This window comes from Arsukibacterium sp. (genome assembly GCF_033721375.1).
In the GTDB taxonomy this organism is placed as follows: Bacteria; Pseudomonadota; Gammaproteobacteria; order Enterobacterales; family Alteromonadaceae; genus Alishewanella.
In genome coordinates this window covers 172,200-287,542 of record NZ_JAWWAP010000004.1, presented here as the reverse complement: position 1 = coordinate 287,542, position 115,343 = coordinate 172,200, and the positions used below count along the sequence as shown (strand labels likewise).

The 115,343-nt window shown below is 49.8% G+C and carries 112 protein-coding genes and 1 riboswitch (2 of these 113 cut by a window edge); of the genes, 57 read left to right on the top strand and 55 right to left on the bottom strand.

Going from position 1 to position 115,343, the window contains the following annotated elements; translation table 11 throughout:
- The 5 genes from R3187_RS08220 to lpxC all read left to right on the top strand — a co-directional run.
- Positions 1-570, top strand: the 3' portion of a protein-coding gene (locus R3187_RS08220) for a D-alanine--D-alanine ligase (protein WP_318966241.1). It extends 369 nt beyond the left edge of the window; the window shows 570 of its 939 coding nt (coding positions 370-939); its start codon lies beyond the left edge, outside the window; it ends in the stop codon at positions 568-570.
- A 1-nt stretch (position 571) separates the two neighbouring features.
- On the top strand, positions 572-1,327 hold the full coding sequence (locus tag R3187_RS08215; RefSeq protein WP_318966240.1) for a cell division protein FtsQ/DivIB: 756 nt from the start codon (positions 572-574) through the stop codon (positions 1,325-1,327).
- The gene (gene ftsA, locus R3187_RS08210) at positions 1,324-2,559 is read left to right on the top strand and encodes a cell division protein FtsA (RefSeq protein WP_318966239.1); all 1,236 of its coding nucleotides are present in this window, start codon (positions 1,324-1,326) and stop codon (positions 2,557-2,559) included. Before R3187_RS08215 ends, ftsA begins: the two co-directional genes overlap by 4 nt.
- A gap of 25 nt (positions 2,560-2,584) precedes the next feature.
- Positions 2,585-3,745, top strand: coding sequence for a cell division protein FtsZ (gene ftsZ / locus R3187_RS08205; RefSeq protein WP_318966238.1), 1,161 nt, complete (start codon positions 2,585-2,587; stop codon positions 3,743-3,745).
- A 208-nt stretch (positions 3,746-3,953) separates the two neighbouring features.
- Complete coding sequence (lpxC, locus tag R3187_RS08200) at positions 3,954-4,865, top strand: UDP-3-O-acyl-N-acetylglucosamine deacetylase (protein WP_318966237.1); 912 nt, start codon at positions 3,954-3,956, stop codon at positions 4,863-4,865.
- A 112-nt stretch (positions 4,866-4,977) separates the two neighbouring features.
- Here the strand turns inward: lpxC and R3187_RS08195 are convergent, their stop codons facing one another.
- Complete coding sequence (locus R3187_RS08195) at positions 4,978-5,439, bottom strand: DciA family protein (RefSeq protein WP_318966236.1); 462 nt, start codon at positions 5,437-5,439, stop codon at positions 4,978-4,980.
- 211 nt (positions 5,440-5,650) lie between these two features.
- Between R3187_RS08195 and secA the strand changes: the two genes are divergently transcribed.
- Positions 5,651-8,380 (top strand): preprotein translocase subunit SecA, encoded by a 2,730-nt coding sequence (gene secA / locus R3187_RS08190; protein ID WP_318966235.1) that lies wholly within the window; start codon positions 5,651-5,653, stop codon positions 8,378-8,380.
- A complete protein-coding gene (gene mutT, locus R3187_RS08185) occupies positions 8,364-8,831 on the top strand; it encodes an 8-oxo-dGTP diphosphatase MutT (RefSeq protein ID WP_318966234.1) in 468 nt (155 codons plus the stop codon). Before secA ends, mutT begins: the two co-directional genes overlap by 17 nt.
- Before the next feature lie 62 nt (positions 8,832-8,893).
- On the opposite strand, the gene R3187_RS08180 is transcribed toward mutT, so the two are convergent.
- The 16 genes from R3187_RS08180 to R3187_RS08105 all read right to left on the bottom strand — a co-directional run bounded on the left by R3187_RS08180 (position 8,894) and on the right by R3187_RS08105 (position 24,411).
- Complete coding sequence (locus R3187_RS08180; protein WP_318966233.1) at positions 8,894-9,424, bottom strand: invasion associated locus B family protein; 531 nt, start codon at positions 9,422-9,424, stop codon at positions 8,894-8,896.
- Positions 9,425-9,530: 106 nt separating this feature from the next.
- Entirely contained in the window at positions 9,531-10,535 is a 1,005-nt protein-coding gene (locus R3187_RS08175; RefSeq protein WP_318966232.1) for a PEP-CTERM sorting domain-containing protein, read from the bottom strand.
- Positions 10,536-10,694: 159 nt separating this feature from the next.
- Positions 10,695-10,928 carry a DNA gyrase inhibitor YacG gene (gene yacG, locus R3187_RS08170; RefSeq protein WP_318966231.1) on the bottom strand — a complete coding sequence of 78 codons (234 nt, stop codon included), beginning with the start codon at positions 10,926-10,928 and terminating at the stop codon, positions 10,695-10,697.
- 235 nt (positions 10,929-11,163) lie between these two features.
- Positions 11,164-11,943, bottom strand: a complete 780-nt coding sequence (gene zapD / locus R3187_RS08165; RefSeq protein ID WP_318966230.1) for a cell division protein ZapD — start codon at positions 11,941-11,943, stop codon at positions 11,164-11,166.
- 88 nt (positions 11,944-12,031) lie between these two features.
- Positions 12,032-12,772, bottom strand: a complete 741-nt coding sequence (gene coaE / locus R3187_RS08160) for a dephospho-CoA kinase (RefSeq protein WP_318966228.1) — start codon at positions 12,770-12,772, stop codon at positions 12,032-12,034.
- 64 nt (positions 12,773-12,836) lie between these two features.
- Positions 12,837-13,748, bottom strand: a complete 912-nt coding sequence (locus R3187_RS08155; RefSeq protein ID WP_318966227.1) for an A24 family peptidase — start codon at positions 13,746-13,748, stop codon at positions 12,837-12,839.
- Positions 13,748-14,977: a type II secretion system F family protein gene (locus R3187_RS08150; RefSeq protein ID WP_318966226.1), complete on the bottom strand. Its 1,230-nt coding sequence runs from the start codon at positions 14,975-14,977 to the stop codon at positions 13,748-13,750. Before R3187_RS08150 ends, R3187_RS08155 begins: the two co-directional genes overlap by 1 nt.
- 158 nt (positions 14,978-15,135) lie before the next feature.
- Positions 15,136-16,830, bottom strand: coding sequence for a type IV-A pilus assembly ATPase PilB (pilB, locus tag R3187_RS08145; protein ID WP_318966224.1), 1,695 nt, complete (start codon positions 16,828-16,830; stop codon positions 15,136-15,138).
- Positions 16,831-17,276: 446 nt separating this feature from the next.
- Positions 17,277-18,716, bottom strand: coding sequence for a sulfatase-like hydrolase/transferase (locus R3187_RS08140; RefSeq protein WP_318966222.1), 1,440 nt, complete (start codon positions 18,714-18,716; stop codon positions 17,277-17,279).
- A gap of 72 nt (positions 18,717-18,788) precedes the next feature.
- Complete coding sequence (locus R3187_RS08135; protein ID WP_318966220.1) at positions 18,789-19,190, bottom strand: pilin; 402 nt, start codon at positions 19,188-19,190, stop codon at positions 18,789-18,791.
- A gap of 415 nt (positions 19,191-19,605) precedes the next feature.
- A complete protein-coding gene (locus tag R3187_RS08130) occupies positions 19,606-20,472 on the bottom strand; it encodes a D-amino acid aminotransferase (protein ID WP_318966219.1) in 867 nt (288 codons plus the stop codon).
- Positions 20,473-20,593: 121 nt separating this feature from the next.
- Complete coding sequence (locus R3187_RS08125; RefSeq protein ID WP_318966218.1) at positions 20,594-21,466, bottom strand: glutamate cyclase domain-containing protein; 873 nt, start codon at positions 21,464-21,466, stop codon at positions 20,594-20,596.
- Complete coding sequence (locus R3187_RS08120; protein ID WP_318966216.1) at positions 21,453-22,475, bottom strand: biotin-dependent carboxyltransferase family protein; 1,023 nt, start codon at positions 22,473-22,475, stop codon at positions 21,453-21,455. Before R3187_RS08120 ends, R3187_RS08125 begins: the two co-directional genes overlap by 14 nt.
- Positions 22,472-23,182 carry a 5-oxoprolinase subunit PxpB gene (gene pxpB / locus R3187_RS08115; protein ID WP_318966214.1) on the bottom strand — a complete coding sequence of 237 codons (711 nt, stop codon included), beginning with the start codon at positions 23,180-23,182 and terminating at the stop codon, positions 22,472-22,474. The genes R3187_RS08120 and pxpB overlap by 4 nt, the downstream gene beginning before the upstream one ends.
- Positions 23,179-23,922, bottom strand: a complete 744-nt coding sequence (locus tag R3187_RS08110) for a 5-oxoprolinase subunit PxpA (protein WP_318966213.1) — start codon at positions 23,920-23,922, stop codon at positions 23,179-23,181. The genes pxpB and R3187_RS08110 overlap by 4 nt, the downstream gene beginning before the upstream one ends.
- 216 nt (positions 23,923-24,138) lie before the next feature.
- Positions 24,139-24,411, bottom strand: a complete 273-nt coding sequence (locus R3187_RS08105; protein ID WP_318966212.1) for a DUF3297 family protein — start codon at positions 24,409-24,411, stop codon at positions 24,139-24,141.
- A 196-nt stretch (positions 24,412-24,607) separates the two neighbouring features.
- Between R3187_RS08105 and R3187_RS08100 the strand changes: the two genes are divergently transcribed.
- Positions 24,608-28,621, top strand: a complete 4,014-nt coding sequence (locus tag R3187_RS08100) for a hypothetical protein (RefSeq protein WP_318966210.1) — start codon at positions 24,608-24,610, stop codon at positions 28,619-28,621.
- 22 nt (positions 28,622-28,643) lie between these two features.
- Here R3187_RS08100 and R3187_RS08095 read toward each other — a convergent pair whose 3' ends face one another.
- The 8 genes from R3187_RS08095 to R3187_RS08060 form a co-directional block, all read right to left on the bottom strand.
- Positions 28,644-29,462 carry a putative hydro-lyase gene (locus R3187_RS08095; protein ID WP_318966208.1) on the bottom strand — a complete coding sequence of 273 codons (819 nt, stop codon included), beginning with the start codon at positions 29,460-29,462 and terminating at the stop codon, positions 28,644-28,646.
- Positions 29,463-29,474: 12 nt separating this feature from the next.
- Positions 29,475-31,556, bottom strand: a complete 2,082-nt coding sequence (recG, locus tag R3187_RS08090; RefSeq protein ID WP_318966207.1) for an ATP-dependent DNA helicase RecG — start codon at positions 31,554-31,556, stop codon at positions 29,475-29,477.
- Between the two features lie 66 nt (positions 31,557-31,622).
- Entirely contained in the window at positions 31,623-32,456 is an 834-nt protein-coding gene (locus tag R3187_RS08085) for a substrate-binding periplasmic protein (RefSeq protein WP_318966206.1), read from the bottom strand.
- Complete coding sequence (locus tag R3187_RS08080; protein ID WP_318966205.1) at positions 32,456-32,848, bottom strand: RidA family protein; 393 nt, start codon at positions 32,846-32,848, stop codon at positions 32,456-32,458. The genes R3187_RS08085 and R3187_RS08080 overlap by 1 nt, the downstream gene beginning before the upstream one ends.
- A gap of 4 nt (positions 32,849-32,852) precedes the next feature.
- Positions 32,853-34,973, bottom strand: coding sequence for a bifunctional GTP diphosphokinase/guanosine-3',5'-bis pyrophosphate 3'-pyrophosphohydrolase (spoT, locus tag R3187_RS08075; protein ID WP_318966203.1), 2,121 nt, complete (start codon positions 34,971-34,973; stop codon positions 32,853-32,855).
- Positions 34,974-35,091: 118 nt separating this feature from the next.
- A complete protein-coding gene (gene rpoZ / locus R3187_RS08070) occupies positions 35,092-35,367 on the bottom strand; it encodes a DNA-directed RNA polymerase subunit omega (protein WP_214000530.1) in 276 nt (91 codons plus the stop codon).
- Between the two features lie 48 nt (positions 35,368-35,415).
- Positions 35,416-36,048: a guanylate kinase gene (gmk, locus tag R3187_RS08065; protein ID WP_318966202.1), complete on the bottom strand. Its 633-nt coding sequence runs from the start codon at positions 36,046-36,048 to the stop codon at positions 35,416-35,418.
- Between the two features lie 80 nt (positions 36,049-36,128).
- Positions 36,129-36,605, bottom strand: a complete 477-nt coding sequence (locus R3187_RS08060) for a DUF4442 domain-containing protein (RefSeq protein ID WP_318966201.1) — start codon at positions 36,603-36,605, stop codon at positions 36,129-36,131.
- Positions 36,606-36,784: 179 nt separating this feature from the next.
- Here R3187_RS08060 and R3187_RS08055 point away from each other — a divergent pair, with 179 nt between their 5' ends.
- A complete protein-coding gene (locus R3187_RS08055) occupies positions 36,785-39,742 on the top strand; it encodes a diguanylate cyclase (RefSeq protein WP_318966199.1) in 2,958 nt (985 codons plus the stop codon).
- Between the two features lie 11 nt (positions 39,743-39,753).
- On the opposite strand, the gene R3187_RS08050 is transcribed toward R3187_RS08055, so the two are convergent.
- The gene (locus R3187_RS08050; protein WP_318966198.1) at positions 39,754-40,614 is read right to left on the bottom strand and encodes a YicC/YloC family endoribonuclease; all 861 of its coding nucleotides are present in this window, start codon (positions 40,612-40,614) and stop codon (positions 39,754-39,756) included.
- Positions 40,615-40,739: 125 nt separating this feature from the next.
- Here R3187_RS08050 and rph point away from each other — a divergent pair, with 125 nt between their 5' ends.
- Both rph and pyrE read left to right on the top strand, forming a co-directional pair.
- Positions 40,740-41,453 (top strand): ribonuclease PH, encoded by a 714-nt coding sequence (gene rph / locus R3187_RS08045; RefSeq protein WP_097112337.1) that lies wholly within the window; start codon positions 40,740-40,742, stop codon positions 41,451-41,453.
- Between the two features lie 18 nt (positions 41,454-41,471).
- Positions 41,472-42,119: an orotate phosphoribosyltransferase gene (gene pyrE, locus R3187_RS08040; protein ID WP_318966197.1), complete on the top strand. Its 648-nt coding sequence runs from the start codon at positions 41,472-41,474 to the stop codon at positions 42,117-42,119.
- 201 nt (positions 42,120-42,320) lie between these two features.
- Here the strand turns inward: pyrE and slmA are convergent, their stop codons facing one another.
- The 3 genes from slmA to coaBC all read right to left on the bottom strand — a co-directional run bounded on the left by slmA (position 42,321) and on the right by coaBC (position 44,966).
- Positions 42,321-42,911 carry a nucleoid occlusion factor SlmA gene (gene slmA, locus R3187_RS08035; RefSeq protein WP_318966195.1) on the bottom strand — a complete coding sequence of 197 codons (591 nt, stop codon included), beginning with the start codon at positions 42,909-42,911 and terminating at the stop codon, positions 42,321-42,323.
- Positions 42,912-43,239: 328 nt separating this feature from the next.
- Positions 43,240-43,698: a dUTP diphosphatase gene (gene dut, locus R3187_RS08030; RefSeq protein ID WP_318966194.1), complete on the bottom strand. Its 459-nt coding sequence runs from the start codon at positions 43,696-43,698 to the stop codon at positions 43,240-43,242.
- Positions 43,695-44,966: a bifunctional phosphopantothenoylcysteine decarboxylase/phosphopantothenate--cysteine ligase CoaBC gene (gene coaBC / locus R3187_RS08025; RefSeq protein WP_318966193.1), complete on the bottom strand. Its 1,272-nt coding sequence runs from the start codon at positions 44,964-44,966 to the stop codon at positions 43,695-43,697. Before coaBC ends, dut begins: the two co-directional genes overlap by 4 nt.
- Positions 44,967-45,048: 82 nt before the next feature.
- Between coaBC and radC the strand changes: the two genes are divergently transcribed.
- From radC to mutM, 5 genes are all read left to right on the top strand, one after another.
- The gene (gene radC / locus R3187_RS08020; RefSeq protein WP_318966192.1) at positions 45,049-45,723 is read left to right on the top strand and encodes a RadC family protein; all 675 of its coding nucleotides are present in this window, start codon (positions 45,049-45,051) and stop codon (positions 45,721-45,723) included.
- Positions 45,724-45,902: 179 nt separating this feature from the next.
- The gene (gene rpmB, locus R3187_RS08015) at positions 45,903-46,139 is read left to right on the top strand and encodes a 50S ribosomal protein L28 (protein ID WP_026349251.1); all 237 of its coding nucleotides are present in this window, start codon (positions 45,903-45,905) and stop codon (positions 46,137-46,139) included.
- An 11-nt stretch (positions 46,140-46,150) separates the two neighbouring features.
- The gene (gene rpmG / locus R3187_RS08010) at positions 46,151-46,306 is read left to right on the top strand and encodes a 50S ribosomal protein L33 (RefSeq protein ID WP_008219722.1); all 156 of its coding nucleotides are present in this window, start codon (positions 46,151-46,153) and stop codon (positions 46,304-46,306) included.
- A 110-nt stretch (positions 46,307-46,416) separates the two neighbouring features.
- The gene (locus R3187_RS08005) at positions 46,417-46,899 is read left to right on the top strand and encodes a hypothetical protein (RefSeq protein WP_318966185.1); all 483 of its coding nucleotides are present in this window, start codon (positions 46,417-46,419) and stop codon (positions 46,897-46,899) included.
- Positions 46,900-46,933: 34 nt separating this feature from the next.
- Positions 46,934-47,743 carry a bifunctional DNA-formamidopyrimidine glycosylase/DNA-(apurinic or apyrimidinic site) lyase gene (mutM, locus tag R3187_RS08000; RefSeq protein ID WP_318966183.1) on the top strand — a complete coding sequence of 270 codons (810 nt, stop codon included), beginning with the start codon at positions 46,934-46,936 and terminating at the stop codon, positions 47,741-47,743.
- Positions 47,744-47,766: 23 nt separating this feature from the next.
- Here mutM and R3187_RS07995 read toward each other — a convergent pair whose 3' ends face one another.
- Genes R3187_RS07995 through R3187_RS07985 form a run of 3 tightly spaced genes read right to left on the bottom strand, consistent with a single transcriptional unit; the run spans position 47,767 to position 51,098 of the window.
- On the bottom strand, positions 47,767-49,407 hold the full coding sequence (locus R3187_RS07995) for a BamA/TamA family outer membrane protein (RefSeq protein ID WP_318966181.1): 1,641 nt from the start codon (positions 49,405-49,407) through the stop codon (positions 47,767-47,769).
- Between the two features lie 5 nt (positions 49,408-49,412).
- Positions 49,413-50,267 carry a mechanosensitive ion channel family protein gene (locus R3187_RS07990; protein WP_318966180.1) on the bottom strand — a complete coding sequence of 285 codons (855 nt, stop codon included), beginning with the start codon at positions 50,265-50,267 and terminating at the stop codon, positions 49,413-49,415.
- 15 nt (positions 50,268-50,282) lie between these two features.
- Positions 50,283-51,098, bottom strand: coding sequence for a DUF432 domain-containing protein (locus tag R3187_RS07985; protein WP_318966179.1), 816 nt, complete (start codon positions 51,096-51,098; stop codon positions 50,283-50,285).
- A 337-nt stretch (positions 51,099-51,435) separates the two neighbouring features.
- Here R3187_RS07985 and mgtE point away from each other — a divergent pair, with 337 nt between their 5' ends.
- Positions 51,436-52,779: a magnesium transporter gene (mgtE, locus tag R3187_RS07980; protein WP_318966178.1), complete on the top strand. Its 1,344-nt coding sequence runs from the start codon at positions 51,436-51,438 to the stop codon at positions 52,777-52,779.
- Positions 52,780-52,800: 21 nt separating this feature from the next.
- Here mgtE and R3187_RS07975 read toward each other — a convergent pair whose 3' ends face one another.
- Positions 52,801-53,574 carry a M15 family metallopeptidase gene (locus R3187_RS07975; RefSeq protein ID WP_318966177.1) on the bottom strand — a complete coding sequence of 258 codons (774 nt, stop codon included), beginning with the start codon at positions 53,572-53,574 and terminating at the stop codon, positions 52,801-52,803.
- Positions 53,575-53,701: 127 nt separating this feature from the next.
- Positions 53,702-53,834: riboswitch (TPP riboswitch) on the top strand.
- Between the two features lie 43 nt (positions 53,835-53,877).
- Between R3187_RS07975 and R3187_RS07970 the strand changes: the two genes are divergently transcribed.
- Genes R3187_RS07970 through R3187_RS07955 form a run of 4 tightly spaced genes read left to right on the top strand, consistent with a single transcriptional unit; the run spans position 53,878 to position 57,739 of the window.
- The gene (locus R3187_RS07970) at positions 53,878-55,995 is read left to right on the top strand and encodes a TonB-dependent receptor (RefSeq protein ID WP_318966175.1); all 2,118 of its coding nucleotides are present in this window, start codon (positions 53,878-53,880) and stop codon (positions 55,993-55,995) included.
- A gap of 27 nt (positions 55,996-56,022) precedes the next feature.
- Positions 56,023-56,271 (top strand): YkoF family thiamine/hydroxymethylpyrimidine-binding protein, encoded by a 249-nt coding sequence (locus tag R3187_RS07965; protein WP_217670173.1) that lies wholly within the window; start codon positions 56,023-56,025, stop codon positions 56,269-56,271.
- Positions 56,268-56,894, top strand: a complete 627-nt coding sequence (gene pnuC, locus R3187_RS07960) for a nicotinamide riboside transporter PnuC (RefSeq protein WP_318966174.1) — start codon at positions 56,268-56,270, stop codon at positions 56,892-56,894. Before R3187_RS07965 ends, pnuC begins: the two co-directional genes overlap by 4 nt.
- Positions 56,843-57,739 carry a phosphotransferase gene (locus tag R3187_RS07955; RefSeq protein ID WP_318966173.1) on the top strand — a complete coding sequence of 299 codons (897 nt, stop codon included), beginning with the start codon at positions 56,843-56,845 and terminating at the stop codon, positions 57,737-57,739. Before pnuC ends, R3187_RS07955 begins: the two co-directional genes overlap by 52 nt.
- On the opposite strand, the gene R3187_RS07950 is transcribed toward R3187_RS07955, so the two are convergent.
- Positions 57,725-57,907, bottom strand: coding sequence for a helix-turn-helix domain-containing protein (locus R3187_RS07950; protein WP_217670167.1), 183 nt, complete (start codon positions 57,905-57,907; stop codon positions 57,725-57,727). The genes R3187_RS07955 and R3187_RS07950 overlap by 15 nt on opposite strands.
- 327 nt (positions 57,908-58,234) lie before the next feature.
- Between R3187_RS07950 and R3187_RS07945 the strand changes: the two genes are divergently transcribed.
- The 6 genes from R3187_RS07945 to R3187_RS07920 are packed head-to-tail and all read left to right on the top strand — an operon-like array spanning position 58,235 to position 64,102.
- Complete coding sequence (locus R3187_RS07945; protein ID WP_318966171.1) at positions 58,235-61,030, top strand: monovalent cation/H+ antiporter subunit A; 2,796 nt, start codon at positions 58,235-58,237, stop codon at positions 61,028-61,030.
- Positions 61,030-61,383, top strand: a complete 354-nt coding sequence (locus R3187_RS07940) for a Na+/H+ antiporter subunit C (protein ID WP_290619446.1) — start codon at positions 61,030-61,032, stop codon at positions 61,381-61,383. Before R3187_RS07945 ends, R3187_RS07940 begins: the two co-directional genes overlap by 1 nt.
- A complete protein-coding gene (locus R3187_RS07935; RefSeq protein WP_318966168.1) occupies positions 61,383-62,906 on the top strand; it encodes a monovalent cation/H+ antiporter subunit D in 1,524 nt (507 codons plus the stop codon). The genes R3187_RS07940 and R3187_RS07935 overlap by 1 nt, the downstream gene beginning before the upstream one ends.
- On the top strand, positions 62,903-63,439 hold the full coding sequence (locus R3187_RS07930) for a Na+/H+ antiporter subunit E (RefSeq protein WP_318966167.1): 537 nt from the start codon (positions 62,903-62,905) through the stop codon (positions 63,437-63,439). The genes R3187_RS07935 and R3187_RS07930 overlap by 4 nt, the downstream gene beginning before the upstream one ends.
- On the top strand, positions 63,433-63,702 hold the full coding sequence (locus R3187_RS07925; protein ID WP_318966166.1) for a K+/H+ antiporter subunit F: 270 nt from the start codon (positions 63,433-63,435) through the stop codon (positions 63,700-63,702). Before R3187_RS07930 ends, R3187_RS07925 begins: the two co-directional genes overlap by 7 nt.
- Before the next feature lie 10 nt (positions 63,703-63,712).
- Positions 63,713-64,102, top strand: a complete 390-nt coding sequence (locus R3187_RS07920; protein WP_318966165.1) for a Na+/H+ antiporter subunit G — start codon at positions 63,713-63,715, stop codon at positions 64,100-64,102.
- Between the two features lie 22 nt (positions 64,103-64,124).
- Here R3187_RS07920 and R3187_RS07915 read toward each other — a convergent pair whose 3' ends face one another.
- The 11 genes from R3187_RS07915 to R3187_RS07865 all read right to left on the bottom strand — a co-directional run bounded on the left by R3187_RS07915 (position 64,125) and on the right by R3187_RS07865 (position 71,859).
- Complete coding sequence (locus R3187_RS07915) at positions 64,125-64,397, bottom strand: HPr family phosphocarrier protein (RefSeq protein ID WP_318966164.1); 273 nt, start codon at positions 64,395-64,397, stop codon at positions 64,125-64,127.
- On the bottom strand, positions 64,387-65,244 hold the full coding sequence (gene rapZ / locus R3187_RS07910; protein ID WP_318966163.1) for an RNase adapter RapZ: 858 nt from the start codon (positions 65,242-65,244) through the stop codon (positions 64,387-64,389). Before rapZ ends, R3187_RS07915 begins: the two co-directional genes overlap by 11 nt.
- Positions 65,241-65,714 carry a PTS IIA-like nitrogen regulatory protein PtsN gene (ptsN, locus tag R3187_RS07905; RefSeq protein ID WP_097112363.1) on the bottom strand — a complete coding sequence of 158 codons (474 nt, stop codon included), beginning with the start codon at positions 65,712-65,714 and terminating at the stop codon, positions 65,241-65,243. Before ptsN ends, rapZ begins: the two co-directional genes overlap by 4 nt.
- Before the next feature lie 7 nt (positions 65,715-65,721).
- Entirely contained in the window at positions 65,722-66,009 is a 288-nt protein-coding gene (gene hpf, locus R3187_RS07900) for a ribosome hibernation promoting factor (protein ID WP_019675250.1), read from the bottom strand.
- A 26-nt stretch (positions 66,010-66,035) separates the two neighbouring features.
- Positions 66,036-67,490 carry an RNA polymerase factor sigma-54 gene (locus tag R3187_RS07895; RefSeq protein ID WP_413229017.1) on the bottom strand — a complete coding sequence of 485 codons (1,455 nt, stop codon included), beginning with the start codon at positions 67,488-67,490 and terminating at the stop codon, positions 66,036-66,038.
- Between the two features lie 88 nt (positions 67,491-67,578).
- Positions 67,579-68,301, bottom strand: a complete 723-nt coding sequence (gene lptB, locus R3187_RS07890; protein ID WP_318966161.1) for an LPS export ABC transporter ATP-binding protein — start codon at positions 68,299-68,301, stop codon at positions 67,579-67,581.
- The gene (lptA, locus tag R3187_RS07885) at positions 68,298-68,792 is read right to left on the bottom strand and encodes a lipopolysaccharide transport periplasmic protein LptA (RefSeq protein ID WP_318966160.1); all 495 of its coding nucleotides are present in this window, start codon (positions 68,790-68,792) and stop codon (positions 68,298-68,300) included. Before lptA ends, lptB begins: the two co-directional genes overlap by 4 nt.
- Positions 68,779-69,336: an LPS export ABC transporter periplasmic protein LptC gene (lptC, locus tag R3187_RS07880; RefSeq protein WP_318966159.1), complete on the bottom strand. Its 558-nt coding sequence runs from the start codon at positions 69,334-69,336 to the stop codon at positions 68,779-68,781. Before lptC ends, lptA begins: the two co-directional genes overlap by 14 nt.
- Positions 69,333-69,887, bottom strand: coding sequence for a 3-deoxy-manno-octulosonate-8-phosphatase KdsC (gene kdsC, locus R3187_RS07875; RefSeq protein ID WP_318966158.1), 555 nt, complete (start codon positions 69,885-69,887; stop codon positions 69,333-69,335). The genes lptC and kdsC overlap by 4 nt, the downstream gene beginning before the upstream one ends.
- Complete coding sequence (locus tag R3187_RS07870) at positions 69,888-70,856, bottom strand: KpsF/GutQ family sugar-phosphate isomerase (protein ID WP_318966157.1); 969 nt, start codon at positions 70,854-70,856, stop codon at positions 69,888-69,890. It lies immediately after the preceding gene.
- A 25-nt stretch (positions 70,857-70,881) separates the two neighbouring features.
- A complete protein-coding gene (locus tag R3187_RS07865) occupies positions 70,882-71,859 on the bottom strand; it encodes a calcium/sodium antiporter (protein WP_318966156.1) in 978 nt (325 codons plus the stop codon).
- A 287-nt stretch (positions 71,860-72,146) separates the two neighbouring features.
- On the opposite strand from R3187_RS07865, the gene mlaF reads away from it, so the two are divergent.
- Genes mlaF through murA form a run of 7 tightly spaced genes read left to right on the top strand, consistent with a single transcriptional unit; the run spans position 72,147 to position 76,691 of the window.
- Positions 72,147-72,938, top strand: coding sequence for a phospholipid ABC transporter ATP-binding protein MlaF (mlaF, locus tag R3187_RS07860; protein ID WP_318966326.1), 792 nt, complete (start codon positions 72,147-72,149; stop codon positions 72,936-72,938).
- The gene (gene mlaE, locus R3187_RS07855) at positions 72,935-73,717 is read left to right on the top strand and encodes a lipid asymmetry maintenance ABC transporter permease subunit MlaE (RefSeq protein ID WP_318966155.1); all 783 of its coding nucleotides are present in this window, start codon (positions 72,935-72,937) and stop codon (positions 73,715-73,717) included. The genes mlaF and mlaE overlap by 4 nt, the downstream gene beginning before the upstream one ends.
- A gap of 1 nt (position 73,718) precedes the next feature.
- The gene (gene mlaD / locus R3187_RS07850) at positions 73,719-74,183 is read left to right on the top strand and encodes an outer membrane lipid asymmetry maintenance protein MlaD (RefSeq protein ID WP_318966154.1); all 465 of its coding nucleotides are present in this window, start codon (positions 73,719-73,721) and stop codon (positions 74,181-74,183) included.
- A gap of 2 nt (positions 74,184-74,185) precedes the next feature.
- Positions 74,186-74,860: a phospholipid-binding protein MlaC gene (locus tag R3187_RS07845; protein ID WP_318966152.1), complete on the top strand. Its 675-nt coding sequence runs from the start codon at positions 74,186-74,188 to the stop codon at positions 74,858-74,860.
- A 4-nt stretch (positions 74,861-74,864) separates the two neighbouring features.
- Positions 74,865-75,158, top strand: a complete 294-nt coding sequence (locus R3187_RS07840) for a lipid asymmetry maintenance protein MlaB (RefSeq protein WP_318966151.1) — start codon at positions 74,865-74,867, stop codon at positions 75,156-75,158.
- Positions 75,159-75,166: 8 nt separating this feature from the next.
- A complete protein-coding gene (locus R3187_RS07835; protein ID WP_318966150.1) occupies positions 75,167-75,424 on the top strand; it encodes a BolA family protein in 258 nt (85 codons plus the stop codon).
- Between the two features lie 7 nt (positions 75,425-75,431).
- Positions 75,432-76,691 (top strand): UDP-N-acetylglucosamine 1-carboxyvinyltransferase, encoded by a 1,260-nt coding sequence (murA, locus tag R3187_RS07830; protein ID WP_318966149.1) that lies wholly within the window; start codon positions 75,432-75,434, stop codon positions 76,689-76,691.
- A 23-nt stretch (positions 76,692-76,714) separates the two neighbouring features.
- On the opposite strand, the gene R3187_RS07825 is transcribed toward murA, so the two are convergent.
- The 3 genes from R3187_RS07825 to R3187_RS07815 form a co-directional block, all read right to left on the bottom strand.
- Positions 76,715-77,800 (bottom strand): trypsin-like peptidase domain-containing protein, encoded by a 1,086-nt coding sequence (locus R3187_RS07825; protein WP_318966148.1) that lies wholly within the window; start codon positions 77,798-77,800, stop codon positions 76,715-76,717.
- A 95-nt stretch (positions 77,801-77,895) separates the two neighbouring features.
- Complete coding sequence (locus R3187_RS07820; protein WP_318966146.1) at positions 77,896-79,248, bottom strand: Do family serine endopeptidase; 1,353 nt, start codon at positions 79,246-79,248, stop codon at positions 77,896-77,898.
- A 91-nt stretch (positions 79,249-79,339) separates the two neighbouring features.
- The gene (locus R3187_RS07815; protein WP_318966144.1) at positions 79,340-79,786 is read right to left on the bottom strand and encodes a YhcB family protein; all 447 of its coding nucleotides are present in this window, start codon (positions 79,784-79,786) and stop codon (positions 79,340-79,342) included.
- 123 nt (positions 79,787-79,909) lie between these two features.
- On the opposite strand from R3187_RS07815, the gene zapE reads away from it, so the two are divergent.
- From zapE to R3187_RS07775, 8 genes are all read left to right on the top strand, one after another.
- Positions 79,910-81,001, top strand: a complete 1,092-nt coding sequence (gene zapE, locus R3187_RS07810) for a cell division protein ZapE (RefSeq protein WP_318966143.1) — start codon at positions 79,910-79,912, stop codon at positions 80,999-81,001.
- Positions 81,002-81,217: 216 nt separating this feature from the next.
- Positions 81,218-81,646, top strand: a complete 429-nt coding sequence (rplM, locus tag R3187_RS07805; RefSeq protein WP_217670122.1) for a 50S ribosomal protein L13 — start codon at positions 81,218-81,220, stop codon at positions 81,644-81,646.
- A gap of 12 nt (positions 81,647-81,658) precedes the next feature.
- The gene (gene rpsI, locus R3187_RS07800) at positions 81,659-82,051 is read left to right on the top strand and encodes a 30S ribosomal protein S9 (RefSeq protein WP_097112381.1); all 393 of its coding nucleotides are present in this window, start codon (positions 81,659-81,661) and stop codon (positions 82,049-82,051) included.
- A gap of 273 nt (positions 82,052-82,324) precedes the next feature.
- A complete protein-coding gene (gene petA, locus R3187_RS07795) occupies positions 82,325-82,915 on the top strand; it encodes a ubiquinol-cytochrome c reductase iron-sulfur subunit (protein WP_318966141.1) in 591 nt (196 codons plus the stop codon).
- Positions 82,915-84,189, top strand: coding sequence for a cytochrome bc complex cytochrome b subunit (locus R3187_RS07790; RefSeq protein ID WP_318966140.1), 1,275 nt, complete (start codon positions 82,915-82,917; stop codon positions 84,187-84,189). The genes petA and R3187_RS07790 overlap by 1 nt, the downstream gene beginning before the upstream one ends.
- Before the next feature lie 2 nt (positions 84,190-84,191).
- Positions 84,192-84,926, top strand: a complete 735-nt coding sequence (locus R3187_RS07785; RefSeq protein ID WP_413229018.1) for a cytochrome c1 — start codon at positions 84,192-84,194, stop codon at positions 84,924-84,926.
- Between the two features lie 77 nt (positions 84,927-85,003).
- Positions 85,004-85,642: a stringent starvation protein SspA gene (gene sspA / locus R3187_RS07780; protein WP_318966137.1), complete on the top strand. Its 639-nt coding sequence runs from the start codon at positions 85,004-85,006 to the stop codon at positions 85,640-85,642.
- Positions 85,643-85,650: 8 nt separating this feature from the next.
- Complete coding sequence (locus tag R3187_RS07775) at positions 85,651-86,061, top strand: ClpXP protease specificity-enhancing factor (protein ID WP_318966136.1); 411 nt, start codon at positions 85,651-85,653, stop codon at positions 86,059-86,061.
- 35 nt (positions 86,062-86,096) lie between these two features.
- On the opposite strand, the gene ilvY is transcribed toward R3187_RS07775, so the two are convergent.
- Positions 86,097-86,981 (bottom strand): HTH-type transcriptional activator IlvY, encoded by an 885-nt coding sequence (gene ilvY / locus R3187_RS07770; protein WP_318966135.1) that lies wholly within the window; start codon positions 86,979-86,981, stop codon positions 86,097-86,099.
- Positions 86,982-87,187: 206 nt separating this feature from the next.
- Here ilvY and ilvC point away from each other — a divergent pair, with 206 nt between their 5' ends.
- The 9 genes from ilvC (at position 87,188) to R3187_RS07725 (ending at position 96,135) form a co-directional block, all read left to right on the top strand.
- Complete coding sequence (ilvC, locus tag R3187_RS07765) at positions 87,188-88,669, top strand: ketol-acid reductoisomerase (protein ID WP_318966134.1); 1,482 nt, start codon at positions 87,188-87,190, stop codon at positions 88,667-88,669.
- Positions 88,670-88,832: 163 nt separating this feature from the next.
- Positions 88,833-89,264 (top strand): methylglyoxal synthase, encoded by a 432-nt coding sequence (locus R3187_RS07760; protein ID WP_318966133.1) that lies wholly within the window; start codon positions 88,833-88,835, stop codon positions 89,262-89,264.
- An 11-nt stretch (positions 89,265-89,275) separates the two neighbouring features.
- Complete coding sequence (locus tag R3187_RS07755) at positions 89,276-90,088, top strand: TlpA disulfide reductase family protein (RefSeq protein WP_318966132.1); 813 nt, start codon at positions 89,276-89,278, stop codon at positions 90,086-90,088.
- Positions 90,089-90,182: 94 nt separating this feature from the next.
- The gene (locus tag R3187_RS07750) at positions 90,183-91,202 is read left to right on the top strand and encodes a Fe(3+) ABC transporter substrate-binding protein (RefSeq protein WP_318966131.1); all 1,020 of its coding nucleotides are present in this window, start codon (positions 90,183-90,185) and stop codon (positions 91,200-91,202) included.
- Positions 91,203-91,244: 42 nt separating this feature from the next.
- On the top strand, positions 91,245-92,879 hold the full coding sequence (locus tag R3187_RS07745; RefSeq protein WP_318966130.1) for an iron ABC transporter permease: 1,635 nt from the start codon (positions 91,245-91,247) through the stop codon (positions 92,877-92,879).
- 2 nt (positions 92,880-92,881) lie between these two features.
- A complete protein-coding gene (locus tag R3187_RS07740) occupies positions 92,882-93,922 on the top strand; it encodes an ABC transporter ATP-binding protein (protein ID WP_318966129.1) in 1,041 nt (346 codons plus the stop codon).
- 315 nt (positions 93,923-94,237) lie between these two features.
- Complete coding sequence (locus R3187_RS07735) at positions 94,238-94,663, top strand: hypothetical protein (RefSeq protein ID WP_318966128.1); 426 nt, start codon at positions 94,238-94,240, stop codon at positions 94,661-94,663.
- 142 nt (positions 94,664-94,805) lie between these two features.
- Entirely contained in the window at positions 94,806-95,642 is an 837-nt protein-coding gene (locus R3187_RS07730) for an REP-associated tyrosine transposase (RefSeq protein WP_318966126.1), read from the top strand.
- Between the two features lie 70 nt (positions 95,643-95,712).
- Entirely contained in the window at positions 95,713-96,135 is a 423-nt protein-coding gene (locus R3187_RS07725) for a hypothetical protein (protein WP_318966125.1), read from the top strand.
- A gap of 132 nt (positions 96,136-96,267) precedes the next feature.
- Here the strand turns inward: R3187_RS07725 and R3187_RS07720 are convergent, their stop codons facing one another.
- From R3187_RS07720 to R3187_RS07710, 3 genes are all read right to left on the bottom strand, one after another.
- Positions 96,268-97,014 (bottom strand): substrate-binding periplasmic protein, encoded by a 747-nt coding sequence (locus tag R3187_RS07720; protein ID WP_318966124.1) that lies wholly within the window; start codon positions 97,012-97,014, stop codon positions 96,268-96,270.
- A gap of 221 nt (positions 97,015-97,235) precedes the next feature.
- Positions 97,236-98,405 carry an E22 family MetX-like putative esterase gene (locus R3187_RS07715; RefSeq protein ID WP_318966122.1) on the bottom strand — a complete coding sequence of 390 codons (1,170 nt, stop codon included), beginning with the start codon at positions 98,403-98,405 and terminating at the stop codon, positions 97,236-97,238.
- 10 nt (positions 98,406-98,415) lie between these two features.
- On the bottom strand, positions 98,416-99,717 hold the full coding sequence (locus R3187_RS07710) for a GntP family permease (RefSeq protein ID WP_318966121.1): 1,302 nt from the start codon (positions 99,715-99,717) through the stop codon (positions 98,416-98,418).
- 154 nt (positions 99,718-99,871) lie between these two features.
- Here R3187_RS07710 and R3187_RS07705 point away from each other — a divergent pair, with 154 nt between their 5' ends.
- Together R3187_RS07705 and R3187_RS07700 are read left to right on the top strand one after the other, a co-directional pair.
- Complete coding sequence (locus R3187_RS07705; RefSeq protein WP_318966119.1) at positions 99,872-102,184, top strand: TonB-dependent receptor; 2,313 nt, start codon at positions 99,872-99,874, stop codon at positions 102,182-102,184.
- Between the two features lie 72 nt (positions 102,185-102,256).
- The gene (locus R3187_RS07700) at positions 102,257-102,910 is read left to right on the top strand and encodes a response regulator transcription factor (protein WP_318966117.1); all 654 of its coding nucleotides are present in this window, start codon (positions 102,257-102,259) and stop codon (positions 102,908-102,910) included.
- 81 nt (positions 102,911-102,991) lie between these two features.
- Here the strand turns inward: R3187_RS07700 and R3187_RS07695 are convergent, their stop codons facing one another.
- Both R3187_RS07695 and R3187_RS07690 read right to left on the bottom strand, forming a co-directional pair.
- Complete coding sequence (locus tag R3187_RS07695; protein ID WP_318966116.1) at positions 102,992-106,480, bottom strand: PAS domain-containing hybrid sensor histidine kinase/response regulator; 3,489 nt, start codon at positions 106,478-106,480, stop codon at positions 102,992-102,994.
- A 43-nt stretch (positions 106,481-106,523) separates the two neighbouring features.
- Positions 106,524-107,273: a 3-hydroxybutyrate dehydrogenase gene (locus tag R3187_RS07690; RefSeq protein ID WP_318966115.1), complete on the bottom strand. Its 750-nt coding sequence runs from the start codon at positions 107,271-107,273 to the stop codon at positions 106,524-106,526.
- 404 nt (positions 107,274-107,677) lie between these two features.
- On the opposite strand from R3187_RS07690, the gene R3187_RS07685 reads away from it, so the two are divergent.
- The gene (locus R3187_RS07685) at positions 107,678-109,279 is read left to right on the top strand and encodes an AbgT family transporter (RefSeq protein ID WP_318966114.1); all 1,602 of its coding nucleotides are present in this window, start codon (positions 107,678-107,680) and stop codon (positions 109,277-109,279) included.
- Positions 109,280-109,350: 71 nt separating this feature from the next.
- On the opposite strand, the gene R3187_RS07680 is transcribed toward R3187_RS07685, so the two are convergent.
- Positions 109,351-110,376 (bottom strand): LacI family DNA-binding transcriptional regulator, encoded by a 1,026-nt coding sequence (locus tag R3187_RS07680; protein WP_318966113.1) that lies wholly within the window; start codon positions 110,374-110,376, stop codon positions 109,351-109,353.
- Between the two features lie 444 nt (positions 110,377-110,820).
- Here R3187_RS07680 and R3187_RS07675 point away from each other — a divergent pair, with 444 nt between their 5' ends.
- The 3 genes from R3187_RS07675 to R3187_RS07665 all read left to right on the top strand — a co-directional run.
- Positions 110,821-113,496, top strand: a complete 2,676-nt coding sequence (locus R3187_RS07675) for a TonB-dependent receptor (RefSeq protein WP_318966112.1) — start codon at positions 110,821-110,823, stop codon at positions 113,494-113,496.
- Positions 113,497-113,565: 69 nt separating this feature from the next.
- Complete coding sequence (locus tag R3187_RS07670; RefSeq protein WP_318966111.1) at positions 113,566-114,585, top strand: cupin-like domain-containing protein; 1,020 nt, start codon at positions 113,566-113,568, stop codon at positions 114,583-114,585.
- A 200-nt stretch (positions 114,586-114,785) separates the two neighbouring features.
- Positions 114,786-115,343 carry the 5' portion of a SapC family protein gene (locus tag R3187_RS07665; protein ID WP_318966110.1) on the top strand. It continues 153 nt past the right edge of the window, so only the first 558 of its 711 coding nucleotides appear in the window; its start codon is at positions 114,786-114,788; the stop codon falls past the right edge of the window.

The window sequence follows — 115,343 nt, the reverse complement described above, 5'->3', positions numbered from 1 at the left end:
ACCATAGATTATGCAGGGTTGCTGCAAGAGCTGGGTGGCAAGGTAATGGTTAAACCGGCCAATGAAGGCTCCAGTATTGGTATGAGTGCCGCCAGCACGGCAGCAGAGCTGGAGCAGGCCATCGCCGCCGCGCTTAAATACGACAGTGAAATTCTGGTCGAGCGCTGGATCAGTGGCCGTGAATTTACCATTGCCATTCTGGGCGATACGGTGCTGCCGGTTGTTGAAATGCGCACCCCAAGGGCCTTTTATGATTACGAAGCCAAATATCAGGCCAACAGCACCGAATATCTGTGTCCGGCGCCGTTAACGGCGGAGCAAACGACAGCTATGCAGCGTGATGCGCTGGCCGCATTTAAAGCAGTCGGCGCCTCGGGCTGGGGTCGGGTTGATTTAATGCTGAACGAACAGGGCGAACACTTTTTACTGGAAGTGAATACCGTGCCGGGCATGACGGAAAAGTCGCTGGTGCCAATGGCCGCCAAAGCAGCCGGCTTAAGTTTCAGCGAGTTGGTACTGAGCATTTTAACGCAAACGCTGCCGATCAGCGAAATGAAGCAGGGCCAATAATATGAGCTTGCGTCAGTCATTGCAGCAGTTAAACCACAGGCCCGGCTTTATCGCCGGTCTGCTGTTTTTTGTGCTGGCGCTGGCGCTGCTGAGCTGGGGTGGTGTTCAGGTTCATGGCTGGCTGCAAAGCCAGCAGGGCGCACCGATAAAACAGGTGCGGTTATACGGTGATTTTCAGCATATTCAGCAACAGGCATTACAGCAGCAGTTGCATCAGGAGTATGTTGGTAATTTTTTTCGGGTGGACGTTGATCAGGTGCAGCAGTTCCTGCAGCAACAACCCTGGGTTTATCAGGCAGCCGTGCGCAAACAATGGCCCGATACCCTGGTGGTGGTTGTGACAGAGCAGCAGCCGGTCGCAGTCTGGAATCAGCAGCACTTGCTAAATAATAAAGGGGAGCTGTTTATTGCCCCGTTAAGCGAGCTGATCCCGGCGCTGCCCCGGCTCCACGGCCCCGAGGGCAGTGAGCAGGATGCCCTGACAATGTTTCATCATATGCAGTCGTTACTGCAGTTACATCAGTTCAACGCCGAGCAACTTTGGTTAACCGAGCGTTTTTCCTGGCGGCTGCAACTGCAGGGTGGGCTGGCGCTGCAACTGGGGCGGCAGGACACCATGAAACGCTTACAACGTTTTATTGAATTGTACCCGACCATGCAAAACCATCGGGAACAGGAATTAGCTGAAGTCGATTTGCGCTATGACACCGGCATTGCCGTGCGTTATGCCAATACGGAGCCAAAGAGAAAAGCATGACAAAGTCGATAGAACGAGATCTGATCGTAGGGCTGGACATAGGTACCGCGCAGATTAAAGCCGTAGTAGGCGAAATTACCCCGGATAACCGGCTCAGTATCGTCGGCGTGGGTACTCATGCCTCGCGAGGCATGGACAAAGGCGGCGTTAATGATCTGAATCTGGTGGTGCAGGCGGTACAGCGGGCAATTAATGAAGCCGAGCTGATGGCCGATTGCCAGATTTCGTCAGTGTATTTAGGCATTACCGGTAAACATATCCGCTGCCAGAACGAAAGCGGTATGGTGCCGATCAATGATACTGAAGTCACCGCCGATGACGTCGCCAGTGTTATTCATGCGGCTAAATCGGTGCCTATTTCGGCTGAGCGGCGGATGTTGCATGTATTGCCACAGGAATTCTCAGTTGATATGCAGGAGGGTATTAAAAGCCCGATCGGCATGTCAGGGGTAAGAATGGAGGCGAAAGCCCATATTATTACCTGTGCCAACGATATGGCTAAAAATATTGAAAAGTGCGTTGAGCGCTGCGGTCTGGCAGTCGATCAGCTGATTTTCTCGTCGCTGGCATCCAGTTATGCCGTGCTGACTGACGATGAAAAAGAGCTGGGTGTCTGTGTGGTGGATATGGGTGGCGGTACCATCGACTTATCCATTTACACCAACGGCGCGCTGCGCCATACCGCGGTTATTCCGGTGGCCGGTAATCAGGTTACCAGCGATATTGCCAAGATTTTCCGCACGCCAATCAGCCACGCCGAAGATATCAAAGTGCAGTATGCCTGTGCCCTGCGCAGCATGGTAGGTAAGGAAGAAAGCATTGAAGTCCCCAGTGTCGGTGGCCGGCCGGCGCGTTCGATGTCACGTCATACCCTGGCCGAAGTAATAGAGCCGCGCTACCACGAGTTGTTCGAACTGGTGCTGGAAGAAATTCGCAGCTCTGGCCTGGAAGAGCAAATCGCTGCCGGTTTAGTGCTAACCGGCGGCACCTCGAAAATGGAAGGTGCAGTGGAGTTTGCCGAAGACGTGTTTCAGATGCCGGTGCGGGTTGGCCAGCCGATGCATGTCAGCGGTTTAAAAGAATATGTACAAGACCCGGCCTACGCCAGCGTAGTCGGGTTGTTGCTGTATGGCAAGGATGTCCGGGCCCAGCAAAAAAATGCGGCACAAAGCCGCGATCCAGTTAGCAGCTTGCTGAAAAAAATCAGCAGCTGGTTCAAAGGTGAGTTTTAAAGAGCGTAAAAACGGAGAGAGAGCTATGTTTGAGTTAATGGAAAACCACAGCCAAGAAGCTGTAATTAAAGTAATAGGTGTTGGCGGCGGTGGCGGTAATGCTGTCGAATATATGGTAGCCAGCAATATCGAAGGCGTAGAGTTTGTGGCGGCCAATACCGACGCCCAGGCGCTGCGTAATTCTTCTGCCAATGTCACCCTGCAATTAGGTGCCGGTGTAACCAAAGGCTTAGGTGCCGGTGCTAATCCGGAAATTGGCCGCCGTTCTGCCGAAGAAGACCGCGAAACCATCAAGAAAACCCTGCAGGGCGCAGATATGATTTTTATCGCGGCTGGCATGGGTGGTGGTACCGGTACCGGTGCTGCGCCTATCGTTGCTGAAGTGGCGCGTGAGCTGGGTATTTTAACAGTGGCTGTAGTCACCAAGCCGTTCCCGTTTGAAGGTAAAAAGCGTACTGCCTATGCCGACGAAGGTATTCTGGAACTGAGCAAGTATGTCGATTCGCTTATCACCATCCCGAATGATAAGTTGTTGAAAGTACTTGGAAAAGGCACCAGCCTGCTGGATGCATTTAAAGCAGCGAATAACGTATTACTGGGTGCAGTACAGGGTATTGCTGAATTAATTACCCGACCTGGTCTGATCAACGTCGACTTTGCTGACGTACGTACTGTGATGTCTGAAATGGGCACTGCGATGATGGGCACCGGCCGCGCCTCAGGCCCGGATCGTGCTGAAGAAGCGGCTGAACAGGCTATTTCCAGCCCGCTGCTGGAAGATATCGACTTATCAGGTGCCAAAGGCATTCTGGTTAATATCACTGCCGGCCTGGATATCAGCATTGAAGAGTTTGAAACCGTCGGTAATGCGGTAAAAGCTTTTGCTTCTGAAAATGCCACTGTAGTGGTAGGTGCGGTTATTGACCCGGAAATGCACGACGAATTACGGGTTACCGTAGTTGCAACCGGTATTGGCGCTGATCGCCGGCCGGACATCAGCCTGGTGCCAAGCCACCGTGCTGAACCAGTACAGGCTTATGTGCAGCAGGGTAATACCATGCGCCATGCAGCGCCGGCGGCTAATCCGCAAAAAGAAGAAGCAGTACAGACTAAAACCCAGCCGGAAAGCAAAGGCGGTATCGATATTTTTGATATCCCGGCGTTTTTACGTAAGCAGGCTGATTAAGCTGCCTGCCATGGCTGGCTGTTAAATGTCTGGCGCATGCCAGGTGGCTGAAGTAATATTAGCAACAGTTGAAGTTAAGCTACTGTTCAGCTGGGGTTAGTCAGGATAGCTGCTTGCAGTCGATGCAGCTAAATTGGCAAAGTTGCTGAAGTTGTGCTAAGCTTCGCCGCCATTTTGAGATTGCTTAAATTTTGAGCAGGAAGAAATTATGATTAAACAACGTACCGTCGCTAAAACAGTCAGTACTATTGGTGTTGGGTTACACAAGGGTGAAAAGGTTACGCTCACTCTCCGGCCTGCACCTGACAACACGGGCATTATGTTCCGTCGTGTTGACCTTGAGCCGATAGTCGACTTTAAAGTTACCCCCGAAATGGTGGGTGACACGGTAATGTGTACGTGTTTGATCAATGAGCAGGGTGTGCGCCTGTCTACTACCGAGCATTTAATGGCGGCTATTGCTGGCCTGGGTATTGATAATCTGATTATTGAAGTTGATTCAGCTGAAATTCCGATTATGGATGGCAGTGCCAACCCGTTTGTTTATCTGTTGCTGGAAGCTGGTGTTAGCGAGCAAAAACTGGCAAAGAAATTTATCCGGATCAAGCGCACCGTGCGAGTAGAAGACGGCGATAAATGGGCCGAAATCCGCCCGCATAACGGCTTTAAAATCGACTTCGCTATCGATTTTGACCACCCGGTGATTGCTGAAACTACCCAGCGGATGCAAATGGACTTCTCTGCAGCCGGCTTTATCAAAGACATCAGCCGCGCCCGTACCTTTGGCTTTTTGCACGATATCGAATATCTGCGGGCCAATAACCTGGCACTGGGCGGCAGTTTCGATAACGCTGTGGTACTGGATGAGTTCCGGGTATTAAACCAGGATGGTCTGCGCTATGAAGACGAATTTATCAAACACAAAATTCTCGATGCCATCGGTGACTTATATATGGCGGGTTACAGCGTACTGGGCGAGTTTATCTCGTACAAAACCGGCCATGCGTTAAATAACCAGCTGTTATGTGCCGTGTTAGCCGAGCAGGAAAACTGGGAGTTTGTCAGTTTTGAAGATAAAGCCCAGATGCCTATCTCCTATCTGGCACCACAACTGGCCTGATCCTGCACTGAATTTAAAAAAGAATGAAAAAAAACCGGCTAAATGCCGGTTTTTTTACACCTGCATTAAAATGGGTCGGAGTGAATAAATTATTCACTCCGACCCATTTTAATTATTTGGCCAGTAGTCGGGCTAATGCCTGTTTTACTTTATCGTCGCTGTGCTCCAGTGCCTGTTGCAGCGCGGCGCGGGCGCTGTCAGATAAATCATGTTGTTTGATATTGGCAGGTGCTTTAGACGGGGTTGTTACTGCTGGCCGGGCAATCTGGCCATGCGGCGACACTTCAATATCAATTCCGGCTAAATCAGGCAAGATTTTTTGCCTGAAATTGTCTAGAATGGCATCGCGCTGCATCTTTAACCGGTTAGCCCAGCCTGGCGATTGACATAAAATAACCGCCCGCCCGGCATTAATGCTCGACACCTGACAGAAACTCAGTTGTTCCAGCTGTAAAATATGGCATAACTCGGTATTTAATTTGCGAATAAGTTCATACTGTTGCTGCATCGTAGCCAGCGAGCTCTGGCCAAACAGCTTGGTTAAATCTTTGGGTTTATGGCTATAGCGTTTCATCAACAGCTTACTTAACAGGCTTAACAGCAGGCCGGTTAAGTGTAACAGGTTTTATCGGTGCTGCCACAGTTCGCCGGGCTTGAAACTGACCCCGGTTGGCACCATATTCTGCCAAGAGCCGCTTTGCCGGCAGGCAGTAACATACAACGACAATAAATAACTGGCCTGGCCAGGGCTGCAAAGCAGTTTTAACTTAAATGGTATCTGGATAATGTTTGGAAAATTTTTCGCCAAATTAGTTGGCAGCCGTAACGACCGCTTCCTGAAGAAACAGCAGAAATATGTGAAGCAGATTAATGCCCTGGAAGCCGAATACCAGGCGTTATCCGATGAAGCCTTAAAACAGAAAACGGCTGAATTTAAACAGCGAGTGCAAGACGGCGCCACGCTGGAAGATATTTTGCCGGAAGCTTTTGCCACAGTGCGCGAAGCCAGTACCCGGGTGTTTAAAATGCGCCATTTTGATGTGCAGTTGCTGGGCGGTATCGTACTGCATCAGGGCCGCATTTCCGAAATGCGTACCGGTGAAGGTAAAACCCTTACGGCCACGCTGCCTGCTTATCTGAATGCTCTTAGCGGCAAAAGCGTGCATGTTATTACCGTCAATGATTATCTGGCCCGGCGCGATGCTGAAACCAACGAGCCGTTGTTCAGTTTCTTAGGCTTAACTGTTGGCGTTAACGTACCGGGTTTAGCCCATCAGGCAAAACAGCAGGCGTATCAGGCCGACGTAACTTACGGCACTAATAACGAATTTGGTTTCGATTATTTACGCGATAATATGGCGTTCTCACCGCAGGACCGGGTGCAGCGCGATTTAGCCTTTGCCATTATCGATGAAGTGGACTCGATTTTAATTGATGAAGCCCGTACCCCGCTGATTATCTCCGGCCCGGCTGAAGACAGCTCTGAGCTGTACAAGCAAATCAATACTCTGGTACCGCAGCTGGAAAAGCAGGAAAAAGAGGACGAAGAGGGCAACCACGGCGATGGTCACTTTACCGTTGACGAAAAAGCCCGTCAGGTTTACCTGACCGAACAGGGCCAGATTAAAGTCGAAGATATGCTGCGCGAAGCCGGCATGATTGGTGAAGAAGACACCTTGTTCTCTGCGGCCAATATTACCCTGCTGCACCATGTTTATGCTGCACTGCGGGCCCATCAGCTGTTTAAGCGCGATGTCGACTACGTGGTGAAAGACGGCGAAATCGTTATTGTTGACGAACATACCGGTCGTACCATGGAAGGCCGGCGCTGGTCGGAAGGTTTACACCAGGCGGTAGAAGCGAAAGAAGGGGTGCGGATCCAGAACGAAAACCAGACCCTGGCGTCCATTACTTTCCAGAATTACTTCCGTTTGTACGACAAACTGGCCGGGATGACCGGTACTGCCGATACAGAAGCATTCGAATTTCAGCAAATTTATGGCCTGGAAACCATTGTGGTGCCAACCAACCGGCCAATGGTCCGGAACGATATGGCCGATCTGGTGTACTTAACTGCAGAAGACAAGTACAACGCCATTATTGAAGATGTTGTTAAAGCCCGCGACGCCAAACGGCCAGTGCTGGTCGGTACCGCCTCGATTGAAAGCTCAGAATACTTATCAGGCTTACTGAATAAAGCCAAAATTAAGCATCAGGTGCTTAATGCCAAGTTCCACGCCAATGAAGCACAGATTATTGCTGACGCCGGCCGGCCGGGTGCCGTTACCATCGCCACTAACATGGCAGGACGGGGTACTGACATTGTGCTGGGCGGCAGCTTACAAGCTGAATTAGCTGGGTTAACCGAGAAAACCGATGATAAGGTGGCTAAAATCACTGCGGACTGGCAACAGCGGCATGATGAGGTGATAGCGGCCGGTGGTTTGCATATTATTGGTACCGAGCGGCATGAATCGCGGCGGATAGATAATCAGCTGCGTGGTCGTTCAGGCCGGCAGGGCGATCCGGGCTCATCGCGCTTTTATCTGTCACTGGACGATGCGTTAATGCGGATTTTCGCCTCAGACCGGATGGCCGGCATGATGCGCCGGTTAGGAATGGAAAAAGGCGAAGCGATTGAACACCCCTGGGTAAGCCGGGCTATTGAAAACGCCCAACGCAAAGTAGAGGCACGTAACTTCGATATCCGTAAGCAATTACTGGAGTTTGATGATGTTGCTAACGACCAGCGTAAAGTGGTCTACGAGCAACGCAACGAACTGCTGGATGCCACTGATATCAGCGAAACGGTCAGCGCTATTCGAGAGGATGTCGTCGACTCGGTGATCAGCCAGTATATTCCGCCGCAATCGTTAGACGAAATGTGGGATATTCCGGGGCTGGAGCAGCGTTTAAAAGCTGACTTTGCTCTGGAGTTACCGGTAAGCCAATGGCTGGCTGATGATAAAAAGCTGTTTGAAGAAAAACTGCGCGATAAAATTCAGCTGGAATTTAGCGAAGGCTATAAGCATAAAGAGCAAATGGTTGGGGTGGAAGTACTGCGCCAGTTTGAAAAAGCGATTATGTTGCAAAGCCTGGACACCCACTGGAAAGAGCATCTGGCGGCAATGGATCACCTGCGCCAGGGTATTAACCTGCGCGGTTATGCCCAGAAGAACCCGAAGCAGGAATATAAGCGCGAAGCCTTTGAATTATTTTCAAATATGCTGGACGAGCTGAAAACCGACGTTATTGGCATTTTAAGCCGGGTACAGGTTAAAGCCGCGGAAGATGTTGAAGCGGTGGAAGAGCAGCGCCGTAAAGCTGATGCGGTACCGCATAACTATCAGCATGCTGAAGCCGGCCAGATGGCGGGTGCAGCACCGGCTGCAGCTGCCGCAGCTGGCGCCATGCCGGAGCCTGTGGTGCGCGACGGTGAAAAAGTCGGCCGCAACGACCCATGCCCGTGCGGTTCAGGTAAAAAGTATAAACAGTGTCATGGCAAGCTCAGCTAATCCTGTGTCCGACAACGTGATTAACGCTAGTCAGCTAACCGATACCCTGCCACAGCTACATGTGGCAGTAGGTGTCATTATCAGGCAGCAAGCTCAGCATAAACAAGTGTTGCTGGCCCTGCGCAGCAGTAAACAGCATCAGGGTGGCAAATGGGAGTTTCCGGGCGGTAAAGTTGAGCCCGGCGAAACGGTCGAAGCTGCCCTGGCTCGTGAGCTGCAGGAAGAGCTGGCCATTACCGTGCTGCAAGCCAGGCCGTTTATGCAGCTGAATTATACCTACCCGGAGCGTCAGGTTAAGCTGGATATCTGGCTGGTTACCGATTTTAGCGGCACACCCGCAGGGCTGGAGGGCCAACCGCTGCAGTGGGCGAATGTCAGCGATCTGGCTGCTATCAGCTTCCCCGATGCCAACCAGCCGATTGTTGAGCGGCTGCAACAGGATTTTTTATAACCACCGCAGCAGCTTTCTTTTGCCCGTACCTTTTTGTATCCCTTGTAGATAAGTATCAGGTCTCAGTTGCTACCAGCCGTTAAACTGGCCAGCGCTTCACTAAAGCCGCGCAGTGAAAACTTCAGCTGGCGTGGGCTTTGTTCGTTAACAAACAGTTGTACCGTATAAGCGGCGTTATCCCGCAGTTGTTGCACAATTGCCGGGGTTAACTGCAACAGTACTTTGCAACCTTCCGGCAGGCATACTGTTACCGGCGCCCGGTGTTTATTGGTACCGATATCAATCGCCACCCCCGGTGGCAGATATATTCCTAAAGGCAAATTAAGCTGTAATACCGGGTCGTTGTTACCGCTGACGTATGAAATCTGGCTGGAGTAAATAATGGACGGTTGTTCCGGGTTTTGCAGGCCCTGGGCAATAACACAGTTGGTTTTACAAACTGCCCGCCAATCACCAAATTCTGTTACTGCAGGTTTTGTTTCATCAGCAAAAGCGGGGGCACTCAGCACTGCAATCAGCAGTGTGCTCACTATTACGGTGCCAGCCAGTACTTTTGCAACAAACAATAAAGGGTGAAATGTATAGGTTGCCATAATTTTCATTCCGTTAAAAAGGCGATTACGCTAACAAATAGTTAAGGGCAAAAAATAAAGCCCTGCGCTAAGGCAAGGCTTTATACAGGCTTACTGCGTTAATTGGTTATAGCTTAGCATAGCGTTTGCGACGGGCAAACAAGGCGACTAAACCACCGGCAAATAACAGCATACTAGCAGGCGCCGGTACCGCTACCGGGTCGTCCGGATCAATAATTACCGTACCACCAACACCAGAGAAACCAAAAATATAGGTAGGAGTAATTTCGCCTTCGTCATCACCAAAACCATCCTGATCAACATCTAAAGCAGACCAGCCGAACGAATATACTTCTGCCTCTACACTGGCTAAGGCTGACAGGGCTGCATTGCGGTTAGCGGCGCCACCATAAAAAATATCGAAGCTGAAGGTTTCGCCGGTAAGTAAGGCACCGAAGTTAAAATCAAAGTTCGCACCATGATCTTCCGGGCCACTGGCAGTGAAATCGCCTGATGCCAGCAACTGGCTGCATGAGTCTAAAGGGTCGGAACTGCAGAAGCCATTATCGTTGGCTGCAAATACTGAACTGGCAGCCGCAGTGCCACCAATAGTTACGAACTCTTCAAATGGCGTTGGCGAGGTATCCCAGTCAAAGGTACGACGATACAACAGCTCTGCTATATCGGCACCGCTGATGTTTTCAATGGTTACTGAAACGCGGAATAAGTCGTCGGTTTCTGCTGCCAGGGCAAAGTCATGAGTAATTTGTAGCAAACCGCCCATGGTAGTTACCGAGGTAGCGGTAGAGGCAGTACTGTCAAAGCTTACCAGGCTAAGGTTTGACGGGGCGCCAAAGTTATTGTTAGCGAAGCCGGAAATATTAGTAGCAGCTACACCCCAACCTTCACATAAACAACCGTGATAGGTTGACTCATATTCCAAACCATCACTAAGGTAGCGTAAACCGACGCCGGTTAAGCCGGTAACATCTGCATTGCCACCTGGAACATTAAGCTGGCCGTAATCATCGACACCCAGGCTGACATTACCATTAGTAATAATCATTGAGGCCTGGCAAACCCCTGCCATACCAAACAAGGCCGCCGCAGCAGCCAGTTTTAAAAGTTTCATAGTTTTCATCCTGAAAGTTATTTACTGTACATTTATTACAACACCAGATTTTTTGCACAAAATATGCCAGAAAATAAGTTGTTGAATAAATAAGAATTATCCTTGTACCTATTATAAAAATGTAAAATATTGTGACGAAATAGGATAATTTTCTAATGTTTAATTTTTAAAAAACTGATTATCCTGAGCAATAAATTCCTGTTCCAATTCAGCCAGATACTGTTCAGATAAGTCGGCATCTATTGGGGCTTTATCGGGAATGCGGTGGTTTTCAGCCGCCCAGTCGCCTAAATCGATTAACTTACAACGCTCAGAGCAAAAAGGACGGAAAGCGGAACTGGCATCCCAGACCACGGCATTACTGCAGGTAGGGCATTTAACGGTTGTTGGCATAACATAACTCTGATTAAAACTTTAAATCCGGCGTTTAGTATAGCAGTTTCGCTTTGGTAGCACAGGTAGGAGTTAAGCAGAACTTATTGAAGCAGACATCGGTTTACCCTAAGCCGACCGTTGAAGCCCTGGACGGGCGGAACCGAGACCCCATGGATGGGTTTACGGCGTGTCGGCGTGGGTGAATCGGTGTCAGCTTTTTACGCCAAACTCGACTAAACTTTTAGATGCAGTTCTAGCAACAAGCCAGTTGAAATTGCTGCGTTTTAGCGGCGGCACTGCGGGCGCTGTCGGCATCCAGCTGCATAAAGCGAATAGCGTAACGGTATTTATTACCGCTGACAGTCGGGTAAGTGCCTTCGCCGGCCGGGTACTTAATCCGCAATAACTCATATTGCTCAGCGTTTTGCTGATAAAAGCCATTGTCGGCCAGCACATCCTGATAATGGCCACGCTCGCGAATAAAGCTTAATACATAGCGGATAGCCTGTTCAGCCAGCGATACCTGGTTCAGCCAATCTTCTGCCTGCGCCTGGCGCTCAGCCAACGGCAAGCTAAACCAGTATTGCAACTGTGGCATATCAAAGTAACAGCAGCCGCCGGGAATGCTGAAGCGCTGACGCAGCGGCGCTAAAAAGTTATCGTCTTTCAGAGCGCCCAGTAACTTACCACTGCGCAATAATTCGGACTGCATTCTTACCGCGGCCTGCAGCATGGTTTGTAATTTAGTATCCGACACCGACGGATGCTGCGACCAAATAACCAGCTGGCTTTCACAGCGCTCGATATCTTTTATTAAATCCGGGCGCACATCGTTGCGGTCCATTACCTCAATTAACGCAAACAAATTGGTAAAAAAACTTTGTTGCTGATTTTCATCGGCCAGCGCCAACTGACAATGCACCTGTTGGAACAGAAACTCCAGGCGCAGATAAGTGCGGATTTTTTCGTTCAGCGGATGCTCGTAAACAATGGCGGTGGTGTCCGTCATAGTGTCTGTCATGTTGTCCGTCATAATGAATTCTGGCCTGTATTAAACTTAACCGGACCAGCGGGCCCGATTATTTCAGCATGAGTAAATTCAGCATCTGTAATCTCAGCATTTAGGTAAAATCCTGTGCCAGCGCTAAATAACGCTGGTGTAGTTGCTGTACCTGCTGATCCAGCATCGCTGTTTCGCCGCCGCTGTCAATATCGGTTCTTTCAATAACAATCTTCTCAATATCCGTTCTTTCAATAACAGCATTGTTATCAATAATATCATCAGCCAAAGCTAAGCGCTCAGAGCGGCTGATCTGGCTGGCAATAATTGCCTGCACCTGCTCAGGCGTGGCACCAGATGCAACAGCATCCCGGCTTAGAGTACGCGTAAGCTGGTTTTGTTCAGTTATATCGACGACCAGTACCCGGTTTACCAGATTATGCAGCTTATTTTCCAGCAGCAGGGGCGCAATTAATAACACATAGGGCGCGGGCGGCAACTGGGCTAACTGCTGTAGCATAGCAGTGCGGATAGCCGGGTGCATAACGCTGTTCAGCCACTGTTTGGCAGCCGGATCGTTAAAAATCAGCTGGCGCAGCAGCGGCCGGTTTAATGTCTGTTCTGCTGTCAGTAGCTCTGGCCCGAAATGCTCAACAATTTTTGCCAGTAACGGGCTGCCTTTTGCGACTACTTCGCGAGCGACCACATCGGCATCGACCGCCGGTATACCCAGCCCGTTAAACAGGCTTGCTACTGTCGACTTACCCGAGCCAATACCCCCGGTTAAACCAACAATAAAGCGCCTGTTGCTGAGCAGGGTATTACTATCACTGTTAGCAGGGGCAGCGCTGTCGCTTGTCACTGTGTCAGCCACCGTTTCAGTCACTGGGTTTGTCGCTGGGTTAGTCACTGAATTAGTCACTAAATTAATAGTGCCCAAGGTAATTTAAATAGGCGTTAGTCAGTTGCTCACCCCATAGCAGGGCAATAAAGCCAGCGGCAGCAATGTACGGGCCGAATGGAATAGGCGTTGCCTTGTCGCGACCCTGAATGGCCAGCATGCTGGCACCAATCACTGCGCCCACTACCGACGATAGTAAAATAATCAGTGGCAGCTGTTGCCAGCCAAGCAGGGCGCCAAAAATGGCCAGCAATTTAAAATCGCCATAACCCATGCCTTCCTTACCGGTCAGCAGTTTAAAGCCCCAGTACACCAGCCATAAGCTGAGGTAGCCGGCAGCGGCGCCAACGATAGCCTGAGAAGGATTAACTAAGGCTGAATCAGTCAGGCTGAATAACAGCGCCAGCCACAGCAGTGGCAGGGTCAGGCTGTCGGGTAACAGCATGGTATCGATATCAATAAAACTCAGGGCTATTAAGCCCCAGGTGACAAATATCAGCACAAGCGCCGGCATGCCAAAGCCATATTGCCAGGCCACCAGCGCTGATAATATGGCAGTTAATGCTTCCACCGCCGGATAACGGCTGCTTATCGGTGCCTGACAGTGGCGGCAGCGGCCTTTTAACAGCAACCAGCTTACTACCGGAATATTATCGCGGGCGGCAATAGGGGTATGGCAGTTCGGGCAGCGCGATCGCGGTACTGCCAGGTTAAAGGGTTCTGTTGCAGCGGGTTTAGCTGCAGTTCTGGGATCAGTGGTTAAACTGGCATCTGCCTGAAAATAGGCCTGATACTCCTGCTGCCACTCGCGCTCCATCATTTTTGGCAGGCGGTATACCAGCACATTTAAAAAGCTGCCAATCAGTAAACTGATCACGGTAACAAGGGTAATAAAAAGCCAGCTATGCTGGCTTAAATAGCTGGCAAGTTCAGTCATTAAATAATCGCACCCATTTGGAAAATAGGCAGATACATGGCAATAATTAAACCACCGATAACCACGCCCAATACCGCCATTATCATTGGCTCCAGCAGCGCGGTTAAGCCATCTACGGCATCATCCACTTCCTGCTCATAAATATTGGCGACTTTTTCCAGCATGCCATCCAGCGCGCCGGACTCTTCACCAATCGATACCATCTGAATGACCATTTCCGGAAACTGATCAGTTTGTTTCATCGCTAAATACATCTGGGTACCGGACGAGACTTCTTCCCGGATATGCATAATTGCATTACGGTAGACTTCGTTACCCGAGGCGCCGGCCGCTGACTCCAGCGCTTCAATTAATGGCACGCCGGCAGCAAAGGTAGTCGATAAGGTGCGGGCAAAGCGGGCGACTGCCGCTTTATTTAAAATACTACCGATAACAGGTGCTTTTATAATCCAGCCATCGGCCATAGTGCGGAATTTTAAATTATTGGCATAAGCTTTTTTAACCACATAGCCAAAAGCAAATAGACCCGCTAAAACGATCCACCAGTACTCTTGCATCATTTCCGAGATACCCAAGACAAACTGGGTAAAAGCCGGGAGTTCAGCACCAAAACTAGCAAAAATTTCAGCAAATTGCGGAACCACAAAAATCAACAAAATTGAGGTAACAATAGCGGCAACCACTAATACTGCTATCGGGTAAAACATCGCTTTTTTAATTTTAGATTTAAGGGCTTCAGCCTTCTCTTTATAAATCGCGATGCGGTCAAATATCCGATCCAGCGCACCGGACTGCTCGCCCGATTTAACTAAATCGCAGTAAAGCTCATCAAAATATTTTGGGTGCTCGCGCAGCACTTCGGATAGCGGCAAACCCGACTGGATTTTTACTGAAATTTTCTGCATTAAGGTGCGCAGACCTTTATTATCAGCACCATTGGCAATGAGATCGACACTTTGCACCAGTGGTACACCGGCACCCAGCATAGTAGCAATCTGGCGGGTTACCACGGCAATATCCATCGCGGTGATTTTTCTCTCGCCGCCAAACAATGATTTCGGTTTACGTTTTACCTTAGACGGGGTAATACCCTGCTGGCGAAGCAGAGCCTTTACTTCGGCTATGCTATTACCTTTTAACTCGCCATCGGCTTTTTTGCCGCGACGGTTTACCCCTTTATATTGATAAATTTCCAGCTCTTTAATTTTAAATTTTTGTGCCTGAGCCATACTGATTGTCCTGTTGTGGCGCTATCACGCCCTATGTAAAATTCAGCTTGTTAGGTATTCGGTCGCCGTAGCAAAATGTCACTTGTCACTTGTCACTTGTCACTTGTCACTTGTCACTTGTCACTTGTCACTTGTCACTAAGCACTCAAAACCCGCAGTTAACCTTTAGTTACGCGGTTAACTTCGGCCAGGCTGGTTACCCCGGCGGCGGCTTTAATTAAGCCCGACTGGCGTAAGCTATTGATGCCTTCTTTCTGGGCCTGGGTAGCAATATCTAAAGAGTTACCATCGGCCATAATAATATCGGCCATTTTACCGCTGATGGGCATTACTTCATAAATACCGACCCGGCCTTTATAGCCATTGGTGCAATGATCGCAACCGACCGGTTTAAAAATGGTGATGCTGTCAAGCTGCTCTTCGGTAAAGCCCTGGCGCAGTAACTCCTGATCGGGCAGTTTCTCTGGTGCTTTACACTGCGGGCAGAGCCGGCGGGCCAGGCGCTGGGCAATAATCAAGCTGACAGAACTGGCCACATTATAGGCCGGTACGCCCATATTAAGCAGTCGAGTCAGGGTTTCCGGGGCCGAGTTAGTGTGCAACGTTGATAACACTAAGTGACCGGTCTGGGCCGCTTTAATGGCTATTTCGGCCGTTTCTAAATCCCGGATTTCACCGACCATGACCACATCCGGGTCCTGGCGTAAAAATGATTTTAATGCGGTAGCAAAGGTTAAGCCAGCGCGCGGGTTTACCTGCACTTGATTAATACCGGTGAGGTTAATTTCAACCGGATCTTCGGCGGTAGATATATTAGTCTCGCTGGTATTTAAAATCGCCAGGCCAGTATAAAGCGACACCGTTTTACCGCTACCGGTCGGGCCGGTCACTAAAATCATGCCCTGCGGCTGAGCCAGCGCTGCTAAATAGCGCTGCTTCTGAATATCTTCATAACCTAATACGTCAATCCCCAGCATGGCGCTGTCAGAATCGAGGATCCGCATTACAATTTTCTCGCCCCAGAGGGTAGGCAGACTGCTGACCCGAAAATCGATCGATTTTTTAGCCGATAATTTAAGTTTTATCCGGCCATCCTGCGGTACTCGCTTCTCGGCAATGTCGAGCCGCGACATAACTTTTAAGCGGGCCGATAGCCGGCTGGCCAGCGCCACCGGCGGGTTAGCGACTTCATTTAAAATACCGTCTATCCTAAAGCGAATCCGATACAGTTTTTCATAGGGCTCAAAGTGTAAGTCCGAGGCGCCCTTGCGTATCGCATCGAGTAGCATTTTATTAATAAAGGCGATAATCGGCTGGTCTTCTTTATCGGCGGTAACGGCTCCTTCGTCTTCCTGCTCTTCAACTATACCTAAGGATCCTAAATCCCAGTCGGCGGCATCACCGGCCAGGTTAAAACTGCTGTCAAACAACTTTTCAATTAGTTTTTGCAGCTTATCAAATTCAACTACTACCACTTCAGCATTGAGGCCGGTATTAAACTCAAAATCTTCTATCGCGGCAATATTGGTTGGGTCTATTACGGCCAGGTACATAGTACGGCCACGTTTGGCCAGCGGCAGCATATCGTTTTTACGGATCAGCTTTTCATTACGTAAATCTTCCGGTACCGAGACTAAATCGTAATAATCCAGGTCGATACTCAGGGCATGGCTAACCTGGGTGGCCATTTCCGCCAGCCGGGCGGAGCCTATTAACTTTTCATTAATTAACAGTTCCGGCAGGGTACGGTAATTGCCGCTTCTTTCGCTAATCGCTTTTGTGGCTTTATCGCTATCGATAATGCCCTGTTGCAATAAGCGCTTTAATAAGGTGGAATTTGCATTAACCGCCATACAGCGTAAATATCCTAAGATGCTATAAATTTCCCGTGAATGCTTTGATTATGCCAGCATTTAGCGGTTATTCAAGTTTAATACCTTTCGCGTATTCGCTTTCTCAAATGACTACTGATTTGGTTGATAAAGCCTAACCAATAGGCTTTACGCCCTTCTGTCCACGGAGCGATTAAAAGAACACTCACAAGAGTTATTACACCAACTAAAACATTTTGACTGAACATACATGTATATAACTGAAGCAGCTTGTAATGGAATAGATAAAGTGTAAAAGACATACCAGCGAGATAGTGAACGAACTGACTGGTTTGATGGTGAGCCGGCATAATACATTTCGTTCATCGTTCGGAAAAAGCTGACTTTCGGTGTCACTTAATAAAGCGGGAGCGGCAAAAGGTTAAAAAAGTGGTTGGGTTCGAAATGCTTCCAGTTTACATAGCAGCTCATTGCTTGCCACTTAGTAAAGCAGCTGTTGTCTTGCCATTCTCTATAGTGAAGATGTCTGCATTTGCTGGAATATCGAAACTGAGCCAGTTCACTTTGTTGTCGATAAAGTATTTTTCCATCTCTATTTTATTTGTAATAACTGGCGCATGGTCTGAAACAATCAATACTTTTGCGCCAGCCAATTTGTTATCAGCAATTTGCTCGGCCAATACATGGAAAAATTGTGCTTGTAGTTTCAAATTACGGCAGGTCTGTGTGCTCGATTCAACAGCAAACTGCAGGCAGTCGAATTGATCTGTCACAATATCCCTTTCGTCGTAAATGGCATGTGAATTAAGTGTCAGCCAATAGGTAAATCGCTTACCTGGTTGTGCCACATCAGCCACTACTGCGTTAATTAGTTCGACATCACAGCCTCCAGGATAAGAGTAACAGCGGCGAGTCCAGCTTAGATTTTCAAAAAACCTGGCACTATCAAAGCCGGCTTTTGCGTACCAATAAATTCTGTCATACATTACACCTGATGCTGCATGAAATGCTGAGGTGGAGTAACCTTGCTGCTTAAGTTTATGAGGAATGCAGTTTTCCAGGCCACTAGCTGCGTTTCTTAAATTAAAATGGTTTGGAGAAAGATGGCAAAGCTCGCGAAGTTCGCCCGCGACTGTCGCGCCTAAGAAATTAATTTGACCGCTGTGAACGTTTTTCACCATATCATTTAATTGTGTAATCGGGCGCATTAACTCCGCGTTTATCCGCTCGTCTTTAGTTACCCCCCAAGACTCATTAACAATGAGTAATAATTTCTCATTTCCACTCTCGTAAAATAGTGCATTATTAAATTGCGTGGCACTTGGCGGAACAAACTTACTAAAAGTTTCGCCATCAGCATAGAAATATTGATAAAACAACGTGCTGCGATGTTTCAACGTATGTAATGTCGGGCTGCCAACCAGCGGAGCATTGTGAACGCGCCATACCTTGTCTGTGTTATTAGCGTCTACTGTGTAAACGTGTACTCCAAATATTCCAAGCGCAAGATTAAACAATACTAATGCTTGAGTTAGGTTGGTATTTTTATTCAGTTTTACGGCATTAACCATAAACACAGCTAACCACAGCAGGGCTGCCAACGTCGCGATTTGATATGCTTTAGGCGCATCAGGCAAAAAACTTGATAAATAGACTAAGTGCTCCAGGCGGGCAAACGTAAATACTTGTACCAGCAGTGCTAAAATATCTAATATGAAAAAAACTATGAATACCAAATAGCCAATAATGGGAACCCGAGAGTATACAAATAACGCTGCAAATAAATAATCAAGGTTGACGGGCGAGCGGCCGATGCCAAGGTAATCCGCAACAAAAAATAGAAAAAAATTAGGTACAATAAGCAGGTAAAAAACGGGATGGAAGTATTTTAAGCTAAAATTTTGCACGTTTTAAACTACACCTTGAGGTAAAAAAAGAAGCACTTCGCTCACCGAAGTGCTTCTTTAGTCAAGTAGATATTAGCTATCTAAACCTGCACCTTTTTCGCATTGTGCAGTAGTAGTTGTGCCTACACCTGTAGCGGTATAAGTTAATACGCCAGGGGCAGTTAAGTTTGCTGTTAAAATACAGCCGTCATTTGTCCAAGTTAACTCAGCTGCTAATGCTTCTTCGATAGTGCCACCTGAAGCAAGCTTAGGCTCAGCTGTAACTTCATCATTTAATGATTGGCAACCAATACCTGTTTGAACACATGCTTGCATTTTACTTACATAAGATGAAACAGCTTTCATCGCCTGGCCGCCGTATGAGGTGGCTACATATTCACGATAAGCTGGCAGTGCTACTGCAGCTAAAATACCGATGATCGCTACCACGATCATTAATTCAATTAAGGTAAAACCTTGTTGTGTACGTTTCATTTTTACTTCTCCTGAGGATTTAATTAGCCGTGGGGGCTGATGTCTATTTTGGTGATTTTTCAGGGTAGCGCAAGCTAAATGTTAATTAATAATCGAAAAATAGCTAAGTTATTATCTTAAATAGAAAAATAGTTTTTTAAAGGGGCTGCGGCCACGCTTTTTTATAGTACAAAGGTATTAGTTAAAAAATTTATTTTTTGGCCTTTTTGCTGACTGTTCCGGTTTTTGATCGCAGGATCCTGTTGATTGATCGTACCAGTGGCTAAAAATCCAGCAAAAAAATCGGGGTCAGAATACAATTAACCGGCCTGAGATCAAAGCAAATCCCCCTGTGGTCGCCCTTTGCTAAAGTGGGACGGGTTAGTGCTCACTCTTTGGCAAAGAGGGGGGATTCGGTGGCGAGTTAGAGATCTGCTTACTCATCATACTTATGGGCGCTAAATAGCTGTTGCGCCGCCAGCCAGACATCGCCAACTTCGCCTGTGCCTACCGTATGCTCGTTTACTTTGAGTACCGGCGCTATTTCCTTGCTGGAGCTGGTAAGCCAGATTTCGTCGGCGGCGAATACTTCCTGCTCGGAAATATCGCGCTCTTCTACTTTGATGCTGCTGTGTTTGCGCAGAATATTTAATAGCAATAAGCGGGTAATACCTGGCAGTAATTTAGTGGTAAGCGGCGGCGTGGCGATAACGCCGTCTTTTATAACAAACACATTTACTGCAGCGCCCTCGGTTAAGTTGCCGTCTTTATCAAACAGCAGTATTTCCTGGGCGCCACTGGCGTACCCCTGCTGATAATGCAACACGTTGCCCAGCAATGATGTTGATTTAATATGGCAGCGCTGCCAGCGCAAATCCTGGCCGGTGACAACATTAAAAGTGGTAGCTTTACTTTTATCGGCCACCGGTTCGGCGGCGATTGGGAAGGCATAGGCAAAGACGGTGGCTTTGATATTAGCCGGAAATGCATGGTTACGCTTGGTATCGGTACCGCGGCTAACCTGAATATACACTGCCTGATTATCGCCATTGGTAGCACGGTTATCAGTAAGCAGGCGCTGGCAAATGCTTTGCCAGTCGGCAAGCGCCAAACCAGGTTCAATTGACAGTTGGGCCAGGCCATCCTGCATGCGGGCGATATGCGGCTTAAAGCCGACAAAGCGACCATTGTAGCTGGGGATAACTTCGTAAATGCCGTCGCCAAATAAAAAACCGCGATCCATCGGTGAAATTCTGGCCTCTGCGGCCGGGATAAAATCACCATTTAAATACACTATGCTCATGCTGTTCTCACTTTAAAATCGGTTGTGCGGAACCTGATACGAACTTTTTAAAACGAATCGATTTGCCCTAAGCCGACCGTTGAAGCCCTGGACGGGCGGAAACGAGCCTACAGGGATGTATTTACGGCGTGTTGGCGTGGGCAACTCGATTTGGTTCTTCAACCAGAGCTTTTAATTCATTAATCAGTTGCTCGCCTTCAGTATGGGCCAGGCCATCTTCAGTTAACGTATTTAACCGGGTGACGCCATCAACACTGCCGTGGGCTGATAAAAACTGCAAAATGGCCAGCGGGTTTGCGCCGCTCAATAAATCGCGGCCCTGTAGTACTGATACCATGGCAATAATACCCCAGGCTGCCCAGTTAGACACGTCGGCAACTACAAGCTCGTCGCATTCGGTTACGGCCGGGGTAATATTCAGCTGGCCTAAAAACTCTGCCATATTGCCCATGCCAATTTCATTGCCGCCATCGCCAATACCAATAGTGGGGCAGCCAGCCAGGCTTAAAAAATGGTCGAAACTGGCGCAGCGCTCGGTAATATCTTCGCCACGCATATTGGCGTAACGATTATTGGCGGTAAAACCGGGCCGTTCAATGGAGATAATTAACTGTGGCTGCAGTTCTGCCAATGCCGCGCTGGCAATTGCCGGCAGGTTGTGCTGCTGATTAACGCTAATCTGATAAGTAAGATAGCGGCTGGCCAGTACGCTGCACAGCGGATTACCGCTTATCAGCACCGGTTTGGCTCCCAGTTGCTCCAGTAGCTGATACAGCGCAATGGCGCCAACCGGGCCATCGGTTTCAAAGGTATCGAGTACCGGAAAACCGGTGCCAATTAATACCGTACCCTGGCACTGATTTATTAGCCGGGCTGTGCGCAGGATATAGCCGGGGCGCAGCTGTTGCTGCAGCAGCTGCATGCCACGTAAATTACGGGCGACCAGTAACTGTTCTATTTGCTGGCTAAGCTGTAGCAAATCAGCAGTTGGCATTTGTCACTCCGTCAAGTTGTTGCAGCATTCGCTGATAACGGGCCTGCGCCAGCAACAGCGCATTATGGGCTTGCTGCGGGTCGGTTTTAACAAACTGTAATACGGTGCCGGCAGGGGCCTGGGCCAGTTGCCAGCAGTCGAGTGACAGCACGCTGCCTATTTTCGGATAGCCGCCCAGGGTCTGTCGATCATTAAGTAGTACAATTGGCTGGCCATCAGGGGGTATTTGCACCGCGCCATAACAGATTCCTTCAGATAACAGGCTGGTGCTACTGCAGCTGATAGCCGGGCCGCTAAGTGTAACGCCCATCCGGTCGGCTTTTGGAGTAACAGTATAGCTATTAAGATAAAAGCGCTGGCGCTCAACTGTACTGAATAATGGGCTCTGATAACCCTCAATCAGACGCAGGGTAAGGCCTTTGCTGAAATTAAAATCGGGTTGCAGCGCTTTAGCTAAACTCCGGCCTGGCAGGGCAGTGCTGGTGGTTAATGGCAGCTTATCGCCAGGCTGCAGTTTGGCGCCGTTTTGATCCAGGCCGCCGATACCCTCACGCATAACCGTGGCGCTACTGCCAAACTGCGGAGTAATGGTAAAGCCGCCGGCCACTGCTAAATAAGCGCGCAGGCCCTGGCTTGCCATACCCAGCTCGATAATATCGCCGCTTTGCACAGAATGACTTTGCCACAGCGCTTTTGGCTGGCCATTTACAGTCAGCGCTACCCTGGCGCCGGTAACGGCAAAAGTAGTGGCGCAGTGGGCCTGCAGTTGCAGGCCACCGATGCTGCATTCTATTAAGCTGGCATTGGCGGTAGTTGTATTAGTATTACCTACCAGGGCACCGTTACCAACAAGAGCATTGGCACCGTTTCCTACCAGGGCATTCGCCAGGCGCGCCGAGCCGACATCGAGCGGGCCGCCGTTGGTTAAGCCAAGCTGGCTCTGGCCAAAGCGGCCGTTGTCCTGAATAAGGCTGAGGACGCCGGGGTTAAGTACCTGAAAATGGCTCATAGCTCGCCACCAATCTCGCCACCGAGGGCTAAAAACTCGGTTTTGCTGATAGCAACAAACTGCACTTCGTCACCGACCGCAACCGGCATTGCCGGCTGCTTATGCGGTTGAAACATCGGCGTAGGGCACAGGCCGATTAAATTCCAGCCGCCGGGCGATACTGCCGGATATACCGCAGTCTGGCGATCAGCAATGGCGACGGCACCGCGGGGTACTTTGGCGCGTGGTGTTTTTAAGCGCGGCATCGCCAGTTGTTCGGCTACTTCGCCAAGATAGGCAAAACCCGGCGCAAAACCGATGGCATATACCCGGTAAATCTGCTGCTGGTGCAGTTTTATAACTTCATCAATTGTCAGCTGTTTGGTTCTGGCAATCAGCGCCAGATCGGGGCCGCTTTGCTCGCTGTAATAAACCGGCAACTCAATACGCCGGCCGGACTGCTGCTTGTTGGCGCTAAGGTTGCTAAGGGCCTGACGCAGCAAGTGTTTAACGGTAAAATGATCGCAGCTAAAGGGGTTAAACACCACCATAACCGAGGCATAAGAGGGCAGCAGCTCCAGCAGATGCGGCCCCAGGGCCTCCCGGATAAGCGTGGCGGCCTGCTGTACTAATCCGGCAATATCCGGCGCCATTTTCTGTTCGAAATAGACCATAACCGCATTTTCGCCGGCAAGGGTTAACTGGTACAGCGGCTGGCTGCTGGTCATGTTGCTGCCTGAGCGCGGTTTAACAGCGCCCGGATTTGCGCTACCTGCTCAACGGCGCCCGGATTATCGCCATGCACGCACAGGGTATCGGCATGCAGCGCCAGGCGCTGGCCGCTGGCGGTGGTAACACTGCCATCGTTAATTAACTCATTTACCTGGGCGAGGACATCGTTGCCATGCAGCACCGCGCCTTTTTCGCTGCGCGCCGTTAGTTTGCCATCATCGGTGTAGCGGCGATCGGCAAAGGCTTCAAACAACAGTTCAACTTTAAGCTCTGCTGCCTGTTGCTGATAAGTTGGCCGGTTATTATCGGCCAGCAGCATCAGTTTCAGCGGTTTATGGTAGCTGGCAATGGCCTGCAGTACTGCCTGCCAGATTGCCGGTTTGCTCATCATATCGTTATACAGGGCACCGTGCGGTTTTACGTAACACAAGCTTAAGCCGTAACACTGCGCCATGCCTTCCAGTGCGGCAATCTGATAATGCAGCAGGTTAATAATTTCATTGTGCGAGCACTGGATACTGCGCCGGCCAAAGCCGTTAAGATCAGGATAGGCCGGATGAGCGCCAATTTGCACGCCATGCTGTTTTGCCAGTTGCAACGTACGCTGCATTACATCAGGGTCGCCGGCATGAAAACCACAGGCAATATTCGCCTGGTCGATATAAGGCATAACCTGGCTGTCGAGGCCCATGGTCCAGCTGCCGAAGCTTTCACCTAAATCGCAATTAAGTAGCATGCTGCCTCCTGTGGCGATACCGGGATCAGTTAATAGATCACCGTTGTGTTCTATAACCCGGAAAATATCTGCTCAGGAATAAATTATTCATGTTGTCAGGCGAATAAGCAATAGCCAGGGGGGAGGTATTACTGCCAGCGTAAAAAAATAAGGATTAAACCAATAACCACCAAACGCCAGCACGCCCTGAGGTTATTGGTTATTTACTCTGCTTTATCAGCGATAAAAAGCTTCTACTTTGCCTTTTAATGTCATTAATAACGGTTGGCCGCGACGGTCCAGCGCTTTGGCTGCCGCTGCTTTAACCCAGCCTTCGCTGATACAGTATTCTTCAACGTCAAAGCGCTCTTTGCCGTTTAGCTTAATACCGACATCGTACTGAAAAATCTGTTCCACGTAATGCGGGCTGCGCGGGTTTACCGACAAGCGGTCTGGTAATTCCGGGCGGGCCTGTTCGTTGTTTACCGTATCGGCGGTTGTATCGTTCATGGCATTGGCCTTAATAAAGAAAATGTGCGCCATTGTAGGCAAAGCCGGCAAACTGCTCAATAGCGATAATCGTAAACAGCAAAAATGCTGAACATTTGAAATTGGTCACTAACTACAAGAGGGGAGGCAGACTGCTGTAGTTTGCAATTTGCTGAGTTTGCGTTATTACTTAACTGCTAACGGACAGGCCAGCAACATGAGCAACAACACTGCGTCGACGCAACGCCCGCCAAAAACCGGCCCGAAACGGATTGCTGGTCTGATATTGCTGATGGCGGCGTTACTGGGATTAATGGTATTTGGTTATTACCGTTATGCCCAGGCCCGCAGTAGTGTGATAAACCAGGATTACTTCAGGGTGCTGGCCGAAGCAGGTAGTACTTTCACTGAAAACCTGATTAAGCTGCAAAGCTTATATGACTATCAGGAAAGCGAAACGGCGATCCGCGCCTTATTTCCCAGTTATAAAGTTACCACCCGGCAAAAGCTTAGCGCTAAATGCCCGCAGCAGGCTGCTGATGTCAATACTGATTGCCCAACCTACACTAACCGGTACTGGCTGACCCAGGACAAGGTGCAACTGCGCTGGTACCAGTGGCTGGATAAAGACACAGTCAGTTATACTGAGGCTGAAATTCAGCATGCTGATTTTTTACCGGAGCCAGAGCGCGGCTTCAGTCAGCTGCTGTTTGTTACCGAAGACAGTCAGGTACTTGCCAGCACCGGCGGCGAAACCACCATTTCTTTTGTTAATCTTACCAGTGTGACTGAAGCGCTGAGTAAGCATCAGTTCAGTGATTTTTTCAGTGAAGTTACCGACAGCGGCCAACGACCAGAGCCAAGGTTACCCAGTTACAGTGTGCAGCTGGATATGAAACTGTCTTATGGCGATTACCGGTTGTTTATTTATCCGATGCGGCTGGCGGCCGGGCTGGTGGCAGTAAACAGCATGGCTGAGGATCAGTCGGTGCAGCAGTTATATCTGGTTGGCTTGCTGCCCCGGCAACAATTAGCCGAGCAGGGCAGTGGTTACTGGAATATTCCGTTGCTGTTTGCCACCCTGGTCAGTCTGATTTTTGTCTGGTCGGTACTGCGGATGTATCTGCAACCGAAAAACCAGTCGGTTAACCGCTTATACGCCAGTTTCTGTTATCTGATTGCCTATGGTTTTTTCGCCGTGTTGCTGGCGCTGATTTTCAGCTATCTAACGGTGTCGGTATGGCAACAAAGCCGGCAGCAACAGGCTGAACAATATATAACGCAGCTGCGGGCCGGGTTGACGGCAGACATTAAAGCGGTATTTTCTGAATTGCAACAGTATGGCGCATATTATCAGCGGCACTGGCAGGGCGCTGCGCCTTATGCCGAGTTGTTGCAGCCGGTGCGCCAGTTGCAGAAAGTCAATTACCGGCAGTTACTGACTGACTGTACATCGACGGAGTTAATTTTTGATTTTTATCCGCAGTCGATGCAGGTAGCCGCTGATCCGCCCTGCTCACTGCGAAGCTATTACCGGCGGGATGCGACGTTGACTCCCGGCCGTTTGCTGTCGGTAACACTGCTTGATGCTGCCGGCCGTTCCAGCCTGCCCTCGGTGTATTATCTGGAAAATAATGCCGCGCTAAAAATTTATGATTTATCGCATCGTGATTATTTTAAACGGGTGCGCCAGGGCAATGGCTGGCAACTGGATTTGGCTGGTCAGCAATTTAACAATGTGTATATTCAGCGCTTGCTGAACATAAATAACGGCACCCGCGGCACGACCATAGCTATGCCACTGATGGCTGAACCTGATGCTGACAGCTACGCTGATGCCGGCTTTGTGCTGGTTGCCGATGTGGTGCTGCCGTCGGTCAGTCTGGCCCCGCCGCCTGCCCATGGTCTGCAGTTTATGGTGGTAGAGCGCCGCAGCGGTAAAGTGCTTTATCACAACGATAACAGCCGCACTTTTGTCGAGAATATTTACTATATAGGCAGCGAGAATAACCTGCTTAGCCAGACGATTAAATCAGGCGAGCCGACCGGCGATGGCATCAAAGCTGGACTGGCCGGTTTTTATCATGGTCAACCGGGCAATTTTATTCTGAGTGGCACGCCGGTTGATGAATGGGCGCTGGTACTGTTTTACCCGCAAGACCATGTCGATGCCATTATGAGCAACCAGTTCCTGATTTTCAGTGTCAGTATGATAGTGTTTTTTTTATTACTGATCACAGGCTTACAACTGGCAAGACGCTTCTTTAACAGCAAACAGCTGAAAAACCGGCTGACTATTCCGCTTGGTTTTGACAGCCGGCGTTTGTTGTTGCTGGTTTCATTAATCTGGGGGCTGGTATATGGCTTTTTTGCATTACGTACGGCACTGCAACTGACCATACCGTCGGCGCAGCTGAACCCGTTATTGCCCTGGTTAAGTGCGGCCTTGCTACTGGTGATTACTGGCTGTGCCGGCCTGTTTTTACGCCAGCGCAAGCCGCAGGCGCCGGTTATTAAACCTGTTGCCAAACTGATTATTGCCGGCAGCGTGGCGCTGATTACCCTGGCGCCGTTCAGCTATCTGTCCTATATCAGCAAGGTGCCGCAGCAGGCGTTGCAGGCGCATTATGCCAAAATGCAATGTATTGAATTTAACCGCGAGCGGGCCGAAATTCATGAGTTTGCTTTAAACCGTTTTCCCAATTCGATGACTGAGCAGCGCTGGCAACCCTGGCAACTGTTACCGGTAAACTGGTCTTATACCGAGGTGCAGCAGCGCTGCGCCGACGTAAACAGCAGCGGTATGCCAGATGACTATCCAAAGCTGAGTACGATTATTGGCAATACTTATTTATGGCAATGGGTAAAAACGTTTCTGGTACGGGTTGAGCCGCTTGATGTGCCTGACCAGGCTTTGCAGCAGTTACGCGATAGTGCCAGCAGTGTGCAATCAGCGGGCCAGCTGGCTGCGGTGTGCTTACGCTTTTTACTGCCACTGGGATTATTGCTGCTGCTCTGGCAGCTGTACGTGCGTCGGGTGTTATGGCAACGCTTAGGCTATAACAGTGATTTTTTGCGGCATATTTATCAATTGTGTCAGCAGGCGCAACAGAGCCCCAGCAGGCGGTTAACTGCGGGGCTGCACTTACAGTTAACTGCCTGCCCGCCTGCCGGGGTTAATTTAATGCTGCTGATAAAACAGCAGCAGCTGGCAGATAGTGATGGTGATAACCGTTCGCCGTCGCTGCCGGGCTTTGCCCAGCTGTACCGGCAAAGTGCCCTGTTAAGGCAACTTAACGATGATTCACAGTTGCAGAATGTGTCAATAACGCTGCAGCAAACCCGGGCCGATGAGCCTGTCCGGGTTACCCTTAGTCAGATAGAGACCTGCCTGGATGGGCCGCGGCGGCGGCAGCAATTACTGGCGCTTATCAACGAGTTAAAAAACCTGACGTTACTGGGCACGTTAACTGAGTTTAACCTGGTGATGGGGTTTAACAGCCTGCAGCGATTAACAATAAAAGACGACCTGGCCGCAGCCGGTGGCAGCATGCTGGAGCAGACCGAGTATCTTGCGTGGTCAGAATGTCTGCTGAATTTTAACGTCCAGCTACCCCCGGCATTGGCTCAGCCGCTGGATACCGAGATGTTGCAGCAGGAAATAACGGCTTACCCGTTGCTTGGCCCCCTGCCGGTAACGACAGAGCAGCTGAGCCAACAGACAGAGGATAAGCAAAGTATCTGGCGTGGCAGCGATGGCCTGAGTACCCGGCAATGGGCCACGTTAAATTTTATTCTGCATCATGCCGATGCGCTGTATCGCTACAAGTGGGAGAGCTGCAGCAACGAAGAAAAACTGGCCTTGTTTAATCTTTCCAATGGTCATCAGCTTAACCCACTGAATTACCTGATGATTGAGCATTTAGCAATGAATGGCCTGCTGCGGGTAAGCCGGGGTCGTTTAGAGCTGGTGAACCGCAGCTTCCGCCAGTTTGTGCAAAATGCTGAGCCTTCTGAAACGCTGCGCCAGCTGGTAAAAGTGGGCGAAGCCGGTGTCTGGAAAAACTACCGGCTCAGTTTTGCGGTAGTGGTGGTGGTGATCGTCGGTGGCATTGCGCTGACCTCGGGACAGTCACTGCATATCGTCGCCGCTTCGATTGCCGGCGTACTGGGCAGCATGATCAGCGTATTCAGCAGTGGCAGTACCTTACGCAGCTACTTTAAAAGCTGAGCAAGCGGCCCGGTCATTATTTTCAAAGTATTGATAGTTTGCTGTTTGGGACATCCAGTACCAGCATATGGCCGGGGCTGTGAGTAATGCAAAAGTCTACTTTGGCATTGGCTATAGCGACCTGAGGCGTAACACCGCAGGCCCAGAATACCGGTACTTCGCCCGGTTTTATTGTGACTGCATCACCAAAATCGGGTTTATCGATATTGCTGATACCAATAGCGGCCGGATCGCCAAAGTGCACCGGCGCGCCGTGTACCTGAGGAAAACGCGAGCAAATCTGAATAGCCCGGATGGCATCGGCCGGGGTCATTGGCCGCATACTGGCCACCATACCGCCGTGAAATGCCCCTGCCGGGGTGCACTCAAGGTTGGTGCGATACATTGGCACATTGACCTGTTCGGTGATATTACGGATCTCCAGGCCATCGGCCAGTAAAGATTCTTCAAACGAAAACGAGCAGCCAATCAGGAAAGTCACTAAATCATCCCGCCAGTACGTTGTGACATCAGTGACTTCATTGCTCAGCTTGCCATCCTGGAAAATCCGGTATCTGGGTAAGTCGCGGCGAATATCCAGCTGCTGCGCCAGCGCCGGCATATCAATGGCGCCGGGCATTGCCGCCATGCCCAGCAGCGGACAGGGCTTAGGGTTAAAATGACAGAACTGCAAAAAATCGGCGGCATACTGCTTTGGTAAAATGACCATATTGGCCTGAACAAAGCCTGGCGCCAAACCCGAGGTGGTAGCGCTGAACTGACCACTGCGGCACTGTTGGCGAATTTGCAGCGGGCTTAGTGGTTGCAAAAGAGGTTGCATAAGTGGTTGCAGATTTTTCATTGCTGTTGTCCCTCAGGCGTTGCCGTAAATATCTTTATTCGCCAGCCAGCGGCGGATCAGTTGCAGGCAGGCGCTCTGGTCCTGCTGCCACAGCGTTGCAGCCAGTTGGCGGGCATGTGGAATAAGCTCGGCATCGCGGCTGATGTCGGCAATTTTAAACTGCAGCAGGCCGGTCTGGCGGGTGCCCAGCAGCTCACCGGGGCCGCGGATTTCCAGGTCGCGCTGGGCAATCACAAAGCCATCGTTAGAGTCGCGCAATACGCTTAGCCTGGCCTGTGCTGTTTTTGATAATGGCGCATGATACAACAACACGCAATGGGATACCGCGCTGCCGCGACCAACCCGGCCGCGTAACTGATGCAATTGGGCCAGACCCAGCCGCTCCGGATTTTCAATAATCATTAAACTGGCGTTGGGTACGTCGACCCCGACTTCTATTACCGTGGTGGCAACCAGTAAGTCTAGCTCGCCACTGCTGAAACGCGCCATAATATCTTGTTTTTCAGCACTTTTTAATCGGCCATGTACCAGGGCAATTTTCAGCTCTGGTAAGGCAGCGGCCAGGCTGGCTGCGGTGTCTTCGGCCGCCTGACATTGTAATACTTCAGATTCTTCAATTAAGGTACACACCCAGTATACCTGGCGTTTATCCTGCAATACGCCATTGCGCACCCGCTCGATAATCTCCTGGCGCCGGCTGTCAGGAATCGCAACGGTGGTAACCGGAGTGCGACCTGGCGGTAACTCATCGATAACTGAGGTATCCAGATCAGCATAGGCGGTCATCGCCAGCGTGCGTGGAATAGGGGTAGCCGTCATCACCAGCTGGTGCGGATAGACGCCGGCAATACCGCCTTTTTCCCGCAGGGCTAACCGTTGATGCACGCCAAAGCGGTGTTGCTCGTCGATAATAATCAGCGCCAGTTTGCAAAAGCTGACACTTTGCTGGAATAACGCATGGGTGCCCAGCACCATCTGGGCCCGGCCATCGGCCAGCTGGCTCAGCACCTCATCGCGGGCCTTGCCTTTGGTTTTGCCACCCAACCAGGCCACGGTAATGCCAAGTGGGCTGAACCAGTTGCTGAAGTTTGTGGCATGCTGTTCGGCCAGCAGTTCAGTCGGTGCCATCAGCGCCACCTGATAACCCTGACTGATTGCCGTCAGCGCAGCTAAGGCCGCCACCAGGGTTTTGCCCGAGCCAACATCACCCTGAACCAGACGCAGCATTGGCAGCGGCTTGGCGAGATCCTGCCGCAGCTCAGCCACCACCCGCTGCTGTGCAGCAGTCAGCTGAAACGGCAAGCTGGCTAAAAAAGTTTGCTCAATATCGCGGTTGTGGTTCAGGGCAATCGCCCGCTGGCGCTGGCTCTGACTGCGCAGCTGATGCATGCTCAGTTGCTGGGCCACCAGTTCTTCCAGAATAAGCCGCTGCTGCGCCGGGTGACGCCCTTCTTCCAGCAGACTGAGCTGGGCATCCGGTGGCGGCCGGTGAATATACGCCAGCGCCTCGGCCAGTGACCAGGGCGAACTTAGCAAGGTTGCCGGTAAGTACTCTGCCGGGGCATAGCGGCTCAGGTATTCCAGTGCGGTATCGGTGAGTTTGCGCCAGCTGGCCTGTTTAATACCTTCGGTGGTCGGGTACACCGGGGTAAGGGTTTCCGCGACCTGTTGCAGTTGCTCGTCCTGTTGTACCCGGTATTCCGGATGCAGCATCTCAACGCCCCGCGGGCCGCGTTTAACCTCGCCAAACAACCGCAGTTTCACCCCGGGTGTTACCGCATTTTTCTGCGCTGCGCTAAAGTGAAAAAACCGGCAGGTTAAAAAACCGCTGCCGTCAGTGACCTTTACCAGCCAGCTACGTCTTTTGCCAAACTGAATTTCACTGCTGATCACCTCTGCCAGCACAGTAGCGTGGATTGCTGGCATTAAGTCGGCGATAGCATAAATGCGGGTGCGGTCTTCGTAACGTAGCGGCAGATGAAACAGTAAGTCCTGGACACTGGCGATGCCAAGCTTTTCCAGGCGCTCTGCCACTTTGGCACCTACGCCCTTGATCAGGCTGATGCTGAGGCTATCCAGTCGGGTATGCGGCAAAGGGGTCTCTTACAATCACAGGAGCATGCTTTCAGTGTAAACCGGGAATGGGCAGAGGCAAAGCATTTAAGGTTGTTGCAGTTTCAGCTCGTTAACGTCAGGCCGGTTTTCCGGGTTGCGGATAAGCCGCTCTACCGTGCCATCGTCAATCATGGTTTGCAAATGATGTTGCAACAACGGCTGTAAAGCAGCATGTGGGCTGTTTCTGGCAATAGCGAGATGAATGTTGTTCGGTGTGTTACCGCTAAAATCAAGTGGGGCAATTTTAAAGCGCTGCTGATAACTGCTTACCGCATTAATGGCTTCGGTGGTGCTGATTGTCGGCGCAACCAGGCCGTCAATTCGTTTGCGCAATAACATTTCCAGCGCCACTTCTATGCTGTCAACCTGGGCGATATGGCGTGACTCTTCTGCGATAAGTGCCATAGTGGCCGGGTTATACAAATAGTGGCGTAAGGTGGCCAGGGTAAGGCTGCGTAACTGGGCTTTACTGTCGATAAGCCGGTTATCGGCTATTCGCAGAAATAAGCTTTCCGCGACATTATTGCTATACGGCAGCAGATACATGAACTGGTTGCGCTCATCGCTGTATCTGAGGTTGGTCATCAGGTCGACTTCTCCCTGCTCCATCAGCTTCAGACAACGGGCCAGATTGGTGCGTGGGGTAAAGCTCAGCTGAAAACCCGCCCGTCTGGCCAGTTCCTGAATTAATTCTACCGATGGGCCAGTAGGGGTGTCGCCGCTGTCATACTCATGAAAGTGCGGGAAATGATCCAGGCACCAGACCAGGGTAGGGGGCGCAATAACCGGTGGCTGAATTTCGGCCACAGCCGGTTGTGGCAGTAAATAAAGCCAGGCAGCCAGCGGCCAGAGGTGACGTAACACGGCTGATTTTATCATTAATGAGTAGACGGCACTTCCATTACACCGTCAATTTCAATTTGTGATCCACGGGGCAGCGCACTGACCTGGACTGCGGCTCTGGCCGGATACGGTTCGGCAAAGTATTCGCTCATAATCTGATTTACCGTGGCAAACTGGCCAAGATCGGTCAGAAAAATATTAACTTTCACCATATTATTCAGGTTGCCGCCGGCGGCTTCACAGACTGCGGTCAGGTTTTTAAACACCTGATGAGTCTGCTCGGCAAAATCTTCTGAGACCATTTGCATGGTAGACGGCACTAATGGGATCTGACCTGATAAATAAACCGTGGTACCAATTTTTACCGCCTGGCTGTAAGTGCCAATAGCAGCAGGGGCTGCTTCAGTGCGGATAATGACTTTTGACATAGAATTATTTCCTTCTGTAAACTTTTTGCACGTCTGGCACAACGCGGATCTTACGCATAACATTGGCCAGATGCACCCTGTCCTGCACGGAGAGAGTAATTTTAATTACGTATTCGCCGGTATCGCGATCATCGGTAACCAGATCCTGAATATTGGAGTTCTGGCTGGCAATCAGGGTCGTCAGTTTGGCGAGAACCCCCTGGCGGTTAATAATAAATACCCGGATATCGCACAGGAACTGCTTATCGCTGGTGTTATCCCAGCGGATCGGGAAGAACTTGGCCGGATCCCGTTCCCAGCCTTTAATATTACGGCAGTCGCTGCGATGCACGTTCAGACCTTTACCCGGGGTGGCATTGGCAACAATTTCATCGCCCGGTATTGGCCGGCAGCATTTGGCAAAGGTTACCAGCATGCCTTCAGAGCCAACAATAAAGGCATTACTTTTCGGTAATGGCGAACTGTTTTTACCGCTGGTGTCATCGGCTTCAAATTCACCCAGTAACCGCCTGGCGATAGCGACCGGCAGCTGATTACCCAAACCAATTTCACTGCACAGGGCATCAAAGGATTGCTGATGAACGTTTTTTAATACCTGCTCAATCCGCTCCGGTGCAATGTCTTCCAGTTTTACTTCGCCAAGGGCCGACGTCAGTAACCGCTTGCCGAGACTGATGGCTTCATTTTGCTGCTGTCGTTTTAAATAGTTGCGAATACCCAGAATGGCGCGGCTGGTAACCACATAATTAAGCCAGTTGGCATTAGGTTTACCGCCGGGGCTGGTAACAATTTCAACGGTCTGGCCGGTTTCCAGCGGTTTACTGAGTGAATACGGGCGGCGGTCTACCTTGGCACCAACACAGCGGTTACCAACGTCAGTATGCACCGCATAGGCAAAATCGACTGCGGTGGCGCCAATCGGCAACTCAACAATTTTACCTTTTGGGGTAAAGACGTATAACTCTTCCGGGTAAAGCTCAGATTTAACGTTTTCGACAAATTCATAGCTGGTGCCGGCACTTTGCTGTAATTCCAGCAGGCTTTGCATCCAGCGATGGGCACGGATTTGGGCTGTGGTATCTTTGTGCTCGCCGTTTGACTTATACATCCAGTGGGCGGCAATGCCTTTATCGGCCATTTCATCCATTTCCCGGGTGCGCATCTGAATTTCAACCGGAATACCATGCGGGCCAATCAGCGAGGTGTGTAATGACTGATAACCATTTTGTTTCGGGATGGCAATATAATCTTTAAAGCGGATTTCAATCGGCTTATACAGGTTGTGCACCAGGCCGAGAATGCGGTAACAGTTATCAATGGAATTAACCACTACCCGAAAAGCATAGATGTCCATAACGTCGTTGAACATCAGCTCTTTATTTTTCATTTTGCGGTAGATGCTGTACAGGTGCTTTTCGCGGCCACTGACGTCGGCTTCAATGCCGGCATCACTGATCCTGCCGCGTATTTCATTCTGTACTTTTTCCAGCAATTCGCGTCTGTTACCCCGGGCCAGTTTAACGGCACTTCCCAGTGCGCGGTAACGCATAGGGTACAAGGCCTGAAAGCCTAAATCTTCCAGCTCGTTTTTAATATTGTGAATACCCAGCCGGTTGGCTATCGGCGCATACAATTCAAGCGTTTCTTTGGCGATGCGGCGGCGTTTTTCCGGGCGCAGGGCGCCGAGGGTGCGCATATTATGGGTGCGATCGGCCAGCTTGATTAAAATAACCCGGATGTCCTGGGTCATCGCCATAAACATTTTCTGCAGATTGGTGGCTTCGAATTCCTGATAATCTTTAAACTTAACCTTGTCGAGCTTACTGACCCCCTGCACCAGCTCGGCGACTGTGTCGCCAAACAGCCGGGCTAAATCTTCTTTGCTGTATTCGGTATCTTCAATAACATCGTGCAGCAGCGCGGCCATCAGGGTTTCGTGGTCCATCCGCATTTCTGCCAGAATACTGGTAACGGCAACCGGATGGGTAATGTAAGGTTCACCGCTGGATCGGGTTTGCGGCGCATGGGCATCGCGCGCGACTACATAGGCCTGCTGCACCAGACTCACCTGTTCGGCAGGCAGATAGGCGGAAATTTGATTTTTCAGGCCTTCAAATAAATACACAAACGCTCCCAAACTTCGACAGCTAAAAATTCATGATGCCGGTAATTTAAGAATATACGTCTAAAACACGCAGATGCCAACGGCTAAAGCGCCGCTGGCAGGGTTTGACAGGGGGTTTTTACTGATCAGAACCAATAATTGCAGCTACCGCAGCCATTTCAGTTGCTTCCTGCTGCATTTGATCGCGTTTTTCCTGCTCGTCAAGAATGCTGTTGGTAATAAAACCCTGCTCAATTTCACGCAGCGCCACTACGGTAGGTTTATCGTTTTCACGATCAACCATCGGTTCTTTGCCTTCAACTGACAGTTGGCGGGCACGACGGGCCGCAACCAGAATTAAATCAAAACGGTTACCAATTTTATCTACTGCATCTTCAACTGTTACGCGAGCCATTCGCCACTCCGGAGTGTTCAGGTATATTACAAGACCGCCTAGTTTACGCTATTTTGCTGGTTTCGCCAACAGTTGCTTAAGCAGGGCCTGCTGCTTGTACAGCTGGCTTTGGTAGCTGTTGCGCTGTGCCAGGACAATGCGTTCAAATTCAGCCAGGGCAGTATTAAAGTTGTCGTTAATAATCAGATACTCATACTCATCAGCATGGCTCATCTCGCTCTGCGCCTGAGCCATCCGTTTGGCAATAATGCTTTCGCTGTCCTGTCCACGATTCTCAAGACGCTGCTGTAACTCATTCAGGCTGGGTGGCAGAATGAAAATACCCAGAGTGCCGGGCGCCTGCTGGCGGATTTGGCGCGCACCCTGCCAGTCAATGTCCAGAAACACATCAATGCCCTGGCGCAGGTTAGCAACAATAGCGCTACGTGAGGTACCGTAATAATTACCAAATACCTCGGCCCACTCCAGAAATTCGTTATCGGCGATCAGCTGTTTAAATTGACTGACACTGGTAAAGTTGTAGTGCACGCCATCAATTTCACCGGGTCTTGGCTGACGGGTTGTGTGCGATACGCTGACCAGCATATCGCTATGGTTTTTTAGTAACGCACTGATAAGGGATGATTTGCCAGCGCCACTGGGGGCCGAGACAATAAAAAGGTTACCACTGAGTTCTTGCATTGTTTCGCTCTGCCAGGCCACGGGCCGGTTAAATTAAACGGCAATTTTAGACTGTCAGCCGCGCGGGTGCAAACCCAACGCTAGCGTTTGGCTTTTGCTTTGACTGACAGGGTAAGAGTGAAGGTTGCCATTGGCTCTGAACCATGCAGGCTGGGGCAGGTGACCACCACGGATACCGGCTTGTTAATCCGTTCACCACTGGCCAGCGACTGATCCAGCATCTGATCGATAATATCGCCATCGTTGCTGGTGAAATGCACGGTGGCTTCCGGCCGCTTTAAAAACTGGCCCTGGACATCTTTAAAAGCAAAATTTGCATTAATACCGCGGGCTTTGGCTTTAGAGAACACCAGAAATGCTCCGGCTAAGTCGGCACCAATCGCCAGCGCGCCAAAGTAGACGCTGCCCAGATGGTTTTTAGTGCGCCAGCTATGTGGCATAGTGACTTCCAGGGTGCTGCTGCTCATCCGGACAATTCGCGGTGAACAGAAGCCAATTAACGGAATATAGCGCCAGGCAAAAAGCCTGAGCCCCCAGTTAGCTTTAAACAAAGACATGATCAGCCAGTTGTCAGAGTAAATATCTGCCGAGCTTATCACTGGTAAGACCAATAGCGCAATACTACCGCTCAGCGGTTAAAAACCACCATTCGTCAGCTTTTGGTAAAAACTAACCGCGGCATTTTAGTAAAGTAACAACTATTATCAGAGTGTAAACAAGGCAAGGAGCTGGTTTGGTGTTCAGATATGTTGTGGCAGCAATACAGTGGTTGATGCTGTGCTCAGTCAGTGCCGGTGCTATGGCGATGCCGGGCGCTTTGGATAAAGCGTCGTTGTTATTTCGCGACTGGTCAGTTGAAGCCGGATTACCACAAGTCTCTGTTACAGCAATAGCCCAGGATGAACAAGGTTATATCTGGTTGGGTACCCAGAGCGGACTGGCCCGGTTTGATGGTCACAAGTTTACTGTTTTTAACACCGCTAACACGCCGCAACTGCAATCTAATTTAATTACCGCCTTGTATTTCGACAGTGAAAAACGGCTGTGGATAGGCACGGTAAACGGCTTAAGCTATTACACCAGTAACGAATTTACTGCTGTTGCTACCAGCGAAATCAGGCCCGGCTCGATAACCAGCTTTGCTGAGCTGGCAGATGGCCGGTTTTTTATTGGTGCCAATCAGTTGTATCAATGGCAACAGCAGCAACTCGTACCGGTTGCTGAGCACAACGGACCGGTTTTTCAGCTTTATCCGCAGCAGGATACGCTATGGATAGGAGGCCAGCATGGCTTCGCTTCTTATCAGCAGCAACTGTATCGCTGGTATCCTGCGCCTGACGCTACCGAGGAACTGCAGGTGACAGAGTTAGCGGTCAGAGGAAGCACAAAACTGCTTGGCACAAGCAAAGGCCTGTATCGCTGGCAGCAAGGTCGCTGGCAGGCTCTTGAGCTGCCCGGTACGGCGCCCTACAGCAGAATTGAACTGATGTATCAGGACAAACAACAGCAATTGTGGGTGTCTACGCTTAACGGTCTGTATCAGGTCATCTCGGGTCAGGCTATCCAGATACAGCAGCCCGGCAATGCAGAAAAACCGTTCCGCTGGATTGAAAGTATGCTGCAGGATCAGCATAACAATATCTGGCTCGGCAGCCGCACTCATGGTGTTATCCGTTTACGCAATGCTCTGACGGAACGATACAGCACCGCTGCCGGTTTACCGGATCCCTACAGTTGGGCGGTGCTGCCCTGGGACCAGCATTTAATGGTGGGAACCAGCCAGGGTATGGCATTGTTACGATATGGCGAGTTTCAGCCGTTACTGGCCAATCAGCAGTTAGCCAGTCCTTATGTTTACAGCCTGCTGCATCAGCAGGATGACCTGTGGGTGGGTACCCGGGCAGGCCTGAGTTTGCTGGATGCTGAGACTCTGGCCTGGCAGAAGAACTTTCCGCAAACCGCTCATTTGCTGATCACCACAATGACTGCAGAGCAGCAGCGGGTATGGGTAGGCAGCAATGGCGGGCTCTATTTTATCGAACAGGGTGAACTGTCACAGCAGGACATCACCCCACCGTTAACGACATTAAGTATCAGAGCATTGTTGGCTGACAGCCTTGGCCGGTTGTGGGTAGGTACGGAGTCGGGTTTATATCTGCGCGATGCTGACCAGTTTGAACCGGTGCTGGATATACCACTTTCAAATAAATTTATCAGTGCGATAGTTGAGTTTCCTGATGGCAATATGCTGATAGGCAGTTTTGACCAGGGCTTTATTTTAGGTAAGCCGGGCAACTGGCAGCATTTCAGTCAGCAAAACGGTCTGCCCGGTAATGGCGTAATGCATGCCGCACTGGTAAACGATAAACTGGTTATCAGCAACTTTGAGGGGTTCTACCGGCTCGATTACCCTGCGTTGCAACAAGGCGAGGTATCTGAACTGTATATGCTGGTGGATGATCGCCAGCCAGAAGCTGCTACCGACTCGCACCGCTGCTGTAACGGCGCCGGCAGCAATAAAGGCGTTGTTCATCAGGGCCGGATCTGGTTTCCTACCCTTGACGGCATTATTGCGTTGCGGCTGGATCGGCTGAACAGCACTGCTCCAGTTCCGGTACCGGTCATTGAAAGTTTAACGGTTGCTAATCAGCAGCATAGTAAGAATTCAGTCAGGCTGGCACCGACGCAGCGGGACTGGCATTTCCGGTTCAGTGCACCTTATTACTATCAGGCATCATCAATTGATACCCGCTATCAGCTGGAAGGCTACGAGCAAAGCTGGGTTGATGCAGGCAGCCGGCGCGAGGCGTTTTATACCAATTTACCGCCGGGCAATTATCGTTTTCATGTGCAGGTGAAAGTGGCCGGCGATTATCGCTGGAGCGATGCGGCGACCATGGACGTTCATTTACAACCTTACTGGCATGAAACCTTAACTGCGCGGCTACTGCTGGCAGGGTTATTACTGGCGATATTCTGGCTGGTGTACCGGTTACGGCTAACGTCGCTGGCCCATGCCCGCAAAGAGCTGAGCCGCCAGGTAACGGAACGGACCCAGGAGTTGTATCAGGCGAACCAGAAACTGCAGCAGATGAGTATGCAGGACGCCTTAACTGAACTGCATAACCGCCATTATCTGGATGTGAATATCGACGCTATGCTGGCCCGGGCCCAGCGCAATGAGCAGCCACTTACCTGGATTTTACTGGATCTGGATTACTTTAAACGGATTAATGATCAATTCGGTCATCAGCTTGGTGACAATGTGCTTAAACATTTTGCCGCCATTTTACAGCAGCATAGCCGCAGTAATGATCACCTTATCCGTTGGGGCGGTGAGGAGTTTCTGTTGATCCTGGAGCAAAGCGGTGAGGTACAACATTATATCGAGCGCTTACAGCAGCTGGTACATAGTTATCCCTGGCAACAACAGCTGGGGGTACCGGTTAGCATAACCTGTTCAATCGGCGCAACCGTTCAGCCGCCGGGCTGGGACTGGCAATACAGTTTGTATCTGGCCGATGCGGCCTTGTATAAAATTAAAAACAGCGGCCGGGCTGATTATATGCTGTTGCAACCGGGGCCCGATGCGCCTGCCAATTTAGCGGCCAGTGATAATCGGGCTGAGCTTGACGAACTGCTTGCCAGGAAGTGGCTGATTGCCAGCCGCGGTCAACAGCTGGCTGAGGTGTAAGCTGGCCAGAGTTATTCTACGTTTTGGATTTGTTCTCTCATCTGCTCTATCAGCACTTTAAGCTCCACCGCGGCATTGGTGATCTCGGTGCTGATGGCTTTGGATGAGAGGGTATTCGCTTCGCGATTAAATTCCTGCATCATAAAATCGAGCCGCCGGCCGCAGGCGCCGCCTTTTTTCAGGGTGTGGCGGGTTTCTTTGATATGGGCGTCGAGCCGGTCGAGCTCTTCAGCAACATCAGATTTTGAGGCTAAAAACGCCATTTCCTGCTCTAAACGGCCTTGTTCAATATCGGCTTTAATGTCGTTTAAGCGGTTTACAATCCGATCGCGCTGCCATTGCATGGCCTGGGGCAGATGAGTTCGGACAAAAGCCACTTGCTCGCCAATGGCGGTTAAACGCTGCTGGATCATTTGTTCTATTGCTTCACCTTCACGGCCACGGCCGGCCAGAAAATCCTGCAGTGCGGCATCAAACCCGGCCAGCAGTTCACCCTGCCGCGCGTCTAAATCTTCAGTGGGGGTTTCCATCACACCGGGCCAGCGCAGAATGTCAGCAATATTCAGTTGTGCCTGCGGCGTTTTTTGCAGCAGTTGCTGGGCTTTTTGCAGCAATTGCTCGGCGAATACTTCGTTCAGGGTCAGTTCGCCAGCGGCCTGATTGGCATGATAACGCAGATTCACTTCAATTTTGCCACGTTGCAGACTGTTGCGCAGTTTGTCACGCAGCAAACTTTCCAGACCACGGAATTGCTCGGGCAGCCGGAAATAGCTTTCCAGATAGCGCTGATTAACTGAGCGGATTTCCCACTGGGCGGTGCCCCAGCTGGCTTTAGTTTCGTGACGGGCGAAGGCGGTCATGCTGTGGATCATAAAAAACTCTCTGGCGGCAAATAAAACCAGAGTATACCGCAGGCCAACGGAATTTGGCGAATCGCTCGCCCTCAGTTGTTTAAACACCTATAATAGCCGCCATTGTTAATTTCAGGAGTGCAGCTATGCGTCCAAGTGGCAGAACCGCCAGTCAGATCCGTCCCCTTACTTTTACCCGTCAATTTACTGCTCATGCTGAAGGCTCGGTGTTGGTTGAGTTTGGCAATACCAAGGTAATTTGTACTGCCAGTGTGGTTGAAGGGGTGCCGCGCTTTATGAAAGGCCAGGGCAAAGGCTGGGTAACCGCCGAGTATGGCATGCTGCCACGGGCAACCCATACCCGCAATGACCGCGAAGCGGCGCGCGGTAAACAAGGTGGCCGCACCATGGAAATTCAGCGCTTAATTGGCCGGGCACTGCGCACCGCAGTCGATTTAAAGCTGCTGGGTGAAAATACCATTACCATTGACTGTGATGTGATCCAGGCTGATGGCGGCACGCGCACGGCGTCGATTACCGGTGCCTGTGTGGCGCTGGTTGATGCGCTGAATTTTATGCGCGCCAAAGGCACCATTAAAACCAATCCGTTAAAATACATGGTTGCTGCGGTTTCAGTCGGTGTTTACAAAGGCACGCCGGTAGCCGATTTAGATTACGCGGAAGACTCTAATGCCGAAACTGATATGAATATCGTCATGACTGAAACCGGCAAAATTATTGAAGTACAGGGCACGGCCGAAACTGAACCCTTCAGCTTTGATGAAATGCAGCAAATGATGGATTTGGGTCGCCATGCCATCCGGGAAATTATTGAAGAGCAAAAACGGGTGCTGGCGTAGGCAGGGGGCAACAAGAGCATGAAGCAGTTTCAACGAGATTTTATTGAATTTGCCCTGAACCGTCAGGTACTAAAGTTTGGCCAGTTTACGCTGAAATCGGGCCGCACCAGCCCGTATTTCTTTAATGCCGGCTTGTTTAATACCGGTAGTGATCTGGCGAAACTGGGCCGGTTTTATGCCGCGGCGTTACAGGATGCGGCAATTGAATTCGATGTGTTGTTTGGTCCGGCTTATAAAGGCATACCTATTGCCACTACTACAGCAGTGGCATTAGCAGATCATTATGATCTCGATGTGCCTTACTGCTTTAATCGCAAAGAGGCGAAGACCCATGGCGAGGGTGGCAATGTAGTCGGCTCGCCGCTTAAGGGCCGGATTATGCTGGTGGATGATGTGATTACCGCCGGTACCGCCATTCGTGAGTCGATGCAGCTTATTCAGGCACAGGGTGCTGAGCTTAGTGGCGTGCTGGTGGCGCTGGACCGGCAGGAACGTGGTCAGGGTGAGCTGTCGGCTATTCAGGAAGTGGAGCGCGATTTTAACACTAAGGTTGTGGCTATTATCAGCCTGCCGGATTTAATCAGCTATTTAGCGGATAAGCCAGAAATGGCTGAGCATCTGCAGGCGGTGAAAGCTTATCGGGCGCAATATGGTGTGAAGATATAAGTCACTGTAAATAGGAACGCAAGGCATCAGGTAACGCTTACTCCACCGGCTTCAAGGATCACATCCCTGTGCCCCTTCAGCCTGCGCGGCATCCATGCCGCTGTTCCATAAGCATTACCTGACACCTTGCTCTACAGTAGCACTTCACCACTTTTTCTGACCTGACGCTTTATGTCAGGTATACATCCCAAAGTAACTTTCTCAGTTAAATAATGCTTGTTGTAATAGTGCCCACTGGTTTTGCCAGGCAGCGGTAGGCAGGCGTTTAAAACCCGAGCGGACAAACTGGCTTATTTTGCCCTCAACTGTTGCCAGTAACAGGTTAGCCAGCTCGCCTTCATCAATACTAAAGCCTTTACCTTCGCGCAATTTGCGCTCGCGCAGGGTTTGTTTAAACTGGGTTTCCAGCTTTTCAAACAGCGCAGCAACCCGCTCCAGTAAGCGTTCCTGCTCTCCCTGCAGCGCATCACCGGTAAGAATGCGGCAAAAGCCGGGGTTACGCTCGGCAAATACCAGAATAAGCTGCATCATCAGTTCTATCCGGCTTTGAGTATCTTTATGCTCATCTGAAATGCTGTTTATCCGGGAGAGCAGGGTATCTTCAATAAACTCAATTAAGCCTTCAAACATCCTGGCTTTGCTGGGAAAGTGGCGATATAGCGCAGCCTCGGACACCCCGACTTTTTCGGCGAGGGCAGCAGTGGTAATACGCTGGCCATTATTGCTTTGCAACATGGCGGCTAACGCCTGCAAAATATCTTCTTTTCTGTTGCCGCGACGCGGTGTTGACATAGCTGTTCCTGAAAATAAACTTATTGAGTATCTACTGCTTGGCCTGCTGCAACTTAAAGAAAACCGTAAGGCAACATACTTGTGGAACAGCCGCATGTTGCGGTGTAAGGCTCGTCCAGCCAGTATGCGCCTTTCGCCGCCTTTAAGGACGGCTACCCCTAAACTTGAAGAAACCGTAAGGCAACATACTTGCGGAACAGCGGCATGGATGCCGCGGAGCCTGAAAGGGCACATGGATGTGATCCTTGAAGGCGGTGAACAAGTGTGTTGCCTGGAGGTTTTATACTCAAACTAAGAGTTCCGTTTCCATCATGTAATCTAAGACTAACTAGCTTTTACCCGAGTGACCAAAACCACCTTCACCACGCTCTGAGGCGTCAAAGCTATCAACTAGCTTAAACTCTGCCTGTACCACCGGCATAAACACCAGCTGGGCAATCCTGTCGCCTGGTTCAATGCTGAATGCCTGCTGGCCCCGGTTCCACATAGACACCATTAATGGCCCCTGATAATCAGAGTCAATTAAGCCCACCAGATTACCAAGCACGATACCGTGTTTATGGCCCAGGCCAGAGCGCGGTAAAATAGTGGCGCATAAATTAGCATCACCGATAAAAATCGAAATACCGGTTGGAATTAATACCGTATGGCCTGGTTCCAGGGTCAGTGTCTGATCAAGACAGGCGCGTAAATCAAGGCCGGCTGAACCCGGGGTGGCGTAGGCCGGCAGCGGGAATTCGTTACCAATACGGGGGTCAAGGATCTTCAGCTCAATTGCTTTATTCATTTGTTGGCTTCGCTCGTTGTGCTTTTATTAGAAAATTGCTTAGAAATCAGGGTTATCAGGCTTTCGGCCAGCGCGCTCTTGCTTTGCAGGGCCAGTGTCTGCTCGCCACTTTGCCACAGCAGTGTTACCGCATTCTGATCGCTGTTAAAGCCGGCATCAGGTTGCGAAACATCATTGGCGCAAATCATATCGAGTTTTTTCTTCAGCAGCTTTTGCCGGGCATAATTCAGGACATCCTGCGTCTCAGCAGCAAAGCCGACGGTAAAAGGGCGTTGTTCATGCAGGCCCGCTACCGCAGCAATAATATCCGGGTTTTTAATCAGGGTTAGCTGCAGCTCGTCGCCGGCACCTTTTTTAAGCTTATTGCTTGCCACATCAGCTGCCCGGTAATCGGCCACAGCCGCGCAGCCGATAAAAATATCGCTTTTTACCGCTGCTTTTAATGCCACATCATGCATCTGCTGTGCGCTGATAACATCTGTCCGCTTAACCCCGGCCGGGGTAGCCAGTTGTACCGGCCCACTAATCAGGGTGACATCAGCACCCATCGCAGCAGCAGCGGCGGCTAAAGAAAAACCCATTTTGCCAGAGCTGTGGTTTGATAAGTACCGCACCGGGTCCAGTGCTTCGCGGGTAGGGCCGGCAGTAATAGTAAAACGCAGGCCGGCTAATGGGCTTGCTGGTAACTGGCTTTGCTCATTGGTCTGTTGAGTGCCCTGGCCAATAGTTTGTTCAACTAATGCCACCAGCTCTAACGGTTCCAGCATCCGGCCATAGCCGACATCGCCACAGGCCTGCTCACCGGCACCCGGGCCATAAATGTGAAATTTATGTTTTTTTAGTGTTGCTAAGTTTTGCTGGGTAGCTATATTGTTATACATCTGCTGGTTCATGGCGGGCGCTACCGCCACAGGCGCGGCAGAGGCCAGCACGCAGGTGGTCAGTAAATCGTTGGCCATACCATGCGCCAGCCGGGCGATAACATCGGCAGAGGCCGGAGCAACCACAATCAGGTCGGCCCATTTGGCCAGTTCAATATGACCCATTGCTGCTTCTGCTGCCGGGTCGAGCATACTGGTACTAACCGGGTTGCCGGATACCGCCTGCAAGGTAAGCGGGGTAATAAATTGCTGGGCTGCGTCGGTCAGGATCACTCTTACCTCGGCGCCCCGCTCTTTTAAGCGGCGGACTAAATCGGCACTTTTGTATGCGGCGATACCGCCACTAATGCCCAGTAATATACGTTTGGCTGCCAGTGTCTGCTGCATAAATACCTAAAGCTGGTCCGGAAATCATCGGCATAAGATAACACGGAACGTAAAAATCAGCATCAATTCAGGGAGGATTCAGATGGCAATTTCTGACTGGCCAGTAACCGAACGACCGCGGGAAAAACTGCTGCAACTGGGGCCTAAGGCATTATCGGATGCCGAGCTGTTAGCGATATTTCTGCGCACCGGGGTCAGTGGCTGTGACGCGGTAACGCTGGCCCGCCAGTTGCTGAACCACTTTGGCTCTTTACGGCGCTTAATGGGGGCCAGCCAGCATGAGTTTTGTCAGGCTAAGGGCCTGGGCGAGGCAAAGTTTGTCCAGTTGCAGGCGGTGCTGGAGCTTAGCAAGCGCTATATGCAGCAGCAATTGCAGCGGGAAACCGTGTTTACTGAACCGGCGCTGGTGAAAAAATTTTTATCGCATACCATTGGCCATGAACAGCGTGAAGTGTTCTTACTACTTTATCTTGATAATCAGCATCGTTTAATTGCCAGCGAGCCGCTATTTATGGGCACTATCGACGCATCGCCGGTATATCCGCGTATTGTAGTTCAGCGCGCTTTAGCGCATAATGCCGCCGCCGTTATATTGGCTCATAATCATCCTTCCGGGGTGGCAGAGCCAAGCCGCGCCGACAGGGCAATAACGGAGCGCCTGACCCAGGCCATGGCTTTGGTAGATATTAAAATACTGGACCATTTTGTGGTGGGCGATGCAGAAGTTGTGTCTTTTGCAGAACGCGGCTGGCTTTAACAATTTTTGAACGAGATGGGCGGATCGCCAATGGATCTGCCTGAAGTGCCATTTAAATTCTCTTGAGTTTAATGGGGCTTTCGTGTATAAAGTGCGCCCTCATCCATTTTCGGGGCAACCTTCAAGGCCAGAAGGGTGAATGATAGCTCGAGCTGACGTAATTTTGGAGAAATATAGACATGTCTAGAGTATGCCAAGTAACTGGCAAAGGTCCGATGGTAGGTAACCGTCGTTCGCACGCCAACAACGCGACAAAGCGCCGTTTCCTGCCTAACCTGCAAACTCACCGTTTCTGGGTTGAAAGCGAAAACCGTTTTGTTACTTTACGTACTACCACCCGTGGTATGCGTATTATTGACAAGAAAGGTATCGACGCTGTGTTAGTAGACGTTCGTGCCAACGGTCACAAGGTATAAGGAATTAACTCATGCGCGATAAAATCCGTTTAGTTTCTTCTGCCGGTACTGGCTTCTTCTACACTACAACGAAGAACAAGCGTACCATGCCAGAAAAAATGGAAATTAAAAAGTTCGATCCTAAAGTGCGCAAGCACGTGATTTTCAAAGAAGCGAAAATCAAGTAATCGTCCTGAAAACCCGGCCAACGCCGGGTTTTTGCTTTTTACACCCCGCCTAAGTTACTATGCCGCTGCCCCTTTGCAGACTGGTGCTGCCTTGCGCAGCTACGATAGCTATGTTGAAACTTTCTCGTCGAAACTGGAATAACGTGCTGATTTTTGCCGTGCTTATTCTGATGTTTGTGTTGTATGGCATTCCACAACGCTTGCAACAGAAAATGGCTACCGAGCACCGGCTTATTCCGGCAGACGCCCAGCTGTTGATGATAGGTTTTGCTGGCAGGCGCCTGGTGAAGGCCGGGCCGCAGTGGCAAATACAACCGTCAGCTGACAATGTTGACCCGGCACAACTGGCGCTGGCCTGGCAGCATAGCCAGTTGATACCGGTGGAGGCCGTGCCGATGCATAGCCGGGTGCCGGTGGCACAAGCCAGCGTGCAGCTGGTTGGTGAGTCGAGCCCGGTGATCTGGCTGCTGTATCCGGCCAATGTTGCTGATAATAACGACGGTAATAACCAGTACCTGTTGCAACAGGCCGGAGATAACCAGTTTTATCAGCTCAGTCGCCAGCAAGCCGGACAATTATTTATGCTGGACTAAGTTTTGTTGGCGTAAGTTTTTTGGAGTAACAGTAGTGCCGGAATTACCCGAAGTAGAAGTATCCCGTTTGGGCATTAGTCCTCATCTGGAAAATCAGCAACTTGTCGGTGTTATCGCCCGTCAGCGTCAGCTGCGCTGGTGGATACCGGATGAAGTGGTGCAATTAACTCAGCAACCTATTCTGGCGGTCAGGCGCCGTGCCAAGTATTTACTGATCAGCCTGCCAGCAGGTGACATTATTCTTCATCTTGGCATGTCCGGGCATTTAAAGGTGGTGGCCGCCGATACGCCGCCAGGCAAACATGATCATCTGGATTTGCTGCTAACCAATAATAAAATATTGCGGTTAAACGATACCCGCCGCTTTGGTGCCGTGTTATGGCAGCCAGCCGGTGAGGTGCACCCATTGTTGGCTGCATTAGGGCCGGAGCCGCTGAGTGATGCGTTCAGTGACGATACCCTGGTCATTGCATGTGCCAAACGCTCCGCAGCGATTAAACTGGTGTTGATGGACAATAAAGTTGTAGTAGGGGTAGGGAATATTTACGCCAACGAGGCGTTGTTTAAAGCCGGTATTTTACCTACAGCACCGGCAAATACTGTCGCTGTTACTAAACTGGCGTTACTTAGTACGGTGGTTAAAGAAACGCTGGCGGCAGCAATAGTGCAGGGCGGTACCACCTTAAAAGATTTCAGCCAGGCCGATGGCAAGCCGGGCTATTTTAAACAACAGTTGCTGGTTTATGGCCGGGGGGGCCAGCCCTGTGTTCAGTGTCAGCAGCCGCTTACTGAAATAAAACTGGGCCAGCGTACTACGGTATTCTGCGCTCTTTGCCAGCAATAATTGCTGGCAGCGTTGCTAACAAGTCAGAAGCGCCGCCTGGCGGTAATCCGCCATTGCCAGTTACCAAGCTCAGGGTTATCAGAAACCGGGCGGGTTAAATCAATATGCACCATGGTGCCGCGGCTGGAATGTGTAGACAATAAACGCACACCCACTCCGGCGCCGTACAGAATGCCGTCATCTATTTCACTTTCACCCCGTTGTTCAGCCCCCCAGCTGCGGCCGGCATCGGCAAAGCCGGCAAAGCCGACATCAAAAATTTGCAGAATATTCCAGTCGGTATAATAACGATACTCTGCTGTTGCGACCATCCGGTTATCACCACGCTGATAAAATAACGGGAAGGCTCGTAAACCGGTGTCACCGCCCAGATATAGCGCTTCATCTGCGAATAAATCTTTGCCACGTTGTATATCCAGAATACCAACAACACTGCTTTGCCGGTTAAGCTGATATACCAGTTGCCAGTGGGTACTGATCAGTTGCTGGCGTAAGTCGGCTATTTTCAAACCATGATATTTAAGGTTAGCCAGTAACCAGACATCATCATGCAATGCCCAGGCTTTTTCGATTGCCGCATCCAGTTGCCAGCCGCTGGCATCAGCCCCCAGACTTTGCTCGAGATGACCGAGCCTGATATACGCCTGCCAGCCTAAATTAATGTCTTCTACCCGGTTAAACTGGTTAATGTTAAACAGTTTGCGATACTGGTCTTCCAGTAATTGATACTCAACCCAGACCCTGGAGAGATTGCGCTCTGCCGGCAGGTCAAACCGGGTATCAATATTTTCTGTAAAACTGACATCTTCCAGCGTTATGCCGCTGTTCAGGCGATGAATACGTTTACTGTTGCCCGCTAAGCGCCAGCCCAGAAAACTGGTAAAACCCTGCTGGGTGCGGTCATACTGGTTTACGTTTTCACCCAGCACGTAATCGGTTATTTGCTGTTTATCTTTGCTGATATCAAAGCTGACGGCCCAGGGTGAAGTTAGCCGGTAAAATGGCCGTTGCACATTAAACTGATAGCTTTCACCATCAGAATTGTCCGCATAGCGGACGAGGGTCTGCCAATGACTGCCCAGAATGTTCGGGCTGGCAAAACTAAATAAATAACCGGTACGTTCTGCATCTTTGGCATAATCCAGCTGCAACTGGTTACCGGTTCCCAGCAGATTATCTTCGGCGATGCCAATTGAGTATTCGGTTGAACCGCCTTCACTGGAAAAGTCTATTTTGGGCAGCAAAGACCAGTTGTCCCAGGTTTTTACCAGTACCTCAACGGTATTGGTTTCAGGACAGTACCGGTTTACCGTAACATCAGCATCACGAATATAGCTGCGGCTTCGCAGGATCCGCTCGGTTTCTGCCAGCTCCGCTAAATCTAACGGACTTTGCGGGGTAAATAATAAATCGTTAGCGATAGTCAGTTCTTTTGAAATAATATGGCTGTAGTTGGCAAAACGGTGCAGCCAGAAGGTTCCGGGATCAGCCAGGTCAAACACATTCTGCTGTTCAAAGTGGACAGAGCTGATCGTCAGGCCGGATTGTGGCAAATCAGCCAGATCAAACAGGCTGGTGCAGTCGTTGTCGGCAGCGGCGCCAGCCCGGCTAAGCAGGGCGCTGGCAAGCAACATTGGAATAACAGCCCCCCGGCGAATGCTCATACGGTTTAATCCTTCTGCGCAGCTGAAGCATTAACTTCAGTCTGAGTGTTGATGGTTACCGGCGCCGAACCCTGACCAAATACAACAGTGCGCTGTGGGAACGGAATTTCAATACCTGCCTGATCGAATGCGATTTTAACCTCTTCCTGAATACTGTTTCTTAAATCGCGGAAGTTTTCCCGTTTAGTCCAGACGCTGAATTGAATACTCAGAGAGGAGTCAGCAAAACCATTAAAAATAAACAGTGGCGTGGGTTCATCCAGACAGAGTGGGTTAGCATCTGCCACTTGCTGCAATATCTGACGCACCTTGCTGATATTCTCTTTGTAGGCCACGCCAACCATTAAATCAAAACGCCGGATGGGAAAGCGGGTCATGTTGATCATTTCAGTTTTGATCAGGCTTTCATTGGGAATACGGACATACAGGTTATCAAAGGTGCGCAGCTTCACCGAAAGTAAATCTATCGACAACACTTCGCCGGTGGTATTACCCACTTTAATTACGTCTCCCAGTTGAAACGGTCTTTCACCAATCAGAAATAAACCGCTTATAAGATTTGAAGCCGAGGTTTGTGAGGCAAAACCAATAGCAACAGACAGCACCCCGGCCGCCCCAAGCAGTACACCCAATGAAAACCCCAGCTGGCGTAAGGCAGAGGCAAAAAATAACGCCAGCACCAGCCAGTAAACCAGCCGCTTGAACAGCACGGCATGGTGCTGGGAAAAATTACGGCTAACCAGCTTTTGCACGCCGCGGCTGGCCAGACTGGCTAACAATAAACCGGCAGCCAGCATTATCGCGGCCTGCAGTATATTAATCAGCTGCTCAGATTGCAGATAAGCGGTAAATTGCTCCATTATGGCCTGCTCCAGTTAATCATTAAACATACCGGTAAAGGCGCGGATAAGCCCCTGTTTTTCAATAATTTGGCGTGGCCCGGCAATCCGGTCTGCCTCTTTTATTCCAGCAGGCAGATGCTTACTTATCTTAAAACGGGTAAGCGCAAGATTGCCATCATGCACCAGGGTGATCGGATCGGTCCACAGCGTTCCGTCAGGCAATCCATAAAGGGCGAGGTAGGGCACCGGAATGCTTAACTTTTCCAGCACCAGCATAGTAGTGGCATTATTTTCTATGGTAACGGCTGTCACGGCACGATGCGGCCGGGCTGGAAGATCGGCGCGGTTATGGCGGGCCTGGGTTTTGTCTGCGTAACACAATTCACCATGCAGTGTTGACGGCCCAAACCAGGTGTCGGACAAACGCTGGCTGGCAATATCAAGCAGATTACATTCAGGCTGCTGCAGGCTGACTTCTACTACAATCGGCGAGCTGATATAAAATACGGCTTGCTGCGCCGGCGGAATGCTGAGCGGGGTGCGGGTTTTCACCACCACTGGCCGGTCGAGTAATTTGGGCTTCACACTAAACTGTGCCGGTGACTCGCGGAACACAAAACGCTGCAGATTATCAAGCGCCGGTAGCTGGTCAATCTGCTTGCTGCACAGCTGGTTGCGATCATCCGTTTCAGCAGCTCTGGTAAAACCCAGCAACCATTCTGTTTGTTGTTTCTGCAGGTACAGTGTCAGAGGGCCGAGCGTATATTGCCAGTTCTGGCCGCTGTCCATAGCAATGGGCAGCCCCCAGGGGGCACATGCCGCGGTATTGATACTGTGTTGTGGTTGCATATTTTGTCCGGTAAATAAACTTCGGCTTTGGCATAGTAGCAGAGCATGAGTGTGTTCAAGCTTAGTTTTTTCAGTGTCCTGATTGTTATCCCTACTGCCAGTTTATAAAATGATGGTTAAATTCTGCTTAATAAGCAATATGTTATTTTAGTTAAACTATCATTGGTGAGCATTGTCTGCCCACGGTACTATGGTGACAGTACTATGGTGCCAGTTCATGGCTCATGTTACTAACCAGTATGCCAGCTGCTTTATGAAATTAGCCTTAATAAGCTACCCCTGTATTTAACGGGTAATCAACAGAACTGAGTTTGCCAGACCACAATAAGAGGTTGCTATGGAATTACCTGACCTGATTAACCGGCTGCGCTCAGCGCTGGAAAACAATACAGTGCAGCTGCTGCAGGATCAGCTGGAAGATGTGCATCCGGCAGATTATGCCACGGCTATCAGCGAATTTTCACTGGAACATTTGTGGATGCTGCTTGCTGCCCTGCGCCGGGCAGAGCAGGCGGAGGTTTTTGGTTACCTGCCGGCAGAGCTGCAGGTCGCGCTGGCCATTCAGGTAAGCCGGCGTAAACTGGCACCGATTATCCGCCAGATGTCATCTGATGAGCGGGCCGATTTATTTAACCGCTTAACGGCAGAGCAGCGCGAAATGCTGCTGCCGGCGCTGGCTCAGGCCGAGCGGGAAGATTTACTGCAATTGTCCAGCCATCAGGAGGGCACAGCCGGCGCTATTATGACCTCGGATTACGCTATTCTGGCACCCGATATTAACGTACGGGATGCGCTGGATGTGCTGCGCCGCGAAGCACCCGACAAAGAAACCATCTATTCCGCCTATGTGGTTAACAGTGATCGTAAATTAATCGGCGTAGTGTCGCTGCGCGAGCTTATTCTGGCGCCGGTAACCATGCTGGTAGATGAGCTGATGAACCATGATCCTATCTATGCCACGGTGGACATGGCGCAGGAGCAGGTCGCGGCAATGGTCGCCAAATACGACTTACTGGCTTTGCCTATTTTAAATGGGCAGCAGCAGATGGTCGGTATTGTTACTTATGATGATGCGATGGATGTCGCCGCAGAAGAAGCGACAGAGGATTTTCATAAAACCGCCACCATCGGCAAACTGGACGGCAATGTTAAAGATGCCAGTATCGGCTTGCTGTATCGAAAACGGGTATTCTGGCTGGTAGTACTGGTATTTGGCAATATTTTCTCCGGTGCCGGTATCGCCTATTTTGAAGAAACGATCGCCAGCTACCTGGCGTTGTTGTTCTTTCTGCCGTTGCTGATTGCCAGTAGCGGCAACGCCGGTGCCCAGTCAGGTACCCTGATGGTGCGGGCGCTGGCAACCGGTGATGTTAAATTGCGCGACTGGGGCTCGTTACTGGCCAAAGAATGCCTGGTAGCCGGTTTACTCGGCGCCACCATGGCGTTTGCCGTGGTGTGGCTCGGCTGGTGGCGCGGTGGTTATGACATCGCCATCGTCGTAGCCACCACCATGATGCTGGTGGTCATGGTCGGCAGCCTGGTCGGTTTATCGTTACCCTTTTTACTCAGCCGCTTAAAACTCGACCCGGCGACGGCCAGCGGGCCCTTAATCACCTCAATTGCCGACGTTTCCGGAGTGGTATTGTATTTCTCGATTGCCACCTGGTATCTGGGATTGTAGCAGACGAGCCCATGGGGATGCTTAGTCTGTCAGTGACTGCAGAAACCCACTATGGCTATAGCCATCAGCCAGACCATCACCCTGTAAATCAATCTGACTCCAGTTACCGCTTTGGCCCAGTATATAAACTTGCTGGCCGCTGGCTAAGGTTGTTTTAATATCAAAGCTGGTGCCGGGCCCGGCGCGAAGGCGCAAACCATCGCGGGCAGTTACCCGGGCTTTTACTGCAGGGGTTGCCAGTGTGCTGCTGATAGCATCATTGGTGCTGGCGTCCTCTGGTAACGGCGGCCTGACGGGAGCCTCTGCGGGCACCGGCGGCGCTGGCGGGGTACCTTGCCAGTTGCTGATAGCCTGTTGCAGGTTTTCGGCCCAGTCGCTGTCGCCGCCTGGCGGATAATCACCAGCCTGTAGTTGTGCCAGGCTAAGGTTTTGCAGTTGCAGATGCGGCAGCTCCCAGCTTAGCGGTTGTAAACCGTGTTTGGCCGCCAGTTGATGCAATTGCTGCCACCATTTTTTCCGCTCGCCACTATCGTCCCAGCTCCACTTGCCATCGATATACAGCACAAAATCAGCGGCAACCCCGTACTGATGATATGACCTCCAGGCAGTGGCATTGGTGACTCTACGCCCGGGTTTGCTGCGTCCCTGGCTGTAAAGCTCGTGCTGGCGCTCTGGTGAGCGAAAAGCTTCAAATACCTTAAACGGTAAATTGGCGCGCGCCAGATCCTGCAATAACAACTCCACTTTTTGCCGGAACACCGGGTGCAGGTATGCCATATTAGTGTTTCTGCTCATTGTCTTGCTCCTTGCTAAGCGCTACTGGAAGCGCTGAGGCCCGCAATCAGTATAGTCAGGGTTTGGAAAATGCGGTGACCAGCGAATGAGCCAGCTTGCTCCGTTTGTGGAAAAGCTATACACTTGCGCGGCAACCAAGGGGTGCAGCTGTACTTATATGAATGAGTATATAAGTGAGTGCAGATGCTGAGATGCTTTCGGGCAAACCCTTAGAACCTGATCCGGATTATACCGGCGGAGGGATGGTGCTAACTCCTCAAGCTGGTGTGATCTCTGTTTTATTTAATGGAGCGTCATACAAAAATGCGTTTTTCTCCGTCTTTAGTTACTTCAGCTGTGTTTGCCGCTTTAGCTGTTACCCCCGTTGTTTACGCCGATGCTGCAACTGACAGCTCCAGGGCCGTTACTGCGATAGAACGAATTACCGTGCAGGGCGATTTACGCCAGCAACACGTCGGCCAGCTGGCGGGTAGTATCACCGTTGTGACTGAGCAGGATTTGCAGCGTCAGTCGGTGCAACATCTTGATCAGCTGCTTAATCAGTTTGCCAATGTTAATTTCAGCGCCGGGGCATCACGCGGCAGGTTTCTGCAGATCCGGGGTATTGGCGAACGCAGTGAGTTTGTCGACACCATTAACCCTTCGGTCGGTATTCTGATTGATGGTATCGATTATTCCGGCCTGGGTATCAGTGGTATCAGCGATATCGCTCAGTTTGAAGTGTTCCGTGGCCCGGAAGCCACCCGCTTTGGTGCTAATGCGCTGGCCGGTATGCTGAACCTGACAACGATAGGCCCAACCGCCAGCGCTGAGGGTAAAGCCAGCCTGACCGTAGCCAATTACGACAGCTATCAGCTGGCCGGTCAGTTCAGTAATGCGCTGAATTCGAAGTGGGGGTATAGCCTGTCACTGGAGCAGCAGCAGTCAGATGGCTTTATTGAAAACCGCTTTCTTAACCGCGATGATACCAACGATATTAACGAGTTTACCGGTCGTTTTAAGCTGGCTTTTCAGGCGACTGCCGATCTTAAATTACAACTGGTCAGCCATGTTGTTGATCAGGATAACGGTTACGATGCGTTTTCATTGGACCGCGACCGGACAACCCTGTCTGACGAGCCCGGCCAGGACAAGCTGCGCAGCACGGCGCTGGCGCTGCAGGCTGATTACAGTGGCTTAACCTTTGCCAGATTACATGGCCAGCTTAGCTGGTTAGACGCTGATATGGACTATGGCTTTGATGAAGACTGGAGCTATGTTGGGCTGCACCCGGATGAATATTCAACCACCGATCGTTATTTACGGGATCGCGAACAATTAACCCTGGATTACCGGCTGGTTTCTACCGATGCCGGCCGGCTTGGCGAAAGCGACTGGGTACTCGGTGTGTATGCGGCCAGTAAAGAGTTTGATTTAATCCGGCAGTTCTGGAACTGGGATTTATGGCAGGCCGACACCTTTGCCAGTGAGCTTAGTCGCAGTAATCTGGCGCTATACTCTGAACTTACTACACCGCTAAGCGAGCGGCTGAGCCTGGTATCGGGTCTGCGGCTTGAACGCTATGAAGATGAATATGCAGACAGCAGTGCAAACTACATCACAAACAGTGACACGATGTGGGGCGCGAAGCTGAGCCTGAACTATCAGGCAAGCCCGCAGGCCCTAATTTATCTGCTGGCATCACGTGGTTATAAAGCGGGCGGGGTAAATGGTGATGCCCTGGCCAAAGCCGCCGATGACAATCTGAGCGAGTTACTGACTAAAGCCAGCTTTGCGCCGGAAACCCTGTATAACGCCGAATTCGGGGTAAAAGGCACGGCGCTGGTTCAAAGCCTGGTAACCCGGGTTGCTGCGTTTTATATGTGGCGCGAAGATATGCAGGTTAAAGGCTGGCTGAACCCGGACAGCGGCCCGCAGTTTGCCGGTTTTATTGATAACGCCGGCAGTGGCCGCAATTACGGCATTGAAATTGAAAACAGGCTGCAACTGCATCCGCAACTGGCACTGATGATTAACGCCAGCTGGCTGAAAACCAAACTGGGTAATTACGTGACTATTGATGGCGACGATTTCAGTGGCCGGGAGCAGGCGCAGGCACCACGTTTTAGTTACAGTGTGGCTGCTGACTGGTATCTGAGTGATACCGTTACTTTTAATGTCGGGCTGCAGGGTAAAGACAGTTTTTACTATTCTGATGGTCACAATGCCCGTTCCAGCCGCTATGAATTATTAAACCTGCGGTTAAGTTACCAGCTACAGCAGTGGCAACTTGCAGTGTGGAGCCGCAATGCGCTGGATCAGGATGTCGGCATTCGGGGTTTTTATTTTGGCAACGACCCACGTGATGGCTATGAGCCCCATGTGTATGAGCAGTTTGCTGAACCACGCCGGGTAGGGCTTAGTGCCAGCTACCAATTTTAACGTTACGACGGAATAAGCGGAGTTGAGATGAAATTATCTGTAGAAATCAGTAAATACCCTCTGGCAGAGGATTATATCGGGCCTATTAAAGGCTTTATCGAGCAGCTGAATCAATACCCGGATATCCGGGTAATCACCAATACCATGAGCACCCAGCTGTTTGGCGATTATGATCAGGTGATGCAGGCCCTGCAAGACTGTATTAAGGCGTCTTTCGCCCAGTACGGCAAGGTGGTATTTGTCTGTAAGTTTATTCATGGTGATTTACAACCATGATGTTATGGCTTAGTAATGCGCTGGACCAATGGCAGTTGATGCATAGCCTGGAGTTGCTGGCAACCTTGCTGGCGCTGGCCTACGTGATACTGGCCATGCGCCAGAGCCTCTGGTGCTGGCCGGCGGCATTACTGAGCACGATATTGTTTACCCATATCATGTGGGACTCTGCTTTGCTGTCTGATGCGCTGCTGCAGTTATATTATGCGGCGATGGCGCTGTATGGCTGGTGGCGCTGGCAACAAGTAAAGCAGCATCAGGGGCGGAACAGAGTATCGGAATGGCCGTTGCGCCGGCATTTGCAATTAATTGCGGTTACCGGCGTTATCGGCTTGCTGTTGGGCTACCTGATGGCGAACTATACCCATGCTGATTTTGCCTATATTGATGCCCAAACCACCGCCTTCAGTGTGATGGCTACCTGGCTGGTTGCCCGTAAGCTGGTATCGAACTGGTTGTACTGGGTGGTGATTGATGCGGTATCAATTTATGTTTATGCGCAGAAACATCTGTATTTTCTGACTCTGTTGTTTATGCTGTATACCATTATTGCGTTGGCAGGGTATTTCATATGGCGGGCAAATTATCAGCAGCAGCCGCAACTGGTAGCGCCGGGCAGATAACCGCGCTGTGCCGGCATCTGGAATTTTTTGCCGGCCATCCGCCGCTTGCCATTTCACCGTTGTCCAATGGTGAGCTCAATCTTAATTACCGGGTGCAAACCCGCCGCGGGCTCTATGCCGTGCGGCGTTATCCGGCCGGCAGTATCGTTTGCCGGCAGCAGGAATTACGTTGCCAGCATGCTGCTGCTGTAGCAGGGATTGCGCCGGCGCCATTGTGTTTAAATAATCATTTACAGGTGTTGATAAGCGAGTTTATTGACGGTGGCAGTGACTTTGTGTTGACTGAACAATCGTTGCCCTTATTGGCCACCACCCTGGCGACCTTACACCAGTTGCCGGTGCAAACCGCCGTATTACAACCAGTAAACTATCTGTCCCAGTCAGCTAAGCCTGTCCGGCAGGCTTTCAGTGCTGCTGATAAAGCACTATTTAAACAATTGCTGGCAGCAGCAAAGCAATATCAGGCGTTGCCGGCTGATTGGGTGCTGTGTCATCTCGACCTGCACGCCGGCAATATGCTATGGGCCGATGAGGCATTGTGGTTGCTGGACTTTGAATATGCCCAGATTGCAGACAGTTACCTTGATTTAGCAGGGATTATTCTGAATTTTGAACTTGCTGCCGGGGCGGAGCAGCAGTTGCTGGCCGCTTACCGGCAACAACGACATGACGCTACCGGGTCGCCAGAGCTGCAACATGAAAAACTGTTACTGGCGAAAACCGTCTTTAGCGGATTTTGCTGGTTATGGTATCTGGATCTGCAGCTCAGTCATCCTGAACTGCAGCGGTTAAGCCAGCACTGGCAACAGCAACTCACTAAGCAGTTAGCGTTACAAGCCGCCTAACCGCTCCGCCAGAACCTTATAGCGCTTTACATCATCTTCATTAAACAACGGCTTGCCACTGTCGTCTTTATCTGTGGCAACCAGTAAATTCTCTCTGGCGAGCCTTTCAACCCGGATATCCGGGATCCCCAGGAACTCAGCAACCTGTTGTACCGACATGAGTGACATAGCATTATCCTGATAAAAGTTAAGACCCTAGTAATAACCTATTCGGGCATTTATTTAAATTAAAAAAAGGCCTTTTTCGAAAAAATGTTGCTGGTATTTTGCAGGCGGCAGCACCGACTTTAATAGACATTACGGCTACTTACCGGTATAAATATTGCTAAAAAATTCAATTAAGTTTTGATTCACTGCCGGTGACAACACGGTTTTATCTTTTTATGTTGTTGATACCCAGCCCTGGTTAGAGACTGGCAACATGCTTAACCTGCAGGCCATACTTTTTTAGTTTATGCTTATTTTTGGCCTTTTTGTGAAGGAAGCAACGACGCTATGACATTGTTATGGATACTATTACTTCCCTTATTGGGTACCCTGGTACCCGTATTTACGGCCAACTGGCGGCGTAGCGCCTGCGCGCTGGCAACCGCTGTTCCTCCTGCCTTAGCTCTGATGATTTTGCTGTATCATGGCAGTGCGGTGTTTGCTGGTGAAAGCTTGCGCTATAGCCTGGGATGGATACCCTTGCTGGGCTTAGATATCAGTATCCGACTGGACGGGCTGGCTTTTCTGTTCAGTTTGTTGATCCTGGGGATCGGCTTACTGATTATTCTGTATGCCCGCTATTATTTATCTGAGCAGGATTCAATGCCGCGCTTTTATGCTTATCTGATGCTGTTTATGACGGCAATGATGGGCATTGTCTTATCAAATAATGTGTTGCAACTCTGGCTGTTCTGGGAGTTAACCAGTATCAGTTCATTTTTACTGATCAGTTACTGGTGGCATAAATCTGAAGCCAGACGCGGCGCCAGAATGGCGCTGGCTGTCACCGGAGCCGGTGGTCTATGTCTGCTGGCGGCCTTACTGTTGCTGGGCCAAATCACCGGCAGTTACGATTTGGATGTTATTCTGGCCAGTGGTGCGGTTATTCAGCAGCATGGCTGGTACCCGCTGGTGTTAGTTCTGTTTCTGCTTGGCTGCTTTACTAAGTCTGCTCAGTTTCCGTTTCATTTCTGGTTACCTAATGCCATGGCTGCGCCTACGCCGGTAAGTGCTTACCTGCACTCGGCGACGATGGTAAAAGCCGGTATCTTTTTGCTGGCGCGGTTTTATCCGGCGATGGCCGGCACTGATTTATGGTTTTTGCTGGTGAGTATTACCGGCTTAACAACCCTGTTAGTCGGGGCCTATCTGGCGCTGTTTAAGCATGATCTGAAAGGCCTGCTGGCCTATTCCACTATCAGTCATCTGGGGTTGATCACGCTGTTATTCGGCATGGGGACTGATTTAGCGGCGGTAGCCGGGGTATTTCATATTATTAACCATGCGACCTTTAAAGCGTCGCTGTTTATGGCTGCGGGCATTATTGACCATGAGTCAGGTTCCCGTGACATGCGCAAATTAAATGGCTTATGGCACTTTATGCCTATTACTGCCACGTTGGCCATGGTCGCCGCTGCAGCGATGGCAGGGGTGCCACTGTTAAACGGCTTTTTATCAAAAGAAATGTTTTTTGTAGAAACCCTGCAACAGCATCTGTTGGGATCGTTATCCTGGATAATTCCGGTGCTGGCAACAGTAGCCGGGATTTTCTCAGTAGCCTATTCAACGCGTTTTATTCACGATGTGTTTTTCAACGGCAAACCAAAAGGTTTAACCAAAACGCCGCATGAGCCACCGCGTTATATGCGGATGCCGGTTGAGGTGTTAGTGGTACTGTGTATTCTGGTAGGTGTGGCACCGGGTTATATTGTTGGTGATCTTCTGCACGCTGCGTCATTTGCCGTGTTAGGTACTGAGGTGCCTGAATACAGCCTGGCTATCTGGCATGGTTTTAACGTGGCGTTGCTGATGAGTATTGTCGCGCTGGCCGGAGGCGCGTTAATTTACATTAACCGCAAACACTTGTTTGATTTTCAGAATACCCTGCCCGGGGTTGATGCGATAAGTACCTTTGAAGCGGCAATGAAAGTGCTGGCCAAGCGCTGTCAGCAAATTTACAGCTGGCTGGATAATGGCTCGTTGCAACGTTATCTGGTGTTTTTATTAATGGCTGTCGTCGTGCTGGCCGGGCTACCGCTGCTGCAACTGGACACCCTGTTTGGTGGACGACCGGAATTACCGGTGGATGCTGTTAATGCGGCCGGCGCTGCGATGTTACTGATCAGTGCGTTTGCCACTGTGGTCTTTCACCGGCAACGGGTGGTGGCGCTACTGATGATTTCAGTGGTTGGGTTAATGGTGTCCATTGCCTTTACCCGGTTCTCGGCTCCGGACTTAGCCCTTACCCAGTTGTCGGTAGAGGTGGTAACCATTATTCTGCTGATGCTGGCGTTATTTTTCTTACCGCATAAAACACCGAAGCAATCGAGCCCAACCCGGGTGATCAGAGACATTGGCCTGGCCAGCATGGTTGGCGTGGTGATAGGCAGTATCAGCTACGCTATTATGACCCGGCCTTTTAATACAATTTCAGACTATTTCCTGGCTAATGCCAAAACCGGCGGTGGTGGCACCAACGTGGTTAACGTAATTCTGGTCGATTTCCGGGGCTTTGATACGTTTGGCGAGATAGCCGTACTGGGAATTGCCTCGCTCGGTATTTTTAAATTGCTGACCCGCATTCCGGTGTTTAAACCCAGCAGTGATGGCGAAGGGCGGCCCTGGGCACTGGAGCGCCATCCGGTATTGCTGGCCACCGTTTCGCAGAGTTTATTGCCACTGGCGTTAATGGTATCAGTGTTTATTTTCTTCCGGGGGCATAACCTGCCGGGTGGTGGCTTTATTGCCGGGCTGGTAACCGCGGTTGCCCTTATTCTGCAATACATTGCCCATGGGGTAGAGTGGGTGAAAAGCCGGATGAATATTGAATATCAGCGGGTTGTCGCCGTTGGCTTAATGGTTGCACTTATTACCGGTGTCGCCAGCTGGTTGTTTAATAAACCCTTTTTAACCTCCTGGTTTGATTATTTTGATATTCCGCTGCTGGGTAAAATTGAATTGGCTAGTGCTATTGCATTTGACGCCGGGGTTTATATAACAGTAGTAGGGTCAACCCTGCTGATTCTGGCCAGTCTGGGCAAGATGACCACCAGTCATCGGCCAGTGCATACGGAGGGAGTGTAATGGAGAGCTTACTTGCAGGTTGTATTGGCTTTCTCACCGCCTGTGGGGTGTTTTTGCTGCTGCGGGGCCGGACCTTTCCGGTGGTGGTTGGACTGACCATGCTGGCTTACGCCGTTAATTTGTTCCTTTTTTCGTCCGGCCGGCTGACTTTACAGGGTGCCGCAGTGCTTGGCACCACCGACAACTACGCTGATCCTTTGCCGCAGGCTTTAGTGCTGACGGCAATAGTAATAGGCTTTGCAATGACAGCATATCTGGTGATTCTGGCAATCCGGGCCCGTGCTGACTTAGGCAATGACCATGTTGATGGCAAACTGCCCGGCAATGAAAGTAGTCGTAAGGAGAGCCGGTAATGTCGCATCTGATTATTGCGCCAATTCTACTACCGATTTTTACCGCGTTATTAATTATGCTGCCGCCTATTCATTATTCGCCGATGCGCCGGCGTTGGGTCAGCATGATTTCGACCGTAATTTTACTGATCCTGACAGGCTGCCTGTTATGGCAGACTCAGGCGGATGGCATTTCTTTTTATGCGCTCGGTGCCTGGCAGCCTCCTTATGGCATTATTCTGGTCGCTGACATATTCAGTGTCAGTATGGTGTGTTTAACCTCAGTACTGGCGCTGGGAGCAATTTGCTATGGCAGTGCCGGCGAAGATGAGAAAGGCTCATTTTTCCATCCGTTATTCCAGTTTCAGTTGATGGGGATTAACGGTGCCTTTTTAACCGGTGATTTATTTAACCTGTTTGTGTTTTTCGAAGTGTTGTTAATCGCTTCCTACGGTTTGTTGGTGCATGCCGGTGGAAAAAATAAAACCAAAGCTGCCGTGCATTATGTGGTGCTGAATCTGGCCGGCTCGGCAGTGTTTCTATTTTCGCTGGGCATTTTATATGGCACCTTAGGCACGCTGAATATCGCCGATATGGCGGTACAAGTAGCGCAGTTACCGCCCGAAAACCTGATGCTGGTGAAGTCGGGCGGCTTACTGTTGTTAATTGTATTTGCGCTAAAAGCAGCTATTTTGCCGTTGCAGTTCTGGTTGCCAGCCACCTACTCGGCGGCATCGCCGCCGGTTGCTGCGTTGTTTGCGGTTATGACGAAAATTGGTATTTACGCATTGCTACGGGTTTATACCACCATTTTTGGCGAGCAGGCCGGGCCTTTAGCGGGCATGGCTTCGAATTGGTTGTGGCCATTGGGGCTTGCCACTATCATGCTCGGGGCAATCGGCGTACTGGCCAGTCAGGATTTCAGAAAGCTGGTGGCAAATCTGGTGATTATTTCGGTCGGCACGCTGGTTACGCTGGTTGCCCTGGAAAGCACCGCGGCGACCTCGGCGGTATTATTTTACACCGTACACTCTACTCTGGTCTGTGGCGCCTTGTTTCTACTGGCCGATGTGATAGCTGCCCAGCGTGGTAAAGCCGGCGACAGATTAGTGCCAGGCCGGCGCATGGCCCAACCGGCTTTGCTCGGCACTATGTTTGTGGTGGCGGCAGTGGCGGTAGCCGGTTTACCGCCACTGTCTGGCTTTGTCGGTAAATTGATGATTTTGCAGGCCGCAAGTTCGCCCTTGCAACAGGTATTGCTCTGGTCTGTAATATTGCTAAGTAGTTTAATGGTGCTGATTGGTTTATCCCGTGCCGGCAGTATTCTGTTCTGGCGGGTAAGTGGTAATGAAGCAGGACCGGAACGGGTGTTGCCATTGCAGGCATTTGCGTTAGGCTGGTTGTTGCTGGCGGCACCTTTGATGGTGGTTTTTGCCGGGCCGCTAACTGAACTGTCATTTGCTGCAGCTGAACAAATGCGGGATATTCAAACGAGTATTAGTATTATTCTGGGTGATGCGGCAACTGTTGGAGAGCAACTATGAGAGTCACACCACGTTTTAGCTGGCTACCGACACCCTATCGCAGCTTACTTTTATTAGTGGTCTGGCTGTTACTGAATCAGAGTGTTGAAGCTATTCATTTATTCTTTGGTACTATTCTGGCGCTGGTTATCCCGTGGGTTAGCGCCAAGTTTCGCGATCCGCAGCCATTAATTGAACGACCATTACTGGCGCTGCGCTACATATTACGGGTATTTGGTGACATTATCACTGCTAATGCTCAGGTGGCCATCCTGATATTAGGACCACAGCGCAGACTTAATCCAGCCTTTGTCCGGATGCCACTGGACTTACAGCATGATTTACCAATTACTATTTTGGCCAGCACGGTATCAATGACGCCGGGTACGGTTAGTGCTGATGTCTATCCTTGTCTTGATACAGAGCCAGATGCCGGTGAGATAACCCAGCGCTGGTTGTTAATTCATGTGCTTAATTTAGAAGACGAAGCAGAGTTAATCGCCACGATCAAGAGTCGCTATGAAACACCGTTAAAGGAGATATTTCAATGTTAGATCAGGTAATATTTCTGGTGTTTGGCATGATTAGCCTGGCATTGCTGCTGAATTTATGGCGTTTGCTGATAGGCCCCAGCCTGCCCGACAGGATCCTGGCGCTGGATACGATGTTTATTAACAGTATTGCGCTGATTATTTTGTATGGTCTGTTAATGGGCTCGCCGCTGTATTTTGAAGCCGCGTTGCTTATCGCAATGCTCGGATTTGTCAGCACTGTTGCGGTATGCAAGTTTTTGCTTCGCGGCGATATCATCGAATAGGAATAGCGATATGCATAATTGGATGGAATGGGCTGTTGCGTTTTTTTTATTGCTCGGTGGCAGCTTTGTATTAATTGGCTCAATCGGCTTAACCCGGATGCCAGATTTTTTTATGCGGCTGCATGGCCCGACTAAAGCGACTACGCTTGGCATGGGGGGTATTTTACTGGGGTCAATTTTTTACTTCAGCTTACAGCAGACTGTCAGTGTTAATGAGCTCCTGATCACTATTTTTCTGCTGATAACCGCGCCGATCAGCGCTCATATGCTGATTAAAACGGCACTCCATCACCAGTTAAAAGCAATAGACCGGACCCGGGGTGAGCGTGAACTTAAGCAAGGGCAACAGGAAAGTAGCCCGGCTTCGCAAAAAGCGATGCCGGATAAAAATGAGCCTTGATCTGCAAGTTATAAACCGATTGCTACTCGCCAAAGCCTTGTTCAATAAGGGAAACTACCGCAGTTAACGCAGCTTCGGCATCGCTGCCCTGTGCGGTAACCTGCAACGTTTTACCTTTGCTGCTGGCCAACATCAGCAAAGCCAGCACACTACAGGCATCGGCTTTTTTATCTTCATGTACTAACTCGATATGTGACTGAAACTGCTGACACAGCTGCGCCAGCTTGGTTGCTGCTCTGGCATGTAAGCCAAGCTGATTAACAATAGTAACGTTGCGGCTGAGTTTAGTGGCCATGATGGCGAACCAATTCCCGATGGCGGATTTGTACGTCCTCCCGCTGGCTGCGATAGCTTTCAGCCAGACTTTCTGCAATGTATACCGAGCGGTGCTGGCCGCCAGTGCAACCAATAGCAATAGTCAGGTAACTGCGGTTATTCCGCTCCAGATGAGGTAACCAGCTGCTGATAAAGCTGTTAATCTGCCAGGTATATTTTGCCACTACGGCTTGGGATGCCAGATAATCCTTTACCGGCTGATCCAGGCCCGTCAATGGTTTCAGGTCGGGCTCCCAATGCGGATTCGGCAAAAAACGGGCATCGAACACAAAATCAGCGTCTTTCGGAATACCATATTTAAAACCGAACGACTCAAACAACATCACCAGCCGGCCGGTTTTCTGACCCAGGATCCGCTCCCGTAATTGTTCCGCCAGCTGATGAACATTCAACTCTGTAGTGTCAATATACAAATCGGCTCGACTGGATATCGGATCCAGTAGCTGTTGCTCACGCGAAATGGCCTCATCCAGTGACATTGCCTGATGTGATAACGGATGCAGGCGTCTGGTTTCACTGAAGCGCTTAATTAAACTGGCGTGATCAGCATCAAGATACAGAATGGTTAGGTCCAGTTTGCGGGGCAGGTAAGACAGGATTTCTGCCAGTTCGTCAGGGTCTTGTGGCAAATTACGCACATCAATACTAACGGCAACCCGCTCGTACTGACCCATTACCGTGGTAGCCAGGGTGGGTAACAGATTTACCGGAATATTATCGACGCAATAGTAGCCAAGATCTTCTAACACCCTTAGTGCCACCGACTTGCCGGACCCGGAACGACCACTGACAACTAAGAGTTTCATGATGCGCTCATTACCTCACTGGCATCGATAATCAGTTCATACAGGTGTTCATCAGATTCAGCATGTCTGATTTTACGGGTCAGTTCTTTCTGGCTGAGCAGGCGGGCAATGCCGGCCAGTGTTGTCAGGTGAGCCTGACACTGCTCTTCTGGGATCAGGATGGCACAAAATATGTCTACTGCCTGATTATCAATAGCGTCAAAGGCAATGGCATCTTTGGTTACTACAAATACCAGAATGGGTTGGGTAACCGTTTTAAGCTTGCCATGCGGAATGGCAATACCGCCGCCAATTCCGGTAGAACCGAGTTTTTCGCGGGTCATTAACGCTTCAAGGATGGTGTATTCACTTATTTCGGGTAAGCGCTGGTGCGCCAGCTCGGCAATATACTCGAGAATTCGTTTTTTGCTGTTAAAAAGAACTGCACTCTTGGTGCAGTTCTCGGCTAGCATAGCGCTTAAGTTAATCATAATTAATTTAGTGTCGGGCTACTTTTTCTTTATGTTTAATAACTTGCCTATCGAGTTTGTCTATTAACTGGTCGATGGCCGCGTACATATTTTCATCTTCAGATGCAGCAAAAACCTCACCGCCATTCAAATGCAGCTTAGCTTCAGCAATCTGTTTCAATTTTTCCACGTTTAAGATCACATGTACATTGTTAATATGATCAAAATGACGTTCCAGCTTGGCGAATTTATTGTCTACGTACTCTTTTAGTGCAGTAGTAATTTCTACATGACGACCGGTTAAGTTGATTTGCATAGACGTTTTCCTTCTGTTTTGCCGACCTAAACTAAGGTCTTACGTTGATTCGATGGCGGAATAAACAACGCTTCACGATACTTGGCGATGGTTCGCCGCGCTACGTTAATACCCTGTTCTGACAATATATCCGCCATCTTGCTGTCACTTAATGGCTTCGCCGGGTTTTCAGCGGCCACCAGTTTTTTAATAAAAGCGCGGATCGCGGTGGAAGAACACTCGCCGCCACTTTCAGTGCTGACATGACTGGAAAAAAAGAATTTAAGTTCAAAGATCCCTCTGGGCGTGTGCATGAATTTCTGAGTCGTTACCCTGGATATCGTCGACTCATGCATGCCGACCATCTCAGCTACATCATTTAACACCATGGGTTTCATTGCCTCTTCGCCATGCTCAAAAAAAGCCTGCTGCTGTTGCACTATGCAATTGGCCACTTTAAGTAACGTTTCGTTTCGGCTTTCCAGGCTTTTCAGAAACCACTTAGCCTCTTGCAGATGAGACCTGATAAACTGGGTATCGGCAGTATTTTTTGCGGTGCGCGACATTGCCGCATATTGCTGATTTATTCTTACTTTGGGCATGGCATCCGGGTTAAGTTCAACCTGCCAGCGACCTTTAACTTTGCTTACCGACACATCCGGAATAACGTATTGCTGTTCCTGACGGATCACATCGGCACCCGGTCTGGGATTTAAGCTCAGGATAAGCCGCATAACCTCTTTCAGCTCATCTTCTTTCAGTTTAGTCACCCGCATTAAAGAACGAAAGTCCCGGTTAGCTAAAAAGTCGGTATGTTCTTTTATGACATGCTGGGCTTGCTGTAAAAAAGGGGTGTTTGGGTCAAACTGGCGCAATTGCACCAACAGACATTCAGCAATGGTGCGGGCGCCAACACCTACCGGGTCAAACAGCTGAATGCGTTTGATAACGGCTTCAACTTCATCTTCCTCAACGTCAGGCAGGCCAAGTGACTCCAGAATCTCTGCCACGTCTATGGTAAGTAAACCGCTGTCATCAATAGCTTCGATAATAATTTCGGCAATAGCTAAATCAGTTTCAGAGAAAGGGGTTAGCTGCATTTGCCAGCGCAGATAGCCTTGCAGGGTTTCACTGGTTTCTCCCTGAAACACCATATCTTCATCAGGGGGGGAACCGGCGCTGACCGGTGCAGCGCTAACCAGGTCATCCCAGTTATTATCGAGCGGCAGGTCATCCTGCAGGCCCTGCTCGGCCATCGACTCACTGCTGTCGCGCTCAGCTATTTCGGTTAGATTGTCCTGTGCTGTGTCGTTGCTTTCATCAGAGGCGGAGCGAACATCATTATCATTAACATCGCTGCTATCCGGATCGGCAGAGAAGCTTTCAAATTCATCTTCGCTTTCCAGCAACGGATTAGCGTCCAGTGCTTCCTGTATTTCCTGCTGCAGCTCAATGGTCGACAATTGCAGCAAGCGAATAGCTTGCTGTAACTGGGGTGTCATTGTAAGTTGCTGACCTAGCCGAAGTTGCAAAGAGGGTTTCATTTACGTCTATTTCTCTCCTGAAGCAGGCGTTTGTTATTTTTCTTAACTATAGCCTGAATTGCTCGCCGAGGTATACATCACGTACCTGCTGATTGACTAATACTTCCTGTGGTGGTCCTGCAGCAATCAGCTCACCGTGGCTGACAATATAAGCTGTTTCGCAGACATCAAGGGTTTCTCTGACATTATGATCGGTGATCAGCACGCCAATACCACGTTGGCCAAGGTGCTGAATTATTTTTTTTATGTCCAGTACTGAAATCGGGTCGACGCCGGCAAAGGGTTCATCCAACAGAATAAATGCGGGGTTGGCGGCCAGCGCTCTGGCTATTTCGACCCGGCGCCGCTCACCACCAGATAAGCTCATGCCCAGGCTGTTTTTAATATGGCCAATATGAAACTCTTCCAGTAAATCGTCGGCCAGCTCTTCTCGTTTGGCATTACTGAGCTCTTTGCGGGTTTGTAGTATGGCGAGCAGGTTGTCGTACACCGTTAATTTACGGAAAATAGAGCTTTCCTGCGGCAAATAGCCAATACCAGCGCGGGCTCTGGCATGAATGGGGTCAAAGGTAATATCCTGACCGTTTAAGGTAATTTTGCCTTTATCTGATGGTACCAGACCGACGATCATGTAAAAGGTAGTGGTTTTTCCCGCGCCATTGGGCCCAAGCAAACCGACAATCTGGCCGGCGCTGACTTCCAGGCTGACATCCTTAACCACCTGCCGGCCTTTGTAACTCTTGGCCAGATGCGCTGCCACTAACTTCATGGGTTTTCCTTGTTCTCCGGGGTGAAAATGGTGGTTACCCGTTTTTTCTGCTCGCCACTTTCTGCGCTGATTTGCTGGGTTTCAATATTGTAGCGAATGACTGCTGCCTGCACCTGGCTGCCGCTCTGGCTTAGCTCAGCATTGCCACTTAAGGTCAGGGTGCGACTGGCACGATCATAGCGGATCTCTGTAGCTGTTGCGGTTACAGGTATTTCTCCATCCAGTAGCTGGCTGTAACGGACCGGCGAGCCAGTGGTCAGAAACACTTCATTGCCCTTGCCGGCACTGGCATTTATTTCAAGCCGGTCGGCTTTAATATTTAAACTGCCTTGCCGGATTTCCACATTATTAGTGTAAACCGACACATTTTCTCTGATAGAGGTGGCGTTGTCGTCTGAAGTAATGGCAATAGGCTGGCTGTAATCGGCTTCTACGGCGTAGCAGTTAGCCGATAACAGGGCACAGAGAAATAAAGAGTTAATCCTGTTCATTGGTGTATACCGTCTCCAGATGCTTAATAATTCGCAAATTCTGCTCAGTTAAATCTGCCTGTAATCCTATGCCATTAATATAAAAACCTTTACCTATTATTTTCACCGCTGCAGCTGTCTGTATTGTTTTTGACGGTAGCAACAGTTCAAGATTAGCCGTATCTATTCGCTCAAGCAGTTCGCTACCATTGACGTTGCTTATCCTGACATCCTGTTCAAGGATAATTTTATCGTCTGGTAACCAGGTGCCAAACTGGCTGGTTACTGCCCACGCAGCCTGGTGTTCGGCATCAAACAGTGTGTATCTCGGTTGTTCGAACTGGGTAAACCCTAATCTCTCAAAAAATTCCAGTCTACCGGCCTGAATAAGATCTGCAACATACCCCTGTTCATCGTAAAGTGTCCGGGTAACTTGTTCGGCAATATAATCGGGTAACAGTTCGCGGTCGGCGTAATTTGCATCGGATTGCTCAGCCGGATCAAACCAAAGATAGGTGGCGGTCAGTACCAATGCCACTACCAGTAAAGACAGCACTTTTTTCATGAACTGCTGCCATCAAACTGCTGAAATTTTTGCTGACTGATCAGTAGTAAATCAGTCAGCTCACGCACTGCGCCAAAACCACCGGGTAGTGACGTGACATAATGCGCCTGCTGGCGCAGATAAGGGTGGGCATCTTTGACAGCGACCGCTAATCCGCACTGTTGCATCACCTGCCAGTCGGATAAATCATCACCAATATAGGCAATTTGCGCTGTGGCTAGCCCCAGTTGCTGCTGCAGCGTTGCAAAAGCGGCTTGTTTATTTTCCTGACCCTGAAAAACGTGAGATACCGTTAACGACCGCATCCGCTGCTCGACAATGGCTGAGCTGCGGCCAGTGATGACCGCAACTTCCACTCCGGCGTGGCGTAAGGCTTTAATGCCATAACCGTCGCGGGTGTGAAAAGCTTTAAGCTCTTCGCCATTATTGCCAAGATAAATCCGACCGTCAGAAAACACCCCATCCACATCGCAAATCAGCAGCTTAATATTGCTGGCCCGATTCAGAAGTTCATCACTGACAGCCTGGTAAAGCTCTGCAAAAAATGACATTTACATTACTCCTGCCCGCAGTAGATCGTGCATGTTCATGGCGCCGATTGGGATTTGATTATCGTCCACTATCAGTAAACCATTTATTTTTTTCTGCTGCATAATTTTCAGGGCTTCACCTGCCAGCATGTCAGCAGTGGCGGTGGTGCAGGGCGTTGTCATTACCTGTTCGATTGGGGTGCTGTGGATATCGAGCCTCAGGTCAAGAATACGTCGCAAATCGCCGTCGGTGAAAATGCCGGCCAGGCTATGGTCATTATTAACCACCGCTGTCATGCCAAGCCCTTTTTCTGATATTTCCAGCAATGCCTCTTTGATCGTCGCCTGGCGGGATACGGCCGGGATTTGGCTATCTTTATGCATCACATCACTGAGGCGCAGCAACAATTTGCGGCCCAGACTGCCGCCCGGGTGGGACAGGGCAAAGTCGTCAGCAGAAAAGCCGCGGGCATCAAGTAGGGCTACGGCCAACGCATCACCCATTGCTAAGGTTGCAGTGGTGCTTGCCGTCGGCGCCAGGCCTAGCGGACAGGCTTCCTGTTCCACCCTGACACATAAATGGACGTCAGATAATGTTGCAAGGGTCGAGGCCGGATTACCCGACATACTAATCAAAGTAATGCCTAAGCGTTTAATAACAGGCAAAATAGTTAATATTTCAGCAGTTTCGCCTGAGTTGGAAATGGCCAGCACAATATCGCCTGTAGCAAGCATGCCCAGATCGCCATGACTGGCCTCAGCGGGATGTACGAAAAATGCCGGGGTGCCGGTAGACGCCAGCGTGGCTGAAATCTTGTTGGCAATGTGGCCAGATTTACCCATCCCCATGACAATAACTTTGCCTTTGCTTTGAAACAGCAACTGACAGGCCCGTTCAAAATCAGCATTGATATACTGCGCCAGCTGACGCACAGCCTCAGCTTCTATCTGCAGCACCTGCAATGCCCGGTTGCAAAAAGTGTTAGTCATAATACTTGCCATTAAAATAATAAAATTACGCCAGCTGTGAAAACAACAAATATTGATAGCCGATAAAACCTGCCAGCAGTATAGCACCCTCTACCCGGTTAATGCGTTGCATGCGGGTCAGTCGCACTGACATCAGCAACATTAAAACAGTTGCACCGATCATCACATAACTGTCACGGCCACCGGCATTGGCATCTATCATGTCAGGACCGATTACAGCGCCTAAGCCCAGTACCGCCAGAATATTAAAAATGTTAGAGCCGATAATATTACCGAGCGCCAGGTCATCTTCACCTTTTAAAATGCCGATAATGCTGGCCGCCAGTTCTGGCAGGCTGGTGCCTATGGCAATGATGGTCAGCCCAATCACCAGATCACTTAAGCCTGCATAGCGGGCAATGGTCACTGCGCCATGAACCAGTAGCTGTGAACTGGCCAGTAACAATGCCAGGCCAATGGCTGACCAGATCACGGCTTTGAGGGTGGAGATCGTCACCGTTGGTACTTCAGCATTTATTTCAGCTATCAAAGGATCATCGGCAGTAGCATGCTTGCCCCAGTACACCAACAGCGCCAGAAAGCTGAAAAAGGCCACCAGTAAGATAATGCCTTCCAGCCGGGTTAACAAATCGTCTGATAATAAAAAGTAACCAAACAGCGTACACACTAACAGTAGCGGAAATTCCCGGCGTAACGTTAAAGATGATACGGCGATAGGCTTTAACAGGGCGGCGGCGCCAATGACCAGCAAAATATTAGTGATGTTTGAGCCAATGGCATTGCCCACTGAGGTATCGAGTTTACCTTGCCAGGCTGCAGTTGCAGAGACCAGCATTTCCGGCGCTGAGGACCCCATTGCAACAATAGTAAGGCCAATAACCATAGGGGAGATGCCGCTGTTCCGGGCTATTGACGAGGCGCCAAACACAAAGCGGTCAGCACTCCAGATTAATAACACCAGACCGACAACTACAAAAAAAATAGCGAGTAAAAGAGGTGACACGTATCTGTCCTGTAATTAACGGGTAAACTTAGCCTTATTTTCCGTGTTATTGCCGGCAATTGCAAAAAAACCTGCTGACTCAGCTCTCTTCGACTTTTTCGCACACTTTGTTACGATTTTTTGTAACGACTTTACCCGGCAATACCTTTACAATATGTCAACGTCAGACGGCATCGGTATTCGATTGCAAACATACACTCTTGTATGTATATTGACAAGCTAAGTGCCAGGTTCGGTAAAGCTGCGTTAGCAGTTGTTTTAAGATGGAGTCTAATTTGTCCGATATTATGGTTGATATCCAGCACTTAAGCTTTTCCCGTGGTGATAATCTGATTTACGACGGCATGAGCATGCAGGTGCGTCGCGGTAAAGTGACGGCTATTATGGGCCCCAGCGGTATTGGTAAAACCACCCTACTTAAGTTGATTGGTGGCCAGCTGAAACCGGACAACGGCCATATTCTGTTTGATGGCCAGGATATTCCTGCCTTGTCGCGGGCTGAGTTGTATCAGGCCCGCAAAAAAATGAGCATGTTGTTTCAAAGTGGTGCCTTGTTTACCGAAATGTCGGTTTTTGACAATGTTGCCTTTCCGATACGTGAGCATACCCGGTTGCCGGAATCGATAATCCGGCTGATTGTGTTAATGAAGCTGGAATCTGTTGGCTTGCGGGGCGCCCGTGATCTGATGCCAGCAGAGCTGTCGGGGGGTATGGCCCGGCGGGCCGCGCTGGCAAGAGCTATTGCGCTTGACCCTGAGCTGATTATGTATGATGAACCTTTTGCCGGGCAGGACCCGATTTCAATGGGGGTTATTGTCAGGTTAATTAAAGAGTTGAACAACGCGCTTGGTTTAACGTCAATAGTGGTCTCACATGATGTTACGGAAGTCATGAGCATCGCCGATTATGTGTATGTTGTCGCCGAAAAAAAGGTAATAGGGCATGGCACTCCGGAGCAGTTGCGTCAGGATAAATCTGAGTTGGTTCAACAATTTTTGCAAGGTGAAGCTGATGGTGCAGTACCATTTCATTACCGGGCTGATGCCTTTGAAGATGAGTTAATGGAGTCTGCCAGGTGATTACAGACAAACTGCAACATCTCGGGCGCAACACGATCGATAATATCGCAGGGTTTGGTCGCTCAGGGTTAATGTTGTTCGGCGCGCTGGTGGGAAAACCGGATTTTCGCAAAGGTTTTCCGCTGCTGATCAAACAATTATATGTAATTGGTGTGCTGTCGCTACTGATAATAGTGGTCTCAGGCTTGTTCATCGGCATGGTGCTGGCGCTGCAGGGGTATACGGTTTTAGTCAAATTTGGTGCCGAGGGTATGCTGGGGCCGCTGGTGGCATTGAGTCTGCTGCGGGAACTGGGGCCGGTAGTCACTGCATTGTTGTTTGCTGGCCGGGCTGGCAGCGCGCTGACCGCAGAAATCGGTCTGATGAAAGCGACTGAGCAATTATCAGGTATGGAGATGATGGCGGTAGATCCGCTGCGTCGCATTATCGCACCACGCTTCTGGGCGGGGGTGATCAGTATGCCGCTGCTGGCGCTGGTATTTAACGCAGTAGGGATCCTCGGCGGCCATTTAATTGGCGTGGACTGGCTGGGTGTTGATGGCGGAAGTTACTGGTCAACAATGCAAGCTAATGTTGATTTATATCAGGATGTACTCAATGGTGTAATCAAAAGTGTCGTTTTCGCCGTAATAGTAATCTGGATAGCATTACACAAAGGCTATGATGCTATACCCACCTCAGAAGGGATTAGCCGGGCAACAACCCAGACCGTGGTTACCGCGTCACTCACTGTCCTGGGCTTTGACTTTATATTAACTGCATTAATGTTTGGTGGATAAAATGACCACAAGGAAAATTGAAATTTTAGTAGGCACTTTTATTGTACTGGCAGCGGTGGCATTTCTGATGCTGGCGTTAAAAGTAGCTAATGCCGGTGTCAGTGGTTCAGGCGAGAGTTATGTTCTGTACGCTAAGTTTGAGAATATTGGTGGCTTAAAGGTTCGTTCGCCGATTAAAGTCGGCGGTGTGGTCGTTGGCCGGGTAGCCTCTATTGAACTGGATACCGTGTATTACACACCGGTAGTTAAAATGGAAATTAACGAACAATACAGTAATTTTCCTGAGACCAGTTCGGTTGCAATTTTAACCTCAGGCTTGCTAGGTGAGCAGTATCTGGGTTTGCAGCCAGGCTTTATTGATGAAACAGTCGAAATTCTTGCTGATGGTGATTCAATTCAGGACACACGCTCTGCGATTGTACTGGAAGAACTTATTGGCCAGTTCTTATTTAACCGGGGGAATTAACGGTGAAAACTATATCGGGCAGTGCCTTACTGCTGGTTGCACTGGCGGCAGCACCCGTTGCTGCACTAAGCAATGAGCCAGAGCAAAACAAAGCGGCACAACAGGTTGAGCAGTACAGTGACCCGTTTAAAATGATGGAAGTTGTGGCTGATAAAACCTTTCAGCGCATTGCCAGAGACCAGAAGCTGATTGCTGAAGATAAAGAGCATTTGCGGGTTATAGTCAATGAAGAGCTGGTACCTTATGTTGACAGCCGCTACGCCGCCCTAACGGTTATTGGTCGTTCGGTAAATTTACGCGAGCTGCCACGGGAAGAATTTGATAATTTTGTGGCCGCTTTCGAGGATTATATGGTGGCCTCTTATGCTGGCGCACTAACCTATTACCGTGATCAGAAAGTCATTATTCAGCCGGCTCGCCCACCAGAGAATCAAAGCATTATGACTATCAAGACCCGGGTAATTGACCCCGGCAAACCTGATATTACTATCGACTTTAAACTACGCCGCAACCGCGGTTCTGAACACTGGCTGGTATACGATATGGTGGCAGAAGGTATCTCATTGTTAGACAGTAAACGCGCCGAGCTCAGTAACCTTATCCGGCAACAAGGCGTGGCGCGGGTCACTGAGTTACTGCTGGAAAAAGCAAAAGAACCGATTAAAGTGCCGGAGTAGCCCTGTGGCACTGAATATTGATCAGCAGCAGAATACATTAACGTTTAGCGGTGAGCTTAACCGCGATACATTAATGCTATATTCACCTTTTAAACTGTTAAATACCCTTAGTGGCAAGGTAATCTTTGATTTTTCTGCCCTAAGCAATGTAGACTCAGCTGGATTAGCCTGGTTAATCCAGCAGCTTGGTGCGGCTCGCAGGCAAAACCTGCAGCTGGAGTTCAGTCAGGTGCCGGCGCAACTTCGGGCTTTAGCCAAAGTCAATGGTGTGACGAGCCTGCTACCGATAACAGATTAAGGTGTAGTGTGGAGATTAAACAAATTGAGCAGCTGTTAACAGAGCAGTTGCAGCTGACGGAAGTATATGTTCGGGCCGAAGGCTCACATTATACGGTTACGGCTGTTGGCAGTTGTTTTGCTGATGTCAGCCGGGTCAAACAACAACAAATGATTTACGCACCGCTGATGAGTGCAATTGCCGACGGTAGTATTCATGCTGTTAGCATTAAGGCCTTTACGCCGGAACAATGGCGCAGAGAAAAACTTTTAAACCCACCTGTGTAAGAATAATATGCAACAATTCCGCGTTACTGCCAGTGGTCCTTTGCAAGGTGAGGTGATAATCTCCGGTGCAAAAAACGCCGCGTTACCCATTCTGTTCGCCAGTATTTTATCTGAAAAGCCCAGTACCATAACCAATGTGCCAAAGCTGAAAGATATTGAAACCACCTATCAGCTGCTACAGTTGTTTGGCGCTAAACTGTCGGTTGACACCAACAGCGTGACCGTTGATGCCGGTCATATCAGCAATCAATACGCGCCATACGAACTGGTGAAAACCATGCGGGCGTCTATTCTGGCGCTGGGGCCTCTGCTCAGCCGTTTTGGCCAGGCTGAAGTCTCTTTACCTGGTGGTTGTGCTATCGGAGCGCGGCCGGTAAATCTGCATATCGATGGCTTGCGCAAAATGGGCGCCGAAATTCAGGTTGAGAACGGTTATATCAAAGCCCGGGCCAGTCGTTTAAAAGGTGCCCATATTATTATGGAAATGGTTAGTGTAACCGGCACTGAGAATTTGCTGATGGCCGCGGTACTGGCTGACGGTATTACCACCATTGAAAATGCCGCCCGCGAACCTGAAGTAGTGGATTTAGCCAGTTACCTGAATACGATGGGCGCAAAAATTTCCGGTGCCGGCAGCGACACCATCCGGATTGAAGGTGTCACCGCGCTGCATGGCGGCACTCACCGGGTACTGCCTGATCGGATTGAAACCGGCACATTTCTGGTAGCGGCTGCCGTTACCGGTGGCGATGTTACCTGTACCAGTGCTGATCCGTCAGAATTAGAAGTGGTGTTGGAGAAACTGCGCGAAGCAGGGGCCGATATCACGACCGGCCCGGACTGGATCCGGCTGAATATGACCGGCAGAAAGCTGAGCTCTGTTGATGTAAAAACAGTACCTCATCCTGGTTTCCCAACCGATATGCAAGCGCAGTTTACCGTACTGAATGTGGTTGCTGAAGGGGTAGGTGTGGTTACAGAAACCATTTTTGAAAACCGCTTTATGCATGTGCCCGAGTTGCAACGAATGGGCGCGAAAATCCGGCTGGAAGGCAATACCGCTGTCTGTCAGCACAGTCCGCAACTGATGGCTGCGCAGGTTATGGCGACCGATTTACGGGCTTCAGCCAGTTTAGTGATTGCCGGTTTAGTTGCTGAGGGACAAACCCTGGTAGAGCGAATTTATCATATCGACCGGGGTTATGAGCGGATTGAGCATAAGCTGCAAAAGCTGGGTGCAAAAATTGAGCGGATTGACGCTGCCTGAGGTTTTTCAACCTTGCGCAGTTGTTATCCCCGGCGTAACTCCCGTACTACAGTTGGCACTTCGATAATCTGACCATTGCGATCAATGGTCAGCACTAATTCCGTATTAGGCGCTGTTTCAGCAATCAGGTTTAACGCCTGCCGGGTATCGGAGAATTGCTCACCGGCAATTTTCAGAATCACATCACCAATTTGCAAATCGGCCTCATCTGCCGGTCCGCCTGGATTAATCGCTGTTAACGCCAGGCCGTACATCTTCTGACCGGTGGATACCAGTCTGTCGCCGGCTGCATTGACTACTGCATCACCGGATACGCCCAAATGACTGCGGGTAACCCGGCCATGTTTAATCAGTTTATGCATAATGTTCTGCGCCAGCTGATAGGGCACAGCGAAGAAAATTCCCTGAATTTCCTGATTCTGCAACTGAAAAGCCGCCGCATTAATCCCAACCAGAGTGCCGTTCGTATTAACCAGGGCACCGCCGGAGTTGCCTTTATTTATCGCAGCGTCCATCCGCATAAAATCGATATAGCCACGTGAACTCAGGCCATTATTGCCATTGGCACTGATAATGCCCTGGGTAATGGTCTGGCCCAGATTAAGTGGGTTGCCAATGGCCAGCACGACATCACCGACCTGTGGATCAAGTTCTGTATCCTGTGGAATAACGGGAAGATTGTCGGCCTCGACATAAAGCACCGCTAAATCTGATATCACATCCTGACCTATTAACACTGCTTCCAGCCAGCGGCCGTCCTGCAATGCAACTTCAATATGATCAGCACCCGATACAACGTGGTGATTGGTTAAAATGTAGCCTTTGGCACTCATTATAACGCCAGAGCCCAGTTCCTGCCGCTCAATAGAGCGTGGCTGAAAACCCCGCGGGTCAATAACCCGGCTGCGGGTGTAAACATTGACTACGGCGGGCGCGGCCTTTCTTACTGCTCGGGCATAAGAAAGCGGTGCCGGCTCAGCTTGTTCGGCGTTGTTTTGCCAGCTTGGCAGACTGATGCCGGTAACATTAGGCAAAAATAGCAAAATGACCAGCGCCAGGGCCAGGCCATAAACAACACTCTTAAGGAGAAACAACAGAATATTTCGCAAAGCAGTAGTCTGGTAGCAGGACAATAAGTACAGCTAGCATAGCACTTATTATGCTTAAGCAGTAGCCACTTAGCTACTGCTTAAGCGAGTTTCATTTAGCGGAGTAAAATGTACAGATCGTCATTACCACGGCGAATATACAGCGCCGCAACCCCTTGCCGGCCTTCCAGAATGCGTCGCAGTTCTGCCAGATTAGTTACCCGTTGCCGGTTAACGCCGGTGATAATATCGCCCTGGCGTAAGCCAACCTGCTCGGCGATTGAACCACTTGCCAGTTCAGTAATTTCAACGCCTTTGTCGCTATTATTCAGCGTAGCGCCGCGTAACATAGGGTGCAGCTCATTAGCCTCAACCCGGGCAGTTTCTGCCCGCCCCAGAGTCACGCTGACTTTACGCTCTTTGCCATCACGTATAATACCTAATTCGGCTTTTCGGCCGGCCCCCAGAGTACCGATTTTGGCTCTGAGTTCATTAAAGCTGTGAATGCGGTTTTCATTCATACTAATGATGACATCACCTGCTTTCAAGCCTGCCTCTGCTGCCGCTGTATCAGGCAGCACTTCGTTTACAAAAGCGCCACGACTGACGGTCAGATTCATCGCTTCGGTTAGTTCTGAATTAACGTCACCGCCTCGCACGCCCAAGCTGCCGCGACGGATCTCACCAAATTCGAGGATCTGATCAACCAGGTTTTTCATCATATTTGAAGGAATAGAAAAACCAATACCGACATTGCCGCCGCTAGGGCCGAGGATTGCGGTATTTATGCCAATCAATTCACCGCGTAAATTAAGCAGGGCGCCACCGGAGTTACCGCTGTTAATCGCAGCATCTGTCTGAATAAAATCTTCAAAGCCATCCATATTCAGGCCACTTCGGCCCAGTGAGCTGACGATACCTGAAGTTACGGTTTGCTCCAGACCAAACGGATTACCAACGGCAATGGCATAATCGCCGACCCGTAGTTTGTCTGAGTCGGCCAGCGGAATTTGTATCAGGTTTTTCGCTTCAATTTGCAAAAGAGCAATATCACTTTGCGGATCAGCGCCGAGTTTTTTAGCACTGAAGCTACGGCCATCTTTCAGTTTTATCTGAATTTTGTCGGCATCTTGCACCACGTGATTATTGGTAACAATATAGCCTTTGGCTGCGTCGATAATAACGCCGGAGCCCAGGCCGCTGAACGGCCGCTCCTGGCGCAGCTCACCCTGACCTCGCTGGCCAAAAAAATGGCGCAGTGCGTCAGGGATCCGCTGCCGGACCTCGCGGCTGCCTTCCACCGAGATATGAACAACCGCAGGTGTTGCCTTATCCAGCATTGGCGCCAGGGTAGGCATTTCTTGTTTGTCGGAATTTAAAAAAGGCAGGCCGGCTTGAACGGAGCTGGCCGGCAGAGCCAAGGTTGCTGCCAGCACGGCAGCATGCAACACAGACAATTTCATTTTCATGGCGTATTAGTCTCCTTTACAAACTTGCGACTAAGAACGGTATGGCATCGAAAAAGTTCAGCGTTAACGTAAAGCAGTATGTAACGAAGTATTACTCAGGCTTGCTGACTTTCCGCTCTTTAATCAGTCCACTGGCTTCACCTGAGTAGTCACGCGGTTGCTCATCAACAGCGGAATATACCCGGCGTTTTTCATCAATCTGATGTAATGATTGTTTAATATGGGCAGCGGTGTCAGTTGACAAGTAATTTAAATCAGAATTTTTTGGAATAGCAGGCTGTTCAACTAATTGCATTTTGGATTGCTGCACATGGCGGGCAATACGAGAGTAGTTGTCCTGCAGCTGAGTCATTAATTGATTGGTCACATCCAGATGCTGCGATACATCCTGCCGGTACTGACTCAGTTGCTGGCGACTGGCGTCAAGCTCTTGCTGCAGTTTATGGCTGTTAAACTGCTTTAAACTGTATAATCTTGCCAGAATTGCCCCCACAATTAAACCAACTGCCAGGCCCGCCAGCGCAAACGTGAGATCCATATCAACTCCTAAATAGTAAATTCTGCAACCAGTGTACCTTAACTTCTTAGCGTGAGTGGTAAGGCATGTTATTATTATCGCCTGTTTTGCCCGCTAAACCAACAAAGTTTCCAACTACATACCATGACACCAACAGAAAAATATCAACAAGACTTAACCCGAGCGGACTTTCATCACGATACAGCACAGGAACATGCTGTTAAACAGCTGCAACGGCTTTACGATGATTTTGTGCATAAGCTACCGCAGCGCCAGTCCTGGTGGCAAAAACTGATGTCAGGTACACCGCAGCTTAAACCTTTGACTGGTTTGTATTTCTGGGGTGGGGTTGGCCGGGGCAAAACTTATCTGGTTGATACATTTTATGAGTGTTTGCCTACCCAGCGTAAAATGCGAATTCATTTTCACCGTTTTATGCACCGGGTGCATGAAGATTTGAAGCAGCTCAAAGGGGTGAAAAATCCACTGGAGCAGGTTGCTGATAATTTCAAACAGCAAACCGATATTATTTGTTTTGATGAGTTTTTTGTCTCGGATATCACTGATGCGATGATTTTAGGTACCCTGATGCAGGCCTTGTTCGCCCGCGGCATTACCCTGGTTGCCACATCGAATATTGAACCGGATGGCCTGTATCGTAACGGCTTGCAACGGGCCCGATTTTTACCGGCCATAACCCTGATTAAGCAGCATTGTCAGATATTTAATGTGGACAGCGGTATCGATTACCGGCTCAGAACCCTTGAACAGGCCGAAATTTATCATCATCCGCTGGATAAGCAGGCAGAACAGAACCTGCAGCAATATTTTATGGCGTTATCGGTAGAACCGCGCCAGGCAGGGTGTCAGATAGAGGTTGCTAATCGAAAATTAAATGCAGTGGCAGAAGCAGACGGTATTGTCTGGTTTACCTTTAGCACCCTGTGTGAAAGTGCCCGCAGCCAATACGATTATATGGAGCTTAGCCGTTGTTACCATACTGTGCTGCTGGCGGGGGTGAAGCCAATGGGCCGGCATAACGACGATGTCAGCCGCCGCTTTATTGCGCTGGTGGATGAGTTTTACGAGCGTCAGGTTAAACTGATTATTTCGGCCGAGGTCGCACTTGAACAGCTTTACACTCAGGGGATCCTCGAGTTTGAGTTTAAACGTTGTATCAGCCGGCTCCAGGAAATGCAGTCCCGTGATTACCTGGTGCTACCGCATTTATCGTAGCAGCAATCAACTATCGGCAACATTTCTGATATTTTTTCAGTAACAGGGCTGATCTTTGTAATTGTTTAATATATAATCCGCGCCCGGCCTACGTTACAGCCTCATACTGCCGTTAGCCCGGTAGTTTTTGTACTCGAAGGGGTGCGATTACGACATTGTTAGCAACAGCCCTGCGCAATGTTAGGTGTAACTTAAGTTTATTTGGAATAGGTTTAGATGAAAACTTTTACTGCAAAGCCAGAAAGCGTAGAACGCGACTGGTACGTTGTTGATGCAAACGGTAAAACACTGGGTCGTATCGCAACTGAAATCGCTGCTCGTTTACGTGGCAAGCATAAGCCAGAGTATACACCTCACGTAGATACCGGTGATTACATCATCGTTATCAATGCTGAGAAAGTGACTGTTACTGGTAACAAAGCGAAAGACAAAATGTACTACTCGCACACTGGTTTCCCAGGTGGTATCAAGGAAATCAGCTTTGAGAAGTTGATCGCGAAAAAACCTGAAATGGTTCTGGAAACTGCTATTAAAGGTATGTTGCCAAAAGGCCCATTAGGCCGCGCTATGTTCCGTAAGTTAAAAGTTTACGCTGGCGCAGAGCATCAACACACTGCTCAGCAACCGCAAATTTTAGATATTTAATCGGAGCATAACATGGCACAGAATCAATACTACGGAACTGGTCGTCGTAAAAGCTCAACGGCCCGCGTCTTCTTAAAAGCTGGTTCAGGTAACATTGTTATCAATCAGCGCGTTCTGACCGAGTACTTCGGCCGTGAAACTGCCTGTATGGTAGTAAAACAGCCGTTAGAACTGGTTGATATGGTTGAGAAATTTGACCTTTATATCACTGTTAAAGGTGGTGGTATCAGCGGTCAGGCCGGTGCTATCCGTCACGGTATTACCCGTGCACTGATGGAGTTTGACGAGTCACTGCGTCCGGCACTGCGTAAAGCAGGCTTCGTAACGCGTGATGCTCGTAAAGTTGAACGGAAGAAAGTGGGTCTGCGTAAAGCACGTAAACGTCCACAGTACTCAAAGCGTTAATTCGCTGCAGGTACCAGAAACCCGGCTTTTATGCCGGGTTTTTTTATGTTTACTGTTTTTAAAATTCAGTATGGCTGTAAGCCATGAGCTGTAACGCTTTGTTGCTGTTTAAGCCAGTGCCATGCCGATATATTAGTTATTGATCCAACCTTAAACCTTGTGTAAAGCAGGGCTTTTCATTATGATCGGCGTTATTTTTTAAACTTATAATAATTGCTGGAATTCAGCCGCTTAAAATTAGTTTAAGTTAAGCGTAAATGTGGAGATGAGTGGATGAGCAATGCGCCTGTAGATCATGGTCGCCGCCGCTTCCTTACCATTGCTACCTCAGTAGTGGGAGGCGTGGGTGCTGTTGGAGTGGCTGTGCCCTTTATTGCATCCTGGAATCCGAGTGAGCGGGCTAAACAAGCCGGTGCTGCAGTTACTGCAGACATAAGCAAACTCGAACCAGGGCAGTTAATCCGGGTAGAGTGGCGGGGTAAGCCTGTGTGGATAGTAAAACGCACCGCAGAAACCCTGCAGCAGCTGGAAGAAACTGAAAAAAATCTGCGCGATCCTGGCTCAGACGTTGCACAGCAACCTGCTTATGCTCAGAATCAGCATCGTTCAATTAAGCCGGAAATTTTTATTGCCGTAGGTATATGTACTCACCTCGGCTGCTCTCCTACCTATCTGCCAAATGACTTTTCAGCTCAGGTTGAAGGTATTCAAGCTGGTTTCTTCTGTCCGTGTCATGGCTCTAAATTTGATATGGCGGGCCGGGTATTTCAGGGCGTACCGGCACCAACCAATTTAGTGGTGCCACCACATATGTTCATCGACGATAACACCATCGTGATAGGCGAAGATGAGGGGGCTGTCTGATGTTTAAAAATCTGATGAGCTGGATTGAGTACCGCTTACCCTTTATGGATAAGATGAACCTGCATGTAATGCAGTATCCGGCACCGAAAAACTTTAACTTCTGGTACTTTTTTGGCTCACTGGCCATGCTGGTGCTGGTTAACCAGATTGTTACCGGTATCTGGTTAACCATGAATTACGAACCGTCGGCAGAAGGCGCATTTGCTTCTGTTGAATACATTATGCGGGACGTTGATTACGGCTGGCTGCTACGTTATATGCACTCGACCGGTGCTTCGGCTTTCTTCGTCGTAGTATACCTGCATATGCTACGGGGCATGATGTACGGCTCGTACCAGAAACCAAGGGAGCTACTGTGGATTTTCGGTATGCTAATCTTTTTGGTACTGATGGCTGAAGCCTTTATGGGATATTTATTACCGTGGGGCCAGATGTCATTCTGGGGTGCCCAGGTAATTATTGGTATCTTCGGTACTATCCCCTTTATCGGTGAAGATTTAACCCTGTGGATCCGTGGTGACTACGTTATTTCCGGCGCTACTTTAAACCGCTTCTTTGCGCTGCATGTTATTGCCCTGCCGTTAGTACTGGTTATTCTGGTGTTCCTGCATATTATGGCGTTGCATGAAGTGGGTTCGAATAACCCGGACGGTATCGACATTAAGAAAGATAATGACGGTACTGTTGAACAAACTGAAGCCGATAAGAAGTTTACTTTCCATCAGTACTTCACCCGTGGTGGTAAAAAAGTCATTGTTGACGCTATCCCATTCCATCCTTATTACACGGTAAAAGATTTAGTCGGTGTGGCAGGCTTCCTGTTGGTTTTTGCCTGGGTAATATTTTTCCTGCCAGAAGGCGGCGGCTATTTCCTGGAGCCACCAAACTTTGAACCAGCAAACCCGCTGAAAACGCCTGCCCATATTGCACCGGTTTGGTATTTCACCCCGTTCTACGCCATTTTACGGGCTATTCCGCATCCGTTTATGGGCGCTGTAGCTATGTTTGCTGCCATCATTGCGTTGGCATTGTTACCGTGGCTGGACCGTGGCAAGGTACGTTCAATCCGCTACCGTAGTGGCTTGCATAAAATTAACCTGATTAATTTCTGTATCAGCTTTGTCGCCCTTGGGGTGCTAGGGGTGCTGCCTGCTGAAGGTGTCTATACCCTACTGGCTCAGATCTTCTCATTTACTTATTTTGGATTCTTTGTCTTGCTGTTTTTCTACAGTAAAAATGAAAATACCAAGCCATTACCAGTGAGGGTTACCTAATGATGAAAACGTTATTGTCTGCTGTTGCATTATTAGCTTCTTCACTGGCCATCGCAGCGGGCCCGGCAGTACCACTGGATAAAGCGCCGATCGATTTAACCGATAAGGCATCACTGCAAAATGGTGCTAAATTGTTCCAGAACTATTGTCTGGGCTGCCACCAGATGCAGTATCAGCGCTATTCGCGTACCTTTGCCGACTTAGATATTCCGGAAGAGCTGGGTATGGAGTATCTGATGTTTACCGGTGAAAAAGTCGGCGACCATATTACTAATAATATGGCGGCGAAAGACGGCGAAAAATGGTTTGGTGCCACACCGCCAGACTTAACCAACGTCGCCCGGGTGCGTGGCCCGGATTGGTTGTATACTTATCTGCGCTCTTTTTATGCTGACGACAGCCGGCCATTTGGTGTTAATAACACGGTTTTCCCGATGGTGGGTATGCCGCACGTGCTGCAGGAATTACAGGGCGTGCCAAGCAAAACTTACGAAACCCGTCTGGTCGATGGTGAGCCTAAACAGGTTTATGTTGGCATTAAAACCGATGGCAGCGGTGAGTTGAGCGAAGAAGAATATGATAGAGCTATCGCAGATCTGGTAAACTACCTTGAATATGTTGGCGAGCCAACCAAACTTGAAGCGCATGCCCTTGGTTACAAAGTTATGATCTTCTTGTTGATTTTCTTTGTGCTGGCTTATCTGCTGAAGAAAGAATACTGGAAAGATGTTCACTAATTAGTTGATTTAACTAGTATTGAAATACCAGGGGCCTTAGCGCCCCTTTGCCGTTTTTAATTTTACCGGAGGAATAAATGGCGATCATTGCCAATAAACGCCCTGTGATGACACTTTTCACAGCTATTGATGATATGTACAGTCACCAGGTGCGTATTGTACTGGCTGAAAAGGGCGTAACTGTTGATATCCTTCAGGTAGCTCAGGATAACCTGCCAGAAGACTTGTACGAAGTAAATCCGTACGGCAGTTTACCGACATTACTTGACCGTGAACTGGCCTTATACCAGGCCGATATTATTATGGAATACCTGGACGAGCGTTTTCCGCATCCGCCACTGATGCCGGTATATCCGGTAGCCCGCGGCCAGGCCCGCTTAATGATGTACCGGATTAAAAACGACTGGTACAGCCTGGCAGAAAAAGTGCTGAGCAATGCGGACGATGCCGACAATGCCCGCCAGGAATTAAAAGAAGGCTTGCTGTCGCTGGCGCCGCTGTTTAATGAAACCCCGTTTTTCATGAGTGAAGAATTTGGTTTGGTTGACTGCTATATGGCGGCACTGATGTGGCGTTTGCCGTCACTGGGCATTGAGTTTCAGGGCCCTGGCAGCAAAGAGCTGAAAAACTATATGGCGCGGATTTTCGAACGCGACGCGTTTCAGGCTTCACTGACTGAAGCTGAGCGGGAAATACGGCGGGGGATGCGGTTGTAATGGCGGCAATGTCACCAAATCGTCCGTATTTAGTGCGGGCGTTCTACGAATGGATAGTTGATAACGACTGTACGCCGTATTTGGTGGTAGATGCCAGTTATCCGCAGGTTAAAGTACCCCAGCAGTTTGTGCAAAATGGTCAGATAGTACTGAATGTGCTCCCTTCAGCGGTCGGCAATATGCAATTGGGTAATGATGCCATCACCTTCAATGCAAGGTTTGGCGGTCAGCCATTTGCGTTATATATCCCGGTAAAGGCTGTATTGGCCATTTATGCCAAAGAAAATGGTGCGGGCACGGTATTTACGCTGGAAGAAGAAGACGACGAAGCGGAGTTATTCGCAGAGCCGTTTGACGACGATGATACGCCAGAGCCGCCCAAGCCAAAAAAGGGCAGCCATCTGAAAGTGATTAAGTAAATTTAGTTCTGCAAATAAAGCTGCCGCTGGCAGCTTTATTTTTTTGCCGCCGCCAGTTGCCAGAAAGCCTGTAACAGCGGTTGCTCCAGTTTTTTAGCCAGCATACAGACACCGAGCTCAAACGGCTGAAACTGATAGCTGATATCCAGAATCCGCACCCGCTCGCGCACCGGGCTATGGTTTATAACCGGCTCGGGCACCACTGCCACGCCACTGCCCAACGCTACCATTGATACCATTGCTTCATGGCCATCTACTTTTACCGCAACCTCGGGTTTTATATTGCTGTCAGCCAGCCATTGGTCTGAGCGGGCGCGGGCCGGGCCATGATCAGACTGGACCAGCGGTATATCATTCCAGTTTATTCGCTGTGCAGCGAGTAAATCGTTTACTTTGCAGGGAATGACCGGCGCTATCAGCCAGACCGGCAGCTGGGCAATGCGCTGAAAAATCATATTAGCGGGTAAGTGTGCCGGATATGCCGCTAAGGCAATATCGACATCTCCTGCTTTAATTTTTTCAAACGCCATGGCCGCATCGCCGGTAGTTAATTTAATTTCAGCCTTCGGACATTGCAGCCGGAATTTATCCATAATAGCTGGCAGGTGACTGTAGCTGGCCGTTACCGTACAAAATAGCCGTATTTCACCACTGAGTTCTGCACTGGCCAGCTGTAAATCCAGCTGTAACTGGTGCCATTCGTCCAGCCACAGCCGGACGAACCGCTGCACCCGTGCTCCGGCGGTCGTTAACTGCACTGAACGCTTATCGCGGTTAAACAACAGGGTTCCCAGCTCGTCCTCCAGCCGCTGGATCACCCGGGTCAGGGTGGATGGGCTGACAAACATCTGCTCGCTGGTCTTTGTAAAGTTCAGGCTTGAAGCTAAATGCAGGAATAACTGGGCACTGCGAATATCCATGGCTTACCTTGATTGCATAAAATGAAATACTGAGTTGTAAATATATCACTTCACGCAATTAATAGCAGTGTCTATCATTAGCTCATTAACGCAATCTGCCGGCCCATTGACGTAACTTAATTGTCATGGCGCTCCGCTAACATGTGGTGGCAGAGCTGTGTAAGGTAAGCCTGGCTTATCCGCTAAACTGAATTCTGAGAAATAGTATGAGCAATTATTTTAATACCTTAAGTTTACGCCAACAGCTACAGCAGCTGGGCCAGTGTCGCTTTATGGATAAAAGCGAATTCAGCGAAGGCTGCAATTTTATTAAAGACTGGAACATTGTTATCGTCGGTTGCGGCGCTCAGGGCTTAAATCAGGGCCTGAATATGCGTGACTCAGGCTTAAACATCAGCTATGCGTTGCGTGCAGAAGCGATCAGCGAAAAGCGGGCTTCCTACCAGCAAGCCAGCAGCAATGGCTTTACTGTAGGTAGCTATCAGCAGCTAATTCCGCAGGCTGATTTAGTACTGAATCTGACGCCCGATAAGCAACATAGCAGTGTGGTGGATGCGGTAATGCCGCTGATGAAACAAGGTGCGACTTTAGCTTACTCGCATGGCTTTAATATTGTTGAAGAAGGCAAACAAATCCGGCCGGATATCACGGTAGTGATGGTGGCACCGAAGTGCCCCGGTACTGAAGTACGGGAAGAATATAAGCGCGGCTTTGGAGTTCCAACCCTGATTGCGGTGCATCCGGAAAATGATCCCAAAGGCCAGGGCTTAGCGGTAGCGAAAGCTTATGCATCGGCAACCGGTGGCGACCGGGCAGGGGTATTGCAATCCTCTTTTATTGCTGAAGTAAAATCAGATTTAATGGGTGAGCAAACCATCTTGTGCGGCATGTTACAAACCGGCGCAATTCTGGCGTTCGATAAGCTGGTAGCAGAAGGTACTGAAGCGGGTTATGCCGCCAAGTTAATTCAGTATGGCTGGGAAACAGTAACCGAAGCCCTGAAACACGGTGGCATTACCAATATGATGGACCGGCTGAGTAACCCGGCCAAGATTAAAGCCTATGATTTAGCAGAAGAGTTAAAACATACCCTGCGGCCATTATTTGAAAAGCATATGGACGATATCATCAGCGGAGAGTTCTCGCGCACCATGATGGCTGACTGGGCCAATGATGATAAAAACCTGCTGAGCTGGCGCGAACAAACCCGGGACAGCGGTTTTGAGCAGGCGCCGGTTTCAGATGAAAAAATTACCGAGCAGGAGTATTTTGACCGCGGCATCCTGTTAGTTGCTATGGTAAAAGCCGGGGTCGAGCTGGCGTTCGAAACCATGGTGGACGCCGGTATTGTTGCCGAGTCGGCTTACTACGAGTCGTTGCATGAAACACCATTAATTGCTAATACCATTGCCCGTAAGCGGTTGTATGAGATGAATGTGGTTATTTCCGACACAGCAGAATACGGCAACTACCTTTTTGCCCATGCGGCGGTGCCATTGCTTCGTGACAAGGTAAATAATTTAACAACGGAATATATTGGTAAAGGTTTAAATCAGGGCCAGACCGGCGTCGATAACCTGAAGCTGATTGCAGTAAATGAGGCTATCCGCCAGCACCCGGTTGAGCTGGTGGGTAAAAAATTACGCGGTTATATGACCGCGATGAAACGGATTGTGGAGGCAGGTTAAGCCTTTAAAGAATGATGTGGTTAATGGCCGCTAAACAGAGGGTTAAGCCGGTTTAGCGCCAGACCAATAACGATGTTATACGTGGACCTTGGTTGTTTTGCCCCGCTTGTCGGGGCTTTTTTTTGGGTGTAAGGTCAACAGCACATAATTTACGAGAACTGATATGAAAAACATTGCGCTGGTAGCCCACGATGGCAAAAAAGCGACCTTATTAGAGTGGATTGGCAAACATAAGCCGTTTTTTGCTGACAAACACTTATTTGCTACCGGTACCACCGGTAAATTAATCAGTGATGCGCTGCAGCAGCCGGTGCAGTGCATGGCCAGCGGCCCGATTGGTGGCGATCAGCAAATCGGCGCATTAATCGCGGAGCAAAAAATAGACTGGCTGATTTTTTTCTGGGACCCGTTATCTTCACAACCCCATGATCCCGACGTAAAAGCCCTTATCCGTTTGGCAGTGGTCTGGAATATTCCGGTGGCCTGTAACCGCGCTACCGCCGATTTTATTATTCACTCCAGTTTATATAGTCAGGATTACCAGCGTGAAGTGCCGGACTTTTCTGCGCACAACCAACGGTTGAACAAAGACTAAGTGATAATAATATGACCGCTATTGCTATTGGCCCGCTTGCGATCCCCTTACCCCCTTTATTATTGCTCATCAGCGTGTTACTGGGCTTACTGGTGGCGGCATTGGTAGGACGAAGATATAAAGTGTCGGTTACCGATCCGCTGCTCACCCTGTTGCTCGGCAGCCTGTTTTTTGGCAGGCTGGTGTTTATAGCCCGCTTTGCTGACAGTTACGACACTATCTGGCAAATGCTGGATATTCGGGACAGGGGCTTTGATCAGGGCGCGACCTTATTGGCTGCTGTGCTTATTCTGATCTGGTTAATATGGCGTCGCCGGCAGCAGCGTCAGGCCTTGTTGGCTGGGGTATTAACAGCAGGCATGTTGTTTGGCGTTTTCAGTTCAGTCATTTATGTTGGCCGACAACAGGCGGTATTGCCTGCCATCAGTTTCCAGCAACTTAATGGTGACATGGTCAATCTGGCTAAACTGGGACAGGGCAAGATAACAGTGGTTAATTTGTGGGCAACCTGGTGTCCACCGTGCCAGCGGGAAATGCCGGTGCTGCAGCAGGCAGAGCAGCGCTATCCTGATGTGCTGTTTGTGCTGCTTAATCAGCATGAACACCCGGAAATTGTGCAGCAATATTTGCAGCAGACCGGGCTGCAGTTTAACCACTTATTGCTGGACCAACAGGGCAGGGTAGCCACCGAGCTCGGGGCGCATGGTTTGCCTGTCACCTTGTTTTTTGCCGCAGATGGCCAGCTAATCAGCAGTCATATGGGCGAGCTGTCTGCGGCCACGCTAGCGCATAGCTTGCGTCAGCTGGTGGTAACAGAGCAGTAAAATTCTGAAAATTTAGATCGTAAACTTATTGAGAATAATTCGCGTTTGTGGTTATATAGCAACCCTGCCTATTCCACAAACCGGAGTAAACTCGATGCGAATGAAATCAAAGTTATTAGTTCTTGCCGCCCTTAGCAGTGCTTTGTTTAGTACTGCGGCGGTTTTTGCCAATGAAGTCAATATTTACTCCGCAAGGCAGGAAGAGCTGATAAAGCCACTGCTGGATAAATTCAGTGCGCAATCCGGCATTAAGGTCAATTTAATTACCGGCAAACCGGACGAGCTAATCAGCCGGCTGGCCAGTGAAGGCCGTAACAGCCCCGCTGATTTGCTGATCAGTACCGATGTTGGCCGCCTTTACCGGGCGAAACAGCAAGGTGTGCTACAAAGCATTGATTCTGAAAAGTTAACGTCGGCAATCCCCGAGCAACTTCGCGACCCTGCCGGCCAGTGGTATGGCTTAACGATGCGGGCCAGACCCATCATGTATGTGCCGGGGAAGGTTAAACCAGAAGAGTTATCAACTTATGCCGATTTAGCCAGCCCGAAATGGCGCGGCCGCATTTGCATTCGCTCATCAGATAATATTTATAATCAGTCAATGGTTGCCGGCTTAATTGCCCATGAAGGCGCCGCTGCGGCTGAGCAGTGGGCAAAAGGCCTGGTGGCTAATTTTGCCAGGCCACCCCGTGGTGGTGACAGAGATCAAATCAGTGCTGCGGCAAGCGGGGTATGTGATATCGCCATTGCCAATACCTATTATTTAGGCGGCATGCTGGCAGATGAACAGCAGCGTTCAGTTGCTGAAAAAGTAAAAGTATTCTGGCCAGATCAAGAGGGTAATGGTGTCCATGTCAACATTTCAGGTGCCGGCGTGGCAGCTTATGCGCCGAATAAAGACAACGCCGTGCGGTTACTGGAATATATGGTTACGGAGCAGGCCCAGCAATGGTACGCCGAGACTAACCATGAATACCCGGTGGTTGCCGGGGTGCAAGCCAGTGACTTATTGCAGAAGATGGGCGATTTTAAAGCCGATAAGTTAAATCTGGATAAACTGGGTGAGTTAAATGCCGAAGCTATCCGGGTAATGGACCGGGCCGGCTGGCGTTAAGCAGTCGCCAACTGCGGCACAACGGTTCAGCAAAGAGGTAGTATGCTGCCAATAAAAACGGATATCTGGCGTTGGTCAGTGTTGATACCGGCATTGCTGTTAGCAATGCCGGTATTGGTCGTTTTTGGCAGCGTGCTCAGCCCTGATATTGAGGTCTGGCGCCATTTGCGCCAGACTGTGCTGGCCGACTACATTATTAATTCGTTGTTGCTGGCATTTGGCACCGGTGCCGGCGCATTGCTTATCGGCACCAGCACCGCCTGGCTGGTCAGTCAGTATCAGTTTGTTGGCCGGCGCGTGTTGCAATGGCTATTACTGCTACCCTTGGCAATGCCCGCCTATATTATTGCCTACACCTATACCGGCATGCTTGATTTCGCCGGGCCGGTGCAAAGCGCCATCCGCGACTATTTTAGCCTGTCCTATGGCGATTACTGGTTTCCGGAAATCCGCTCGCTGTCAGGCGCCATTCTGATGTTATCGCTGGTATTGTATCCTTATGTTTATATGCTGGCCCGCAGTGCGTTTCGCGAACAGTCAGCCAGTATGCTTGAAGCCAGCCGCACGTTAGGCTTCACGCCGCGCCAGCACTTCTGGCAAGTAGCATTACCGCTCGCCCGGCCGGCCTTGTTAACCGGAGTGGCGCTGGCGATGATGGAAGCTTTCGCCGACTATGGCACAGTGCAATATTTTGGTATTGCCACTTTTACCACCGGCATTTTTCGTACCTGGTTTGGCATGGGCAGCCAGGCTGGTGCCGCACAATTGGCGGCGCTGTTAAGTAGCTTTGTGTTGGTTTTGCTGGTACTGGAGCAGTGGTCCAGACGGAAAATCCGCTATTTTTATCAGGGCCAGCGTCAGCAAATCAGTCCGCTGCGCACCTTACCGCTGGCTCGTCAGCTGCTGGTCGCTGGTATTTGTTTGTTACCGGTGCTGTTGGGTTTTATTATCCCCGCCAGCCAGTTGGCCAGCTGGGCCATACCCAATTGGCCAACCTTACTGACAGCAGATTTTGGCCGGTTAGTCTGGAATAGCTTTAGTCTGGCGGCACTGGCAGCGGTGTTGTCAGTTATGCTGGCGTTGTTATTTGGTTATGCCAGCCGGCTGCGCCGTGATCCGCTGGTCAGGTTGCCGGTGCGTCTGGCCGCGCTGGGCTATGCGATACCGGGTACTGTTATTGCCATTGGGGTGATGATCCCGCTGGCCTGGGCAGATCGGAATATTGATTTACTGGCCGAGCAATGGTTTGGGCTGCGGACTGGCCTGTTGTTCTCTGGCACCTTATTTGCTTTACTGCTGGCTTATAGTGTGCGCTTTCTGGCAGTGTCACTGCATAGTGTTGAGGCGGGCCTGGAGCGGATTAAACCCAGTATGGACAACGCAGCGCGCTCTCTGGGCGCCAGTCCGCTGCAGGTGTTACGCCGGGTGCATGTGCCGCTGCTGCGGGGCAGTGTGTTAACCGCACTCATGCTGGTATTTGTCGATGTATTAAAAGAACTGCCAGCTACCCTGATTTTACGACCCTTTAATTTTAATACCCTGGCCGTGCGTACTTACGAGCTGGCGTCAGACGAGCGATTGGCCGACGCGGCTTTACCGGCGCTGGCCATTGTTTGCGTTAGTATTATTCCGGTTATATTGTTGTCGCGGACGCTTGATAGCAGCAGAGGATCTTAAGCATGTTAGTTCTGGATAAGCTGGCAGTTGCCTATGGCCCGCACGTGGTGGTCAAAGATGTCAGCCTGTCGCTGGCCGAGGGCCAGATTGGCTGTTTAGTTGGGCCGTCGGGCTGTGGTAAAACCACCTTGCTGCGGGCCATCGCCGGCTTCGAGCCTGCCGCCAGTGGCAGTATCAGTTTGCAGCAGCGGGTTGTCAGCAATCAGCAAACCCAGCTGGCCACCGAGCAGCGCCGGGTAGGCATGGTATTTCAGGACTTTGCCCTGTTTCCGCATTTATCAGTTGCCGACAATATCAGCTTTGGCCTGCAGGGGCAGGGCAGTAAATTTAAGCAAGATAAAGTCAAAAAGCTATTACAACTGGTGGGATTGCCTGATTTGGCCAACCGCTATCCGCATCAGTTATCCGGTGGTCAGCAACAGCGGGTGGCGTTAGCGCGGGCGCTGGCACCTGAGCCCAAAGTACTGCTACTGGACGAGCCATTTTCGAGCCTGGATGCAGAGCTGCGCGAAGCACTGGCCCGTGATATCCGCCATATTTTGCAGCAATTAAAAATTACCGCGGTAATGGTAACTCACGATCAGTTTGAAGCCTTTACGATGGCAGATATGGTTGGGGTTATGCAGCATGGTAAGCTGCAGCAATGGGCCACACCTTACGAGCTTTATCACAAACCGGCCAGCCGTTTTGTCGCCGACTTTGTCGGTCGCGGTGTCATGCTACCCGGTGAAATGCTCGACCCGAGCCGGGTACAAACCTGTCTGGGTATTTTTAACCAGCGTTATCTGCAAAATGCCAATGCTGGCGATAAAGTCGATGTGCTGATAAGGCCGGACGATATCGTGCACGATGATGCCAGTGGTATTACCGCCAAGGTGCTGGAAAAGTCATTCCGCGGCTCGCACATTCTGTATACCCTGGCGCTAAGCGGTGGCGAGCAGGTGTATTGTCTGGCACTAAGCCATCATAACCACGCCATTGATGAGCAAATCGGTATCCGGCTTGATTTAGACCATCTGGTTCTGTTCCCACGGATATTATAACTACACTATCTGAATTAATACTGCGGCAGTAAGCTATCAATAATCTGCTGATACTGGCGGGAAAGTGCTTTTGCTCCCTGTTTAATGGCTTGATGCAACAGCTTGATATTGCCGCAATAGGCTACGACAAATAAAGCATGGGTTGCAGAACGCAGCGTAAACCGGACGACGACCAAAGCCAATTGTAGAGGCGGGATAGAATGTCGGCACCGTTTCGCGAGTATCAATGACAATGATCCTATTGATTCTATTTCAGATTGTGGCATATGAGCGTTGCAATGCTTTGGCATCAGCGGTTAAAAAGGGAAAGGGAACATGCTAACAAAGATAATTGGTCTTTTAAGTTTAATAGCTTCTATGACTGTTTGGGGGGGCGGTTTTACGGTTTTTCACGATGGTGAAAAATTTTATATAAATCTAATTAACTTGACCAGTGAAGCTATTGATGTCGATAGAAATTTCATTTTTGATGATTGTAGGAATCGTGCAAATATTTGCGTTGAGCTTTATGCGATGGGAGGAGCAGGCTTGGAAATTAAGCAAATGCCTATGACTTATGACCATGAGTTTTCTGACCGGTTTGTACTGCAACCAAATAACTTGTACGGTTACATATTGACTTATTCTGATATAAAAAAGCGTTTTGATGTGGAAGATGGTGAATATCTTATCGTTGTTAAGTATAGAGATTGGAAACGTCAAAAATTTCATCAATCAGATTTGATGGCAGTGAAATTCTAAGTTCTCTGATTGGAATCAATTTTGCTATCTTGCGCTATCCTATCTCCCATATCCCTTGCAGGGTCAGGTCTTGCCTTTTGCCTTATTAATTTGGTGCGCTAAAGTTTAGTAGCGATACAAAGCACCAAATGGAGCAACTACTATGGCCAGACCTTTAAGGCTGGAATTTGCTGGCGCACTTTATCATATCACCTGCCGGGGAAATGAACGCAAAGCTATCTATTTTGATGATACCGATTTCGAGCTGTTTTTAACGCTACTGGATAAGGTGTGTGAGCAGTACAACTGGGTGGTGCATGCCTATTGCCTGATGACCAACCATTACCATTTACTGCTAGAAACACCAGACGCCAACCTAAGTAAAGGCATGCGCCAGTTAAACGGTACTTTCACTCAGGCAATTAACCGAAAGCACCAACGGGTAGGGCATTTATTCCAAGGCAGATATAAAGCCATACTGGTAGACAAGGATGCCTATTTACTTGAGCTAAGCCGTTATATTGTGCTCAATCCTATCCGGGCAAATATGGTACAAACGCTTGAGGACTGGCGGTGGAGCAGTTGGCATGCGGTAGTGGGGAGACTTGCTTCCCCTTCCTGGCTGGCGACAGACGCTTTACTGGCTATGTTTGCCAAACAGCGTAAAATTGCACGAGAAAAATACGCAGAATTTGTGCAGCAAGGCGAGGGAGTATCGCTTTGGGGCAAGCTAACCAACCAGGTTTTTTTTGGTAATGATGATTTTGTTCAAGCTCATTTAGCGCTGCTAAACGATTATGAGGATTTATCCGACATTCCCAAAAAGCAGTGGCGCGGAGCAGCTCAATCACTTGCAGAGTATGAGCAGGCAGCCGATACGCGCAATCAGGCAATTGTTGCTGCATATCGCTCTGGCAGTTATACCCTTAAAGAGATTGGCAGTCATTTTGGCTTGCATTACTCGCGCGTGAGTAAGATAGTGGCAAAAGACAAGACCTGACCCCTAGGGTTCGAGGTACATCACTAAACTGTTCAAACATTACATATCCAGGTCGAGGATGCTATTGATTATGAGATTAATATTATTGTTTCTATTAGTTACGCCATTCTACACTTTAGGGAATGGATGTGGTGGCCTTGATGAACAGAGATGTATGGTATCCGTAATAAATCTGGTTGCAACGCCTGAGCGCTATCATGAGAAAGAAGTAGTAGTTACAGGATATGTGGATACCAAAAGTAGGGGATATTATGGACAATATTGGCTGTCCTTTTCAAAAGATTACTTTGAGCCAGCTAATATGGTGAAAATAGATATTCCCGAAAATTTTGCCGAGCAACTGAATATTACACATCATAAGGTTTACAGTATTGTGGGGGTATTTGAGTCTTGTAACAGTAAGCCACCTAGTGATCGAGACTGTTTTAATTCGATTACGCCAATAATTGATATTAATGGTTTTCCTAGTATGCGATTAGTAATTAGTGATTAAAATGCTCGGGCCGGGTTTTGATTTTTGGAAGGCATGGATCTACTTATTAGCCTTTCAGTGTGATTAGCGTAATCAAACCTGCTTGCCGCGTCTTTATCTGCACGCACAGCATGTTATTCAGCGCTGAAGTCACTAATACTGCGGCAATAAGCTATCAATAATCTGCTGATACTGGCCAGACGCTTTTAACTGTTGTAAGCCCAGATTAAAACGCTCTATCCGCTGCTCGTTTGCCGGGTCTTTTTTTGATAACACCAGATACATTGGCCGTTGCTCCAGGGCAGGGGTAAGCCACTCAAGTTGCTGTTGATGTTGCGGCATTTTATGTTCAAGTAAATACAGGCCGTTAAGTAAGTCAGCAGGCACCAGATCGACCCGCTGCAGCGCCAGCATGGCCAGTGCCTGTTCGTCAGTGGCAACCTGAATGGTTTTAATGCCGCTTTCAATTAAGCCCATCGGCTGCATATAACCCTGCACCACACCCAGCCGCTGCTGTTGTCTGGCCAGATCCTGAAAATTCTGATAGCGGATAGTGTCTGTTTTACGTTTAAATAAGACAATCTGGTTGGCGTATAACGGCTGCGAGTAATAAAAATGGGCAGTGCGTTGCTCGCTGTACCAGGCGGCAACCAGGCCACTGTAGTTACCCTGCTGACTTTCGTACAGCGCCCGGGCAAACGGCAGAAAGTCTATTTCCAGTTGCACACCCTGCAGCGCAAAGGCCTGGCGGATAATTTCGATAGCCGCGCCCTGCTCGGCCAGTTGTTCACCATAGTGTGGATAATAGTTACTGCTGGCCAGGCGGATCACTTCGGCCTGGGGGGCATTGTTAATGAGTAATAGCAGCAGCGGTAGTAATTTAAATAACCTGACAACCATATGATGCAACCTTTCTGACTAATGCAATAACAAAGCTGTTGAAAAAAAAAGCTGTTATTAGTTTCGGTATTTGAAAGTGTTACATAATTAGCGGGCAATACGAGAGGTTGGCTGTAGAAATCAGGTAAATATCAGTTTTCTATCAACTTGGTAAAGAGTAGCAAAGAAAAAGGGACACCCTGTGCAAGCGGCATCCCATCCAGGAACTGACAAAAATATCGTTATTCGGATTCTATAAAGCTGCGAATTTTATCTGCTACGGCATTTATCCCTACCACACCATCCAGGTGGCCCCAGATGCCCGGTATTTCGGCATAATCAACGGTTTTACCGGCCGCTCGCATGGCCTCAGCACTGGCTTTTGCCATTTCTGGTAGCAGCAGCTGGTCGCCGGCGGCTGGCAGAAACAGGGTTTTAGCCTGCACCCGGCTGAGTGCCTGCTGCCAGTTATCGCCCATGCCGGCCCGGTACAACTGGGAGGCACGGATTAAGTACAGAATATGATTGGCGTCCTGCAGTTGCGAGCGCAGTCTGGCGTGACCCATCAGTTGATCCCAGGCAGAAAAGCTGGCCAGAATATCATGATGCGGCGCTTTATCGGTTTCCGGTGCCGGATAGCGCATATTAAAGCCGGTGGGGTAAACCGCATCCTGAATAATATACGCCAGGGCAGTGGTTAAACCCTGCTCTGGCTGACCATGCTGATAGTAATCGCCGCCGCGCCAGGCCGGGTCTTGTTTAATCGGATAGGCCCAGCGCTCTAAACGCACTGCAGCCCAGGCATCGATATAAGCCGTGCCAATCACCGGGATTAGCCGTTCAACCCGCTCAGGGTAACGGGTGGCCCATTCAATCGCCTGAAAAGAACCCATTGAACCGCCGATAACCGCATGCAGTTTGTTGATGCCTAAACTGTCGAGCAGCGCTTTTTGTACTTCAACAAAATCGCCAATGGTCACCACCGGAAAGCTTAAACCATAGGGCTTGCCGGTTGCCGGATTAATTGTTGCAGGGCCGGTGGTGATAACATTGGGGTCGAACACATTGGCATTAACCAGCGTATCGACACTGAGCACATAATATTTGTTGGTATCAATGGCTTTGCCGGGGCCGATAATGGCATCCCAGTAGCCCGGCGCGGCGTCAGCTTCAGTATATTTGCCGGCCGCATGGGAACTGCCGGAGAAAAAGTGGGTAATAAGTATGGCATTAGATTTATCGGCATTAAGCTTGCCATAAGCTTCCCAGCCGACTTTTACCGGGCTTATTACGGCACCATTTTCTGTTTTAAAGCTTTCTATTGCAAAGGCTTGTTTATTGACCAGCATGGCCTGGCTGTGCCAGCCAAGCAGCAAGAATGTCAGTAATAAAAACGATCGGCATAGTTTCATTATTTAATCCTTAAAACCATTGAAACAATATGATAGCCAGTACCACACCAAGTAATGGCATCAGCACGCTGACTACGGCCATAGGCCAGTAAGCGTTCTGATGTGTCTCGCCACAGATAGCACGGATAGTAGTAACCACATAACCATTATGCGGCAGTGAGTCCAGTGCGCCTGATGAAATGGCCACTACCCGATGCAGTTGCTCGGCATCAACCCCGCGGTCTAAATAAGTCGGCGCAATTTCCGGCAGGGCAATCGCCTGACCACCGGAAGCAGAACCGGTTAAACCGGCAATGGCACTGACAGCAACGGCTGCGCCAACCAGCTCCGGACCGGGCAAATGAGTCATATAATCCACTACACTGCTAAAGGCCGGAGTGAGCTTGGCAACACTGCCAAAACCCACCACCGCAGCCGTATTGCCAATGGCCAGCAAGGCACCCAGCACCCCCTCGTTAGTGGCAGCTGCCGGGTTAGCCAGAAAACGGAAATTCAGCAGATATAAACTGACCACACCGCCAGCTAAAGCAATGATTAACGCGGCCTGCTGCAGACTGTCGTGGAGCAGGAAGGAAGTGACCAGCACGACTAACAAAGGAATTAAACCGGTTAACCAGTGAGGTAGGGGTTTATCGGTTAACGTCGGGTCACTGCTGCGCTGGATAAACTGCTCGCCGTTTTTCACGGCTTTTTTAATCATCCACATCAGGCTTAAATAGCCACCGACTGCCATAAACAGCGCTACCACGATACTGACCTGCCAGCCAGCGTAGGGTGTGGTTCCCAGATAGGGAATGGGGATCCAGTTCTGAATTTCCGGCGAACCGGCAGAGGTCATGGTAAAGGTAACTGAACCCAGCGCTAATGCCGCCGGAATAAAGCGCCGTGGTAAATTGGCGCCTTTAAACAAGCTGACGGCCATCGGATAAGCAGAAAATGCGACGACAAACAGGCTTACCCCACCGTAGGTTAATACGGCACAGGCAAGCACAATGGCCAGCACGGCCCGGGTGTGGCCCAGCCGTTTAACAATCGCCAGCGCCACCGCATCGGCAGCACCGGTGTGTTCCATCAGTTTACCGAACAGCGACCCCAGCAAAAACATCAGAAACCAGGCGGCAACAAAACCGGCAAAGCCATTCATATAGCCATGAACAAAATCAATTTTATCAGCCACTTGCCAAAATGGTATACCATTGGTTGCTGCAACAAGTAAGGCACACAAAGGTGCAGTGATAAATAAATTAAAACCGCGCATGGTGAACACGATCAGCAAGCCTAAACCCAGTAGTAAGCCAAAGATACTTAACATCGGCAAATCCTTGTTATCATTTTCAGCTAGTCTGATACAGCTTGGCTGTTGTCACCATAGTACTAAGGTACAGGTTAAAAATTCCGCGTTTAGGCCTACAGTATCACCACTGGTTAGTACCACATTTTGCAATCAATCAGCAGGAGAGCCAACGATGGCCAATAACTATAACAAAGATGCACAGCACAAGTTTACCCGCCCGGCCCTTACTCCCAGCCTGTTAGCGCTGGCGATCAGTACTTGTCTGGCAGCGCCGGTGATGGCTCAGGAACAAGCCGCCGCTGAAGCTGAATTAAAACTGGAACGAATTGAAGTTACGGCCCGGCGCACCGTTGAAAGTCTGCAGGAAGTGCCAGTGGCGGTAACCTCGATAGGGGCGACTGATATTGCTGAGCGTGGCTTGTCTTCGGTTGTTGAAGTACAACAGTTCTCACCTAATACCACCTTGCAGGCCAGCCGGGGTACTAACTCAACGTTAACGGCTTTTATCCGTGGTGTGGGTCAGGAAGATCCATTGTGGGGTTATGAGCCTGGCGTTGGTATTTACATTGATGATGTTTATGTTGCAAGGCCACAGGGTGCGGTGCTGGATATTCTGAACGTCGAGCGGATTGAAGTACTGCGCGGCCCACAGGGTACCCTGTATGGTAAAAATACCATCGGCGGCGCGCTGAAATATGTAACCCGCGAGATGACAGGTGACACTGAGTTTTCAATCAGCGGCACTGTCGGCAGTTATAACCAGCGTGATGTTAAAGTAACCGGCCAGATCCCACTGATTGCTAACACCCTGTATCTGGGCGTGGGCTACGCTAATTTACAACGCGATGGCTACGGACAGTTTCTGACATCGGCACTGCCGGGGCAGGATCGGGAAAACTATAATAAAGATTTACAGGCATTGCGTCTGACTCTGGAATACCGGCCGCAGGACAACCTGTTTTTCCGGCTGAACTACGATAAAACCGAAGATGACTCTAATGCCAAAGGCGGTTTCAGATTACTACCCAGCCTGCTAACCGATGCGCCGGTGCCTGATAGTGTGTACGACTCTTACACCAGTATGCCGACCTCGAATAAGGTGGAAACTGATGGAATCAGTTTAACGGCAGAGTGGGATATTAACGATAACTTTACCTTAAAATCGATTACCTCAGAGCGCACCAGCTATTCACCGACTAACATCGACTTTGATAATACCTCTATCCGGATTTTCGATGTGCCGGCGATTTATGACGATGAAAATTTCACCCAGGAACTGCAGTTAAATTATCAGACTGATGGTTTTAAAATGGTGTCAGGTTTGTATTACTACACCGCCGACTCCTGTGGCGTGTTCGACGCCGTGCTTGAAGTATTAGGTCAGTCGCTGGGTGCTCCGGGCTTAACCCGTGAAGTAGGTGGCTGCAGCAACACCGACAGCACTGCTGCCTATGCCCAGGGCAGTTATGATTTATCTGATAAGTGGTCAATTACTGCCGGTTTGCGTTACACCAAAGATGAAAAAAGAGCTACGGTTCGCAACGGCCTGATATTTGATACCGTATACCCGGAGTCTGGCTGGATCCCGGGGTATGTGCGGCCGGATGGTTTAACCACCCCTATCGTGCTGGATGATAAAGAAAGCTGGAACAAACTGACCCCGAAAATTGGTGTGGAATACCAGCACAGCAACGATATGATGCTGTTCGCAAGCTTTAGTCAGGGTTTCAAATCGGGTACTTTTAACCCGCGGGCAACTGTTGCTGAACCGGCTGCTGATCCTGAAACAGTTAATTCCTACGAAATCGGCATTAAAAGCGACTGGAACGATAACCTGCGTTTAAATGCCACCCTGTTTATGCTGGAGCATAAAGACCGGCAGTATATTTCGGTTATTCCGGATCCGGATGATGCCTCGGCATTAAACCAGCGGCTGGGTAACGTTGGCCGTTCGGAAGCAACCGGTGCAGAACTGGAAATGACCTGGTTAGCCAGCCGTAACCTGAATATTTATGCCAATATTGGTTTAATCGACGCTTCGTTTGAAGAGGCGCTGACCTTTGACCCGGTGGAAGGTGCGGTGGATATTTCCGACCGCTTCACCATTACCAACACCCCTGAAACCACTGCTACAGTGGGCTTTAGCTACGACATGATTACTGATTTTGGCGATATTATCTTTAATGGTAACTATGCCTATCGCAGTGATTATGATTTGGTTGAACTGGATAACCTGCTGTCACAGGATGCTTATGGCTTGCTGAATCTGGGCGTGACCTGGTTAAGCAAAAATGGCCAGTGGCGGGTGGGTTTACATGGTAAAAACCTGACCGACGAGCAGTATCTGATCGGTAACTACGCTTTTATCGCGCCAGATCCGGCTAATCCGGGTGAGTTTATTCCTGGCTTAGGCGGCGATAATACCTTAATCGGTTATTATGGCGCGCCACGTGAAGTCAGCTTAACAGTTGCTTACCGCTTCTGATGTGTTAAAAACCTTGCCGGGGCGAAAGCCCCGGTTCATTATAGTGAGCCCAAGTGCTCAGAAGTAAACGTTATGATAGCCATCATCGCTGATGATCATCCTTTGTTCCGGGTTGCCTTAGCCCAGGCCTCGTCGGCCATTTTAGGTAACGATGCGTTGCTGTTGCAGGCGCAAACGATGGAACAAGTCTGGCCGTTACTGCGCCAGCATCCCGATACCCACTTTATTTTTCTTGATTTAAAAATGCCCGGCTCTGACGGTTTTACCGGCCTTAGCGCCTTGCGCACCGAATACCCGGATGTGCCGGTTATTATGGTGTCAGCTGAGGAAGACCCGGTAATTATTAAACAGGCGCTGGCATTAGGTGCGGCGGCTTATATTCCTAAATCGGTACCGCTGGAGCTGTTATCTGACGCCATCAGTGCCGTGTTAAACGGCGACAGCTGGTTACCACCCGGCCTGGCAGAAGATGTTAAAAACGCCAAGCCGCTTATCGATAATGACTTTGCCGAGCGCTTAGAGCAACTGACCCCGCAGCAGTTCCGGGTGTTGAAAATGATTGCCGACGGTTTGCTGAATAAGCAGATTGCCTATGAAATGAATGTGCAGGAAACCACGATTAAGCAGCATGTCTCGGCTATTTTACGTAAGCTTAATGTCAATAACCGCACCCTGGCCGGCATTATGTTTGAAAAGCTGCGCCTGCCGGAAACTTACTCTGGCTGATTGCATTCAGCCAGACTTATTATACGTATCCTCAGATTTGGTTTGTCAATCACCACAGGCGCTTAATCCCGCAACAGGCACTTAATCCCGCAGCAGGCGCTGAAACAAGCGCTTTAATGCAGCCGGCTTTAAGGGCTTTAATAAAAAGTAAAAGCCACTGTTCAGTGCCTGCTCGCGGATATTCTGATCATGATCTGCTGAGTGAATAATAACCGGTACATTTATCGCAAAATGACTGACCAGCTGCTCAGCAACGGCCACCCCGGTGGCGGCGTTATCCAGATGATAATCAAAAAGGCATAAGTCGGGTTTCAGTCCCTGACTAATCGCAGCTAAGGCTTCACCGGGCTGACTTACCGCCGTAACCTGGCACTGCCAGCTGCTTAGCAACGCACTGACCGCACTGAGTAAGTGCGCTTCGTTATCGAGTAGTAAGATTTTTTTGCCGGCGAAGCTGGCGCTGATTTCACTGCTGGCCGCGGCAGAAACAGCCGGGGTTGCCGCTGCGGCCGCTAATGGCAGTGATAAGCAAAAGCAACTGCCTTTACCCGGTGTCGACTGTACCGTCAGAGAATGCCCTAAAATGGCGCTTATTCTGTGGGCGATTGCCAGGCCCAGGCCCAGGCCTTTCTGATCCGGCTGACTGCCTTGCTGAAATTCTTCAAATATCCGTTGCTGATCGGCCCGGGCAATACCAACCCCCGTATCCATAACCCTGATTTGTAATTGTTGGCCCGCCCGTTTTACACCCAGTATCACTTTACCCTGACTGGTATAGCGCACCGCATTAGCCAGCAGATTCTGAATAACCCGCTTTACCAGTTTGCGGTCGGTACTGACACTCAGTTTGCTGCTATGTACCCGGAACTGCAGGCCTTTTTCAGCTGCCAGTACGGCAGCGTCGCGGCCAATGTCATCCAGCAACTGGCTGACAGTAACCGTTTGCGGGTAGGCTTTAATTACCCCGGAATCCAGCTTGGTTAAATCCAGAATGGCGGTAAGCAGCTCTTCGGCCGAATTAAGCGAGTTGGTCAGGTTGACACTTAACTGCCGCAGCTCGGGGGTGGTGCTTTGCTGGCGCAATAAGCCGGCAAACAGGGCGGCGGCATTAAACGGCTGCATTAAGTCATGACTGGCTGCGGCAAAAAAACGGGTTTTGGCAGCGGTATTGGTTTCCAGTTGCTTTTGAGTGTGTTGCAGTTGCTGATTCAGTTGCTGTAATTCATGCGTACGCTCAGTTACCCGTTGCTCCAGTAAAGTGTTACTTTGTTCCAGCTGCGTCTGCACTTCAATAAACGAGCTGACATCAGTATAGGTCGTAACGAAGCCACCGCCGGGTAAGGGGCTGCCCTGCATTTCCAGCACTCTGCCATCCTGCTGCTGGCGCTGAAACTTATAGCTGCTACCCTGACGCAGAAAACTGAGCCGTTTGCTGACTTCGGCATCAATATTTTCGCTGTCGATCAGGCCGCGTTGCAGGTTAAAGCGGATAACGTCGGCGACCGGTTTGCCCACTTCGACCATGCCCGGTGGGTAACTGAACATATCAATATAGCGCTGGTTCCAGGCTATCAGCCGTAAATCGGCATCGACCACGCTGATGCCCTGACTGATATTATCAATCGTAGAGAGCAGTAACGCCTGGTTAAATTGAAAGACCTGGCTGGCTTCATCAACAAAACGTTCCACCGTTTCCATCGGCAACTGGGCGTGTCTGCCTGCGGCATCCATAATCAGCCGCATTGATGCGCCACCCACAACAGCTGCCAGACTGCGCTCGGCTGCCTGCACCAGATTAAGCGGGGCCAGCTGATTCTGTGCCGGGTTCGGATCTTTTAAATTGCGCAGTAACAGCCGTCGTGCTTCTTTTTCGCCGGCAAAGCGTTTGACCAGTAAGTAGCAGTCCTGCACGCTCAGCGCCACGCTGCGCCGGTTATGATCAGTACTGAGCTGGGCCCGCAAAAAGCGGCCGCTTTCCAGCCATTCGCTGACCCGGGTATTACTAAACCGACTGATCAGCAACACCATCAGACAATTCACTGTCAGGCTCAGTAATACCCCTAAACTTAACGGGTCGGCCTGCCAGCCGAACAATTGCTGCGGTGCCAGCCATACCAGGCCAAAGGGGCCCTGACTCAGCCAGGCCGACCCCATCAGGCCTGCTCTGCTGATTTCCGGAAACAATAATATATAGGCCCAGACAATGGCACCACTCAGCACCCCGGCCATCGCCCCCTGGCGGTTTACTTTGCGGGACAGCAGCCCCAGAATTAACGCCGGCGCCAGCTGCGCTACCAACGCAAAGGCCATTAGCCCCAGTTGGGCTAAGCCGGTTTCAGTACCAATGAAGCGGTAGTAAATAAAGCCCAGCGCCATCACCGTTAGCATTGCTGAGCGACGCAGTGTGGCCACTTTCACTCTGTTCTGCTGGGCCGCTTGCAGCTGACTGCTGCGATAGACCACTGGCGCCAGCAACTCATTGGTTATCATAATACCCAGCACAACGGTGGCAACCACTACCATACTGGTTGCTGCAGAAAAACCACCCAGATAGGCCAGCAGAGCGATGTCAGTGCGGTTTGCCGCCAGTGGCAGCTGCAATACTACGACATCAATATTGACATCGTTACCCAGCAGCATAACGCCGGCTAAAGCCAACGGCAGGGTAAAGATACTCATCAGCAGTAAATACAGTGGGAAAATCCAGCGGGCACTACGCAGGTGGCTTAATTTCTGGTTTTCGACAAAGCTGACATGGAATTGTCTGGGTAAACACAGGGTAGCGAAAAACCCCAGCAAGGCATGCAGCCAGTAAGCGTGTGTAGGCAGCGCTTGTTGCCGCAGCTTGCTGATAGCGGGGTCGGCAGCGGCACTGTCAAAAATGCTGGCAAAACCGTCGAACATACCAAATACCACAAAGCAGCCAATAGCCAGCAAAGCTAACAGTTTGATCAGCGATTCAAAGGCAATGGCGGTCATCAGCCCGGGGTTTGGCTGATGAGCCCGGGCGCTTTTACTGACAAACAGCAAGGCGAATACTGCCATCCACAAGCTGACATAAAAGCCGGTATCGGTATACCAGTGCCGGCCCACTTCTGCCTGCACCAGCGTATTAATACTGGTAGAGACGGCATGTAGCTGCAGGGCGATATACGGGATAACCGCCATAATCAGAATTAAGGTGATGAGTACTGCCAGGGAGCGGGAATGGCCAAAACGGGTGGCAATAAAATCGGCCACCGAGGTAATGCGGTAGCGCCGGCAGGCGATGGCGATGCGGGCGATTAATTTAAAACCAAACCAGAACAGAATAAAAGAGCCAATATAGGTAGGCGGGATCCACCAGCCGTTTACCGCGGCCTGCGCCGTTACACCATAAAAAGCCCAGGAGGTACAATAAATAGATAGCGCGAAACTGAATATCCAGGGCGCCAGCGGATGCCGGGCAGTAATACGCCGGCCAAAGCGGCCAACACTGAATAAAATCAGCAGATATACCAGCGAGATGGCGGCAATGGTGGCTAAACCAATGCCGCTGCCATTTTCGATCATTTGTTCGGGTGAGGTCATCAGTTACTCATTGGCCGATTGTGCCTCAGATACCGGCTCAGTGCTAGCGGGCTGTCCAGCCACCATCCAGAATAAGCGTTTGTGCTGTCATATGCCTGGCTGCATCCTGGCATAGAAACGTCGCCATTGCCGCTATTTCACTGACATCAATAAAGGCTTTCTGCGGCATCGGTGCCAGCATAATCTGCTCGATGACCTGTTGCTCGGTCAGGTTATGCTCTTTGGCCTGAGCGGCAATTTGTTGTTCAACCAGCGGCGTTTTTACATAAGCCGGGCAAATGGTATTGATAGTAAAGTTTTTATCGGCATTCTCCAGCGCCACCACCTTACTGAAACCCAGCAGGCCATGCTTGGCGGCAACATAGGCAGACTTAAATGGTGATGCTATAACTGCATGAATAGAACCAATATTAATAACCCGGCCAAAATTATTGTTGCGCATATGCGGTAACATTGCCCGGGTCAGCATCGCCGGACCGGTTAACATTACGCTAAGCAGCAGCGCCCATTTCTCCGGCGGAAAATCTTCCAGCCGGGCGACATGCTGAATACCGGCATTGTTAACCAGTATGTCAGCCGGAAAACGGTCGGCACAGTCGGTAATCGCCTGTTGATCAGTCACATCCAGCACGCAGTAGTCAGCGTCAATCCCCTGATTGCTGAGTTCAGCTGCTTTTTGTTGCAACAGCGTCTGGTTTAAATCGGCCAATACCACCTGATAGCCGGCTTTGCCTAAATGACTGGCGATAGCAAAACCGATACCGCCGGTACCGCCGGTAATCACTGCACGCATATGGTTACTCCCGTAATCGTTAATAGCTTATGCTAGGCAGCCACGGCAGCAGTTACAACGGTACTTTAGTGCTATGTAGCGCTGACGCAAGCATCCAACGGGTGCAAAGCCCTGTTGGTACAACAGAAAATTAGTCGCGTATTTTGTTGTTTTCAGCTCTGGTTTGGCCGGATAGCCCGCTGTAACAAAGGTTCAGGCTTTGCCGTCAGGCTTTCCTGTGATAGATTTGGACAATAAATAATATAAAAAGTCAGCTTAAGTGCGCATTCTTGCCTTATTAAGCTGGGATATATCAGGCTCTTGCGCTATTTTCCTGCTGTGAGCCTTAAAATGGCTAAAAAGCCGTTAACTAATTCCGGATAATTGAACAGATTATCTGTGCTTTGACCAAGAGGAATTCATTTATGACAAACGCTGGCAGAACCCCTGTTCCGGCAGGACCCAAGCGTGGCTGGTTTACCCGTTTTCTTGATACGGTAGAATGGCTGGGAAATTTGTTACCCCATCCGGTTACCCTGTTTGCCTTATTCGCGGTGCTGGTGGTTGTCGGCAGCGGCGTTGCCGCCTACTTTGATTTCAGCGCTGTTGATCCGCGGCCGGAAGGCGCAGCCGGGCGCTCAGCCGATGGTATTATCCGGGTGGTCAGTCTGTTTAGTGTTGATGGCCTGCAACGGATTATTGCTAATCTGGTTACTAATTTCACCAGCTTCCCGCCTCTTGGTGTGGTGCTGGTGGCATTACTTGGCGTCAGTATTGCCGAGCATTCCGGCTTAATTTCTGCCGCGATGCGTGGTCTGGTAATGAATGCTTCGCCGCGGATGGTTACAGTAACGGTGGTTTTTGCCGGTATTATTTCAAACACCGCGTCAGAGCTGGGTTATGTGGTACTTATCCCGATGGCGGCAGTGATATTTCACTCACTGGGTCGCCACCCGCTGGCAGGCTTAGCCGCGGCATTTGCCGGCGTGTCAGGGGGGTACAGTGCCAATTTATTTATCGGCACGGTCGACCCGTTGCTGGCCGGCTTTACTACCACTGCGGCCAACCTGATTGACCCTACCTATAATGTTGGCCCGGAAGCAAACTGGTACTTTATGATTGCCAGTACCTTTGTTATTGCTACTTTAGGTGCCATTGTTACCGAGAAAATTGTTGAGCCTAAATTAGGGAAGTATAACGCTGGTGAGGCGTCGATTGATTTAGGGGCACAACAACTTGATGCACTGACCGCCCGTGAAAAAACAGGTTTAAAAGGCGCCGGCCTGGCATTTTTGCTGCTAGCGGTGTTATTGGCGTTAAGCATAGTGCCGGAGTGGGGCATTTTACGTAACCCCGAGACCGGCGGCGTTCCTGATTCGCCGTTTTTAAAAGGGATAGTAGTCTTTATTTTTATCACCTTTGCGATACCGGGCTTTGTCTACGGCAAAATTGTCGGCACTATGCAAACCGATCGTGATGTAATTAATGCAATGTCGAAAAGCATTGGTTCGATGGGGCTGTATATCGTACTGGTGTTTTTTGCCGCGCAGTTTGTGGCCTTTTTTGGCTGGTCAAACATGGGCGCTATTTTTGCTGTTAAAGGCGCAACGGCGTTGCAGGAGATGGGACTCACCGGGCCGCTGTTGTTTGTGTTCTTTATTGCCATGTGTGGCTTTGTTAACCTGATGCTGGGCTCAGCATCGGCGCAGTGGGCGATTACCGCACCGATATTTGTGCCTATGCTGATGATTGTGGGTTACTCGCCGGAAGTTATTCAGGCGGCATACCGGATAGGGGATTCGGTAACTAACGTGATTACTCCGATGATGAGTTATTTCGGACTTATTCTTGCGGTTGCCGCACGCTATAAAAAAGATATGGGGCTGGGTACGCTGATTGCCACTATGCTGCCTTATTCCATGGTGTTTTTTGTCGGCTGGACCATTTTATTTATTCTGTGGGTATTTGTCGGCGGTTTCCCAGTGGGTCCCAATGCGCCAACCTACTATCAGTTTAGTGCCGGGTAATACCTCTACAAACAAAAAAAAACCGCTGTGATCAGCGGTTTTTTTATAGCGTTTCAGACTAAGCTGGCCGTTTAACCGGCGGCTGAAGTCGACTCGCGTACCAGCAGTTCCGGAATAAATACCATTTGCTGTTTAACATCCGCTTTATTGTGGGTTTTCTTGCTGCACTTAAATAAAAGTTCAGCGGCATACTGGGCTATGGTGGTATTCGGTTGGTGGGCCGTGGTTAATGGCGGCCAGGTTTGGCGCGAGAACGGACTGTTTTCAAAACCGGCTATCGCCAGCTGATCCGGGATCGAGATATTCATTAGGCGGGCGCTGAACAAAGCGCCGGCAGCAATTTCATCGTTACAGGCAAATATTGCGCTGGGCTTATGTTTGGCGCTAAGTAACGCCTTGGCGCGGGCTACGCCTGATTCAAAAGAGTAGCGGCCGGAGACGACCCATTCAGGTTTCGATTTCAGGCCGCGCTTGACTAATGCTGCTTCAAAACCTGCCTGGCGTTCGCCGCTGGAGCTGTGTTCTTCGTCCCCGCCCAGAAAGGCGATATCGGTGTGGCCCAGTTCCAGCAAGTGGTTGGTAATTTTAAAGGCCGCAGTAAAATCGTCTACCAGTACACAGTTACTGAGCTTCGGCGATGGGGTGGAGCCGGAAATGATCCTGACAAAGGCGATCTCTTTTTCCGCCAGTGCTTCAGCCAGATGGGGCATTTCCGAAAATGGCGGGGTGAGTACCAGCCCAGCCAGGCGGGAACGCTCAACCAGTTCAAGCACTTCCTGCACGATATCCGGCGACTTCGCATTAGTAGGGTGAATAATTAATTCATAATTATGTTTGCGACAGGCATCCAGCATACCCCGCTGCATTTCAATCACATAATAGGCATTAGGGTTGTCATACACATAACCGATGCTGTATGAGCGGCTACTGGCCAGGTTACGGGCGGCTGAATTAGGTTGATATTGCAATTGCTTCATCGCAGCAGTCACTTTATCAAAAGTATCCTTGCGCACCGAAGGTTCGTTGTTCATTACCCTCGATACCGTTTTTATCGATACCCCTGCCAGTTTTGCTACATCGTTTATGGTTATTTTCATTGTGCTTCTCAGGTCGGCATAGCCGGTTTTGCGGCTCAGTTTAACATACTGAGCGGCTTTAATAACATCACCACATGCTGCATATGACAGCGCTAGCCAATTTTTAAGATCAATTTAATCTATTGAATAACCGCTTTTCCATAAAACAGCAATTAGATATTTCAGACAGCGCGTATAAAAACGGACGTATTGCTAAATGCGTATATTATAAGTGTATATATAACATAGTCTTACTTAATCCGTGTGCAGCGTTAGTAGCTGGCAGGCTTTTATTACTAAAAGCAATCGCTGGCAACCAGGCTGAAATCAGCTGGTGAAAAAAACAGCTGAAACTCTTTGCAAAGCAAAAATAATTTGTGTATGTTTAATTTCAATGACAACGCTGTCATCAATAAAAAGATAAAAAAAGTACCAAGCCAAAGAGCACAGGAACGGGAGATTCACATGCTGCACAACAACTTTAAAAAGAGCGTTATAGCGGTAAAAATGGCCTTGATCGCCGGAGCAGCAGTGACTGCATTACCGGTTCTGGCCCAGGAAGACGCGGTTAAGGAACAACAGGTTGAAGTTATTCAGGTTCGGGGCATCCGGGCTTCCCAGGAGGCTAATCTGAATGCCAAACGTTATTCCAATGCGGTTGTCGATGTAGTGACAGCGGAAGACATTGGTAAGTTTCCTGATAAAAACGTTGCCGAGTCTTTGTCGCGTATTACCGGTGTCGGTGTCAGCCGGGAGTTTGGTGAAGGTGAAAAAATCACTATTCGCGGTGCTAGCTCCTCGACAAACCGGACGTTATTAAACGGTCAGACAGTGGCAACCGCTGATTGGTTTATTCTGGACAACCCTGGTCGTAGTTTTAATTACACCATGCTGCCCTCAGCCCTTGTTTCAGATTTAGAAGTTTATAAATCGCCGATGGCCAGTATTGATGAAGGCTCAATCGGCGGCACCGTTATTCTGCGGACACGGACACCGTTGTCATTGGATGCCAACTCCGTCAACATTTCTCTGGAAGGCCAGTATTCAGAATCATCGGAAAAATGGGATCCGCAACTTTCCGGCATGTATTCGTGGAAAAACGACGCAGAGAGTTTTGGTGTGCTGGTATCTGCAATCAAGCAAGATCGTAAAGTTGTCCGGCAGGGATTTGAAGTGCTTGGCTGGCCAACCAATACCGATTTAGATGCTAAATTACCAAGTCATATTGGTGTGCCACGCTTTGAGCAGGACCGAGAGCGCGAAACGCTGTTTTTATCGTTGCAATCCCGTCCCAATGACAATCTGGATATGGTACTGAATATTCTTGATTCAAAAGTTGATGCGAATAACCATAACCAGAACTGGTTAATTTTTGTTAATAATAACGCAGATTCACTGACTAACACCGTAGTGGAAAACGGCAGCATTGTGGCCGGTGAAGTCGCAGCTGCCGGTACAGCGGCGTATAACTTTATTAACCGGGTATCCTCTACTGAGACCCGCTCTATTGATTTTGAGCTGAATTATAGTGCCGACACTTATGAGTTGCACACCCAGCTTGGCCACACGGAAGCGAAAGGGGGCACTTACCGGGAAACATCATGGGAGTACGGCCCTGTAGGTGGCACTGGTTATGACTTTGATTTGCGTGGCGGTACACCAACAGCAAATACTGATGTTGATGCAGCAGATCCGACCCAGTTCCGGCCGGGCTGGATTTGGGGTGGTGAAAAGCCGACGACTGATGAAGAAACCTATGCTCAGTTTGATTCTACTATTCCAATTCAGAAAGGTGCTTTCACTGCGATAAAGACCGGTGCCAAATATCGGATGGCAGAGCGGACGCAGGACCGGATTGCTTACAGCTGGCACGGACCGCAAACGATGACGGGCAATGAAAGTGTCGCTGGCAGTTACCTGGATCATATTTTTGCTACTTGTTATGACTGGGCGCAGTGCGGCCTGTTTAGCGGAACAGTCGATATTGATGCTGTTGTTAATGGCAATATGACACAGCAAATGGCGCACAACCGGGCTGCGATGGAACAGATTGCTTTTGACGGCTTAAATGGCGTGCCGGCAGATTTTGCCCGTTCGAAAAACCTGGCCGAAATTTGGGCAGTAGAAGAAGACATCCTCGCCTTGTATGTACAAGGTGATTTTGAAGGCGAGGGTTTTCGCGGTAATGTCGGTGTTCGGTTTGTCGATACCCAACAAACCTCAGGTGGTTATGAGTTCTCTGGCGATTCATGGGGGCTGTGGACCATTGACCGTGAGTGGCTGACTCCTGAAGTGCTGGAATGGGTGGAAGTTAGCAACGATTACAGTGAAGTGCTGCCAAGCCTGAATATTGCTTTTGATTTATCTGAAGATCAGATACTGCGTTTTGGTGCGGCAAGGGTGATGGCGCGTCAGGATTGGAATAATATTTCTTCTTCTATTACATATGGTTCTTTAAATGTGGCTCAGCCAACCGGGAGTGCCAGCAACCCGAGTTTGATGCCGCAGATTGCTGACCAGTTTGATCTGTCCTGGGAATGGTATTTTGATGCATCAGCATTGCTGGCAGTTACCTACTTCCATAAGGATATTAAAAGCTATCGCAGTTTCTCAACCTTCGTTGACCAGCGTTATTGGGAAGAAGGCGATGAATGGGTTGATGTGACCTTTACCCGGCCGGAAAATGGACCTGGGGGCACGACTGATGGTTTCGAGCTGACATATCAGCAGGCGTTCGGTGACTATGGCGTTAGTGCTAACTATACCTACACCAATGCGCAACGGGATGAAGAGCGGCAACTGTCGCGTCCGGGCTCTGGCTTGGTGGAAGGTACGTCGCGGCATATGATGAACACCAGCGCCTATTATGAAACCGATAAATTCAGCGCCCGTCTGATGTATAACTACCGTACCGAGTGGTATAAAGGATTACATTTTAATGGTGATGAGTTGTGGAACGACAGCTATGGCCAGGTAGATGCCAGCATTGGCTACAATCTGACTGACACCATCACATTGTCGCTGGAAGCTGTTAACCTGACGGATGAAGAAGTAGTGGAGTACAACACTGATACGGCGCGTTTATTCTCCATTTATCAGAATGGCCGGCGTTTTACGGCCGGGATCAGAATGGCATTCTAAGTGCGGTAATGCAGGCTCTGCCAAGGGGTTAACAGTAACTGTTAACCCCTTTATTGTTTGGATTTGAACATGCTGAATCAAATAAAATGCTGGCACAAGGTGTCTGTGGCACAGTGGCACAACGAGATTAAGCCGTCTTTTCAGCCAGCCGTGTTAAAAGGGCTTTTAAACCACTGGCCAATGGTACAGGCGGCCACAACTTCCGACATGGCTTTGTCGCAATACATTGCCGGGCAGGATACTGGCTGGCAGGTTGATACATTACTGCTGGCGCCTGACAGCGATGGACGAATTGGCTATAAGGAGGACCTGGCTGGGTTTAACTATGAAAAACGCCAATATCCACTCACTGCTATTTTGTCCCAGCTGCTAAAAACGAAATCAGATCCGCAGGCTGTTCGGATAGCGGCTCAAAGTGCGTTAGTTAGTAATTGTATGCCGGAGTTTACTACCGATAATCCAAACCCACTGTTAGCGGATACTGTTATTCCGAGAGTTTGGCTCGGTAACAAGGTGATGGTGCCGGCGCACTTCGATGATGCTGACAACCTGGCCTGCGTGGTCGCCGGTAAGCGGACTTTTATATTATTTCCGCCCGAGCAGGTAGCTAACCTGTATATCGGACCGCTGGACTATACTCCAACGGGGGCACCCATTAGCCTGGTTGACTTTAGCCAACCTGATTTTGAGCGATTTCCAAAAGCGCGTGAGGCGCTGCAACATGCTTTAGTCGCTGAGCTTGAGCCCGGTGATGCGCTGTATATTCCGGCATTGTGGTGGCATCAGGTAAAGTCGACCGCTGATGTAAATTTGCTGGTTAATTACTGGTGGGGAGGCTCGATCGGCTCTGCCGACAGCAGAATGGCACCGTTTAATGGCTTGTTGCACAGTCTACTCAGTTTTCGGGAGTTACCGCCGCAGCAACGGCAGGCATGGAGTGCCATATTCAGCCACTTTTTACTAAATTGTGACGACGAAATGCTTGCTCATATTCCACCGCAAAAGCGGGGTATTCAGGGGCAAGGTGCGTTTGTGACAAAACAGGCGATAACCCAGTGGCTTGTTAAATCACTTGCCGGACATAAATAGGTTTAATAACTGCTGCCAGGCCGAACTGGGGTCAAAGTATACGATACTTTATCAGCTTCAGCAGTTGATTCGCAGCCAAACTTACCGCAAGATAACGCCGGTACGCCAGTAAAGCAGACGGTGACAGCAGGTTAAGCCGCTGACATTATCAACACCGCAAACAGCTGGTATCTTAAAAATCCCATAACAATGAGTTATCTATGGAACAGAAAAAAGTAGTCGCGCTAAATAAAGAACAACACGCCAAAACCAGGATCAGCAATGAAAATGCGTTCAGCCACATTGCTGATCAGCATATGTTGCCAATAGTAGTACAGGAATTCGTGGTTGCCGGGGCAGAGTTTCCGGTGGTGTTTGTTAAAGATGGTCAGAATGACAGCTATCAGCCAGTGGTATTACTGGGTTTAGCGGCAAATCAGAACCTGGTGCTTGAAGACGGTAAATGGAATGCGCTTTATGTACCGCGGGTCGCACGTAATTATCCGTTGGTGCTGGTGCAGCCAGAAGCCAACAGTGACAGGTTAGTGGTAGCAGTAGATGAATCGTCAGCACGGGTTAACGAAACTGACGGTTTGCCATTATTTAAGGAAGATGGCAGTGAAACAGATTATCTGACCGATCGGAAAAAACAAATGGGTGAATACGTTGAATTCAGCCGGGTTACCCGTGGTTTCAGTGAGAAATTAAAAAGCCTGGATCTGATTAAAGAGCAGGTATTAACCATTACTATTGACGGTGAACCACGCAATATTAATGGT

Coding starts and splice junctions, on each gene's coding strand:
- R3187_RS08215 (WP_318966240.1), top strand. CDS start 572: ATGAGCTTGCGTCAGTCATTGCAGCAGTTAAACCACAGGCCCGGCTTT.
- ftsA (WP_318966239.1), top strand. CDS start 1,324: ATGACAAAGTCGATAGAACGAGATCTGATCGTAGGGCTGGACATAGGT.
- ftsZ (WP_318966238.1), top strand. CDS start 2,585: ATGTTTGAGTTAATGGAAAACCACAGCCAAGAAGCTGTAATTAAAGTA.
- lpxC (WP_318966237.1), top strand. CDS start 3,954: ATGATTAAACAACGTACCGTCGCTAAAACAGTCAGTACTATTGGTGTT.
- R3187_RS08195 (WP_318966236.1), bottom strand. CDS start 5,439: ATGAAACGCTATAGCCATAAACCCAAAGATTTAACCAAGCTGTTTGGC.
- secA (WP_318966235.1), top strand. CDS start 5,651: ATGTTTGGAAAATTTTTCGCCAAATTAGTTGGCAGCCGTAACGACCGC.
- mutT (WP_318966234.1), top strand. CDS start 8,364: ATGGCAAGCTCAGCTAATCCTGTGTCCGACAACGTGATTAACGCTAGT.
- R3187_RS08180 (WP_318966233.1), bottom strand. CDS start 9,424: ATGGCAACCTATACATTTCACCCTTTATTGTTTGTTGCAAAAGTACTG.
- R3187_RS08175 (WP_318966232.1), bottom strand. CDS start 10,535: ATGAAACTTTTAAAACTGGCTGCTGCGGCGGCCTTGTTTGGTATGGCA.
- yacG (WP_318966231.1), bottom strand. CDS start 10,928: ATGCCAACAACCGTTAAATGCCCTACCTGCAGTAATGCCGTGGTCTGG.
- zapD (WP_318966230.1), bottom strand. CDS start 11,943: ATGACGGACAACATGACAGACACTATGACGGACACCACCGCCATTGTT.
- R3187_RS08155 (WP_318966227.1), bottom strand. CDS start 13,748: ATGACTGAACTTGCCAGCTATTTAAGCCAGCATAGCTGGCTTTTTATT.
- R3187_RS08150 (WP_318966226.1), bottom strand. CDS start 14,977: ATGGCTCAGGCACAAAAATTTAAAATTAAAGAGCTGGAAATTTATCAA.
- pilB (WP_318966224.1), bottom strand. CDS start 16,830: ATGGCGGTTAATGCAAATTCCACCTTATTAAAGCGCTTATTGCAACAG.
- R3187_RS08135 (WP_318966220.1), bottom strand. CDS start 19,190: ATGAAACGTACACAACAAGGTTTTACCTTAATTGAATTAATGATCGTG.
- R3187_RS08130 (WP_318966219.1), bottom strand. CDS start 20,472: ATGAGCATAGTGTATTTAAATGGTGATTTTATCCCGGCCGCAGAGGCC.
- R3187_RS08125 (WP_318966218.1), bottom strand. CDS start 21,466: ATGCCAACTGCTGATTTGCTACAGCTTAGCCAGCAAATAGAACAGTTA.
- R3187_RS08120 (WP_318966216.1), bottom strand. CDS start 22,475: ATGAGCCATTTTCAGGTACTTAACCCCGGCGTCCTCAGCCTTATTCAG.
- pxpB (WP_318966214.1), bottom strand. CDS start 23,182: ATGACCAGCAGCCAGCCGCTGTACCAGTTAACCCTTGCCGGCGAAAAT.
- R3187_RS08110 (WP_318966213.1), bottom strand. CDS start 23,922: ATGCTACTTAATTGCGATTTAGGTGAAAGCTTCGGCAGCTGGACCATG.
- R3187_RS08105 (WP_318966212.1), bottom strand. CDS start 24,411: ATGAACGATACAACCGCCGATACGGTAAACAACGAACAGGCCCGCCCG.
- R3187_RS08100 (WP_318966210.1), top strand. CDS start 24,608: ATGAGCAACAACACTGCGTCGACGCAACGCCCGCCAAAAACCGGCCCG.
- R3187_RS08095 (WP_318966208.1), bottom strand. CDS start 29,462: ATGAAAAATCTGCAACCACTTATGCAACCTCTTTTGCAACCACTAAGC.
- R3187_RS08085 (WP_318966206.1), bottom strand. CDS start 32,456: ATGATAAAATCAGCCGTGTTACGTCACCTCTGGCCGCTGGCTGCCTGG.
- R3187_RS08080 (WP_318966205.1), bottom strand. CDS start 32,848: ATGTCAAAAGTCATTATCCGCACTGAAGCAGCCCCTGCTGCTATTGGC.
- rpoZ (WP_214000530.1), bottom strand. CDS start 35,367: ATGGCTCGCGTAACAGTTGAAGATGCAGTAGATAAAATTGGTAACCGT.
- gmk (WP_318966202.1), bottom strand. CDS start 36,048: ATGCAAGAACTCAGTGGTAACCTTTTTATTGTCTCGGCCCCCAGTGGC.
- R3187_RS08060 (WP_318966201.1), bottom strand. CDS start 36,605: ATGTCTTTGTTTAAAGCTAACTGGGGGCTCAGGCTTTTTGCCTGGCGC.
- R3187_RS08050 (WP_318966198.1), bottom strand. CDS start 40,614: ATGATCCACAGCATGACCGCCTTCGCCCGTCACGAAACTAAAGCCAGC.
- rph (WP_097112337.1), top strand. CDS start 40,740: ATGCGTCCAAGTGGCAGAACCGCCAGTCAGATCCGTCCCCTTACTTTT.
- pyrE (WP_318966197.1), top strand. CDS start 41,472: ATGAAGCAGTTTCAACGAGATTTTATTGAATTTGCCCTGAACCGTCAG.
- slmA (WP_318966195.1), bottom strand. CDS start 42,911: ATGTCAACACCGCGTCGCGGCAACAGAAAAGAAGATATTTTGCAGGCG.
- dut (WP_318966194.1), bottom strand. CDS start 43,698: ATGAATAAAGCAATTGAGCTGAAGATCCTTGACCCCCGTATTGGTAAC.
- coaBC (WP_318966193.1), bottom strand. CDS start 44,966: ATGCAGCAGACACTGGCAGCCAAACGTATATTACTGGGCATTAGTGGC.
- radC (WP_318966192.1), top strand. CDS start 45,049: ATGGCAATTTCTGACTGGCCAGTAACCGAACGACCGCGGGAAAAACTG.
- rpmB (WP_026349251.1), top strand. CDS start 45,903: ATGTCTAGAGTATGCCAAGTAACTGGCAAAGGTCCGATGGTAGGTAAC.
- rpmG (WP_008219722.1), top strand. CDS start 46,151: ATGCGCGATAAAATCCGTTTAGTTTCTTCTGCCGGTACTGGCTTCTTC.
- R3187_RS08005 (WP_318966185.1), top strand. CDS start 46,417: ATGTTGAAACTTTCTCGTCGAAACTGGAATAACGTGCTGATTTTTGCC.
- R3187_RS07995 (WP_318966181.1), bottom strand. CDS start 49,407: ATGAGCATTCGCCGGGGGGCTGTTATTCCAATGTTGCTTGCCAGCGCC.
- R3187_RS07990 (WP_318966180.1), bottom strand. CDS start 50,267: ATGGAGCAATTTACCGCTTATCTGCAATCTGAGCAGCTGATTAATATA.
- R3187_RS07985 (WP_318966179.1), bottom strand. CDS start 51,098: ATGCAACCACAACACAGTATCAATACCGCGGCATGTGCCCCCTGGGGG.
- mgtE (WP_318966178.1), top strand. CDS start 51,436: ATGGAATTACCTGACCTGATTAACCGGCTGCGCTCAGCGCTGGAAAAC.
- R3187_RS07975 (WP_318966177.1), bottom strand. CDS start 53,574: ATGAGCAGAAACACTAATATGGCATACCTGCACCCGGTGTTCCGGCAA.
- R3187_RS07970 (WP_318966175.1), top strand. CDS start 53,878: ATGCGTTTTTCTCCGTCTTTAGTTACTTCAGCTGTGTTTGCCGCTTTA.
- R3187_RS07965 (WP_217670173.1), top strand. CDS start 56,023: ATGAAATTATCTGTAGAAATCAGTAAATACCCTCTGGCAGAGGATTAT.
- pnuC (WP_318966174.1), top strand. CDS start 56,268: ATGATGTTATGGCTTAGTAATGCGCTGGACCAATGGCAGTTGATGCAT.
- R3187_RS07955 (WP_318966173.1), top strand. CDS start 56,843: ATGGCGGGCAAATTATCAGCAGCAGCCGCAACTGGTAGCGCCGGGCAG.
- R3187_RS07950 (WP_217670167.1), bottom strand. CDS start 57,907: ATGTCACTCATGTCGGTACAACAGGTTGCTGAGTTCCTGGGGATCCCG.
- R3187_RS07945 (WP_318966171.1), top strand. CDS start 58,235: ATGACATTGTTATGGATACTATTACTTCCCTTATTGGGTACCCTGGTA.
- R3187_RS07940 (WP_290619446.1), top strand. CDS start 61,030: ATGGAGAGCTTACTTGCAGGTTGTATTGGCTTTCTCACCGCCTGTGGG.
- R3187_RS07935 (WP_318966168.1), top strand. CDS start 61,383: ATGTCGCATCTGATTATTGCGCCAATTCTACTACCGATTTTTACCGCG.
- R3187_RS07930 (WP_318966167.1), top strand. CDS start 62,903: ATGAGAGTCACACCACGTTTTAGCTGGCTACCGACACCCTATCGCAGC.
- R3187_RS07925 (WP_318966166.1), top strand. CDS start 63,433: ATGTTAGATCAGGTAATATTTCTGGTGTTTGGCATGATTAGCCTGGCA.
- R3187_RS07920 (WP_318966165.1), top strand. CDS start 63,713: ATGCATAATTGGATGGAATGGGCTGTTGCGTTTTTTTTATTGCTCGGT.
- R3187_RS07915 (WP_318966164.1), bottom strand. CDS start 64,397: ATGGCCACTAAACTCAGCCGCAACGTTACTATTGTTAATCAGCTTGGC.
- rapZ (WP_318966163.1), bottom strand. CDS start 65,244: ATGAAACTCTTAGTTGTCAGTGGTCGTTCCGGGTCCGGCAAGTCGGTG.
- ptsN (WP_097112363.1), bottom strand. CDS start 65,714: ATGATTAACTTAAGCGCTATGCTAGCCGAGAACTGCACCAAGAGTGCA.
- hpf (WP_019675250.1), bottom strand. CDS start 66,009: ATGCAAATCAACTTAACCGGTCGTCATGTAGAAATTACTACTGCACTA.
- R3187_RS07895 (WP_413229017.1), bottom strand. CDS start 67,490: ATGACACCCCAGTTACAGCAAGCTATTCGCTTGCTGCAATTGTCGACC.
- lptB (WP_318966161.1), bottom strand. CDS start 68,301: ATGAAGTTAGTGGCAGCGCATCTGGCCAAGAGTTACAAAGGCCGGCAG.
- lptA (WP_318966160.1), bottom strand. CDS start 68,792: ATGAACAGGATTAACTCTTTATTTCTCTGTGCCCTGTTATCGGCTAAC.
- lptC (WP_318966159.1), bottom strand. CDS start 69,336: ATGAAAAAAGTGCTGTCTTTACTGGTAGTGGCATTGGTACTGACCGCC.
- kdsC (WP_318966158.1), bottom strand. CDS start 69,887: ATGTCATTTTTTGCAGAGCTTTACCAGGCTGTCAGTGATGAACTTCTG.
- R3187_RS07870 (WP_318966157.1), bottom strand. CDS start 70,856: ATGACTAACACTTTTTGCAACCGGGCATTGCAGGTGCTGCAGATAGAA.
- mlaF (WP_318966326.1), top strand. CDS start 72,147: ATGGTTGATATCCAGCACTTAAGCTTTTCCCGTGGTGATAATCTGATT.
- mlaD (WP_318966154.1), top strand. CDS start 73,719: ATGACCACAAGGAAAATTGAAATTTTAGTAGGCACTTTTATTGTACTG.
- murA (WP_318966149.1), top strand. CDS start 75,432: ATGCAACAATTCCGCGTTACTGCCAGTGGTCCTTTGCAAGGTGAGGTG.
- R3187_RS07820 (WP_318966146.1), bottom strand. CDS start 79,248: ATGAAAATGAAATTGTCTGTGTTGCATGCTGCCGTGCTGGCAGCAACC.
- R3187_RS07815 (WP_318966144.1), bottom strand. CDS start 79,786: ATGGATCTCACGTTTGCGCTGGCGGGCCTGGCAGTTGGTTTAATTGTG.
- zapE (WP_318966143.1), top strand. CDS start 79,910: ATGACACCAACAGAAAAATATCAACAAGACTTAACCCGAGCGGACTTT.
- rplM (WP_217670122.1), top strand. CDS start 81,218: ATGAAAACTTTTACTGCAAAGCCAGAAAGCGTAGAACGCGACTGGTAC.
- rpsI (WP_097112381.1), top strand. CDS start 81,659: ATGGCACAGAATCAATACTACGGAACTGGTCGTCGTAAAAGCTCAACG.
- petA (WP_318966141.1), top strand. CDS start 82,325: ATGAGCAATGCGCCTGTAGATCATGGTCGCCGCCGCTTCCTTACCATT.
- R3187_RS07790 (WP_318966140.1), top strand. CDS start 82,915: ATGTTTAAAAATCTGATGAGCTGGATTGAGTACCGCTTACCCTTTATG.
- R3187_RS07785 (WP_413229018.1), top strand. CDS start 84,192: ATGAAAACGTTATTGTCTGCTGTTGCATTATTAGCTTCTTCACTGGCC.
- sspA (WP_318966137.1), top strand. CDS start 85,004: ATGGCGATCATTGCCAATAAACGCCCTGTGATGACACTTTTCACAGCT.
- R3187_RS07775 (WP_318966136.1), top strand. CDS start 85,651: ATGTCACCAAATCGTCCGTATTTAGTGCGGGCGTTCTACGAATGGATA.
- ilvY (WP_318966135.1), bottom strand. CDS start 86,981: ATGGATATTCGCAGTGCCCAGTTATTCCTGCATTTAGCTTCAAGCCTG.
- ilvC (WP_318966134.1), top strand. CDS start 87,188: ATGAGCAATTATTTTAATACCTTAAGTTTACGCCAACAGCTACAGCAG.
- R3187_RS07760 (WP_318966133.1), top strand. CDS start 88,833: ATGAAAAACATTGCGCTGGTAGCCCACGATGGCAAAAAAGCGACCTTA.
- R3187_RS07755 (WP_318966132.1), top strand. CDS start 89,276: ATGACCGCTATTGCTATTGGCCCGCTTGCGATCCCCTTACCCCCTTTA.
- R3187_RS07750 (WP_318966131.1), top strand. CDS start 90,183: ATGCGAATGAAATCAAAGTTATTAGTTCTTGCCGCCCTTAGCAGTGCT.
- R3187_RS07745 (WP_318966130.1), top strand. CDS start 91,245: ATGCTGCCAATAAAAACGGATATCTGGCGTTGGTCAGTGTTGATACCG.
- R3187_RS07740 (WP_318966129.1), top strand. CDS start 92,882: ATGTTAGTTCTGGATAAGCTGGCAGTTGCCTATGGCCCGCACGTGGTG.
- R3187_RS07735 (WP_318966128.1), top strand. CDS start 94,238: ATGCTAACAAAGATAATTGGTCTTTTAAGTTTAATAGCTTCTATGACT.
- R3187_RS07730 (WP_318966126.1), top strand. CDS start 94,806: ATGGCCAGACCTTTAAGGCTGGAATTTGCTGGCGCACTTTATCATATC.
- R3187_RS07725 (WP_318966125.1), top strand. CDS start 95,713: ATGAGATTAATATTATTGTTTCTATTAGTTACGCCATTCTACACTTTA.
- R3187_RS07720 (WP_318966124.1), bottom strand. CDS start 97,014: ATGGTTGTCAGGTTATTTAAATTACTACCGCTGCTGCTATTACTCATT.
- R3187_RS07715 (WP_318966122.1), bottom strand. CDS start 98,405: ATGAAACTATGCCGATCGTTTTTATTACTGACATTCTTGCTGCTTGGC.
- R3187_RS07710 (WP_318966121.1), bottom strand. CDS start 99,717: ATGTTAAGTATCTTTGGCTTACTACTGGGTTTAGGCTTGCTGATCGTG.
- R3187_RS07705 (WP_318966119.1), top strand. CDS start 99,872: ATGGCCAATAACTATAACAAAGATGCACAGCACAAGTTTACCCGCCCG.
- R3187_RS07700 (WP_318966117.1), top strand. CDS start 102,257: ATGATAGCCATCATCGCTGATGATCATCCTTTGTTCCGGGTTGCCTTA.
- R3187_RS07695 (WP_318966116.1), bottom strand. CDS start 106,480: ATGACCTCACCCGAACAAATGATCGAAAATGGCAGCGGCATTGGTTTA.
- R3187_RS07690 (WP_318966115.1), bottom strand. CDS start 107,273: ATGCGTGCAGTGATTACCGGCGGTACCGGCGGTATCGGTTTTGCTATC.
- R3187_RS07685 (WP_318966114.1), top strand. CDS start 107,678: ATGACAAACGCTGGCAGAACCCCTGTTCCGGCAGGACCCAAGCGTGGC.
- R3187_RS07680 (WP_318966113.1), bottom strand. CDS start 110,376: ATGAAAATAACCATAAACGATGTAGCAAAACTGGCAGGGGTATCGATA.
- R3187_RS07675 (WP_318966112.1), top strand. CDS start 110,821: ATGCTGCACAACAACTTTAAAAAGAGCGTTATAGCGGTAAAAATGGCC.
- R3187_RS07670 (WP_318966111.1), top strand. CDS start 113,566: ATGCTGAATCAAATAAAATGCTGGCACAAGGTGTCTGTGGCACAGTGG.